Source organism: Clostridium sp. BNL1100, from assembly GCF_000244875.1.
In the GTDB taxonomy this organism is placed as follows: Bacteria; Bacillota; Clostridia; order Acetivibrionales; family DSM-1351; genus Ruminiclostridium.
In genome coordinates, this window is the sequence record NC_016791.1 from 3,710,489 (window position 1) to 3,825,831 (window position 115,343).

Here is a 115,343-nt window from a genome sequence, read left to right on the forward strand (position 1 = left end):
AGTGTCCATTCCGGACATGGAACAATTATTCTGTAAACTAATAGCTGCAGCCGTACCTGCGGCCTGACCCATTGCCATACAGGTTGCCATAACTCGAATTGACCCGAAAGCGGAGTTATCGGCACAAACACAGCGTCCGGCAGTAATCAGGTTCTCACTGTTTACAGGGACAAGTACACCATAAGGTATATTGTATTCTTGTTTTAAACTAATGCAGTCCTGTTCAATACTATCTGGCTTATGAATATCTATTACGTGAGTTCCCTTTGCAATAGTGTCCTTAAATTGCTTTGGATTGAGTACATCGTCTGCTGTCATCTTATACATTCCGATTATACGGTAGGTCTCACGTACGCCGGCCTGTGTTCCCGATTTTAGAAGCCAACAATCTTTGAAGGCGGGAAAATTCTCACGCATAATATTTATTACTTTGAACAGATTTTCACGCAAACTGCATTCAGTCCTTGTAAATTGTTCGGGAGAGCTTGCATCAGTGCTTTCACGTAACAAATTAATAGTAACAATACCATCTCTAAAATGCCTGCTTATCCAAGGCCCCCCAAATATCGGCATCTCGCCTTTTTGGTTAAGCTCACTCAATCTTCCTCGTATTTCAGAACTGATAGGCATTTTTTCATCTACGGCATCAACAAATAAATCTTTGAGTGCATCAGTATCTACACCGCCAAGTTGAAACCAGAGAGACGCAGGCTGGAGTTTGGTTTCCTTGGTAGTTTCAAATCCTGCTGCCCGAACCAGATCTGCATCACCTGTACAGTCAATGGCAGCCTTACATTCATATGCGACCCGTCCAGCCTTGTTCTGTACAATTACATGACTAACCTTCCCATCTGTCATAACACAATCTGAAAAATAAGTATGATATAGCAGCGTAACACCACTTTCAAGGAGTAATTGCTGAGCTGCCAGTTTGAACATCTCATCATCTACAGGAACATTTCCGCTATCTTGTGTAACGTCAGCCCCATTCAAATCACTTATTCTCTTCATTAGCTCGAAAGGGATTCCATCTATAATTAGCTTCTTCTTTTTCTTGAATATACTAATAGGAGTTACAAGAGCACTTGACGCCATACCTCCTACAAATCCATAACGCTCAATCAATAATGTCTTTGCACCGTTTCTGGCTGCAGCAATTGCTGCAATAATACCGGAGGGTCCGCCTCCACATACAATTACATCGTAGCTATCTATAACTTGTATTTTTTTTTCGTTTTCATTAATAAACATAAATCCTCCTTGCAGTGCTCAATAGTTATATGGCTAAAATTATAGCTAAAAGAAGACAAGTTAATCGAAAAGCTCAACTCCCCGTTCACTCAAAATTTTCTGGACGTCTTGGAAATTAATTTCACGAGGTTCTATAGTCTTTTGCGCCGCTAAGGCAGCTGTTATGCCGGCTGCCTCCCCTATAGCCATACAGATTGACATAACTCGATACGAAGCATGTGCACGGTGTGTACCCGAAATACATCTGCCCGCAAGAACTAAACCATCTAAATTCTTTGGGATCAAACTGCGCAAAGGAATATCATAAGGAATTACTTCCTCCGGCACTCCTTCAGCCTGTGCACTACCTGCCGGATTATGAATGTCTACTATAAAGCTTGCCTTGTGAACAACAACATCTTCGAATCTTCGTCCTGTACTAAGATCTGAGTCTTGAAGCATATATTGTCCGATAAAACGACGAGTCTCACGAACTCCCAGAGTGTTTGCCGTACTCTTTACAAAACAATTCTGATAACCATCAACATACTTTCGCAGAAAATCAGTTACAGCATCAATCTGGGCACGTAAATCGATTTCTGCTCTTTCCAAATCATCGCTTAACAGTGCAGAAATGCCGTTTGACTGTGTTGTGTTGATAACACGTTCACCGTGAACTGCTGTGCGAAATGAACGTACAGATGCTGCATTAGGCGGCAAATGTCCTTCGTTGCAAAGTCTGGTTGTATAATCAAGGAATCTTTCACCTTTATAAGTAACATGGTCAAGTTCGCCTATACAAGTTAGTGCATCGTCTTCAACACCCTGTAAACGGAACATCAAAGTAACAGGTTGTAACAGGGAATCTTCTTCACGCCCCATTTCATATTCTGCACCTGCAAAATAAGCAACATCACCGTCACCGGAAGCATCAATAAAGGATTTTGCCCGAATTACCTTCATACCTGTCTTTTGAGAAATGACAATACCTGTAAGCCTTTTTCCATCTGTTATTGTATCGACAACAGGGGTTTGTAAATATATCTTAACACCCGCTTCATGGGCAAAATCTATAAGCACGCGCTTTGCTTTTTCAAAGTCGTGTGTTTGTTGAGTAACACCTGTTTCGTCGCTGTCCGGAACACCAAGACGTACAATAAGCTCATCCCGCAATGTTCCTCTTGATACACTTCCGAGAATTGGTGCAACCGCACCATTTGTCAAATTACCTCCAAGCGTACCATAACGCTCAATTAATGCGGTTTTTGCCCCCATTCGAGCCGCTGAAACAGCTGCACAAATACCAGCAGGGCCGGAGCCGATGACAACAACATCAAAATGTGCTGCTACCTCTAAAGATTTCTGATATGATACTGATTCGAAACTCATGTCTGTATCCTCCTATGTTTAGTCGCCTAAAAATGCACCTTGCTCTTTCAATATTCCACGAAGCTCGTTTACATCAACATCAGCCGGGAGTTTACCTTCCTTAATAGCTAATGCGGCTGCAGTTCCAGACGCCTGACCGAATACAATACAGCAAGGTATCATACGGGTAGCTGAACCGGCTATCGCATCAGCTGAGAGTGAACGCCCTGCTACAAGCAGATTACTTACACCTTTTGGTACCAAGCAAGTGTACGGTACACCAAAGTAAGGGCCTTTTTCTAAGGTATAATATGTTCCACCCGGGTCGCTCTTATTGTGAGTATCCATATTTGTTGCCAGAACAGCGATGGAGTTTTCAGGTACACGACAATTTATAACATCGTCTGATGTGAGCTTATACAGACCTTCAATATGACGAGTTTCACGGATTCCTATTCTGGCAGCTGTACCCATAAACTTTGCATTCTCAAAACCAACAGCGTATTTCTTCATAAAATCGAATACTTTATGCACCTGCTTCATACCGATTAATTCAGCCTTGGTCAGATCTTCTGCATTGGTTCCGTCAATATCTAAAATACGGGTTACATTCAAACGATATTCACCGGGTTCAGGACTTTCAAACAGACACACCTCTGCACGAGGAACATCTCCCCATTCCTCCTGTTTTTCCCTAATCAGCCAGCTGAATGGGCCATAGAAAGGGCGAATCTCATCCTCATGCTCCTTAATATGCGCCTTCAATCTTTCTGAATCAACATTGCAAACCCGGAAAAACATTGTCGCAGGCTGCATGTTGCCATCATCTATGTTACCTAGTTCATATTTTACGCCAGACCTTGCTGCTACATCTGCATCACCTGAACAGTCGATTATAATTTTTGCACGTATGACGGATATTCCCGATTTGTTGGCAATCACCACTCCAACAATCTTATCATCTTCTTTTAGTACATCTATAAACCGGGTATGCAAGAGAAGTTCTGCACCAGCTTCAAGAATCATGTCTGAAGCAACCATTTTGAAAGCCTCGTGATCAAAGGGGCCTACATGGTCATGACCAATTTTATAGAATCCTGCACGAGATGTTCTGGATCTTACTTCACTGGGCTGAATGGCACCACCCATTTCAACCATGCGATTTACTATTTCTTCAAAGATACCTTTTATAATCTGCTTTTCACTCTTTGCATCATATACAGTCATAAAAGGGCCTACCAAACCGTTAGTAGCCTGTCCTCCCACGCAGCCGGAATCCTCAATTACTAACGTCTTTGCACCGTTTCTTGCTGCACATATAGCTGCTCCTATACCTGCAGGGCCTGCACCAACAACAAGAATATCTATATCACGATAAACAGGAAGTTCTTTTTTATAATTTATTTTGCTCATGCTCTTTCTCCTTATCATATATTTCGTTATTTAGTTTTGTAGCAGCCCCATTGGGACTGCTACAAAAAATGCACTAGATATATTTACTTTTTACCATAGAACTCGTTATACCAATTCTGCATTTCTGTTCTTATCTTCTCACCGCCACTATTTGCCCAGTCTGACTGGAAGGTTTTGAGGTCACTAATTTTCTTAGTTCCGCCAATAAGCTGGAGGGTGAAGTCGCTGGTAGCTTTAAATAATGACTGATTATATTTGGAGTAATTCTCTAATGAAGGCATGAATGCGAAAGTATTATCTACAAAAATATTTGGTGTCTCTTTATTTGCTTTGTTAGTAACTGCATCGAATGCAGCCCACATAGCATCACTCTTTCTAACACGAGAAGGCCACTGTTTTGCAAACTCTGCCTCGTTAGTACTGTTAAGATACCAATAAGAATTACCGCGTTCCTCTGCAAAGATAGGATTAATTGGTTTTATGGAACCATCAGTATCATAGGTAAAGTGTGTACCTTCAACACCGATATTCAAGTAGAGCTGATTTTGTTGCTTAATGTTAATCCAGTTAACAACATGCTCAGCCTTATTGGAACTCTTTAATATACAGGTTACCTGATTAATTGCTTCAGTCTTCATGTATTTGCAAGTGCCATCAGAACCTGCCAGTGCACCTATATAGCCAAGATCTTCGTTTTTAAGGCCTAAACCATCTTTACCTGTCATAATTGGAGTAGTAACAGCAACACCTACACGGTTTGAAGCTGCAATTATTGCTTTTCCTGCAGATAATTTCTCATTTACCGTGGTTGTGTTGTTAACCGCCCAATCACGATCTATAAGTCCCTCGTTTGATAGTTTTTGCATGAATTCAATCATTTTAGAGAAATTCTTATGTTCAGTCATGTAGTAAACTTTACCGTTTTCATCAACCATCCAGTCATTATAAATACCAAATGCAGAAGTTATACTCTGTGGGATATCCCAGTTAACTGAAGCTTCTGAAGCTGCACGGAAAGGGCCGGTGAAGATAATATATTTATCTCCATAAAACTTTTTAAGAGTAACAAGGGTGTTATAGAATTCGTCTATTGTTTTTGGGAGTTCATTAATACCAGCTGCTTTCATCAAGTCCATTCTTGCTACCATGAATGTTGTTACTTCAGTTGGGTACGGATATTTGTAAGGAATACCATAGATTTTACCATCTGAACCTGAACAAGCCTTCCAGGAATCTTCATTTACACCTTTGAGGACATCCTGACCATACTGATTAAGCAAATCAGAAAGAGGCTTCAATGCACCTTGTGAGAGCAGCGTTTGGAACTGGGATACACTCACCTGAATTACATCATAATCAGCGCCCGATGCAACTTCCATAAGGAGTTTTTCGTCTGCATTTTCAGCTGGAAGTACGTTGTACTTAACTTTGTAACCGGTTTTCTCTTCATAGATTTTTGCCATACCGTCAGTATTCGGATCAAAGCTGACGTTATAGCCAAGATACTTAAGTTCCGGCTTTTCACCATCCAGAGCTTTCGCCTCAGAATTGCTTGCTGTTGAGGTGTTACTTGGAGTGGAATTACTGCTCTGTCCACAAGCTGCTAAGCTAGACACAATCATCAAAACCGCAAGAAACAATACAAAAATCTTCTTCATAATTTCCCTTCCTCCTTTTTATTTTTATCGGTCTCCCGATAAACTACAATGTGGAATAAAATTAAATTTGGTTAACCTTTAACTGAGCCTATCGTAATACCTTGAACCATATATCTCTGAACCAATGGATATAATGCAACAATAGGTATTAGTGAAAGAACAACTACTGCTGAGACAATTCCATCAATTGAAACATTAGAGTAATTACCTGCTACAAGACGCTCAACAATTGTCTGTGTATTACTTATAGTATTATAGGTAAATAGCTGCAAGGTCTGCATTTCAGTACTATTGGTATACATAACTGCGTGGAAGTAGTTGTTCCAATAATTAACGGCATATAACATAGCTACTGTTGCTAAAACAGGTGTAGACATTGGACATACAATGGATATCAATATTCTTATATCACTGGCACCGTCAATTTTTGCTGATTCTTCAATACTTTCAGGCAAGCCTTCAAAATAATTTTTTACAATGAACATATTAAAATGGACTATAAAAAACGGAAGTATCAGCGCAGCAAATGTATCAATAATACCTAGGGTACGAACAACCATATATGCAGGAATTATTCCACCAAAGAACACCATGCTGATAATGTATAACATAATAAATACTTTACGACCTTTGAATGAGGGCTTAGATAATGGGTACGCAGTTGTAATTGTTACTACCATACTGATGATTGTACCTAAAACCGTAACAATTATCGTATTTTTAAGGGAATGTAAAAATGTAGTCTCTTTGAGAACATATTTCATTGTTTCAAACTGTATATCAACCGGCCAAAATAACACAGAACCCGATGTAACAGCGGATGCACTACTGAATGACTTAGATAGCACATGCAAAATAGGAAGTATCGCACACAGTGCAAGTATACTCATGATAATGTAGGAAATCACTATCATAACCTTCTCACTTGCTTCCAGCGGAGTGCCCGTTTTCTTTTTCTTAATAAACATAGTTTTCACCTCTGACAAGAATATACTTTAAAGTTAATTACCAAATGCTTCTATGAAGTAACCTCTTGCAAATAGAATTTGCACCAACAATTAAGATAAATGCTACAACCGAATTAAATAAACCAAGTGCAGTTCCTAAGGCAAAATCTGATTGACCTAAACCCATACGGTAAACATAAGTTTGGATTACATCCGCTACATCGTATACTGTTGCATTGTAGAATACGAGAATCTGTTCAAAGCCGGTATCCAGGATATACCCTACCTTAAGAATTAACATCAATACTATGGTAGATGCCATTCCCGGCAATGTTATATGCCAGATTTGACGTAGCTTGGAAGCACCATCCACTCGAGCTGCTTCATAGAGTGAAATGTCAATACCTGTGATAGCCGCCAAATAAATTACTGTATTCCAACCGACTTCTTTCCAGCCCTCAGTAAAGACTAACAGTCCCCGGAATACGTTTGTATCCGAGAAAAAACTAATCCTTTCAAACCCGAAGGAAGCTAACCCGGTGTTTACAATTCCATAAGTTCCTAGCAAGGAATAGAAAATACCAAATGTGACAACCCATGAGAAGAAATATGGAACATATATTGCGGTTTGTGCCAGCTTACGATAAACTTTATTACGAATTTCGTTTAGTAAAATCGCACATATTATAGGAATTGGGAATAGGAACACAATCTTATAAAGGTTAATAATCAAAGTATTTAAAAGGACTTTGATAAAGGCTGAACTTGCGAACAATCGCTCAAAATGCTCCAATCCTACCCATTCGCTTTTTGCAATTGCATCCAACGGATTATTACCAGCAAAAATACTATAATCTTTAAACGCAATTGTAATACCATACAGTGGCAAGAACTTATAGACTATCAAAAAGAATAGTCCGGGGAGCAACATTATATACATGAGATAATGCTCTCTTAAATATGCTCCGAATTTAGAATGCTTTTGTATTTCGTTTTTTGCTTTTGATTTTGAAGCAATCATTTTCATAGTATTATTCCTCCGAAATTGCCTGTCAGTAGAAACTTTACATAATAGAACATTTTAAAATGTGTAGAATATAGACTTTGAAAGCTTTCAGTGCAAGTTTGTATTCAATCTATGCTATTATATTAGCATACAAACATTCCAAGTTGAATGACTCAATCTTCTGATTTCTTATCCAAAACTGTTATATTTGCATAAAAATATGTTCATTTCGGGATAGAATTTATAGAAATAGCACTAAAAAAAGTCGATATATAGAATTAGAGACTGGTAGAATATACTACAGATATAGTATTCTACAGTCCCTATACTCTTTTTATTTTCAGTTACTATAAATCTTACTAACACCATAGAGTTCTTTACTATATATTCACTCCTGCTCCATGTATCTCAAGGGTAACGACAGGATAACAGTTGTACCTATATTCAACTCCGAGCTTACCGTGAGTCCACAATCATCCCCTCCGAACAGCTTAAGTCTTTCATCTACATTCCCAAGGCCATAGCCCTTTGTACTGCTATTTTCTTGGTGCAAGAGCCTTTCCAGCTGCTCTAGACTCATTCCCTGACCATTATCCTTAATAATGATTTCTAATTTACCGTTTTCCTCTTTTGCGGTAATTACAAGCCGCCCGTCGCCGGCTTGTTTGTTGAGAATTCCATGGTTGAGGGCATTTTCAACTAACGGCTGCAGAGATAATTTAGGAATAAGACACTCCTTGAGATTATCTTCTATATTAATATCTATGGTGGAAATATTACTAAACCTTTTTTGCATAATTCCTATATAAGCCTGAATCAGCTCCAATTCATCATGAAGCGTAACAACATCTCTGCCTTTGCTCAAGCTTAGGCGGAAATATTTTGAAAATGCGTTAATCATCCATATACTGTCTTTCTTATGATCCTCCAATATCATCCACTTTATGGCATCTAAAGTATTGTACAGAAAATGGGGATTTATTTGTGCCTGTAAAGCTTTTAATTGATAATCACGTGCTTTCAATTTCGCTTCATATGATTCTTCCATTAACCTTTTGATAGTAACAACCAATTGGTTAGCATTATTCTCCAGTAATGCAAGTGATTTATTATTATTCTGTGAAAAAGTACTATCGACTTGATCAATACCCTCATTGTTAAGTACCATGATAGCATTATTTATTCGTTTTATGGTATTTTCAATAATACTGGAATATATCAAAATCAATGAGATTAAAAAAACCGCTACAACAGCAATAATCAGCAGGGCACGCATAACATCAAATGAAAAAACATCAGAGCCGTAAACCGCAGTTGCAGGAAGTCTCATAACAAGGTACCAGTCCGTTGCACTCAATTTTGAAAATGCCACAAGATCTGCATTTTGACTCATACTTCCGCTCAAATGTCCTGTTTTATTCAGCAAAACAGCGCTCAGTTCAGTAGCGGAAAGGCCATTTTTACCAATCAAGGCTGAATCCGGATGGGATATTATAACTCCATCTGAATCTACCAGGTAAATTTCCTCATCTATGCTTATGCCCGCTGAAAATATTCTGCTGAGCTTGGTCTCTTCTATATCTAATTGTAGTATACTTGCAATTTCATCATAATTTGTTTTACTGGAAATTGTCATACGGCAGGATATAATATTTGTTAACCCTCTTCCCTCATAAATACGCGAGCCATAGGTTTTGAGCCAAACAACACCCCTTTGGTATATTTCACTGGATTGCTCAGCAAGCTCCGGTAAAGAATAAAATGTTTCCTGCTGGTTTGCATAAATTTTACCGGAAGGCACATATAAACGTACTTTACTTATCATGTGTTTTCCTTCATACGCCGAAACCAGAGATTTTAGTTCATCGTATTCTTTTAACTGAGTTTCAACACTTGTACTGCCACTTCGTACGTAAGGATAGGCTGTACTAAGAATTGAAAGTGCACTCTCAGAAATCTGTTCAAAACGGTAATCTAAATTGTTTTTTATTTGACTGACCGCCAATTGCATATTGTTTGAAAGCTCATTCTCAATGATATTTGCCGAATGAATGGAATACAAATACACAATAATTGTGAGCGGTATAACTACACTAAAAGCAAAAAGGGCTATTGCTCGTTTTGATAATCGCATATTATCACTATATATAATTAGTTTGGAAATCTTCTCGCGTAACTTAATTCGATTCATAGATAATTCCTTTCTGTACGCCGATTTCTTATGCAAATTCTATTGCTCAGAAGACGCTATTGCAACATTCCTATATTCGCTAGGCGAGATTCCTGTGTATTTCTTAAATAAACGAGAAAAATAGCTTGGTGATAAATAGCCCACCTCATAACATACATCATACAGTTTAATATACGGGTCTGATAAAAGCTTCTTTGCTTTCTCAAGCCGGGTCAGAGTTAAATAATCATTTATTGTAGTTCCGGTAACTTGTTTAAACAACACGCACAAATATGTGGGTGTTAAGTAAACATCCTTCGCTAATGTACTTATCGATATCTGTTCCTTAAAGCGTTCCTCAATAGTCTTTCGAACCTGATTGATAATTGTATGAGAATATGTTTTGCTCATACTGCTCATGAGGGCTGCCACCTCAAAATAAAGCTTTTCAATCAGAATACATTGTTCTTCAAAATCCGGACAGCACAAGAATTTCTCTAAAATCATTCGCTGATTGGAATAATCACTTTTTTTATTTATTTTTATATCAGTTACTATTCGTGTCGGGAGCAGTAGTAAAAAAATCATCAAATTCTGCTCTTCATCATGATGAAATTTTTCTCTTATAATATTAAAAAGCTCTCGAAGTACCTCCGATACTTGTTCGGTATTTCCACAGCTTAAACATTCCTGCAGACTTTTTTCAGCTCTTTCCTTATATTCTTTTAGACTTTCGTCCATTTCATATTTATCAACGGAAATAGTCAGTTCGTCATCGAGTAAATACCTTTTACTTATGGCATTAGATGCATTCTCATAAGATGTTTTTATATTTTCAAGCCCTTTAAATCTATCACTGATACCAATGGATACCGGTAGATTCATACAACCATTGAGACGCTTGTCAAGATTTTCAGAAACTTCAAGGAGAGTTTCTTCATATTCATCTTCTAATAAAGACAATATCATGACGTATTCGCCTTGTTTGTTTTCAAAGCAGATGGTATCACTATATTGTTTACCAACTTCTTTACACTCGTTTTGTATCTGAAGGGAAAGAAGTTGGCGCTCACGTTCCGGTAATACATGAAACTTGCTGTAAATACGCTGTATCTGTACTACCAGTACACAATAATACATTTCATCATTGAGTGGGATATTTAAAAATTCTATACGTTCTTTCATTATATCTTGATTTTCGAAATCATCACGAATCATCGTTATAAAAAAACGCTCTTGTAAAAGTGGAAAACTCTGATTCAAAAGATTTTCCATATCAGCCATGGTCTGTTTACTCTGATTCTCAGTATTCATAGTATTTACCACTCGGCTAACCGTATCTTTAAGCTCGTCTAAATCAATGGACTTAAGAATATAGTCCACAGCCTCGACTTTAAGTGCATTTTTTAGGTAGCTTACATCATCATGACCACTAATAAATATTATCTTTATCTCCGGATAAAGCTCTCGTAAATTCTTTGCCAATGTTATTCCATCCATATACGGCATGAGGACATCAGTAAGCACCAAATCAACGTGATTGTCCTTCACAAACTGAAACGCCTTCTGACCATCAGAAAGATCGGCAACTATCTCGATATTGTGTTCGCTCCAATCAAAGTGTTTTTTTAAACCTTGGCGTACCAAATCTTCATCATCAACAATAATCGCTTTATACATAATTTTCTCCCGTCTGATAATATCTAATGCTCAAATTATAATAAATCCTATGCCCTGAAATTGGATATCTATCATAGAAACCATGCTTAACTTACAAACATGCGATGATTTGAAACTTATTTTGTTTACTAAAAAAGTATAGATACCTTGGATATATTTGTGAACATATAACAAATATACAAAGGTAACCTATGTGTCATAGTATACCATAAATGATAAGAGGCCAACAATATTTTTATGCAGAAATAACAAATGTTATATCATAAAATGGTATATTTTGTAGATTAATACAGAGATAAAATATAGAAGTTATGTTCTATTTATTTAAAAACTATCACTATCTTTTACTCATTTTCCTGTTCTGTTGACTTGAAAGTATTAAATGTTATATTTAAAGAAAATAATCTTTTAAATGAAAATCCTCCATGCTGATACAGTAGTTTTTACTTACAGGAATTTCGCTAAAGTATATATTGAAATTTAATTTGTTAACATAAAAAAATAAAATTTTTCAGGAGGATACCATGAGTGAAGTTCAATACACAAAAACCATTAAAAACATAATAGAAACAGACGTCCTTGTTATCGGTGGTGGTACAGCGGGCTTCGGAGCGGCAATAGCAGCGGCACGTAACGGAGCGAAAACACTTCTTATTGAGCGTTTAAGTATTCTTGGCGGAATGGCTACAGCAGGTTTGGTGGGTCCATTTATGACCTGCTATGATAACGATGCAGAGGAACAATTAGTGAAGGGTATTTTTGATGAACTTTGTCTTCGGACCGAAGCCCGTGGTGGTGCTATTCATCCTTCTAAGGTGGAAGGTATGACCTCTTATTCTTCATATTATATGGCAAGTCATAGACATGTTACTCCGTATCAGTCGGAGATACTTGCAGTTGTAATGGAAGAAATGCTTGAAGAATCAGGTGCACAAATACAATTCAATGTACAGGTTACTGACTGCATTACTAAGGACAAAAAAATAGATTATGTAATTGTCAATATGAAGGAAGGTATTGCAGCAATTCGTGCAAAACTATACATAGATTGTACCGGTGATGCTGATGTGGCCTATTTTGCAGGAGTCCCTACGTGGCTTGGCAAAAAGGAAACGGGCATTATGCAGCCTACCTCCCTTTTCTTTGAAGTTGGTAACATTGACCGTGATAAATATTTAGGGGAACTTGAAGCTAATAAATCTAATTTGGACAACCACGTTGCCAATTGTTTTGCTAAGTATGTAGAAGAAGCTAAACGTAATGGTGACTGGACACTTGACCGTAACGAATTAGGCAACTATGAGCAGAATATACCCGGAAGGTGGAAGATAAATACCACTCGTATTGCGCATATTGATGCTACCAAGACTTCAGATATAACCAAAGCGCTTATTCAAGGCAGACGTCAAGTGCAAGAAGTTGTTGCATTTATGAAAAAATATCTCCCAGGCTGTGAGAATGTTCAGCTTCTTCAGGTAGCTACTGCACTGGGAGTTCGTGAAACAAGACACATTGTGGGAAAATACGAGCTAACAGCTGAAGATATACTCTCACGTAAACATTTCGATGATGCAATATGTACCTTCGGATATGCAATTGATGTACACAATTCAACAGGTGGTGGTGTTACATTTACCTGTGTTGATAAATACTACACTATACCTTACCGATGTCTGATTCCTGAGAACTGTGACAATATGCTTGTTGCAGGGCGCAGTATATGCGGTTCCTCAGAGGCCGCAGCAAGCTATAGAGTAATGCCTGCCTGTATAGCCATGGGCCAGGCGGCAGGTACAGCAGCTGCAATAGCACTAAAAAGTGGTGTTTGTCCCGAGAATGTGGACATTGTTAATCTTCGTAATACTCTTATTGAGCAAGGTGCAGTTATCAAGGATTAATTCTCTTTAAAACAAAACTATAAAATTAAAGGAGACAAAAACTATGAAAACCCTCCAAAGGAAATATGATGTAGTTGTTATTGGCGGTGGTCCGGGTGGCATCCCTGCAGCAATTGCGGCAAGCAGAAATGGTGCAAAAGTACTTCTTGTAGAAAAGAACGGATATCTTGGCGGTAATTTAACGATAAGGTTACCATTGTTAGGGTATCTGGACAAAGACGGTAAAACTGTAACTGCAGGTATTGCACAAGAACTTGTTGATGAACTGAAAAAATGTAATTCCTGTACAGATCATTATCCTTGCCCTATGCACAATTCTATAACTCTTTACGACCATGAGATTTTTAAAATCGTTGCATTTGAAATGTGTCTCAAGGCAGGCGTAGAAATACTTCTGCATTCTGAAATTATTGATACCACCGTAGAGAATGGTAAGATTAAAACAGTTACTCTATTTGGAAAGGGTTATCATATTGAGGTAGAGGCTGCTGTCTATATTGATGCCAGCGGAGATGGCGACATGGGCTATATGGCCGGTGCTACCTATAATATGGGCCAAAAGGACACCGGTGCATTGCAGCCACCTACTCTTATGTTTACTTTAGGTAACGTTGATACCGACAAAACTATAGAATTCATCGCAAGTGACCCTGAACAGATGCGTTTATGTGATACTATTGAGTGTGACTTTGACAAGTACAACGCTGAATTTTTCCGTTCAAACCCATACCATGTAATGGTCGGTCTACGTAAGCTCTTCTTGGAACTTAAAGCAAAAGGCGAATTGCCTGTTGATAGAGATACCCTTATTTACATTAAAAGTCTGATTCCCGGGGAGGTACACATTAATTCTACCCGCCATTTAGGAATTAACGGCAGTGATGTACTGGATTTGACTCGTGCAGAAATTGAGGGCCATTTACAGATTCCAAAACTGGTGGAAACACTCAAAAAATATGTTCCCGGTTTTGAAAATTGCTATATAACTCAGATATATCCTTCAATGGGTATCCGTGAAACACGTCGTTTCGCCGGCCTTTGTGAATTGACTGAGGAAAAAATCATGGTGGGTGACGTGCCGGAAGACACAGTAGCACTGGGTTCCTACATTATTGACATACATGAAGGTAACGGGGCGGGTACAATTGTTAAGCGCATAAAGCCCTACGGTATTCCATACGGATGTACAGTAAGCAAGGATATTGACAACCTCATGTTCAGCGGAAGATGCGCTTCATTGGATGCAGTAGTTATGAGTTCCGCAAGGGTTATGCCTACCTGCATGGCCATAGGAGAGGCAGCCGGCGTAGGTGCTGCACTTGCAGTTAAGCAGAATATCATCCCCGCTAAGGTGGATGTGAAGGAAGTTCGTAACATCCTTCGCAATGCCAACGTAATTCTTGAACCTGCTGAATAAAATCAGTATATAAGTATGGAATTATCGTCAGATATGTCGAAGTGATTTCTGCCTTTAAGGAGGACTAACATGAAGCATGGTATATATTACGCATACTGGGAGCAAGAATGGGAAGCTGATTACAAATATTATATTGAGAAGGTTGCAAAACTTGGTTTTGATATTCTAGAGATAGCAGCTTCTCCATTACCTTTTTACAGTGACAATCAGATTAACGAACTCAAAGCATGTGCCCGTGGCAATGGAATTACTCTTACGGTAGGCCATGGGCCAAGCGCAGAACAAAATCTGTCTTCTCCTGACCCTTATATTCGCAAAAATGCTAAAGCCTTTTACACAGATTTGCTCAAACGTCTTTACAAGCTGGATGTGCATTTAATAGGTGGAGCTATATATTCTTATTGGCCGGTAGATTACACAAAGACAATTGATAAAAAAGGTGATTGGGAACGCAGCGTTGAAAGTGTCCGTGAAGTTGCTCAGGTAGCTGAGGCTTGTGGAGTGGATTTCTGCCTTGAGGTTCTTAATAGATTTGAAAATTATTTAATTAATACTGCACAAGAGGGTGTAGATTTTGTAAAACAAGTTGGTCATGACAATGTAAAGGTAATGCTTGATACCTTCCATATGAATATCGAAGAAGATAGTATCGGAGGTGCAATCAGGACTGCAGGTTCTTACTTGGGACATTTACACACCGGCGAATGTAATCGTAAAGTTCCCGGCAAAGGAAGAATTCCATGGATAGAAATTGGTGAGGCTCTTGCTGATATAGGTTATAACGGTAGCGTTGTTATGGAACCTTTTGTTAGAATGGGCGGAACTGTCGGGTCCAATATTAAGGTTTGGCGTGATATTAGTAACGGCGCAGATGAGGAAAAGCTGGACCGAGAAGCACAGGCTGCACTTAATTTTTCCAGATATGTGTTAGGAAACCGCAAACTGTAGTACTTTTGACAATACAGGTATATGCATATGACAGCTGAAGAATACTTATGAAGCAAATTAAACGTTTAGATTCTTCAGCTCGTCATAAATATTTGTTAGTATCTTCCCTTCTTGATCCTTAACCAAACAAATTGTATCGATTATCTTAAGTAATAGTTCCGTATTGTACGATTCGTTGTCACTGCCCCCTTGAGCTATAACAGTGTGCTTTAAAAAAAGATTTCTTGCATAAAGTGCTTTTCTTACCACTTCCGAATATTCCTGAATAAGCTGTACTAATTTTTCACTGGAATTAAAATGTGAAACTATATACTCAAGCCGTTTATACATTATTGATTTATGCTCGAAAAGTAAGTGCATATATCTAAAATCCATAGTGTTCTTTCCTTGGATTAGATTGTTTAAATGAAGAATTAGTTCATCATGCACTTTAAAATTAAATGTTGCCTGTCTTCCATTTGTCTCAAGATTATTTGGACGTATCATGGAATAATTTCCGTCACCCGATAAATAAGTCTTCAATTCCTCCAGAAATAAATCCAATTTAAAAATATACGTCTTTACATTATCTTTAGGCTTGATAATTTCGGCATTTTCATTTAAAACCCACACCGGTGAGGATTCATAGTTTTCTTTTCCTAATTCATATGCTTGGTTGAAGATTTCGTAGGTATATTCATTACTTGCAAACACGCTTTTTTCATTAAAAGCAACTGTCATAAAAGTCTTGGTTTGATTATTATACCCGTAAACCATTATTTGGTGCAAAAAATGTTTTGACATGTAACTTGCTTTTTTGGGCAAATAGTATTCATCTACAAAAATTATTACATAACACCCCTGGTTTATTTTGTTGATAATGAATTCAACAATATCTTTTTCTTCACTCATACTTCTATAATCATATATTTTATTTTCTGCTACATCCCTATAAAAATCACGATATTCTAAGTAGTCAACCCAAAGGTTACCATTCTCGTCAGTCAAAGTATAAAGCTGTACAAAGTGCTGATAAAACCATGAATACAGGCTGTCGTCAGTGAGAATTGCACAAAGCGGAAGGGAAAAGTTTAAATATGTAGTTAAATCCTTTTGAATATTTATTTTTAGCTTATTTTCCGATAGCTGATAACTCATATCATACAGCCTCCTGATAATTACTTTTGTTTTATCTTTTATCGGTATGACTTATCTTTTCTTTATGCTATCACTATATCGAAATGCTGTCAATAATTATAACTTGTTACATATTTTGTATATTTTATTGGAATTTTAACTATCGAATGATAGAGAAATAAAACGTAAAAAGGTTGATAGTACAAGAATTCCTCATGTATAATATTAAACTCTCAACGAGCTGCGGAAACCTCTTGAAGAATAGTAGGAGTCTGCTCCATTGTGGTATACGAAGACTGTATCATATCGGCGATCACAAAAAATAGCACCTCCGAGTTTTCTAATAGAATCAGGTGTTTTCACCCAGCTGGAGGTTTTCTTGTCAAAGTTATCCAATTTTTGCAACTCCCGGTATTGTTCTTCCGTTAAAAGCTCAGCCCCCATTGCAGCAGCCATATCTATAGCATTATTTTCCGGTTTATGTTCTTTTCTTGACTCCAATGCTTCACGGTCGTAACAAGCACTCCTGCGTCCTTTTGGACTTTCTGCTGAACAATCATAAAAAATATATTCATCCGTCTTTTTATCATAACCGACAACGTCCGGTTCACCGCCGGTTCTTTCCATCTCACTAAGCGACCACAGTTTTTCAGTATTAGCTTCCAGCTTTGCATGTACGTTAGTCCATTCTATATCAATATGGCGATTTATATTTTTTTCAAAACGAGCTTTTAATTCTTTTAGCAGTTTCTCACACTGTTCCGGTAACAACTCTCTGCTTTCATTTATCATAATAAAATCTCCTAATCAAATTTTTGAAAATATATGTGCCTTATTATAATTATTATTACCATTTTTATTAATTTCTAAAAAATCTCTGTAGATTTGATACCCTAGGTTATTTACTCCCTACCAGGGAACGTCAAAGTCCATATTCTCTTTAGTGGTATCTCAGCTTTTATTTCATCATCCAGTTTTTCATAATTCTCCAAAAGCTCATTAATAATTTCCTTTTGATCCCAAAGCCTTACATTAAAAAACTGGGACGGTATTTCTTTATAAACAGAACTTTTGAATCCACTCCACGAAACCAGCAAACCATAATCAGCTTTGTAATTATGCATCGTACCCACCAACTGGTCAAGAATTGGTCTATCTACTTGAGCATCAGTTGTTTTAACCTGAATACATAATTTAGGACTTCCAAAGCCTAACGGGCCCTGAGAAGCGAGGATATCAACACCTTTGTCGGGGCCTTCCGGACTGCGGTAAGTTACATAACCTTTAGCCTTTAATATAGCCTCAACAATTCTTGCCATACCATGCCCTTTAAATTTTCTCATAAGGTGTTTTGCTATGTGATCCATGGCATACTGTTCAAAATCAATGCCGTCTTCATTAAGCTCATCTTCAATATCCTGAAGACGATGAATCACCATTCCTTCTTTCGGCATCCATTTATTTTTTCCCATTTCTCTTATTCTATTCTCAGCATCATTCCTACTTATGCGGCAAACAGTCATAAAGGCTCCAAAAGAATAAAGAATGTCCTGATCAAAATTTACCCTGGGAATATCAGTAGCAAACCACCTTACAGCCCTATAATGGAAATATGGATCTTCTTGCTTTTTATCGAATACATATTCACCAGTTATTTCTCCAATATGTACAGATGCCTTCATTTTACTAGGCAGAACTATCCAGTCCCCAATCTTTATTTCATGTGCAATAGGCCAGATCTGAGAGGCCCAGTTTCTAGCACGTCCGGGAATCTCTGCACCGTAGTCCTCCAATAAGTAGTTATACAAGTCCTTTTTGCTTTTAAATTTTGTTAAATCGAGCTTAAGTTCCTCCCATGTAAGATATACTCTATTATCTTCCAGAAACTTGTTCTCATACTCTCCTGAACTACCTGCACGAAACAGCCATATTGCCATAATTATAGCCCCCTATCTAGTCGTACCATTTTACTTTCATCTTACCTATCTAATCTAATACAAAACATAGCATATCATGGATTTATTTTCAACTATTGTAAAATAGAGATATCAGCACTATTGTCAGTAGGGTTCAATTAATAAATTAATAAGTTGACACCCATAAATAACATATGTTACTATTAACCTATGTTATTTATAAACGAGGTGTGATTATGTCAATACAATTAGCAATATTAGGAATACTGAGTTGGAAGCCCTCAACAGGCTATGAACTAAAAAAGATTTTTGAGGATTCCTCCTTCATGTATTGGTCGGGTAACAATAATCAAATTTACAAAGCTCTAACCAATCTGGAAGACGAAGGTTTTGTTACCAATGAAGTAATCCATCAGGATAACTCTCCTTCAAAGAAAATATATACGATAACAGTAGAAGGACTTAAAGAACTAAAAAATTGGCTTTTGTCATCACCGGAAGCTCCTGAGATAAAGAAGACATTTTTGGTACAGTTCGCTTGGTCGGATATGCTAAGTAATCAGGAATTAAGTGAGTTACTCTCAAAATATGAAAATGAAATCAAGCTGCAATTAATTATGCAGAAAGAGAAGTACAGACGTTCACTTCATTCACCTAATAGAAGTGCCAGAGAAAGCTTAATATGGGGAATGATTTCAGATAACATTATTTCAACCTACAAAAATGAACTTAATTGGATTCATGAAACCCGTCAGAAGTTGTTTGAAAATGAAGTAGAGGAGGAAAAAGAAAAAATGAATTATCAAATTAGAAAAATAGGAAGCAAAAAATATATTGAAATGGTCTCTACTACTGAACCTTTAAGTACAGAGAATGACGCACTTAATCTGATAGCTTTATGTTGGGAACATGAGGCAAATGCACTTATGATACACTACACAATCTTGTCAGAGGACTTTTTTAAACTTAAAACCAAAGTAGCCGGTAATATTATTCAAAAATTTGTAAACTATGGTATAAAAGCTGCTGCAATTGTTCCTCAAGAGACAATTCAAAAAGGCCGATTTAAAGAAATGGCCCTTGAAACCAACAAAGGTAATCATTTTAGGTTGTATGAAAGTAAAGAAGAAGCTGAAAAATGGCTTTTAAAATAGAAAACAAAGGCGACTGTAAATGTAATTCGAGTTAAGAAGATTACAAATAAAATCTATTGCTCCATTCTAAACCTGCCCAACCTAAATAAAAAACTGCAAGGAGTATCGACAAGTTGAGAATAATGCCGAAACTCTCTTGCAGTATGTTCTACTAAATGCTACTCGTTTGACTTCAGAGATGTTACCATGTCGATTTTGCCTATCTTTACACTTAACAGAAGATTAATTAAAAGTGCACCCCCTGCTACCAGTACCGATGCAAGAATATAACTGCTGAAATTAATGTGTGAAAGACATACTATGGTATCATTTGAAAGAATCTTCATAAAAACGTCAACAAATATTTTTCCAAAAGGAATGCCTACCACCCACCCGATAAATGAAAGTACAAGGCTTTCTTTAAATGCTAATACCCTTATTTCTACCGGGTATAATCCTATTACTTTTAGTGTTGCATATTCCCTCTCCATCTCAGTATAGTTAAGCAACCCAAGGCTTGATAAAACAACTACTACAAGCAATATTGCAGCAAACAAAAGAACGTATATTATAGAATTGGTACTATCAAAGACTTTTTGCATTGAATCCCGTTGACTCTCTTTGGTAATAATTTTGGACTCAATATTATCTTTTTTATCGAAATATGAACCTAAGTTTTTTTCGTTATTATCAGAAAATAAAGCATTTGGCTGAAAATCTTGGTTTAAGTCACTCCATGTATTCTTTGAAACAAATAAAACCTTCGGAAGCGAGTTAATAACTATTTTACCTATTTTCACACTTCCCCACTTTCCACCTAAAAATCTCCAATTTACATTATCACCTTCTTTAACTCCAAGGGTACTTGCAAATTTATCTGAAATCACTAAACCTTTTATTTCAGAAATTTTTACTTCATTTTCACTTAAGTCTTTCATGCGAATAAAAGTTCCATCATCAACGACCGAAAACATTGCAGTATATTTCTTGCCGTCTTTATCAGTTCTTATTTCGAGGTTTCCTTCTTGAATATACTGATTCGTACCCCCAATATTCAGGTCCTTTATTTGTATATCCGATTTTGTAACTTCTATTTTGTTATTGTATTGATATAAACTATTATATGTATAATCTATTGTGTAGTTTAGAGAATCTTTCATGCCTAAGCCCGCCAAAATAAGCACCATACTGCCAAGTACACCGACTATGCCCATTATTGAACGAACTTTATTCCTGCTGATATTTCTTATAGTAGATTTAATATTAAGGGACATTCTATCCCATAAGAAAGGTATCCTCTCCAACAAAGTGTGTTTGCCGATTTTTTGTGCATTTCCTCTCAGAACAAGTGCCGGCATTACTTTAAGTTTACTTCCACAAGACATAAGAACAGCAAGTAAGCAGCATAAAACCATAACAGCAACTGATACAAAACTGCCAATTGTTAATGGCTTATCCCAGTATGGAACGATTGCCAAATGTCTGAAGGACTGAATCAGTACTTCAGGAATCGCTTTGTAGCCTATTACAACTCCTAAGCCTCCTCCAACCAACCCCATCCATAAACCATAACTCAAATAATGCAGTCTGATTTTCCTATTGCTATAACCAATAGACATCAATGTTCCTATTTGTGTCCTCTGATTATCTATTAATCTTGTCATTGTTGTAAGCATTGTTAATACAGCCAACAAAAAGAATAAAGCCGGAAAAACATATGTAAATTGAGTAAGTTGTCGAATTCTCTCATTGATATGATTTGTACTTGACTGTTCGTCACGCATCAAATAAGTAACAAATTTGTTACCAAGAACATTCTCAACCTCTTTGCTAATACTCTTTTCATCCACAGACTTTCCGTATGTAACCAAAACCTGATTAGGCATATAAAACCCATATGTTTTCAAAAAGGTTTTTTTCGACATATATGCGTAACCATTATTTTTGTAATCCGGTATAGCGTTTCCTGCAGGTGGATCGTATATTTCTTCAGCACTTAAAATAATACCCTTTATTTGCAATTCTTTATTGTTAATTGCTAAAGAATCGCCTACTTTATAATTATTTGCTTTTGCAAATTCATCATCAAGCCATATACCATCTGTATTTACATCATACTTGGCTCCTGATACTATATAAGGTTTCGAAATTTCATTGTCATCTGAGACAAATAGTTTTATTTGATTTTTTCCGCTGGTGACAGTATATGTCAGCCTTGTCTGAACATCTGAGATACCGTCAATACTTGTAATTTTATTTAGCTCTTGAGTTGGATCCTCTTTTGTATAAACCCACATATTAGCCAGATTAACAGTCTTATAATACTCATCACTGCTTTGAATCAATCCCTGACGTACGCTATCCAATCCTGAAAAAGTTAACACACCAAATGTTGCGATAAAGACGATTGTCAAAAACTGAGCTTTATTCTTAATAATGTCCCGCAGCATTTTTTTAGTTAATTCCATTTACCACTCCACTCCTTCCATTGGGATAGGCGTACTATTACATTCAATGCTCGATACCTCTCCATTTCTTAAGTGTACAACCCTGTCCGCAGCCTCTGCAATTACGGAATTATGTGTAACAACTATAGCTGTCTGATTATTTTCTTTGCACATTTTATGTAGTGTTACTAAAACTAGCTTACCCGTTTCACTGTCTAAGGCTCCGGTAGGTTCATCACACAAAAGTATTTTTGGCCTTTTAGCCAATGCTCTCGCTATGGAAACCCTTTGCTGTTCCCCACCAGAAAGTTCTGCCGGAAAATGTTTAGCTCTGTGTGATAGACCAACTAATTCCAAGGCATTACTTTCTAATGGATTGTCACTAATTTTTCTGGCTATTTCAATATTTTCACTGGCTGTCAAGTTTGGCAGAAGGTTGTAAAATTGAAACACAAACCCAACTTCTTTCCTGCGATAATCATTTAATTGTCTGTCAGAGAAACTTGTAACATTAGTATTATTAACAACTAATGTCCCTGAAGTTGCACGATCCATACCTCCAAAAAGATTTAATAATGTGCTCTTTCCTGAACCGGAAGGTCCAAGGATAACAGCAAATTCTCCTTTATTAATTTCAAAGCTTATATTCTTTATAGCATAAATCTCTTCATCACCTACATTAAATTTTCTAGATAACTTTTCCACCTTTATAAATGGTTCCATCTTTTTATGCACCCCTAAATCCATTATTTATTTTCACTGACATGAATAAGTCCCTGATCAAAAATCCGTTTTACATGTTCATCATCCAGTGAATAAAAAACAGTCTTACCTTCTTTTCTATACTTAACTAATTTGGTTTGCTTCAATACTCTTAGTTGATGTGATATTGCTGATTGGTTCATATTAAGGAGTACTGCTATATCGCATACACACATTTCAGAAGCGAATAACGCATATAAAATCTTAATTCTTGTCGTATCACCAAAGACTTTGAAAACCTCTGCCAAATCATACAATTTTTCTTCATCAGGCATACTACCTTTAACTTTATTTATAATATCCTGGTGTATTGCAATACAATCACACTTAATCATCTCGCCTTGCCCGTTCAAATACACCCCTCCCCAGCTACATATTTATGTCTGCTCATATATTCATATTTATTATATATTACCATTTTTATCAAATCAAGCCTTTTAAAGGATTTAAAATAAGTCGTTAAAAAAACCGTCATAAAATTCGGGAGGCAGACCTTCAACAATGTATTTTTCAGCAACAGTTTTGCTAAGCTCAGTCCCTAGCGGAATTTTACCAGTGTCAATCCCCATATCCTGAATTATTCTTCCTATTTTTCTGCCATAGCAAGTTCTACCTGCACATTTAAAAAATTGGGACATATCCTCCAGAACATCTTTTACTTTGTCTTGGTTAATGTCTCCAAATGATAAAGGGACAGCAACACAAGGCGTATATGCACCATCATTATTTAAAGTCAAGTAATAAATTCCTGCCGAACAACCCATACATTTTGCACTTTCAAACTCACTAAATAAGACAACATTCGGATAATCTGGATTGTTAATATACTTTTCTTTGATATCCATTATCATTCTCTTTGCTACTTTATAATTCATCTTGCAGTCCATTCCTTCAATTTTCCCTTGGGGAATAGGTAAAACAATCCTTATCTCCTGAATGCCTAATTCTGATACAAATTTAAAATATTCTTCTATCTCATCAGATGTAAAACTGTCAATAATGCATATTGTTACTACAGTATAAATATTATTTGCCTGTAGCACTTTAATAGCATCTAATGACTCACGAAAAGCATTCTTATTATCTCTGGTTTTCACCACTACTTCCTCTTTGTAGTGATCCAGACTTATAATAACTCGGCTGACATTGCTGTTACTTAAAAACTTACAAAACTCATCATCAATCTTATGCCCCGTAGTATATAACTGTGCTTGCATGCCTTCAGGAATAAAATTGATAATATCTTTAATATCATTTCTAAGCATAGGCTCTCCCCCGGTTATACCAATATTGGCAACACCAAGTTCATACGCCTGTTCAATAAATGATTTAATTGATTCAAGATTTAAATCATATCGACTGCTTTTATTTCTATAGCAGTGCCAGCAATTGCAGTGACACCGACCCGTAACTACAACATCACTTTGAAATAACTTTCTATCTCCATTTTTGATACTATCCAGAGTATTCATCGCTTTATCCCAAGCTTTAGATGGAATAGTAGGTAAAAAGCTATTAATAAAATACTGTTTTTTGCCTGAGTCATAGGTAAGTTTAAAACCCTTTTTCATTAAAAACTTTGCAAAATATTGCCCTGCTTCTGTGTTACTTGCTTCTGAGACTACCCTATATATTTCATCTTCATTGATAATTTTTTCAAAATTACTCATGATATAAGCCTCCTTATTAATAACATTTATTAATCTGTCATAGAACATCGGGGATGTTTTCAGCTATTCTGTTTACAATCCTTAGTACATCAGCACTCCGCTTTGAATCCACCTGTCCCCATTCAAATCCACATTTTCTTAATATAGTTTCAGTCCTTTTACATGTTGGCAGAAGCAACATGGTTGGATCAAAAGACTTTTCAAGTAGTCCCAAGTTAATTATCTCAGCTACTAAATGATTGTATTTCTTTCCACCGTTAGCCAAGTACTTTTCAAAGTCATCAATTGATTTAATTTTAACTACTTCTGAAAATTCATTAAATAACTGTGCAAAATCAATTAAGCTAATTTTATATGGATTAAATATGTGATAAATATTACTTCCCTCTTTAACACCCAATAACAATGTTATAGCTTCTGCCGCTTGGTCAACAAAAGTTAAATCAAATATTTTTGCATCAAGATTAGGGACTGAACCTAATTTCATCATCATACTCAAAACAGAAAATATTGAACTTTCCCCTTCATTAGTTTGGAATATTCCATCCTTATAGCTTTGAACTAAAAATCCTAAACGGTAAACTTTTACGTTAATACCTTCATTTTGAGCTGCTAAAGCTATTTCCTCTGCATAAATTTTAGACTGAGCGTATGCAATATCGGACTTATTTCCACGTGTTATTTCATGCTCGCTAAATAAATTCTTATTTTCATACCTGCTAATAGAAAATCCTGTAGATATGGTAGAAATGTAATGGAGATCTTTCTTATTCTTGTATTTTGAGAACTCGGTTATTCTACGTGTTCCGTCAATATTGATTTTTTGATAATCCTCCCATAAACCATAATGATTTATGGTTGCTGCTGCATGAATTATACAGTCTACCGTTTCTGCCAGATAATCAAACTCTACCTGACTAAGTCCTAAATTTACTTGACTTATATCGCCAACTATAATGGAAACTCTGTCAGAATATTCGTTAATATAATCGTTTTCTTTAAAGTAATGACTCCATGTTCTTCTTAATCTTTCTTCTGCATTATTTTCATTTTCACCGCGTACAAGTATGTATACTTTTGATTTGGTTTTAAACAAAAGCTCTCTTACCAGATGACTTCCAAGAAAGCCTGTCCCCCCTGTAATAAAAATATTATTATATGATACCCCCTCTTGAATTTGTATTTCTTTTAAACCATCCAAATATTCTTTATAATCTTTTTCATATTTTACATCCGGTTTGTAATTTGCCAATGAATCCATTGACTTTCTCAGTTTCATAATATTGTCTGTAGCAATACTGGATGAACGACTTGTATAAGGAGCCAAACTAAGTATCGTTGTATACTTATACATATCATCTAATGAAATTCGTATTCCAATCTCACTAGCCTTAGTAATTACCTTAATTACATTTAGTGAATCTCCTCCCAGATCAAAGAAATCATCATTAATTCCTACCTTATCAATGTTAAGCACTTCCTGCCAAAGTTGAACCAGTTCCATTTCAAGGTCATTCCTAGGTGCCATGTAATTAGTTTCACTTTGTTTAATTTCAGGCTTAGGGAGAATTTTCTTATTTACTTTTCCATTTGAGGTTAATGGGATTTCATCAATTTTTACATATTGCCTTGGAACCATATAATCAGGTAAATATGTTGCTGCCCAGTTAGGCAATTCATCGTCTTTAAATGTGCTATTTGAAACGATATATGCACATAAGAATACCTTGCCGGTTTCATCTTTATAGTCAATTACTGCCACATTTTCAACAGCTTCGTGTCTTATTAGAACACTTTCTATTTCGCCAAGCTCAATTCTATGCCCTCTGATTTTTACCTGCTCATCTTTGCGGCCCTTGAATTCTATGTACCCCTTTCTATTCATTACTCCAAAGTCGCCTGTCTTGTATATCCTTCCAAAGCTCTTATGTTCCATAAATGCAGTATTGGTTTTATCTATATCATTCTGATAGCCTGTGGCAACTCCAATACCCCCGATGTATAATTCTCCGATAACTCCGACCGGGCATAACTCCAGATTACTGTCTAAAACATAGAACATCTGATTTGCTAAAGGATATCCATAAGGAATACTTGTCCAATTCTCATTAACTTTATCAATTGGATAATGAATTGACCAAATAGAGGCTTCAGTTGCACCACCTAAACTATAAATTTTTGCCTGTGGGTATTTCCCTTTTATTTTGTTCGGAAGGGATACAGGTATCCAATCACCGCTTAGCATGACAACCCGTAGTGTTCCATAATCACTGTCGCATTTATTCTCTTCAATTCTGTATAACTCGTCTATATATAGCTCCATAATTGCCGGCACAGTATTCCATACAGTGATTTTTTCTTTGGCAACAATAGCTATAAGTTCCGGTATATTTCTTGCATTGCCTGCAATATACAACTCCGCTCCTGCCAGTATACTTCCAAAAATATCGTATACAGATAAGTCAAAACAAAAAGAGGATATTCCAATTACTTTATCATTTCCTGTTATATTATAGCGGGAATTAATATCTATAATTGTATTACAAACAGCTTCATTTGAGATAACAACTCCTTTAGGCTCTCCGGTACTGCCGGAGGTATAAATAACATAAGCTATATCAGTTGGCTGGGCCTTTTCATCCGAGACAAATTGCTTGCAGGTATCTTCTGAAATGCTATGAATGTAAGCAGACTCCAACATTTTTTTGCACCCGCTATGTTGATAAATATAATTTTGTCTTTCTCTTGGATGCTCAGGATTTATTGGAACGTATGCAGCTCCGGATTTAATTACACCGAGAATATTTATCACTGTTTCAGTACATCTTGAAGCACTAATACCAACAAAATCCCCCGGGCCTATACCTTCCGATTGTAAAGATATAGCAATTCGATCTGTTAGTAAATCAAGCTCTTTATATGTAACTGACGAATTTCCATCTTTAATAGCAATCTTATTACTGTAAGTTTCAAGAGCTTTTGAAACAATATTCTGGAGGGTTGTTTTTTTAGTGTTGCAAACTGTATCATTATATTTTTGAATAAGTTTTTTATCTTCGTCACTTAACTCAAATATCTCTTTTGAATAAGAGCCGTCAGTTTTAATGCTTAGTACCAATTCCTCGTATTGCTTGAACATGGTCGTTATCAATTCTTCTTCAAATCCCTCTTCCACATAATCCCATGTCATAAGCAATTTACCGCTTATGTCCATAACCTGACAATCTAAAAAAACTTGAGGAGTTTGGCTTATTCCATATTTTAATTCACCAAACTTATCCAAAAGGCTAAATTTTTCATCATTAAAAATCATGCTTGTAAAAACAATTGGCATAACAGCAGATGTTCCCAAGCCTCTAGCCTTCGATAATTCTTTCAGAAATTCCATTCCATCAAAGTAACTATGCTTATATGAAGTCGCAAACAAATCTCTAATTGCTGTTGCATTTTCCCAAAAATCATCTTTTGCGATATCGCTTTTTTGTATCGGTAGCAACAATGCCTTAGTAAAATCGCCTATAACTCTGCTTATACTCTTGTCATGCTTCGAACGACCGGTTATTGCTGAATTGATAGTAAAAGAATCCTGGTTGCACCAATGCTCAAGTACCATAGCATAGGCAGTACAAAGAATGATTGTCGGCTGTATTTTCTTTTCTTCCGCCATCTCTTTTATCTTTCCCCAAGTACTGCTATCAATGGTTGTTCCCAGCCTTTTAAATTTTGGTAATAGTATTTTTTTATTGGATTTTAATGGTAATTGAGGAGCTGATGGGAACTCTGCTAATTGCTCCATCCAAAAGTCCCTATCCATTTGATATCTTTTAGTCTTTTTTATATCCACTAATTTATAAACATAATCTCTAAAAGATGCCTCTAAAGGTATTGGTTCAGTTTCTAAATCATAACAATCCATGACTTCATTTATTAATACAATTAAACTTCCTGCATCAGCAATAAGTAAATCGAAGTCACAAAACATGTATACTTTGTCATTATCTAATTGTGCCATTTTAATATCAAATAAGGGCCAAGTGTCAATTTTAAATACATGATGTGACATTTCTACTCTCTTATTTAAAATAAATTTCTGCCTTTCCTCATTTGATAAATTAGTTAGGTCAAATCGTTCTACAATATATTCAGGGACTTCATCCAGTATTCGTTGCTGCCCTGTTGATTCGATTACAGCTCTTAGCATAGGCTGGTTTTTAATAAGCTTATTAAGTGCGGTATTAAATTTACCGATATCCAGGTTATTTTCAAATTCATAATAAATGTGAGTTGACCGGCCTCCGAGCTCAAATACAGGATTTCGTCCCATTAAATAAGCAGTTTGAACATTTGTTAGTGGAAAAACATTATTATCTTTACTCTTTTCATCTATACCCACGACAAATTCCCCCATTACTCTTTATTAATCCTTTTGAGTTCTATCAGACAAGTAGATCTTAATATCGCCAAAGGTCTGTATGTTCCATAAATCTCTATCATTAATTTCAACCCCAAATTCATCCTCTAAATCGATAACTAAATCCACCAAATCCATTGAATCAAGACCTAAGTCCCCCACAAGTCTGGATTCATCATTAATTTTATCAATACCCACCTCAGCATACTTTGCCAATATTTCTTTTATTTTCTCAATCATAGTTCTTTACCCCCATATCTTTTTATTTTATTTGTAGTAGTTTTTTCGAACTCAATAGCTCGAATCTTTATTTTTTGTATTTGTTTAAACATAGGCAGTTGTGAATTAATTTCTTTTATTTTTTTTGAAATTACGTCTTCAATCTCTTCAATATCCCTGCCATCAAAAAGGTCATAATTCGGATAAATTTCAGCTTTAATAAAGTCATCTTCCCCAAATACAATAACCTCATTTATATAATCCAGTTCCAGTAATTTGCCTTCAAGTTCTTCAGGGCTTACATTTTCTCCATTACTAAGTACTAACAGGTTTTTTTTCCTTCCCGTAATATATAGGTATCCCTTTTTACTGATATATCCAAGGTCACCTGTCTTAAACCAGCCGTTTTCCATACATGCTTCTGTACCCTCGGCGTTTTTGTAATACCCTCTCATTACATTTTTTCCTTTGACCCAAATCTCATTGTCCACAATTTTTACACTACAACCCCCACCAATCTTGCCAACAGAACCAACCTCTCCGTTTCGGTCAGTATTTGCCGCAACAAGAGGGGAACACTCGGTAATTCCATATCCTTGTATTATGGTTATCCCTATTGTTGTATAAAAATCAATTAACTCAACAGGTAGGAATGCACCACCACAGACAAAAGTTCTAAATTCCCCCCCAAGTACTTCAAGAATCTCTCCAAATAATTTTCGACTGACATCAATATTGACTTTTTTAAGTAATTTAGAGATTTTCATTGCAGTACCAAACTTTTTATTTTTGTTTTGATTTGCAACCGCTCTCAATATCTCTTTTCGCATCATCTCCAACACTGCCGGTACTACAATCATTATTGTAGGTTTATAAGCCTTTAAATTTCTCTTCATCATTTTTAAACTATCATTCAAACAAACTGTTGCCCCAAAATAGATAGGTGTTAATATTCCCACTGTCAATTCATATGTATGATTGTTTGGCAAAATAGATAAGAGAATGTCCGTGACAGATGCATCAATAACCTGGCTACAGTAGGCAACATTGCTTGCCAGATTCTCATGTGTTAATATGATGGCCTTACTATTTGATGTTGTTCCAGATGAGAAAACGATCTCAGCGGCAGTATCAGGTAATATCTCTAAACTAGTATCTTTGTGGGGCGTTTCCAGCATGTCATACAAATAAAGCATATTACCAGCTTTTTCATTAAAGTTCACAAAGTACTTTATACTGTCTACAGACTCCTTTATCCTTAATACAACGTCATAATAATCGTTATCAAATAATAAACAATCTGCATCAACAAATTGAAGCTGCTCAATTATCGCCTCAACCGGTAATAATTTATCTATGGGAATAGCAACATAACCGGCATTTATAACACCTAAGTACGATACTATCCATTCATAAGACGTTTTGCCTAATATGGCGATATGCTTTTTCTCAAAATTCCATTCACTGAATGCGGCTTCAAGAGATAAAATATCATCAAATACTTCCTTGTACCTCTTTGCACATGAATTCCCATTTTTTACAAACTTAAATAGTATATTGTTAGCATGATTGCTTAAACAAATGTTCAGATATTCATGTATATTTTTAAATTGTTTACGCTCTGTATAAAAAAAATTTCTTTTTTTCATTATAAAAATACTCTTCCTTGTTAATTAATTATATATCTGTAATACTTTGATTTTGATATGATTTATTTAGCTATTATAATAAATAGCTTAAATATTGAATAATTACTTCTGATACCGTATTTACATTATCAAGTAAAAAGAAATGCCCCCCATCAAACTCTACAATATTAAATCTTTTTTTAGTTAAGTTACTCCATCCTCCCAGTTGGCCCATGGTTAAAGGGTCACTTTTACCGCCTAGAACAGTTAAATTACAATCTAATATTCCCCCTTTAAATATATAATTTTCAACTATATTAAAATCTGCTCTTAAGACAGGTAAATACTTTTTCTTAACATCCTCGTTATTCAGATATCTACTATATAGCCCTCCAATCTCTTGTATCTTTTCTTCAAATTCCTTATTATTTAATTTTTGTAAACTGTTGCTTTTAGAACTAATAGACGGTGTCACATTACCTGAACATATCAAATGATTTGGCAGTCGGAGCCCCTCTTGCTTTATTTTGAAATAAAGTTCAAAGGCTAACCAACTCCCCATGCTATGTCCAAAAATAACATACGGGTCTTCAGAAATTTCATCAGCAATTTGATTATACAAATCATATACTGCTTCTTCCATGTTCTCACAAAATGTCTCCTCAAAACGTCTTCCACGTCCCGGTAACTCTAAATTGTGAACATCCATATGTGACAGTAATTTGAACCTAAGTTTTGAATACGATGCCATGGAACCTCCCGCATGGGGTATACAAAACATTTTTAAACTTTTCATAATTTATCATCGGCCTTTCGACTAGTAACCCAACATAAAGCTTTCAAAAGTGGGAATTATAATTACCTTTCTAAATATATTTTTTGTGGACATCATTTTCTTTTTATATATTTTATGTAAATAAAAGAATTACTTTCCATATTTGTTATAATAATAATTTATAATATTTGTAGACTGCTGTCAATTTATTTTGAACGGTAGGTCTAATTGGTAATTTTTGTAATAATTAATTGCCTTTTAATTAATTGCCACTCATATATAACATATGTTACTATTAACCTATTTTATATATAAACGAGATGTGATTATGTCAATACAATTAGCCATATTAGGAATACTGAGCTGGACGCCTCAACAGGCTATGAGCTAAAAAAGCTTTTTGAGGATTCCTCCTTCAAAGAAAATATATACGATAACAGAAGAAGGACTTAAAGAACTAAAAAATTGGCTTTTGTCATCACCAGAGGCTCCTGAGATAAAGAAGAAGACATTTTTGGTACAGTTCGCTTGGTCGGATATGCTAAGTAATCAGGTATTATGGTATTAAAGCTGCTGCTATTATTCCTCAGGATACAATTCAAAAAGGCCGATTTAAAGAAATGGCCCTTGAAACCAACAAAGTAATCATTTTAGGTTGTATGAAAGTAAAGAATAAGTTGAAAAATGGCTTTTAAAATAGACCGTTCAGTTTTTTCCACTTTCTGATTTTGGTACGAAATGACTTGAACGGTGCCACCGTATTAATGTGTACCCACTTCCAAATGGGCCATCTGGACGGAGTTGAAGATGCCCATTTTCTAACATCTTGAGTAAAAAGTTCTTCATGAGAAAAACTATCCACCCAAGTAATCATTTGTTCTACAGAGGTTGAAAATAATTCTTTTAATTCCATCAGCGAACAAGCTTTGTACTTTATATAAAAACTTTCATATAAGTCTCCAAGTTGATTCCATTTATATTCAGCATTTGGAGTTGTTACTTCTTTTCCGTCAAGTTCATCTTTATCCCAACTTAAAATTAAGTTCATCCATCCAAGTTGGTATGCAATCATCTGAGAAGGAGTACGCTCTACACCATCTATAAGCTTATTTTTTTCTTCTTCATTTATTGAATCAAAATCATCAATAAAAAGCTTGGATGTTTTTTTAATTGCAGTAATTAATTCCTGCTTATTTGCATACATGAGTTACCTCCGCTTTAAGAGTGGGTTTTTAATCTGTTATATATTCTGGTAACTGTATTTATAACTCCTATTAAAAAAACTACAAATAAAAATATCATTACAGCCGGCCAAAGGCCAAAAGCATATGAATATAATCTTTTTTCATCTTAAATCCCCTGTACCTCTAAATTTTGAAAGTTATATCTATAATTAGAAACGAATCCTCAACATATGCTTCAATCTCACCCTTCATTTTTGCAACCAAGTTTTTAACAATAGCCAAACCCAATCCCGTAGTTTTCTTAGTTCTGGATTTATCAGCAGTGTAAAAGCGCTTAAACAAATTATCAACATCCAAACTATCTAAATTGGGCACATAATTTCTAAAGCTAATTATTACCTGAGTTCCTTCCTGTTTTACTAAAATGGATATACCACCGGTTCCATGATTTAAATAGTTCTTAATCAAATTCTGAAAGACCCTTTTTAAGGCATCCTTATCCGCTGGGATATAAATAGGTTTAGAAGGTATTCGTATACTTGGCTCTTCACCTTTTGACAGGAAATCATAATAAAACAGAGCAATGACATCTGTCAGCACATTGCTCACATTAGTTTTTTTGAGCTGTATTTTATATTCTTCCGATTCAGTTCTGGTAAATTCAAAAAAATCATCCAGCATTTTAACTAATGTATTAATACGCCCTCTGATTACGCTGTAATATTCGGATTTCTTTTTTGCCGGCGTTTTCTCCGATTCCAACATCTGCACATACCCGGAAATAGATGTTAGTGGTGTTCTTAAATCATGAGATATGTTGGTTATCTCCTCTTTAAATTCGTGCTGTGCCTTTGAAATGGCAGCTTTTTCAGTCTTATAATAGTCAATTATATAATTTAATTGAGTTGCCAGTTCATTAGTTTCCTTGGTTTTAAGTTGGAGGTTTATTTTCATATTTGTTACATTATATCTAATAAACTGAAGTCTTGAAGCAATTTCTCTAATCTGCCTTTTGTAAAGAAAAATATAGGCGGATAGTACGACTATGACTAAAATAAGTACTATAATAATTAACCAAAGCATAAAATCCGCCTCCAAACCTATTTGATATCCTGCTTTTTAAAAGTAAATCCCCCTACACCCGAACACAAAATCAGGTAGCCCAAAGCTGCTGCGATTGCTATCCATATATCCACTACTTGTGGGTGAGGCATTGCGGTAGGCGAAAAATTCATAAGCAGCAGAATTCTTCCAAAGTAGCTATTCCCAATTATTGAACCCAAGGAGCCTAAAATTAAGCTGAAGAATATGGCAAAAGCCATTGTACCTCCAATATTCTTAATTAAAAATGCTATCATGAGAAATATTGAGCCATAAGCTGTATATAATAAGCCTTGAATTAAAAGCATACGGAAAACCAGTAGCATATCTGATATTAAGAAGGAACCATATATTCCAAAAACCAAAATTGATGTAATGACCGTAAATAATATTGCAACAAGCATCATTAAGAGGGAACCAACGGATATTGTGATTAGTTTTGACATATAAATTTTTGTGCGGCTGAAACCCAACGAAACAGGGTCTTTTATTGTTCCCATGTTGTACTCACTTGTTATAAGCATTGTAATAAATATGGCTTGTAGTACAGGCATAAAGTATGGTAGAAAAGCTTTTTCTTTAAAAATCATATATATCCAGTGGAAGGTACTTGGACTAAGCTGCTCTTTTATATGTGAAGATGAGCTAAAATCTATTATAATATAGGCTACAACTGCTGCAAGTATCCCTAAACAAATATAAAAGGATTTGCATCGCCTTAATTTATAGAAATCTGCTGCTAATAAATTAAGCATTGTTATTACCTCCCATCAATTTCATAAAATAATCTTCCAAATCATTACCCTTGGATTCAATTGAATATATTTTTACATTACTTTTTGCAAGTTCCAGGCAGATTTCACCTGACATATCAATTAAATCATAAAGCTTAATTATGTTGTCAGGCTGCACCTCATAATTTGTTGTTTTAAAAATGTCCTCCAGAATAAAAGAAGCCATTGAACTGTCGCTTACCTTTAACCTAAGGTACCTTCTACATTTTAGCTCCAATTCTTTTGCTGTAAATTCCTCCACTAACGTACCATTATTAATTACCCCATAACGTGTAGCCAGTTTAGACAGTTCCCCTAATATATGGCTTGATATTAGTATTGTTATCCCCTGTTCTTCATTGAGTCTTTTTAAAAGCTTTCTCATCTCCACAATGCCCTCTGGGTCAAGTCCGTTTATAGGTTCATCAAGTATAAGAAAATCAGGATTTCCAAGCAGCGCAAGAGCCAAACCCAAACGCTGCCTCATCCCTAAAGAAAAATTCTTAACCTTTTTCTTACCCACCTCCGATAATTCTACTGTTTCCAATATGCTATGAATAACTTTTTTATCGGGTATTCCCAGTAGCTTGCCTCGGAGCTCCATATTCTCATATGCAGTAAAATCAGTATATAAAGCAGGATGCTCGATTATGCTGCCAATTCTAGGCAATCCGGCATTAATAATTTTTCCACTCTTATGTGCGAACAATTCTATTTCACCGCTTGTTGGTGTAACAAGGCCTGTAATCATTCTGATGGTTGTCGTTTTACCGGCACCGTTTCTGCCAATAAAACCATATATATCTCCCTTTTTGATTTTCATATTTAAATTACTAACTGAAATAATTTCTCCGTACTTCTTGGTAAGTCCGAAGGTTTGCATAATATATTCAGCCAACTTAAGCACTCCCTTTCTTTAGATTATGACCTTATTATGATGTATAGGGTTTAAGAATCAATAAAATAAGTCTAAAGAAAGTCTAAAATTTACTCACTCATCTTAAAGCCTATTCCCCAAACAGTTTGTATGTATTCTTCTGAAGGGTTTGCTTTTGCAAGCTTTAAGCGAATATTACTAATATGGACATTTATAGTATTCTCATCTCCAAAAAATTCGTCATTCCATACATGCTCGTAAATATTCGATTTACTAAACACCTTGTTCGGATATTTCATCAATAATTCAAGAATTAAAAATTCCCGTTTAGTGAGGCTTACAGGAATTTGTCCAACCTGTACCAAGTAGGTTTCTGTATCTATTGATACATCTTTATAGGTTAATTTATTATTTCCAACGGGAGAGCTTGAAAACTGGTTATTCCTTCTCAGCTGTGCTTCAATTCTTGCAAGCAGCTCCTCATTATTAAAGGGCTTTACAATATAATCGTCAGCACCGGACTTTAACAGATTTATTGTGGAATCCTTATCGCTCTTTGCTGAAAGTCCGATAATGGGAACATTACTGTGTTTTCTGATTTCCATTAGCACCATCTCACCTGCCAGCCCCGGAAGCATAAGGTCTAAAAGTATCAAATTTATTTTTTTGTCAAATACCATTAAGGCTTCAGTTCCTGAATAAGCCTGCTTTGCATTGTAGCCATTCTGTTTAAGTAAGTCACAAATCATATTACTAATATCTGTATCATCTTCTATAACCAATATTAAATTTCTATCATCCATTTGCTCTTAACACCTGCCTAAATCAATTTATGTATTAAGCTACTTTTCTAGTTTATCACTATTTAAAGCTATTACTCCTTATTTACCGAAAGGCTTTTAAGCAGCATTATTATAACATATCTTCTTAAAGAGATAACAACAATAGGATAACAAAATAATGGGTAGCGGGAACGTCTAAGGCAGGCGTTCCCACTACCCATTATTGGGAAATGACACAATCAATTAACTCTTATTACACTTGTGCAGGGAATTTTGTTATAAGTCCAATCAGATATTGCTTCATAACAGCGAAATCTAAGGCATCTATTGATCCGCTGGCATTTACATCTGCAGCGACCAAACCATTTTCAGATGGGAATTTGGTTATTGAACCCAGCAGATATTGCTTCATAAGTGAATAATCTATAGCATCAACACTGCCACTACCATCAAGGTCACCATATACTACTGTTGGTGTAGGGGCTGTAGCGAGAGCAGCTTGCATTGCATAATAAGACGGTTTCGGATTATAGCTTTTGTCAAAGATTAGAGCATTGTCTCTGCCTTGGAACGTATTCGGTACCCATGAATATTTGTCTGTAAAGCCCCAAACCTGAATAGCCTTTACTGCCGGCTGTGCCATACATTTCTCTATAATATTCTTATAGTAGCTGGCTTGAGTTTGAAGTTCTGCCGATGTAGTATTGCTGGATACACGTACATCCATCTCAGTTATGTATATCTCAAGGCCTAAATCTGCAAAACGTTGCATATTCTTGGCAAAGTCATTATAGTCAATTGCGTATTGTATATCTAAATGCATTTGGAAACCAATGCCATCTACAGGTATGCCACGGCTCTTAAAGTCTTTGAGCATCTCATAGGCAGCGTTGGACTTAGGTCCGGTATACTCAAGATTGTAATCGTTGTATACCAGCTTGGCAGCAGGGTCAGCGGCACGAGCACGGATAAATGCTTTCTCTATAAAGCTCTTACCCATAGTTCTATACCAGAAGGAATTTCTGTAGCTTCCATTATCCTCAAAAACTTCATTAGCCACGTCCCATATTGGAATCTGGCCTTTATAACGCCCCATTACCTTGTCAATATGATTGTTCAGGGCAGACTCCATAGCGCTGGCACTAAGATTCTGTATCCAGCCTGGAGCTTGATTGTGCCAAACAAACGTGTGACCATGAACCGTATAATTGTTAGTTTTCGCCCAGTTTACAAGCTTATCCGCTTCAGTAAAATTAAAACTATTTTGTGAAGGTTCTAAAGCATCCCATTTCATACAATTTTCTGCTGTTACCAGATTAAATTCCGGAGTTGCAGTGCTGAGAAATGTGGAAGCATCTGATAATGTTGTAAAACCACTGGGGAATTCAGTTCCCACCATAACCTTGCTTTGAACATCCTTTAACCTTTTACCTGTGGGAGTAGCGGCACTAACCGTAGACGAACAAACCATCAGCGCTGTCATTAAGACAGCAAGCGCCACTGATAAGGATTTAAAACTGTTTTTTTTCATAAATCAACTCTCCTCTTATTTTAATATTGTACTTGTGCAGATACCGTATCTGCCCTTGCTAACCGTTGCTCGATTCTGTATTCTTTGTCCCACCGCCATTTATGACTCAATTACAAATCAGCAGCGAATCTAGTTATCATCCCAAGCTTGTTTTTCTTCAGGCTGTAAAGACGGAGCTCAATATTTCCACCGCTGGTTGCAAGGCTACTTGTGTTAAACAATACTGCGCCGGTATTAAATCAACATCCTTTACCTACTTTTCTTAAACATTCACCTCCATTCTTATTAATTTTCTTTATATTCAAATCTGAGATTTCACAAAGGACCCGGTTAACCGGCAGTATCCGCATCTTTTGCTTCTCATTTTTGAAACATAGGTTTTAATTTTCAGGATATTCTCTACTGTTATGGAAAATGGCACAATGACAAGAGTTTTGTTTGTTAGTTTGAATTAAATATCCGATGCATCGAATAAATAAATTGATTAGAAAATGTAACTATCAATAGTTCATTTAAATGTAACTATATTATACTATATTTGGGGCCAATTTCAAATTATCCCTTTATTTTTTTGTGGTTGTGAATTAACTAAAAATCTGTAGCAGCTTCGGTGACCCTACCACTCCGGTCTAGCCTTTTTTTTGATTGTATGTTAATATTTTTTTGAAGAAGTAGTATATAAAATATGTCAGATTATAAAGGCGTGAAAAAATGTATATTGATAAAAAAAGCCCTATTCCGGCTTATTATCAGCTAAAAAACAAAATTATCGAAAAGATAAACAGTGGAGAGTATGCTGAAAATTCCCTGATTCCATCTGAAAGAGAATTGAGCGACTCTCTAGGCATCAGTCGTATGACTGTTCGCCAGGCATTGACACAATTGGTACAGGAAGGCACATTGTACAGGGAAAAAGGTAAAGGAACCTTTGTTTCAAAATCCAAGATAGCACAGAGAAACATTACAAGTTTTTCCCAAACTGTCAGGAACAAAGGTATGCTGCCAATGACCAAAGTTCTTCGGCTCGAAAAGATAAAAGCACCGGATAACATTCTGAAAATACTGGAGTTGGAAGACAATGATTTGGTTTACAATGTTAAAAGATTGAGATTTGCCAGTGACAAACCTGTGGCAATAGAAGAAAACTTCATACCGGAAAAATACTGCCCTAACTTGGATGCCCAGGATTTGACAGAGTCACTTTACAAGATATTGACAGAAGAATATTCTTTTAAAATTGATTACCTTGAAAATGTCATAGAGGCGGGCAAAGCATCTGTTGAAGATAAGGAACTGCTGAAAATTGCCTCCGGTACCCCTGTTTTAAAAATCAGCTCTGTTGTTCACACTGATTCCAACCTCAAATTACTTTATGAAGACTCTAAATACCGTTCTGATGAGTATAAATACAATGTCTTGGTTTATAATAATAAAAACCCCCAATAACGAAGCGGTATCCTTCACCTAACGAGGCTGGTGGACATATATTGCCTCGTTATTGTTTTATCATAAAATGAGCTTGACTTTATAGCAGTCAAATGCTAAATTATAATTAACTGGTATATACCTCTATACATATAATAATTATAATAAATACATAAGATTGCGAGGAATGGTTATGACAAATACAACAAAAATGTGGCAAGAAATACTGGAACAACCAAGTGTTTTAGAAAGGTGCAAGGGTTCAAGCGAAACTGTTATCTCCAACATAGCTGAGCACTTGAAAAAACAACATATTGACTCTGTGGTAATTGCAGCAAGAGGTACTTCAGATCATGCAGGAGTATATGCAAAATATATTATCGAATATGCTCTGGAAATACCGGTATCACTGGCTGCTCCTTCAATATTTACTACCTACGGCAAGAATGTAAATATGAAAAATAGCCTAGTAATAGGAATATCCCAGTCCGGCAAGGCTGCTGACGTACTTGAGGTTATAAAGAGTGCAAATAAATGCGGAGCAACAACTGTCAGTATCACTAATGATACTCAGTCTCCCCTTTCTGCTGAATCAATGTTTCATCTTTACTGTAATGCAGGTCTTGAAAAAAGTGTAGCTGCAACAAAAACATTTACATCACAGCTATATCTTATAGCTCTGCTGGTTGCTGCATGGTCAGGTAATGAGGATATAAAAAAGGAACTGTCTCTTATTCCCCAAAACATCACCAAAGTCATTGAAACTTCTGCCGAGCATATTAAAAACAAGGCTGAACGGTATCTATACATGAATGAATGTTTTATTCTTACCAGAGGAATGAATTATTCTATAGCCCTTGAAGCAGCACTAAAAATCCAAGAAACCTCTTACGTTCGTGCAAAAGCCTATGCAGTATCTGATTTTCATCACGGCCCATTTGCTATGATTGACAAGGATATGCCGGTTTTTGTATACGCACCCGAAGGACCTGCTTTAAGGGATATCATTGAAATGATTAACAAACTGAAGGAATCCCAAGCCGAAATTATAGTTATTTCGAATAATAAGGAAGTACTGGAAATGGGTAACTGTTCCTTTGAAATTCCACAAACCGATAATGATATGATTTCCCCGTTCTATAATGTGGTTATAGCCCAGATGTTTGCATGTAACCTATCGCTGACAAAAGGCTTGAACCCGGATTGTCCCAGAGGTCTTAATAAAGTAACAATTACTAAGTAACAGGAGACATATTATGGATATAAGCTCCAAATTTGTTCTGTTTAGAAAAAGAGTTCCATCCTGCTGTTACGGCTCTGGCAAGAGCTATGCACCTGAATGATACCAGAATCTTGGGAATTTCCAGAGTTGGCTTCAGCAATATCCTTGCATCTGCCGGATGAATCAAACAGAGGAGTGGGCCAGTCCATTACCGCTGTAAGTTTTCCCGATGCATTTTAACGTATACAAGAAAGTGAGTGATATATATGAAATTAAAAAACAAAGGTGCTGAATTCTACGTTCCGGATAACAAGCAATTAAGTGAAGCTATTAGCAGAACTACTTATATGGCTATCTCCGCACATCAGGACGATATTGAATTTATGGCTCAGGCTGGTATTCTGGAATGCTTTGGCAAAGAAGATAAGTGGTTTTATTCCGTAGTTGTAACAAACGGTGCAGGCAGCCCAAGGGATGGCCTGTATGCCGAATATACCGATGAACAGATGCAAACAGTAAGAAAGCTTGAACAGAAAAAGGCTGCCTTTGTGGGTGAATATGGAGCCTTGACACTGCTTGACTATCCCAGTTCTGATGTGAAAAGCCCCAACAATACAGATATAGTCAACGAACTAAAAGACTTGATTTCTGCTGCCAAGCCAAAGGTTATTTATACACACAATCTTGCCGATAAGCACGACACCCATTTAGGTGTAGTTACAAAGGTTATCCATGCGTTAAGAGAGCTGCCCGCTGACGTTCAACCGGAAAAGCTGTACGGCTGTGAAGTCTGGAGAAGCCTTGACTGGGTTAATGATGAAGAAAAAGCGGTATTTGATGTTTCTGAACACCCGAATATATCAGCCTCACTTCTCGGTGTTTTTGACTCACAGATATGTGGCGGAAAGAGATATGATTTAGCCACAACGGGCAGAAGACTGGCCAATGCCACCTACTATGCCTCACATGGAACAGATATGGCTTCTTCTCTGATGTATGCAATGGATTTAACCCCTTTAATTCAAAATCCAAACATGGATATAATGGATTATATCTTTGGATATATTGACAGATTTAAAGCGGATGTTAAAAACAGACTTTCAAATGTACTTTAATTTCGGAAATTAATCTTTTTTAATAATGTCAAAACTAAAAACTGCGGCTTGATAGAATTTTTATAATCTATCAAGCCGCAGTTTTTATTAGTAAATCCCTATTAATATCTAAATCATTCAATCATATTGTGGTATCTTCCTAGCCAGTATGGAAGTGTATATGTTGTGGAGCCTTCCATTTTATTAGGATTACCACCTTCAAGCTCGTAGGTGCTTCCATTGAATTTATGCAGATTACGTTCATCCTGTGGTACTACAGTAATATTTCCTGCTTCATCCTTTGAGAGCTCACCGTCCTGTGTTACTCCGGGTCTTCCGGCAGTGTATGCACTCCAGGTTATAGTATCAACAGGGTGACGTTTCAGTGCCCAGGATGCAGTATCAATAAGATTATTACCGTAAGCATCTTTGACTGTTGTTTCAGGATATGCAAGCTGGTAAATATAGTACCAAAGCGGATTTTCACTATATTTCATGGAATTCCACCATGCATCTAAACCTGTTCTGTATTTTCCCAATAAGGTATTGTCGCTTTCCATCTGGAAAATCAGATAGTATGCAAGCATAGCCATCTCTTCATCTGAGTAATTCAGGTTCTGTTGAATCCACTCATTTATCTCTTCCTGATTGTTTGCGTCACAGCCATCTTCTACTGCATAATAAACCCATCGTTCCCAGTACTCTCCTGCAAGCTTGGCATATTCATATGGAGCTTCCAGTGCAAGCATTCTGTATTCGTCTTCCCATCTTTGTTCACCGGTTACATAGCCGGCAAGCTTAAATGCATTTAGAACTACCATTGCACTTAAAGAACAATCTTCCCATGCATAGCTGTTATTGAAATAATCTCTGTCAGTTTTTCCCCAGGTAGTTGACTGTCCTGTTGCATCTTTAAGGCCGTATCCGTTTTCCACATAGTGCAGTGCCAAATTTTTTACTGTGTCTGCGATTATTTGCTTAAGCTCAGGATCTTCGGCACCTAGGACATCATAAGCAACCTTATATATGAAAAGGTGTCCTATTAATTCGTCAGTACTTGTATCAGCTTTGTATATTATGTCATCCTTACTGAAAGGTTGTCCTGTTAATGGATTTGTTACTGTATTGTACAGCTTTGCAAGCCTTTCAGGAACAGTACTACTTGCATCTACGGTAACACCGGCCAAGGTCTCCCATTTTACTTTAGTTGAAGTAGTAGCAAGACATGTAGCAGTATTTCCGGTTACATCATAATAATAACCATCATTATAACTTCCTGCACCAGCGTCTTCACCTTCAAGTCCGGCCAAACGGTAGGTACGTGCTACAAATCCTGAAAGGCTTCTCTTTCTGGTTTCAAACTCTGTTCCGGCAGGGGCTGTACGAGGATCTAGCCAATCCAGAAGGTTAACAGGATTAAATACATCCTGAGCACCTTGAGTGTGGTTTGTTCCAAATCTATCTCCACCTGCCGGTCCTACTACAGGTGAAAATACAGCATAGTTTTTGCCCTTTAGCAATGCATTTCCACTCATTTGATTACTATCATTAGCCATATAACGTACTTTCGCATCAACAGTACCGGTTCTCATTGATATATTACCCAGAAGTAGTACTGCCTCTGCCGATTTGGTAGCTACAGCCTTTGCATCATCAACCATTTGTTGTGTAACAGTGGAATCTCCAGCTTCAAATGCCTTTTTCAGTTCAGCATATCTGTATAATTCTCCAACTCCATACATGCTGGTCCATAAGCCGTCATTATCAGTTTCCTTCGGTCTCCAGCCATTTGATGCTGTAGCATCTCTTGAAGCCTGTGATACCATACCCCTTCTGGAAACATATTTCTGGGACGCATCGCTCATTATGATTGCTTTCTCCTGATAGGACATTGTTTCCATTCTAATATGAGTAACACCACTATCAGAAACTACCCAAAGACCATTATTATTATCGCTGGCAATAAAGCTTATTGTTCCTGCAGGCAGATAACGTTCATTCATGAAATACTGAACCTTGTCTCTGTCATTTTCTTCATTTGCCTGTGTACGTACGATGCCATAGGATTCCACTTTCCATGTGGCACCCTGGGCATCAGTTACCTCTGTAACCCCACCGGTGGAGGTATCAGCAATATAGTTTTTGACTGCTTCAGGTACATTTGCATCTGTACTTGCCTCAGCTAAAGTGTATCTGTCAACAAGCTTCTGAAGATTGTCCTCTGCTGTTGCAGCATTAGTTGCTGTGTAGGAAACAGCAGACTTATTAACCACTCCCTTAGTTGCCGAAGCAACAATATTGATTACTGCTTCTGAGGATATTTTTTCAACTGTAGTTTCGGCTTTTATTGTTACATTTCCGGCAGCTAATGCTGTAACTCTTCCATATTTATCAACAACTGCTTTTGTTTCGTCACTTGAGCTCCAAGTTAATGTCCTGTCAGTAGAACTGCCAGGTAAAATAAGAGTCTCGATTGAGCGTGATTCTCCTACTACCATTTCATAATTCTCAGGAATAGCCATTTTTACCATTCTTCCGTTAATTGGCGCTGCAGAGCTTGTAGACGTAAGGTACATATTTTTGCCCACAAGTCTTTCTGTTGTAGTTGCTGAGTAGCTTGAAGAGGCATTCACATCTGTTGTTAATTTTGCCTCACCATTTTCATCAGTCCTTGCACGACCAATATATTTTCCGTCAGCATAAAAATCTACAATAACCCTTGCAATAGGACTTCCTCCATCTGATGCCTTTAATATCAGATCAACGGATGTGCCGTTTGCTGCCTGTCCACTGGTAAGCTCAGTAGTTAGGTTTTTCTTTGTATAATACTCACCATTAGCCTTCTCGGTTATCATTCCGTAATAACGTCCAAACCAGTAAGACAAGGTAAATACAGTTCCGCAATCCAAAGAGCCGGATGAATAATTACTGTATGATTGAGCAGTAAAGCCTGAATACCTGGTAAACGGATTTGAGTTGTTTTTACTTATATTTCTCTCATCCATCGGAAGTGCATAATTTGTCTGCGATGTAGTTTTGTCTCTTTCACAAGGTTCAATGAAAAATACATCCTGTCTATCGCCTCTTGTATTCAGTGATTGATTTCTGATCTGAGGTGAACGGTAGAAGTATCTCACTGCTGAATTCAAATCAACATTTGTCTTTTCGGGATGTGCCAGCTGATACAGGAAGGTATAGAATGGATTCTCTTCACGCTCTTCCTGATTTTCATACCATTGGTCATAAGCAGAAACAATCTGTGCTTTACGCTGTGGATCTGTTTCCAATATCAGCAAAGAGTATACAGGGAACCAGCCCAGCTCTTCATCGGAGTAATTGACATATTGTGTCCAGTCATTATGAAGTACTGCATTTGCCGTTTTGTTACCTTTAAATTTTTCCTCATATTGAGTCACAGGCACATTATCATTATTATTGTAAGCATCTGTTGCTTGGCGGATGATTCTGCGCTTTGAATACTCATTAGCCATGTCAATATAACCCTTGCCGTTAATATAGCCTTGGTCATTATTTACTCCGCCACCTGAATAGGGGGATTCATAGCAAAGGTCGTATGCAGCTTCATAAGTAGTTACTTTGTCAGCATATTTTACCGGATCTGCATCTTTGGCAATATAGACCGCCGTCTTAAGTGCCGCCATTACTTCAAGTGCATTTAGAGGTCCATCCTCAAATCCGTATGACAAGTGGTCGTTTCCTTCAGTATCCACTCCTACATTAAACTGCCATTGAGGCTGATTCTTCATCATATCCATTCCGTCATTGAAATACTCTGAAAGCCATCTTGACCATTGTGTTGATTTACCGTGTGCATCTACAATATAGTAATGGTCATCCTTTAATATAAGGTCAGTCATATCTGTTGTAGCTTTTACTATAATGTCCTTGAGTTCGGAATCTTCTGCAGTATCACAGAGATATTTGTATGCAGTAAGGAATAATGCATAATGTCCGTCAACCTCATCAGATGAAGTATCCGCTTTGTATACAATCTGTGAGTCATCAATATATCCATCTGCTGCAATTGCACTAGCAGGGAACAAATCATTGAAGAAGGTAGGAATCCTTTCATAAACCGGTGTTGTCAATCTGAATTTGATTTTTGCAGGATCAATATCCGAGCTATTTCCTGACGTCGGACTTGTATTAACACCTTCAACCATTAAAGGGAAAACCTGACCATTGCCAGAAACAATATCTGTACCAAGCTTATTGCCATCAGCTCTTACAGTATTAAATGTAGCAATTGAAGATGGGCTTAATCCGAGACCATTAAACAGGTCTGAACTGGCCAATACCTGAGATCCCTTTTTATTCATAGCATCCTTTGTAATTCTGACTGTTGCTATTCCAATTGGCTCTTTACCTTCCAACTTCATCTCATCAATAATTGGATCCGGATATGTTTCGCTTTCGTTTAACAGCCTTTTTTCAAACCAGAAACCATTTTCTACCTGAAAGTTATTATACATGCCGGTAAGGGGAGCCTCTTCTTTGAGCATATAAGATCTACAAGGGAAACCATTTCCCCGTCCTGAGACAAAATCCAGAAGCAGGACTGCCTTTGTAGCTCTAGTAGCTGCTGCCTTTGCTGCTGCTATTTCCTCATTTTCAGCACCTGTAGCTTTGAGGGTTTGATATCTGAATATTTCTCCCATTGCATACATAGCCGTCCATAAACCGTCATTATCCTGAGTTGATACGTATGAAGAATAATATTCGTCAGTTGCTGCATCATATGAGAAACCGTTGTTTGAGCTAACCATACCACGTCTGTCGTTAATATCATTTACCAGCTTTTCATAAACATAGGTTCTTTCTTGCATTGTTTTTTCAGGCATTCTGATATGAACAGAACCCTTTGCATTTCTTACCCATACTCCTCCGTTATTATCCAGCGCAACACCAGTAACAACGTCATCTCCACCATACGTATATCTTGGACCTGCAAAATATTGTACAATATCTCTCTGGTCAGCTTCTTTGAAGTTAATACGCATCATGCCTTTTTTAGTTCCAACCCAATATGTATCATCGGTATCCTTAACAGCACAGGTAACATCTCCTATAGCTGCCTTTGGCATAAAATTAAGATCGGTAGAACTGGTAACCCAGGTTACTCCTGCCGGAGTCTGTGTATTATAATAATCCATTTCCTTTGTTGGAGCAGAATCCAGCTGTACCGGTGAATATTTAGCTCCTGACGGCGTACCTAATGAACCGCTAGCTGCCATAACCGAAGATGGTGCTGCAAATGCTAAATTTGAAATTAGCATAATTATAGCCAGCGTTAATGCTACCACTTTACTTACGTTTTTAGCCTTCAACATAATAATCCTCCTTTTGGAAAATTTTTGTTTATCATGGTTTTATTTTAGTTACTCCATCAGTTGTAATGACCCAAACGCCGTTACTATCTGCATCATCAACAACCAGCAATACTTTTCCCGAACTTATAGAAGTGTCTGTGTATGAAGTCACTGCATTATTTTCAAGATTAATACGGTCAACTCCACCTGCTGTATAGCCTAACCATAATGTCTTACGATCACTTTTAAGAACTGAGGATGATACGTTTTCCATAGTAGGGAAAATGGATGGCTTAATTGTAAAATCCTTATTAACAAAGGTCTGAGCGTTTGTAAGCGTAGAGCTTATTTCAGTTAAGTTATTGCTTGGAGTATATGTAGGATCCTGTAAAAAATTTATATACTGTTTTACAAGTCCCTGTGAACCCGTATCTGAAAAATCAGTTAATACCTTTTCGTAGGTATATTTTGTAAATGTCGGTTCTGTCGGGTTTGATGGGTTTGACGGGTTTGACGGGTTTGAAGGGTTTGTAGGCTCCGTTGGTGTAGTCGGTGTAGTAGTTTCTTCTTTAATTACAGTTTTGCCCAAAACAACCACTGAACCGGATACTTTTACATCAACAAGTGTTATGGTATCTCCGACACTTGGAGCAACTATCAGATCTCCTGTAATCTCTACACCCTTAATTATAACTCCGGGGCTGTTTACTACTACATTACCCTTTTCTAACGTGGTATAAGTTCCGGGTTTATATATATAGTTAGGGATAACATTTGAAACGATTTTTACTGCTTCTGCACGTGTCAATCCACCATGAGGATCAAATAACTTACCGGGCTTCCCTGATATAAACTCCTTTTCAAATAATGCTGCAACAGCCTCCAGTGCATAACCGGATATTTTATTAGCATCATTAAATGAAGGATTAGAACCTGCATTTTTTATGCTGAATGCCTTTTTTATCATTATAGCTGCATCTTGCCTTTTTATAATGTCATTGGGCATGGCCTTTCCATCATATCCATTCATAACGCCCGCTGAGGCAACAGCAGTTATATGGCTATAAAACCAATCCGATGGTTTTACATCACTGAATACTGCATTCCCTTTGTCATACTTCATTATCTTGTTAAGTACTGCTGCAAATTCTGCTCGTGTTATTTTGTCATTTGGCCTGAACTTTCCATTTGACCCTGTCAGTACCTGTGCATCACTCCATTTTTTAATAGCCTCACCTGCCCAAAATCCCTTGCTTACATCATCAAAGGACTGAGCCATGGAAACTAAAGGAGCACAAGTCAATAGTATGGCCGCAACTACTGCTAAAATAATAGCTTTTTTGAATGAGTGCCTTTTCATTCTTTTTCCTCCTTTAAATTGATTTTATATTCATAAAATGATATATAGAAATTTATATATCATTTTCAAAAATATACAATTTTAAACTCCGTAATATTTTTCAAATAGACCTCTATTCCACTCATCTCCACCATCGATATTTGAACTTTTAAAGACCGCAGGAATTATTCCTTTTAAAGGCAGCTTTTTTGCCAGTAATACTGAAATAAACTGAGCTGCATAGGCTCCTGTAATTGTTGATACAGCGCCCATACATGTGTTAGCCTCCTTCACATAATAACCGGCATCTCCTATTTCTGTACAATTATCAATTACAACATCAGCATATTGATAAAGATACTTTCCGCTGGAATGTCTTGATTTTTCGTTTTCCGATTTTCTAGGATTAGTAAGAGCTATTACCTGTGCCCCCTTCTCCTGTACAAGCTTTGCCAGCTCAACAATCATACCGTTTCTGCCTGAATTAGAGGCTATCAGCACTACATCCCCTTGTTTAACTTTGTATATATGCATAATGACCTTAGCATAATCAGCAACTCTCTCAACCGCAGTACTCTTTAGTGGATGCTCGTGGAGCATAAATTCAGATGGAAGTATAGGGTATACATTTGCAAAACCACCTGCTCTTGTATAGAACTCCTCGGCTATCATATGTGAATGTCCCGTACCTGTAACAAAAAATTTTCCGCCATTAATAATACTGTTAGTTATCATGTCAGCTGCAGCATTCAGGTTATCAATTTGAGTAAGATAAAATTTTTCTATTACATTAATTATGTAGCTGTGAAAATCCTGAAAATACTTTTCCATAAATAGGCTCCTTACACATTGTAATATTGTTTACATAATTTACCATACAGGATTTTGGGTATAAGAAAAAACGCTCAAATTATTCAGAACTAAAAATTTTACTATAATATATAACTTGAAATTTGATTCAGAATTCAGTTTTTATCAACAGCTTACCATCCGTATTTTTCATAACCCCATTTTTTTAATGTAAGCTCCTGCTTAACCTGTATAAGACTGTTTTCTTCAACATCACCAACTAATATAACTCCAGGCCCTACAGCACTGTAAGAGCCTATTTTGCATCCGGGCATCAGAATAGTATTAACTCCTGTCCGACAGTAATCACCAATATATATTGCATCTCCATAGGATAAAGGAATTTCGCTCCTGCCTTTTACCCTCTGGCGCGGATCACTATCATCAAAACGTAAGGTACCACATACGGTAGCTGCACCAATATCAACAAAGTTTCCCAAGGCTCCATACATTTCACAGTAGTGATATAAATATACCTTGTCCATCATTAAGCCCCCAATAAATTCAGAGCCATGATCTAAAATGCAATCTGATCCGATTGATACTCCATCATAAATGTGACAGTAGTTTCTTATTTTTGTATTATCTCCAATAACAGCACTACCGCTAATTATTGCACCATTGTCTATAACAGTGTTCTCACCAACAATAACATTACCTTCTATGAGAACATTGTCACCTACCATAGAGTTTTTCCCAAGCTGAACAAATCCTCTGACAATAGCTCTTTCAGAGATTCTGGCTCCTTCTGCCAGTGTATTCCCCGTCAACTTACCTGTTCTTATTTTGACCATTTGTTCATTTGCCGCCAGCATGTGCCACGGTTTATCTATATCAAAAAAAATACCTTGGCCTTCTACTGCTTTTATTTGACCCTCCTGTACAGGTTTTATAAGACCGGCTTCAACAAAACGTTCTCTTGGAACTCCGACTCCGCACTTTACATTGGGGAAATAATCCGGAGTTTTTGCTATTTGAGATATTATATTAACGTCTAAATTGAAAGCTGCAAACTGGTGAGTTATAAGGCTACCACGATAGTGGGCTCCTATTTCACTTATTCTATTGTCTGTAATCGTTGCTCCTATCCAATTTTTTGAAGTTTCTGACAAAGGGTACAAAAGTGCTGCAGGTTCAACTTCCGAGTAAAGTCTTTCAAGATCGCTTTCGTCAATTATTGTGTCACCATATATTACTAAAATGTTATCATTTGTACACAAATTTGCTCCAAATACAAGGCTGTCAGCACTACCACAATTTTCATCCACACAAACTACATTTATATTTTTAAGAGGTGATAAACAAGCTTGAATTTCTCTTTGGTACAAAACAGAGGTTACTACTACAATATCCTCACACCCTATTTTTGCGAGCTTTTCGGCATTATATCTGATTAAAGGTATTCCCGCAATTTTTATTGTTGTCTTTGATCTTACGGTACTAAAAGGGAACATTTTTCTACCTATTCCGGCAGCAAGAATAATTGCACTCTTTTTTAATGCCATAGCAGCCCCTCCCTCTAAAAACAATTATCTGATTGACATTATGCTGTCATAACCTGAAAGTATAATGCACTTCCAAAATCTTGACTCCTAATAATTTTTTTAGTTAGATCAACAGCAGCTGTCTTTTCCATTTCAGTGATTTCAAATTCTATCTTCATTCCACTCTTTGAAATAAACTCATAATTTACGTTGTCTTCCTTATATGAAGTAAGAGCACCGATGATTTGTTCCCCCATAAGTGCGGAATTGACTATTATTCTCATATTGTCATATCTCCTTTACTATTAGTTAATGTTACCTTATGTTAATATTTAACCAGTTTAAATTTATTACGACCATATTTGATACCTTCTAATAGTCCATTGGCATCCGGATGAACAAAACCCAGTACATTATGTTCTATTGATGGCCCTAGATCCTTAAGATTAATCTGAAGCTCACCCATATAGTGTGATGCATTAGAGTTACAGATTGTTACTGTGTATTTTGAACGGTTAGCACAGTATATTGGAGCCACTTCTACCCCCCTGCTAACTGACGCTCTGATTACTTCTGCCGGTTGATCTATCCTTGCTTTTAACTCCATATTCAAAATTTTCTCTTTTATTGAATTGCTAATATATTGATTAAAAACTACCGGAATTTCTATTGTGGAACTTATTGCGCACTTAGCCATTTTTTCAAGCTCCCTGTCATCTGCCATGGAATCACCAATCAATACATAGTCAAATCCTTCTGCAAAAAGCTCTTGCATTGCTATATGGGGAGGCAAATATCTATGCTTTTCAACCGTTGGAACTCCATTACCATTTCTATGAAGATGCTTTGGCGAGAATTGTGAAGCTACAAAAGCACCCAGCGGTATATCATAGGATTTAAACAATTTGTTTACATCCCTTATTTCTAAAATATCTACCCCTGTACCTGTCAATGGATAGAAGTTGTGACATGCTGTTAAGCTTTTTAAATTGCCTTCTTTTTTAATCAGCTCTAACAAGTTTTTGGTTTCATTATATGTATAGTCGCCCATTTTCCCAGCGGAAGCAGCACTTAATTCTATCTTTATCCCATAGTCATTGTTTGTGATTGTACATATTTCAGCATTTGAAAATCCATCATCAATACGAAGCCTTTCTATACACATGTCCTGCAACGGTTTTAATTTATTTAAGCTGCAGCCTAATGCCTCAAAGATTTCACGATTTATATCAGCAGTTATATGTAAACCAAGTTCATGGCATATATTATAAAGTTTTTTCAACTGATTGCACTCCAGTTTCTTTGAAGCTTCGAAACCATGATTCTCTAGAATTAGTGAGGTAAATACCTTTTTAAACCCCAATCTGCTGGCCTTTGAAAGGTATGTGAATATATCTTCCATTGAGCAAAAATCACTATATACACTTACACCGATTTCTCTCATAGTAAATAGCCTCTCGAATTTACTTTTTTACATAGTCCAGATAGGGTTTATGAGCAATTAACAATTCATCAAGTATGGCCTTGGCGTCTGAATATTCATTTACAAGAGGATTTGCATTTATAGCCATAAGTGCATCATAATAACTCCCGGAAACAGCCGCCTTAATAGTCAATTTTTCATATGACTTAACATAGTTTATCAGGCCGACTATTTTTGTATCGGCAGCACCTATATGAATTGGCTGAGCTCCATTTCTTCCGACTATACAATTTGCTTCTATTATTGCATCTGAAGATACATTCGTTATTGTTCCGTTATTTAGTACATTAATAGTATGTATCTCATTTTTGTCATTATATATGGCACTAATCAATGAAATAGCTGCATCGGAATAGTATGCCCCACCCCTGCCTTCTAGCTCTTTAGGCTTTACATTTAAATTTTCATCCTTATATAACTCGAACAGGCTCTTCTCCAGTCTTTGTACCTGCATTGCCCGGGAACCGTTAGTTCTGACGCTCTCTTTTTCCTCCTCAAGCATAGTCTTTGTAATATAATAGTATCTGTGATATGGGCTTGTAAGCATACCTAAGCTTTTTATGAAATCAATATCCCAAACTATATCAGATATGGCTTCTACTTGTTCATGGTATTCAGGATTACTATATTTTTTAATTATTTCATCTAAAATGCTGTATCCATCCAAGTAAACATTTGTAATAAAATTCATATGATTAAGTCCAACAAAGTCCACCTTTATACGCTCTGATTCCACCTTCAAAAGTTTTGCAATATCCATTTTAGTACCAAGAGGAACATTGCATAGTCCAAAAACTTTAACACTTGAATGTGTCTTTACTGCCTCTGTTATGATTCCTGCCGGGTTTGTGAAATTTACAAGCCAAGCATCTGGTGCCAATTCCTCAATTTCCCTGCAAATATCCAGAATTACAGGAATAGTTCGCATTGCTTTTGCAAAGCCTCCGGGCCCCGTTGTTTCCTGACCTATTACATCGTATTTTAATGGAATAAGCTCATCTTTTTCTCTGGCCTTTAGCCCGCCAACTCTGAATTGTGTTATAACAAAATCTGCATTATGTATTGCTTCTCTTCTATTCAGCGTTGCAAATACTCTTATATCCAGGCCACTTTTCTTAACCATTCTATTGGTGAGAGCTTCAATGATATCGAGCTTTTGTTTTCCCTCTTCTATATCTACAAGCCATAATTCCGACACTGGTAATTCATCTTTTCTTTTAAGAATTCCTTCCACCAATTCTGGAGTATAGCTACTGCCACCACCAATTACAGCTATCTTTAATCCCTTACTCATTTATTGTTCCCTCCCCAATGCAATAATTAATGCTCCATAAGCCGGCTCATCCAGCGGTTCACATATCTTAATACCGGGTAAGCTTCTATTCATACTATCCTTAAATAACCTCAAATAAATAGCTGACTTTAACATTAAGCTTCCTGCAAGGCATAGTCTGAACTCACTTTTTTTCATTTTTTTTGCCAGAGCTCTTATCATTGCAACTAATCTTTCTATTTCTCTATTTAGAATATCCAAAGCAGCCGCATCCCCTCTTTCAGCTTCTTCCTGTACAATAGGAGCTATTGCAGCAATTTTGTCTATACTAAAATCTTTATCTATATATATCAAATCCATAAAATCTTCCGGAGAATTTATTCCATAATAATTTAGTACTCTATCGGTTAAAGATGTATGTTCAATAATTCCATCATAATGATCCATTATTGCTGAAACAGCCTTTATTCCAAGCTTATAGCCACTTCCGTCATCACTGGTCATATAACCCCAGCCCCCGGTTCTTACCTCTTTTCCTTCAGAAGAAATACCTATAGCGATTGAACCTGTACCCGTAATTAAAAGTGCACCATTTCTTCCGCAATTACCACCTATTAAAGCGATATATGCATCATTGAATACTTCAAAACTACAATCAAAACCACTGTTTTTTAAAGCTTCACGATATACTTCTTCATCCTGTGGTCTGTCAATACCCGCAGCTCCCATTGCCAGAGATGCATTTGCAAGTTGTTCTTTACCGAATTTCTCAGCCAGTTCGTTGTATATTACTTTTAAAACCTGTTCTAACCCATCTACTCCAATATTGTTATAATTAGTTGATGGATATTTTTTTTCAAAAAGTACATCCCCAGTCAACGACTTTTTTACTAATACTTTGGTTTTAGTTCCGCCACCATCTATTCCTATTCCTAATTTATCAGGCATCTGCAATCATATCCCTCTTAATTAATTTATTCTTTTCATCTTCAACATCTTTCCCTTTTACCTTTTCTACAACAACCGTTTTAACAATATAATCATAGCCAGCCTTGGATTGATAATTCGCAAAAATGCTTAATATAGAGATAATAAATGGAATTCCCTGCAATAAATATATTAAAATTATTTTTATAAAGCTTCTCACTGTCATAAATAGATAATGGAATATCACTCCACGATTGCTATTTTGAGAAACTATGCGCAGCCCCATAATTAACTTTCCAATTGTTGAACCCTTAAATAATATTTGAGTAACAGTTTCATAACCGAAATATATTAGCAATGACTGTATAAAAACCATGTTGAAGATTGCTGTTGAGCTATTTACGAGAGACTGCCACTCCGGAGTATTTATCTTACTATTCGCTTCCGCCATTGCTGCCATTACCACCGGAAAATTAGGTAACTCGAATAATTTATAGAATAAGGTCAAGAGTACCGCCATGATACCCATGTCAATTATGAATGCTACCAATCTACGAAGTCTGAAATTTGTAAATGCCTGTTTTAATGATTTCATACTCTTTCCCCCATTTTTTAAATTTTATCCTCTGTAATATCTGCATTCGTGCATGGAGTGCAGATATTACAGGGGCAAATGTGAAAAAATATAGTTAGATTGTGTTATTATTGAACAGCAGCTGTTACCGGCTCCTCAATCTGATTTTCAGAAATATAATTCTTCTTGTCCCAAATTCTTATAAACGGAAGCCAAATTATAAAAGCTACTGCAAATAATACTACTTGGGCAACAACACCCATAACATTTCCGCCTGTCATCAAGTAACCGCTTATAAAATATGGAGTAGTCCAAGGTATAATAACTCCTGTAGTGTACGGGAATATACCGATTAAAGTACCGAAATATGAAACAGTAGTTACGGCGATAGGTGCTAATATGTATGGAATCATAAGGAATGGATTTAACACAACCGGCAGACCAAATACAACCGGCTCATTAATGTTAAAAATACCAGGAACAATTGCCAAACGTCCAATCTGCTTTACCAACTTTGATTTAGCAAACACCAGCATATAAACAACAACCGCTAAAGTTGCACCTGAACCACCCATCCAAACTCCATTTTCATAGAAGGAATATGTAACAATGTTGGGGAGTTGTTCTGCTCCGGCTTTAAAAGCCTCCAGGTTTGCACCGGCATTAGAAATCCAGATTGGCTCCATAACTGCCGTCATAATTGAAGAACCGTGAATACCAAAAGACCAAAGCGTATGTTCAAATAAACACGCAAATACTGTTCCTATGTAAGATGAGCCTGCTAACTCTATCGGCTTTTTTAATACGCTTTGAACAAATGTTGCTAAATCCGACCATCCTGTAAAGGAAAAGCCTAATCTCACCAGCATAAAGAAAACTATTATTACAAAGCCCGGTACTAGTGCGGTAAAGGAACGTGATACTGTTGGAGGTACGGATTTTGGCATTGTTATAACAAATTTCTTCTGCAGCAGAAATCTATATATTTCTGCTACAATTAATGATACTACTATTGCAAGAAACAAATACTCAGATGTAAATACAGATGTTCCCCATGCTTCAACTGCATCGTCTCCTTTGCCAAAAACACTTACTATATTGACAATGAAAAATGCTGCAACAGATAATACACCCGCAGGAATACCATCAATTGGCTTCCCATCAACTTCATAGCTTCCAGCCAGGGAATAAGCAATACCAAAGACTGCAATAAGTGATATAATTCCCATTGTTCCGTTCAGGGCAACACCCTCAAATGCCTGCCAATTTTCACCGAATACTGAAGCCATAAAATTCTGGTATGCATCAATAGGTAACTCTGCTAAGATTAGAAAGAGTGAACCTATAATGAGAAGTGGCATAGTAAACATTATTCCATCTCTCAGTGCTATAAGATGCTTCTGGTTTCCTATTTTTGCAGCAATAGGCATAAATTTTTCTTCGAAAAAGCCTTGAACGTTATGTTTTTTGCTACTCATTTTATACATCATCTCCTTATATTTATTTTTTGCTATAAAGTGCAAGAGCATCATTAAGAACCTTTTCACCGTTCATAAGTCCATAATCAGACATATTTATTACTTCTATAACAGAAATTTTGTTGGCATATTCTGCTCTTATGCCGGATATCATGTACCTTACCTGAGGGCCCAATAACAAAATATCTGTATCATCCAAATTATTTTTTATCTCTCCCTCTGCTAAAGCTTGCATCTGTACCTCAATCCCCTTAACCTTTGCTGCTTCTTTCATCCTCTCCATAAGCATACTTGTTGACATTCCGGCTGAACACACCAAAGTAATTCTAACCATTTTTATCCTCCTCTCCTTTTGATTAATTATTTTGAAAATTTCTCATACATTGTGACAATCTCCGCAGCTAAATCCTTAATTAATACAGCACCCATGAGATGATCCTGTGCATGCACCATTATTAGTGCTAATTCCATTTTTTCACCCTGCATTTCTTTAGTAATTAAATCTGTTTGAATACTGTGAGTGTCCCTCAAGGCTTCTTTAGCCTTTTCAAGGCTTATACGTGCTTCTTCATACTTGCCTTCTCTAGCAAGGTATATGGCTTCCATTGCATAGCTTTTTGCGTCACCGGCACCTGCGATAATAGACATAGAAGTTTGTAATATATCCATAATGCTACTCCTTTACCATTATAATTATGTTAACTTTCACCAAGTCCGCCTAAGAAAAGTTGATTAATACTCTCAGAGGCCTCAGCTTCGTCAATCCCATCAAACTGGATAGTGAGTTCATCTCCAAATTTGCCGTTTAATGTGATTGCACCTCTTACATTTTTCAAATCATAAAGCTTACCATCCTTTACTGCATTAATTGAGCTTTTAAAAGCTGCTGCAGTCCTTACAAGTTTAGCTGCTGTTCTAGCATGTATACCTAGCTGATTCATAACCTTAACATTAATTGAAATCATTTTATACTCTCCTATTGTGTATTTATCCTAAGTATACCGACATTGCTCTCCCACCTCTGAAATGAGTCGAAAGAGTCGGTAATAACCTGAATTAAGATATCTAAAGTTTATATTGACTTTCCTTTCAACTTTAGAATATTGAATATTAAAATTGAAACTTCGTTTTGAGATATTCTTCTACTTCATAAGCATCGTCAAAAGCTAAAACTTTTTCTAAAACCGGGATTAAATCTTTTTTGTTAATATTGCATATCTGTTGTCTTACTGCCAGAATTGACGGAATACTAACACTTAAGTTATCAACCCCCATAGCAACCCAAATAGGAATCAGATACGGGTTTTCACCTGCATGTCCGCATATATCTACTTCAATACCATTCCTTTTACCGCAATCAACTACATCTTTTACTACCTTTAAAAGTTGGGGATGAAAACTGGAATTTAAATAGGCAACCTGCTCATTCATACGGTCTGCGGCAAATAAATACTGGGTGAGGTCATTAGTTCCTATACTAAAAAAGTCTACCTCCTTTGCAAAACGGTCTACCATCAAGGCTGCTGACGGTGTTTCAATCATCATTCCTATTTGTGTATCCTTGCAAAATGGGATACCTTTGCTTTCAAGGTCCTCTTTAACCTCGTCAATCATCTCTTTTGCACTTCTTAGCTCCATTAATGTAGCTATCATTGGAATCATAAATTTTATATTTCCAAAAGTGCTGGCCCTTAATATTGCAGAAATCTGGGCCTTAAAAATATGTGGATTTTTCAAACAATATCTTATAGCTCTAAATCCCAAAAACGGGTTTTCTTCTTTTTTGATATTTAAATAGTCAATGGATTTATCTCCACCGATATCTAATGTCCTGATTATAAATAGCTTGTCCTTATTCTTCTGAGCAATATCTGAATATATTTTATACTGGGCTTCTTCTGATGGGAGTGTTTTACTGTTTATGTAAATAAATTCCGTTCTAAATAATCCTATCCCTTCCCCCCCATTTTCCAACATATGTTTAATGTCATTTTCTGAAGAAATATTTGCTAAAATCTTCATAGTAACACCATCCTGAGTTCTGGTAGCTCTGTCTATAAATTTTTTAAGCTCTATATTTTTTAAATTTTTATTATTTTGATACTGTTGATAATCTGAAATGTCATTTTTATTTGGATTTATGTTTACTTCGCCGGTATTTCCGTCAATAATTACCTTTTCCCCATTGGTAACCAATTTCTTAATATCCTTTAAACCGACTATACACGGGATTCCCAAGGAACGGGCAATAATTACGCTATGGGAAGTCTTACCTCCATATTCCATTAAAATTCCTTTAATATTATTTCTATCCATGCTCATAACCTGAGATGGAAGCATTTCATCGGTAGCAATTATACATTCACCGGCCATGCATGAGATATCCTGTAAAGGCTTTTCCGCAAGTACCATTTGTACTCTTTTTTCCATATCATAAATATCTGACGTTCTTTCTTTTAGGTAATCATTCTCTATCGCTTCGAAATCTCTAATAAAATTATTTACACATTCATGCAGAGCATATTCACAGTTTACATGTTGGTCATTTATATATCTTTTTATGTCATCAAAGAAGGATTCATCTTCCAGAAATAAGAGTTGATAGTCCAAAATCCCTACGTTGTCGTCCCCTTGGCATTTAACGTTGCTTTCCATTACTGCTTTTATCTGTTCTTTTGCAATTTCTCTTGCGTTATCTATTCTTTTGCATTCATCTTCAGTATTATCAATGATGTATTTATTTATTTCTACACTATCATTATTTACTATATAAATCTCTGCAAAAGCTTTTCCTCCTCCTGTTCCTATTCCTTTCATTGTATTCCCTCCCTTAGGACTCTGTCTGCATTTAAAGCAATATTCATTTATTAACAACCCTATTCCTTAAATAATAAAAACTTTTCCATAACTTCTCCATAAGCTGACATATTATTATCAGTAACAAAGCAAATATTAACATTTTTGACCAGAATATCATCAACTAATAAATTTGAGTTTATGCTGCAATTAATGATAATTGACTGTTTTAAATCTCCCTCTACAACTTTCACATACATATTACCTTTTATATGTAATCTATTATTATCATCAGAAAAACAATATCTTGCCAGACTTTTAATTTTTTTAGCCTCATCCACATTACCTTCATCGATTAACCGGTCTATAGTTAGAAGCAAGTCTTCAATAGTTTGTGGTGAGTCTTCAACCTTTAAGGTTAATATATTGACATTATTATCAGTTCTTTTTGAGTTCTTTAGTATATAGCTATTTATAAACCTTTTAATTTCATTGATGTTGTCATTGTCTAGTTTTGCAGGCACCTGCATCACAGGTTTATTCTTATAGCTTAGTGGCATTGTAGAAATAATAAATTTATAATTATCATGGTTTCTTAAATTCAATTGATAATATGAGCAAATATCTACGACCTGCATATTAGGAATATACTTTGTTAACTGGTTCCTAATTTCTATTGCAGCTTGTAAGCTTGTATCCGATACTATAATTGCTCTGTTCTTTCGCCACTTTCTTTCAATGGCAACCAAAAAATATCGAGCAACCTCTAATATCTCATCACTGGAAATATTAACTGTAACGTTTGCATATTTTTTATAGAGTTTATCGGTAGTCCAAACAGCCATATATATCTCTTGCAAGGCATCGTCAACGTTTACATCCTGTGAAAATCCTATATTTGCGTTATTCTTAAGTCTGAAAATTGATGTTTTCAAGTAAAACATTAGTCCTAAAAATAATATCTTGTCATCTGCAAAATCTATATTTAAGATGTTTCCTACATACCTTACTATTTCATAGACCAAGGTTTTAACATTGCTGGGGATATTTAATAAGGCGTCATCAATATTCATTCTGTCTGTACCGCTATAAATATTCAATCCCATTAAATGCATACATATATATGCAAATTCAGCCTGAGGAATTGATATTTTAAATTCCTCTTCTAATCTTGATACAATGTATCTTGCTACCTGGGTTTCAATATCATTACACTGGCCTTCAATTAATTCGCTCTCATCGTCAACTTTTATTCCTTTGAGTAATCTGCCGATACTTATCACTAAATGGGTAAACATTGAATTATAATGTTCCTCCGGCATAAAAAATGCAAATTCTTTCTCGGCATTGTGAATTATGTTACCAATTTCGTCGATATTAATTTTAGGATATATTTTTACAATTTCATTATATTTATTACTATTTTGTTTTATTTCTGTACTTTTCTGTATTTTAGTATTAGGTTTTTTAGGGTTTATGTTACCTAATTTCAATACGGCAACAATTGCATTTCTGATATCCTTTTCACTGCCTAAGATATATACACCCTTATTCTGCTTTTTTTCAACCTCCAGATTATATTGTTTTAACCATCTGTTAATCCAATCCAAATCTTTCAGAATTGTGCTCTTACTTACATAGTACTGATCGGCTAGAAATTGTGTAGTTAACTCCTCATTGGAATTAATCATCATATTCATTATTTCCAATCGTCTTGTACTATTATCCATCTGTATTTTGTTAGTTGCTAAACTGTTTATATCCAGCTCGTTAAAGTTAAAGTCAGGTGACTTAGATTTCAATCTAATTCCGGAACCGCTTTTTCTCTCAATACATAATTCATCTGAGTTAAAGCATTCATTAATATGGTCATCCAATTTTTCTATATCACTTCTTATTGTCCGAGCTGATACATTTAGCTTTTGTGCGATGTCTTTTACAGAAATATATTCAGAATTACCTAATAGTAGCGATATAATCTCCATAGTTCTTATTTGAGATTGATTTTTCATATTGCACACTCCTAAAATACTTTAATCTTAACCATCAGTGCGCTTATCATGTATTAAGTTTATATCATAAAAATTTTTTAGTCTACTTGCCAATATTCCTTTTTTGTTTATGGTATTGTTGCAATTTTAGAATAATTTTATCTAATTATGTCGATATATGAATATTCAGGCAGATAGGTTTCCGGAATGAGTGTCGAGATTCAGACGAATACTCTTTTAAATGATTACAGTGCCTTCAAACCGAGATTTTTTCCGCAGCGAAAGACATCAAATGGTTCATGAACGGAGTTTTTAGCACTGCTAACTGTATCATCTAAACTTGGAAAATCAGATATTTTTGACAAACTTGTAACTGGGCATTGCTCTTCTGTGAACTTATAACAACTTTTTCATATAAAGTATTTGAAAAATAATACTATAAGTAAAATCCCAGAATTACCAGGGGAGTTACAATTAAGAGGATATATAACTGTCACACGTAGTATATAATATGTAGATTGCCTCTGGCTAGCTTTACATAAAATCAAATGTTATCGCTATAGCAGCGATAACATTACCACATCTTTTCAATACCTTTATCTGTTATTTTTATGGCACCCTCTTTTAATAGCCTTCCTACAGCTCTTTTAAAAGCTGCCTTACTCATGTTAAGTTCAGCTTTTATAGCTTCCGGAGAGCTTTTGTCATTAAGTGAAATAGCTCCGCCACTTAATTTAAACATTTCCATAATTTTTCGAGAGTCACTCTCTATTTCGTTGTATGCCTCGTTTCTCAGACTCAATTCAAGCTTTCCATCCTGCCTTACCTTTTTAATTCGTACATTAACGCTGTCGCCTTCTTTATAGTCTCCATACAATTCCTTATTTGGAATCAGGCCTTGATACTTGTTATCTACAGCCACAAAAGCCCCTAACTCTTTACTAATACTATAAACGGTTCCATTGACTCTATCATTTTCCTTATATGGGGATTCGCTGCTTAACAAATTATATATATTCATAGTTGCACATAATCTGTTGCTGCTATCTATATACAATGCAACTAAATATGATTCACCTGTTTTAACATTCCCCACCTGTTCTCTGAAAGGTAAAAACAAGTCTTTCTCCAAGCCCCAATCTAAAAACGCACCAATATTTGTAGTTTCTACTACTTGTAAAACGGCCAGTTCATCAAGTGTAATCTTGGGTTTTTTAACTGTACATATCATTCTGTCTTCAGAATCCTTATAAACAAATACCTCTATTTCATCGCCGACTTTAATATCTTGTGGCACCTGATTTTTTGGTAATAGAATATCCTCCTTACTTTTATCACTTTTAGTGTTCATATATACCCCAATCTGGGTTCTTCTGACTATTTGCAGTTTCTGGCTTTTTCCTAATTCAATCATATTGTTCCGTCCTTAATACTTATCTTATTATTTTTTAGCCTTTGGCTTCTTTACTTTAATTTTTTTGGCTATTTTAGGAGCTCGAGTATCCTTCCAAACTTTATTCTTCTTTTTCTTCAACTTATCCGGGTTTTTAAATGACATTCATTTCACACCTTTCAAAATGATTCTACTATTTTTCCATACTTAGGATACCCTATTTTTGCTTACTAAAACAATACATTCTTTATATATATTTTAAAAAGCACCCCAAGATTAAAAACTATTTTATTATAGTCTCTAACTTTGGGGTGCTTTTATTTGTGAAGGTGTATTGTTTACCCTATCCTCCATATTGATCTGCAAGAATCACGGCTCTCTCTTTTTCGTCGAAATTCAGGCACATGCCTTAACTTCGCAATTGCTCCACCTCCTACTATACCTACTCCAATCATAATGCTTGTCTACTCATTACATATATCCCGAAATTTTCTTACACTACAGCATGCTCCGGCACTCTTTTTTCGTCCATCCATCTGATAGGTATAACAGGATCAAAAGTTGTTGTAATTTTTTGAGGTCCGCTAAAGTTTTTGGAATTCTGAATTAAATCTAGGATTTCCATAACATGAAGGGCATGATCCATATCCAATAGACACCTTCTATTTTGGGTAACTGATTCAGCAAGCTCTAAGACACCTTTTGCCCAGTCCACATTTACCTCAGTTCCCGTTTTATAAATGAAATCATCGGTTTTTTCAAACTGGTATTCAAGTTTTTCCGACAAATACTCATGGGAGTTTTCAAAAGCAGTTGAATTTGAATAAACTCTCTTCTGTATGTATATCTTTTGGCGGACATTCCAATACAAATCATCCATGGAAAGTACACCTTCCTCACCGGTAATCAATAAAGAATGATTATTCGGAGCTACAGAACCTATCGTTACTCTCGCTACGACACCTGAATGGAATTCAATACATGATTCACTGTAATCAGGCCCAAGATTATCCGTACCGCTGTTGCTTAATTTGTTCGGTACTAAACAATTAGTATACGATTGAATTGTTTTTGCAGGCCCAAAAAGAATTGTCAAAAGGGACAAGGTATATCCCGCATGCTCCAACACGCTTCCAACCTTAAATTCATTTTCGTAGGGCCATGGCACTCCTGTTTTGCTGACCCATGACCAATATCTCATCTGATGAATCGGACCGTCGTCAAGCTGGGAATAAGCTAAGATTGGTTTTCCGATTTCCTTTTCATTCAGAGCTTTAATCAAGCCTTTTGTATATTCTCCCAAAACCGTATTCGGAGATGACGCAATATTCAAATTTCTTTCTTTTGCCAATGACACCAGTTCAGCTGCTTCCCTGAAGTTTAAACCCATGGGTTTTTCAGTATAGACATGCTTATTTGCCAGAAGGCATGCTTTTGAAACTTCATAATGACTGTGAGGATTAGTACAATTTAATATGATTGAGATTTCCTTTTTGTTCAATAATTCTTCTACAGAATTATAATATGTGGTGTTATAATATTCTGCAAACTTGACTGCTCTTTCCCTGTTGATATCTGCTACACCGGCTATTTCAAGTTCCGGGTGGTTAGGCATTGTCGACCCATAAAAATTTGAAACAAATCCACATCCTACTATACCAATTTTCATAATAACTCTCTCCTTTATTTTTCAGTTGTGTTATATTAATTATTGAGCATCAGTGAAAGGTCAATCATTTTAGTAATTTCTCTGACTGTTGGTATATAACTCTCTCTTTAACAGCAAATATAATTACAAATATTATTGTAGCTATAACTATTAACAGGGAACTGCATAAAAAGACTTGTCTAATCCCTAACATATCGCTTAATCTTCCACCTACTATACTTCCAATCACAGGTGAAATGCCCATACTGATTAACATGTTTATAGTTTGTCCTGACGCTTTTAATTCTTTTTTTACGTTCGTGTTTACGTAACATGTCGACGTAAACATAAATACAATAAAAGTAAACCCGTATAAAATTTGAACTATTAATATTATATAAATATTGGAAAAGTAATATAGCGACAGCCAACGAGTTGCGGTCAAAGCAGCTGAAATTAACAGCAATATTTTTATATTTAAGAACTTTATAATCCTATCAGCAAATACTAAAAATACTACTTCACTCATTGTAGCAAGAAAAATAGCAAATCCCACCATAAAATCATCAGCACCGGCTTGTTTATAATAGATTGAGAAAAAATAATTATAAAATGCAAAAGTAATTTGAACTATCATGTTAAAGCTCAATAATAGTACTAATTCCCGGTTTTTAAATAAATCCAGCAGGAAAATTTTTTTTTCGCCTGATTGATGACCTTTTATTTTCGGTAATTTGCTGCTTAAAATAAAATTAGTAGCAGACAGACAAAAATATATGATAAAGGCATTGTAGATATTTAACTTGATTAAATATCCTGAAATCATTGCTACCAGGGAATAGCCTAGACTTCCTGCCAAACGGATATGCCCGTATTTCCAGTTTGATGTTTCAATATATTCCAGAGTTATAGTATCATAGATAGCATAAATCGGCCGTTCGAAGAAAACAAAGGCAGTTATAATAGCTAACAGATAAGAAAAATTGTTTGAAATAGGGAACAGTAAAAATGAAATTCCGCTGCATAATAATAAAATGTATAAGATATAATTCTTTATTTTCACCCTGTCGCATAAAGTTCCCCATAAAGGCTGAGAGATAATGTTGCTCAGCGGTCCCACTGCCATTAATATACCTATAGAGGTTTTATTGAATTTCAAATAATCAAAATAAAGAGGTATGTATATTGTAAAAATTGCAGATAGTCCATATACTAATATATATATTGAAAAAAAAGTCAAGTAATAGTTCTTTTCCTTTTTCAAATACATTTTTTTGCACCTTGGCAGATTTTATAATTATTCATATATTTTTTTGTTTTTGTTTCGGAGATTATCATAGCGTTTTCAATTAAGTAATCTACCAATTCCCCTTCGTCTTCTCGTTTAAATGTTTCACTTAATTTCAAATATAATTTTATTAAAAGGTCCCCTACCTCTTCCCGCTTTATGCCTCCATTTTGAAGCGCAATACCAATAGCATCCTTAAAGCCCTCTATTTGTATTTGCATGGCCTTTTTGTTAAATGCCTTTTTTCCGCCTTCTCTGGCTCGGGAAGAAGAACCATCCTGTTTATTTTGACATATTCTGTACAATGAAGGGATATCGTCCCGATAGACATATTTGAAACCTGACGCAGAATACCGCAACCACGTGTGGGCGTCTTCTGCCACATTATAAGGTGGAAACGGATATTTAAAAGCCAACTCAGTCCTTACCGATGTGGAGGATGTTAAATTGACATATCCACATTTCGTACCAATATCTATCCAGACATTTTTTCCTTGTGGCGGGTTTTGGGTGTGGGTTTCCAGTATTTCAAGTATTGAACCTGTTACATTCCTTTTTGGAACAAGCTGATTTTGTTCATCAATTATTTTGAAAGTAGAGTATACAACCCCTGTATCACAATCATTGCAAAAAACCTCTCTGGTTTTTTCAAGCCTGTTTTTATGAGAAATATCATCGCTGTCATTGTATAATATAAAAGGAGATTTATTCTCATATGCCCATTTGACACCCAAGTTCCTGCAAAAGCCCGGGCCATCATTAGAATTTTTAAATATAACATGAATCTTTTCCGGATATACATTTTCTAATTTTTTTAAACTGTCTTTAACTTCCGCCGAAGGAGAATTATCATCCACAATTACAACCTGCCAGTTTTTATCACCTTGATTAAATATACCTTCCAGGCAATCATCAAGAAATTTTTTGTTTTTCTCGTCATGACTATAATGAGGAATAATAAAAGTCGCCGTACCATTAATAAAATCCATAAGTATTCATTTCCTTTTATTTTTATATATGTTGAATTGAGATATTATATCTATTAAGGTTTTAAAATCTGGAAGATATAAGTTTGCATTCAATTTTTTATTATTAAATGACCAAAAAGGAACTCCCGCATTATTTGCCGCCTCTTGATCGGAAAGAGAATCACCTATGAATACAGCTTCGTCATTCCTTAATTTCCATCTTCTTAATATAAGAAGCAGTCCTTCAGGATCAGGCTTTGGTTTTACTTCTTCCGTGGTAATTATCGGTTCAAAATAGTTATCCAGCTTATAATGCTCAATTATTACAGATAAGTTCGAACCACGGTTCGATAGCACGCTCAAATAGTACCCGCTGTTCTTCAAATATAAAAGCATTTCCAACATATTTCCTGCCGGTTTCATGTGTGAAATAAACTCATCATAACGAACCTTTTCCATGGCATGTCTTAACTGATGAGTTGAAGCCTCCGGCGCCACATTTTTAAGTATGTCCTCCAGGGTAAGTGCAAAAAGATAATCATTTTTCGGATCATCTAAAGGCAAAGGATTTATATTTAGTTGTACGAGATGCTCATTTATGTATAACAAACTTGCAAGCTGTGAGTCAAACAAGACACCATCGCAATCAAAAATAAATCCTTTAACCTTTTGTAAGGTATCCATTAATACATTGTCTAATTCAATCATATGTCCTCTTTTCTATAAATATAATTACTTATAAGATACCCTAACCTTCAATGACTATATTTCAGATGCTGCAGCTTCATCCACATAAAAATAAACATTTCCGTGTTTTTGTAGTAATGAAGCCGGAAATTCCCTGTTTGGAATACAATTTACTGCTTTGCTAACAACGGAAGCTTTATCTTTTCCGAATGCCAACAGCGCTATTTCATTGGCATTCATAATAGTCTGTATTCCCATTGTAATAGAATATTTAGGAGTTTTTTCAACTGAACCCCAATCAACACTTTTTTGTTTTAATGTGGCATCCGATAATTTAACGAACCTGGTTGGAGATGCTTCAGATGATCCCGGCTCATTAAATGCAATATGACCATTGGGACCAATTCCCAATAATTGGATATCTAAGCCTCCACTATAATTTATCTCCTTTTCATAATTATCGCAATACTGCTGAACTAAAATCCTTGAAAATCCTGACCCTTTAGGTATAAAAACATAATTAGGGTTAATGTTTACATGTTTATAAAGGTTATTATACATTTCGCTGTGATGTGACCTAGGATCTGATTCGTGAACAGGCCAGAATTCATCCAGATTGAAAAGCTTAGTGTCTCTAAAATCCAAGCCTTCTTCCTTATGCATTCTTACCAATTCTTTGTACACCATAAGAGGGGACTTTCCAGTAGCCAATCCAATGTTTGCTGTTTGATTCAAACCATCAGTTTTTTTTCTGTTCATTAATCCCGCGATCTTTTTTGCTACATCCTTTGTTGCTTCCAAATTACTCTTATAAACCAAGATATTAATATTGTTCTTGGTTATTTTTTTTACACAATCCAATGTTGCTTCTAAGTCATTGTTGTAACCGTTTTTCTCAATACTATTCTCAACTAATTTCTCTGCCAAATTTGACATATAATCACCTCTTTTTCAAATTTTATCCATTTACACCATTATAATACAAATAGTTACCATAATAGTCAACTAAACTATTTACCAAAAATTTACATATTTTCTATGGTTTTTTTATGTATGGTTAATATAGACTGATTGAAATCCATATGCAATAAAGTAAGCAAGCTTTGTACTTTTATACATTACCCCTGATGATTTCTACTTGTTATAGCCTCTTCCTTTCACAAAAAAAAGAATGTGAATCTATCAAATTCACATTCCCCGTTACTACAAACTTAAATTACCATTTCTGATTTTTCAGTTTTTCAAAAACATCCGTTATGAGTGAAAAATCTTTTATTTCATGTTTGACAACTTCTCCGATTTGAATTGGCAGCACAAAATTAATATTTCCACAGTTCACCTTTTTATCATGCAATAGAAAATAATAAACTCTTTCTTGGTCACAATCCTGTATATTATTCAATGCACCTATTCGGTTTAGAATATTTCTTATTCTTATTGTTAAAGAATCTCTACATAAACCAAGCTTTTCCGAAATATAACATGCTCCCATAATACCTATAGCAACGCACTCACCATGTTTATATTTATAATCCATGGCACTCTCAATAGCATGACCGAATGTATGTCCAAAATTTAAAATTGCACGTTCACCCAAATCCTTCTCATCCCGTTCAATTACGCTTTTCTTGATATCACAGTTCCATGCAATCAGTACTTCCATAATATCAGGTTCAAGATTTAGAATCTTATCCAGATTGTCTTCTATACAGCGGAATAACTCTACATCCTTAATTATTGCATGAACCAGTATTTCCACCATTGCGTTCTTCACTTCTTCTTTTGGTAACGTTTTAAGTACTTTGTAATTTGAATATACAAGAGATGGCTGATAAAATGATCCTATTATATTTTTTGTTTGGTTCAGATTTACAGCCGTTTTTCCGCCGATACTGCTGTCTACCTGTGCCAGCAAAGAGGTTGGAACATGAATTAACTGTATGCCTCTCATATAAGTGGCCGCTGCAAATCCTGCAAGATCACCAATAACTCCGCCTCCAAAACTCATAACTACATCTTGTCTGCACATTTTATGTTCAATAAAAAAATTATATAGTCTCTGTGCCATATCTAAGGATTTACTTTTTTCACCCGGCTCAACAGAATAAACAAACACTTCTTTAAAATGTTTGTTTACAGCTTCCTTGAGCTCAACTATGTGCAGCGCTTCCACATTTCCGTCTGCAACAATTACACATTTATTCTTATTATGAGCATACTTCGAAATTAATGAAAAATCTTCTGTTATAACAATGGGATAAGAATGTTCATTTAAATTAACTTTTAATTCTTTCATAATAATATTAGCCCTGATTCTATAAATTTATGAATTAAAATTACGAATTACTTCTAAAATATCATTTATCAGTGCTTCGTCTCCCAAAAGTATATTATGATTAAGGCAGACAACCTCATCGCTAATACGCTGAGAATTAGCACAAGCTCCATCCATTCTCCATGCATCTACAGGCAGTGTTTTAAATACAGGAAGCTTATGGATACATTCATAGGAGCGGTTTACTGGTATTCCGGCATTCTTTAAATATTCTACAAATTCTGCTCTGGATGCTCCACCAAAGGTGTTTTTATCATAATAAAACATTACCATATAATGCGGATGAACCGTCATAGCTTCATCTGTTTTTTGCAAAACAATTCCGGGAATATCTTTTAAGCCTTCTGCTAAATATTTATAATTCTTTTCTCTCAATTTGATTTGCTCAGAGAGTCTTGAAAGCTGTACTCTTAATATTGCCCCTTGTACTTCCGACAATCTTGCATTGCCACCTATCAATACATGCTGATAGGTTGTATCTCCCTCAGCTCTTCCACAATTGGCTTCAAGCAGCACATGTTCAAGCAGCTTTTCATCATTACTTAGTATGATACCACCCTCTCCGGCAGTAATCAGTTTAGCATTTTGAAAACTAAAGGTACTCATTGTACCAAAGGAACCTGCACTTTTTTCTTTCCTCATTGCGCCATGTGCATGGGCAGAATCCTCTATTACAAAAAGATTATACTTTTTTGCAACTTCATTAATTGCATCCATATCCGCTATTTGCCCTGCCATATGTACCGGAATTACAGCCTTTGTTTTATTGGTTACTGCCTTTTCTATTTTTTCCGGGTCGATACAAAAAGTATCTTCTTTTACATCTACCAATACCGGGATGGCTCTTACTGCCAGTACTGCAGACACTGTAGAATAAAAGGTAAATTCCGGAACAATTACTTCATCACCTTCGCCAATGCCTAATGATTTTAAGGCAATTTCCAAAGCAACCGTACCATTGGCAACTGTAAAACCGCCTTTACAGCCGTGGTATTGTGCAAATTCTTTTTCAAATAATTTTACCTGTGTTCCTGTATTACGCCACCAGCTACCCGATGATAAAACTTCCTTTACTGCTTCTTCTTCCATTTTATCTGCAAATGGCCACTTCGGTATATTCGTTATTTTTTTACTTGCTTGCATAAATACCTCCAAATTGGTTAAGTTAACTTACATTATTTATTAAATTCATTTTGTATTTTCTTCACTGCGCCTACAATTTCCTTTAGGTCCTCTTCATCTCCCTCCAATGTACGGTGATGAAGCCATACCATGTTTTCTCCGGCCTTATTTGCATTAGTTAAGTCATGTTCTTTCTTTTTGTCATAATTAACATTTCTTCCATTAAAATCATTTTCAGCAAAAAACTTCGTGTTTGATAAAACAGGAAAACAAACACATGCCGGGATCCCTTCAGCCTTCAGATATTCAACAAACTCTTCTCTGGGCAATCCTGAAAAAAATGATTTGTCATAGTAAAACATGTACATATAATGGGTAAATATTGTAGCATCTGCCTCTCTCCCCTGTGGCTTAATGCCTTTTACATCTGCAAATAGTTTGTCCAGCTCTGTTGCATGCTTTTCACGCAGCCGATTCAAACCGTTAACACGCTCCATCTGCGCCAAAAGGAGTGCCGCCTGGAATTCATTCATTCTATAATTTGCACCACGTATTACATGTTCATAAATTACGTCATTTTTTGGCCTTCCAACATCCTGAATTACGTACGCCTTTTCATAAATATCTTTATTATTTGTAACCATTGCTCCGCCTTCACCACAGGTCATCAATTTTCCGTTTTGAAAGCTGAATATTCCAATATCGCCAAAGGAACCGAGTCTCTTATTTTTCCATTCCCCTCCATGGCCATGGGCAGCATCTTCAATTACTATGATGCCGTTTTTCTTTGCTATTTCACAAATCTGCTCCATACGACACCCATGTCCTGCCATGTGTACCGGAATTACTGCTTTTGTTCTAGGTGTAATTGCCTGTTCAAACTTTTCAGGAAGCATGCATAATGTATCCGGGTCTATATCAGCCAATACAGGAGTTGCGTTACAGTTAGTAACTGCCAGACCAGTTGAAATAAACGTCATTCCGGGTACAATAACTTCATCACCTTCACCAATTCCGAATACTGAAAGTGCCAGCTCAATTGCACTTGTACCATTGATAACTCCAAGACAATAAGAACAGCCTTGAAATTCAGCAAATTTCTTTTCAAATTCCTTAACCTTACTTCCTGATACCCTCCACCAGTTTTGGCTTTTTACTACATCAGTAACAAGGTTTATTTCACGTTCATCGTAAATGGGCCAGTTTGGAAATGGCTTTTGTTTAAATGGAGTTCCTCCATCTCTCGCTAGTACCTTCATTATCACTTTTCCCTACTTTCTAATCAAATAAATATAAATTCGTTATAATTCAACAATATATATGTTTTCTATCTCAAGCCACTATTTTCCTGCAAACTGAACATAAACTCCCAAATTTTGTTCAAAATTGTTTTTTATAACTAGGTGTTTAAATATTGCAAAAATTTACTCCATATCTCAATTTCACTATCAAATAAAGCATACCTTGATTTTGTATAGCCCAGGGATTTTTCCCATGAGTGAATTTATTGTTACTTCCATATTTATATATTAACTATTAAGAAGAGAGTAGAAAAATGGAACTATGAGTGCTAAATGGTTTATACATTTAACACTCATAGTTCCATATCACATAAGAACTTAAATTATTTTATACTCTTACGAAGTATTTTATCCATAGATTTTCCCTTTGCCAATTCATCAATCAGCTTATCCAAATATCGAATTTCCTGCATCGTCGGCTCCTTTATATCTTCTACCCTAACACCACAAACAACTCCTTTTATTAGAGTTCGTGAAGGGTTTAGGAGGGGAGCATCTTTAAAGAATGTCTCAAAACCTGTTTGTTTATTTAGTTGTTCCTCAAACTCAGCCTGAGTATATCCCGTCAACCATCGAATAATTTCATCAACTTCTGATTTAGTACGTCCTTTTTTCTCCGCCTTTGCTATATAGAGGGGATATACACTTGCTACGCTCATTGAATAGATTTTATTATTTGACATTGCAGTTCCTCCTGATATTAATGTTAAAATCCTCTACTTGTTTATTATATACTTATCCACGTGTAGGTATAAACTGAATTTATTGGGACAACAAATCACAGAATTTATTGAGGACCATCTGGTGCTTTTTCCATGGGGGTTAATATCCCAATTTTTCATTAACAATAATAACTCTAATCCTATCCTTTATAAATTGTCCGGTAATTAAAACGAAATCATTGCAAATCCGTTCTTTATGTTTACAATCAATGCAGCGCATCAAGGAAGTACATGGAGTATTTTTTCTTAACCGCTTTGCATCCATCGGAGCCGCTATCTGGCGAGTTCTTTTTATTGCAGAATCTACATCACTTGTGATCTTATTGATTCCAATTACAATAATAACCTGATTCGGGCCATAAAGCATAGGCGCTACCCGACTACCGTTTCCATCAATATTGAATATTTCTCCATTCATTGTGACTGCATTTGCACCTGATATAAAAAAGTCTGCCGAAAAGTTGTCCAAATAAATTTTTCTTTTTTGCTCTTTTGAAAGTCCGGGGACGAATTTATCATAGAAACGATAATCGCTGTTTCTTAACCATTGAAATATGCCGGTTTCTTCTAAAGTGACCGAATCTCCGCATCCAATAGTGGAACCAACAGGAATTAATTTTTTTAAAAGAACCAGCAATTCTTCACGATTATTTACAAAGGTGCCTGCTATATTATTTCTATTGAGATTTTGTATTAACGTGCTTATCTCTTGGTCCATATGAACTCCTCTATCAGATTTTCATTAAAATGTTTTTGCACAACAAAAAATTAAAATCTGGCGTACCAGATTTAGAAAGTATATGTTGAAAGGACTAGTTCATACTCTTTTACATTGCTACTTTCACTATCTCTACCACATTATACTATGATATGTAAAGCAGGACAAGGTAAGGCTTATTACAGTATACACTACAGACGAAAAGTAGGCATTCTCAACTATGACGATATTGACAAAAGATTAATAAATGCTATACTTAAATTATAAGTAGTAAGTAGTAAGTAATAAGTAATAAGTTGTGAGCATTGACAAAGTTCAATAGCTATGTACATTTAGATGTCAAGGACCAAAGAAAAAATTCCAGTTGATTTATGGATAAACGATATATCCGTTAGGGGTTTTAAACTGGAAATTAATTAATCAAACCTCAAAAAAATATTATACGAGGAGAAAACGCAATGAAAAATTTATCCTTTACCCAAGAGTTTTTTCTATGTGCTCTGAAACCACAAGGCAGTACTACATTAACGAACTCAACCGAAAGTTCAACTTGTCTTCTGGCTGGTGGTCTTCTGGAATTACTGATGGACGGTTATATCTCCATCGACGATAAAAAGAAAATGTTTGTCAATAAGGATTTATCATCTGACAAAATGTATTTGACACCTATATACGAATTAATCAAAAACAACAAACCTATGAAAGTCGAAACAATCGCTGAGAAATACGCTTTTGATTTTACGCTGCCAAATGAACTGTTCCAATCAGTTGGCTACTCCATTGTTGCGGATGGGTATGTCGTTGAAGAAAGTAATCAAGGATTATTCAAAAATAAAGTTCGCTTTTTACCAAATGAAAGTGAAGTAACAAAAGTTGTGGAAAAACTGCGGGCGGAATTTTTAGAAGAAGGCAATGTTTCTGATGAAGCAATAGTCTTAGGAGCGTTGCTAAATAAAAGTGGGTTAATAAAAAAGTATTTTTCAAAATACGAGATGCAAAAGCTAAATGACCGTTTAAAAGAAATCAAACAGAGCGAAGCTGGAGCATTAATCAAGCAGATGGTGGATTATATTGATACATGGATTGCAATAATAATCACATCCATAGTCTAAAGTGGGGTGAGTTGATTGTCAAGGCAAAGACCCATGGAAGTGATAGAAAATGCCGAATATGTTACAATTGGGGAATTGGTTCGTTTAACTGGTGTTCGGTACAGTACACTGAAATTTTACACAGAGGAAGATATGCTTCATTTTGAACAGGCTGAGGAGAACCTGACAAGACGATATAAAAGAGCCGAAACTTTGGAGAGAATCCTTTTGATAAAAAAACTAAAGGAGAATGGATTATCAATTCCCCAAATAAAAGAAGAAATAGAATGAACATAATTTTACTGTTAGAAAGCGGCTTCGGTCGCACTTTTTTTATCCGGAATTAAGATTGTATTTTCCAATACCGATAGAATTAATAAAAAAGGCATTAAGCAGTTTTTAGCTTAACACCTATCTATAATTGTAATTTTATCCTTACTGAAATATAAAAGTATCCATTTTTACTATGTAATAACGTCCCTCTCCCTACTAATCTGTGAGTTATTTTCAAAGGAATGTATGATGTCCGTCAGCAATCTGGTATCACCGCTGCGGTGGTATTGCCCAAATCGCTGCTAAACAGGGGATAAAATACTTGACTAACTTTATGACGTTTTGGAAAAACAATATATTGGGTGTAATAGCTAAAAGACTAGTTTTCTGTATATGTATATAGATTTTGTTGTATTTTTACCAGAACCGAAACCGTTACCCTATCTTACCCAAATACCTCTGCCATTAGTTCCGGCAAAGATATTAGAACCACTTATACAAAAAGAATATACATCAATACTTTCTAATCCTGAATTCTCCGTTTTCCATTTCATTCCATTGTTAGTGGAAACAAAAACCTCACCACCATAAGTTCCGGCAAAGACTGTTTTATCGCTTGCTGCCAGGGTATCAATTTTGGGGTTTGTCAGACCTGAATTAACAGAGTGCCAGCTTGTACCGTTGTCGGTAGAAAGAAAAACACCATCTTCAGGAGTTCCGGCGTAGATATTTGTGCCGCTCGTAGCAAGAGAAAATATTTGAGTGTTTGTCAAACCCGAATTGACCTCTTTCCAGCTTGCTCCGTTGTCATTGGAAAGAAAAACACCGTTACCAAAAGTTCCAACAAAGATATTTTTACCGCTTACGGCAAGAGAACCAACATTAGGGTTTGGAAGACCAGAATTAACCGGACTCCAGCTTGTACCGTTGTCGGTAGAAAGAAAAACACCACCACCCAAAGTTCCGGCAAAGATATTCGTACCACTTACGGCAAGAGAGTAGACATATTTGTTTGTCAAACCAGAATTGACTTCTCTCCAGCTTGTACCATTGTTTGTTGAGAGAAAAACGCCCCCTCCGTTAGTTCCGGCAAAGATATTCGTACCACTGACGGCAAGAGAGAAAACATAAGGGTTAGTCAAACCTGAATTGATTTCGCTCCAACTTTTGCCATCGTTATAGGAGAAAAATACACCTGCACCATTAGTTCCGGCAAAAATGGACGTACCACTCTTGATGATAGAACCGACATGGGTATTTGTCAGACCAGAATTAACTCCTCTCCAGCTTGTACCATTATCAGTGGAAAGAAATACTCCTCCACCATTTGTTCCGGCGAAGATATTCTTATCATCGGCGGCAAGAGAGAATACATATTTGTTTGTCAAGCCAGAGGTCACTGCATTCCAGCTTATGCCGTTATTATTAGAAAGAAAAATACCTTCATCGGTACCGGCAAAGATATTCGTACCACTGCAGACAAGAGAGTAAATATGGTTATTTGTCAAACCGGAGTTAACCGCATTCCAGCTTGTGCCATTATTGGTGGAAGCAAAAACACCTCCGCCATAAGTTCCGGCAAAAATTGTTGTTCCACTCACAGTGATGGAATTGATTTGTTTGGTTGTCAGACCTGAATTAACCGGACTCCAGCTTTCACCGTTGTTGGTGGAAAGAAATATACCACCATCCTCAGTTCCGGCAAAGATATTCGTGCCACTTATAGCCAATGAATTAACACTAAGGAATGTCAAACCAGAATTGATTGCCTTCCAATTTGAGCCATTGTCTGTGGAAAGAAAAACTCCGCTGCTGGTTCCTGCAAAAATATTTGTACCACTGGTAGCAAGAGAAAGAACAATAGTATTTTTCAAGTCTGAATCGTCCAAATTCCAGCTTACGCCGTTGTTGTTTGAGATATAAACACCGCCGTTGGTTCCTGCAATGATATTTGTACCGCTAATAGCCAATGAATATACATTTTTACTTGTTAATCCAGAATTGACATCGTTCCAGCTTGTGCCACTATCGGTTGAGTGAAAAACACCATTTCCTTCGGTCCCGACAAATATATCCTTACCCTCGATTGCAAAACAATGGATGTAACCACCGTATGGTCCGTTGGTTTGTACCCATGGTTCAGATGATGCCTTTTGGGGAATAAATAATATTATAGACACAATCAATAACAGAGCCACGAGTACTAGAAAAGACTTAAGTAAGGTTCGGTTAATCTTCTTCATGTTTTTCTTCTCCTCCTTATTTATAATCAACTATTTTGTACCTATTCGTGCGTATATCAAATTCATTACCTTCTAATAATGCCAAAAGTTGTTATTAGACACAAGTTTTTTTGTTAAAGAAACGGACTGCTACAAAAATCATTGCTTAAACAAAATAGACTTAGTCAATACAAAAGCCGCCCGTAAAAACAGGCGACTTTTGAGACTATACCGGTTTTTAATATTGTGCGAAACCAAGGCCGCGGTTTTTCAGATTCTGAATGATAGTAGGAATAGCTGCGTTAGTTGTTGAGTATCCATCATGCATCAATGCATTACCATTAGCATTCAGGTTGTTGCATGCGTTCACGATAGATTGTGTGCTTGCTCCGTTCCAGTCCTGAGTGTCAACGTTAGGTGATACTACTGTCAAACCCAGTGCTGAACAAGCCTGTTGAATAGTGGAGTTGCTCTCAAGATAAGGCAATCTGATCTTTGTAGGAGCAGGTTTTCCAGCGCTCACAATAGCTTGATTACATTGCTGTAAGTCATTATAAACCTGTTGGTAGCTCCAGCTGGTCATATGAGAGTGAGTCCAGCTATGATTTTGCAGACTGAATCCTGAATTTGTATAAGCACTCCAGCCAGTTGAATTACTGCTTATTCTGTTACCCCATACAAATAAGGTTGCTTTGCTGGCTCCTGCACTTTTTAATGCATTTATAAGAGTAGCTGAGTTGCTGTTATTTGGGCCATCATCAAAGCAAAGATAAACATTACCGTTAGTTCCACCTGTATTTCCACCTGTATTTCCGCCTGTTGAGCCTGAACCTCCAACTGTCAAAGTACCAACGTTAGCTGTACCACTAGTACATATGATATATAGATTGTGATTTCCGCTTACACTGCTTAGGTTACAACTTTGGTTTGTATAAGTATCCCAACCGCCTGTTGAGGAGAAATTTAGTGTACCAATTTGTGTTCCATTGTAACTGTCTATAACTACTTTGTAGCTACCGCTTTGTGCAGATGCAAGATTGAAGTTTAATAATGTTGCACCTGAAAGATTAACATTATCGAATTCTATCCAATCGCCTACTTTCCAACCACCTACGGCACCTGTCCATGAGTTCAGGCTGCTGCTGCGATTGTTGCACTGCCATGAATTGAGATTAATACCGCTAGTACTTCCACCAGTGTTTCCACCAGTATTTCCACCTGTGCTGCTGCCTTCGCTTACTGTTATGTTGGAGCTTCCACTGCTCTGGTAGCCTTCAGTTTCAACTATTTGGTAATCGTGACTACCCATTGTCCATCCTTTGCTCTTCCAAGCATTAAAGTGGTTTGCAGTAGTTACGCTTCCGCTAGATCTCTTTGAAGTACGTACACTCCAGTATTGATAGAAAGTTGCAGTACCAATAATTGAAGGTTGGTTAACTCTTTGTGTACGATATAAGTTATATGTGCCTCCATCAGAATTAATAGTTCCAACAGATGTTCCTCCTGGAGGAGTCCAAGAACCGTAGTTTTCAACTATGTAATATTCTACAAGAGGATCTTTTGTCCATCCGTAAACGGCTAAATATCCATTGTTGCCGCCATTAAAAGTACCTGAAAAGTTAATTACTCTTTCTGTTCCTGTTCTCCAGCCTTTACCTGCAGTAAAATTACCGCAATTGCTCCAACTAGTACTGTAGCTGCCATTACCGTTTAAAGTCATGGAAGCATAACCACCACCATCTGTCCAAAATGAATAGTAGAAGTCACCATCATAGCCAGTTGAATTTGAGGTGATGGTTTGTCCTGCAAAAGCTGTAGTTGGGATTAATAGTGATGCTATCATCACTGCAGCTATTGCGAGTTTTTTGAACTTGCCTTTTGCTTTGTTTAACATTTTTACCTCTCCTTTAAATTATTTATTAACAAAAGCAGACACTCTATAAAAATATCTGCATTGTTTCGAATATATTATGTTTCCCACCATTAACAAGCTTGTAAAATTTTGTACTAATCTAGTAAAATATTGCATTTTTATTATATTTTACTTTGTTAAAATATACAATATATTTCAATAATTTCTCCTAAATTTGTACATATTCACTAGATGCATTAATCTTTTTTGTAATATTTTGCACTTGTGTTGTAAAATATTGTATTTTATGAATATCTATGGATTTTTTATCTCGGATTATTTTTGCAAGAAATTCGCCATATATTTTTAATTACAACAAGTGCGAAGCTGTGACTATCGAATATTAAACTCCGGTTTCACTGAACTGCAAACTAGGATCTCGAAGCTAAAACAAACATAGTCAATACAAAAGCCGCCTTAAAATCAGGCGACTTTTGAGACTATCTCAGTTTTTAATATTGCATGAAACCAAGGCCTTTTCAGATTCTAAATGATAGCCTTAACCTCCAAGTGTCAAAGTACCAACGTTAGCTGTACCGCTAGTACATATGATATACAGAGTGTGACTTCCGCTTACACTGCTTAGATTACAACTTTGATTTGTATAAGTATCCCAACCGCCTGTTGAGGTGAAATTCAGTGTACCAATTTGTGTTCCGTAGTAATTGTCAATAACTACTTTGTAGCTACCGCTTTGTGCAGATGCAAGATTGAAGTTTAAGTAAGTCTTACCTGAAAGATCAACGTTGTTGAATTGTATCCAATCGCCTACTTTCCAGCCACCTACGGCACCTGTCCATGAGTTCAGGCTGCTGCTGCGGTTGTTGCACTGCCATGAATTGAGATTAATACTGCCAGTACTTCCGCCATTATCTCCGCCGCCTGTATTTCCACCATTATCTCCGCCGCCTGTGCTGCTGCCTTCACTTACTGTTATGTTGGAGCTTCCGCTGCTCTGGTAGCCTTCAGTTTCAACTATCTGGTAATCGTGACTACCCATTGTCCATCCTTTGCTCTTCCAAGCATTAAAATGGTTTGCGGTAGTTACGCTTCCGCTAGATCTCTTTGAAGTACGTACACTCCAGTATTGATAGAAAGTTGCAGTACCAATAATTGAAGGTTGGTTAACTCTTTGTGTACGATATAAGTTATATGTGCCTCCGTCAGAATTAATAGTTCCAACAGATTGTCCTCCTGGAGGAGTCCAAGAACCATAGTTTTCAACTATGTAATATTCTACAAGAGGATTCTTTGTCCATCCGTAAACGGCTAAATATCCATTGTTGCCGCCATTAAAAGTACCTGAAAAGTTAATTACTCTTTCTGCTCCTGTTCTCCAGCCTTTACCTGCAGTAAAATTACCGCAATTGCTCCAACTAGTACTGTAGCTACCATTACCGTTTATAGTCATGGAAGCATAACCACCACCATCTGTCCAAAATGAATAGTAGAAGTCACCATCATAGCCAGTTGAATTTGAGGTGATGGTTTGTCCTGCAAAAGCTGTAGTTGGGATTAATAGTGATGCTATCATCACTGCAGCTATTGCGAGTTTTTTGAACTTGCCTTTTGCTTTGTTTAACATTTTTTTACCTCTCCTTTAAATTATTTATTAACAAAGCAGACACTCTAATAAAAAATATCTGCATTGTTTCGAATGTATTATGTTTCCCATCATTAACAACCTTGTAAAATTTTGTGCTAACATAGTAAAATATTGTATTTTTATTATATTTTACTATGTAAAAATATACAATATATTTCTACAATTTGCCAAATATTTGTGCATATTTACTAGATGTGTTTAACTTTTTTATAAAAAATTGCACTTGCGTTGTAAATAATTGTACTTTATGCATATGGTTGTAAAATATTGTACACACATATATATATCAATTGGAATGGGTTCCAAGAATTCTTGTTTACTGTAATAAATATCACAACATTACTGCTGTCTCTGTATTAGTTTGAATAAACAAAATGTAAGCTGGAATAATATATGATGTTTATATGTGGAAATACATACATTTGTATACTTGAGAAGTATACGAGGAAGGAATTTAAATAATCATGGCAACTCCGGAAACTATCAGTATCTCTTTGACATCACAGGGGGAGTACTATACCTTATCCAACCGTTGGGTTGTGAGGTATGATGGCAATCTTAGACACCCATATACAGCTTACAGTATAGATAGAGGAACCAAATATGAAATAAACGAAATATCATTTTTAATACTAAAAATTCTTGAGAGTAATTGCCTGACTATTGAGTGTTTAAGCGATTACTTGCGGAGTAAGGGACTTAGCCTCAAAAATGAAGAAACAGCTAACTTGATTCACAGCTTAATAGAAGGTGATATTATAGTAAAGTCAGAGAATCAACTTCGTATAGACAGTGCTCGTTACTGTGGTATTCCATTAAAGCATAGTGTTCCGGTTACCCAGACACCTTTTGAGGCTGAGATTCATCTGACTAGGCGTTGTAATCTACCATGCCTTCACTGTGCATATAATGCCGGGCAGATCTTGCAGGGAGAAATTGATACAGATTTATGGCTGAAAATATTTGATGAACTGGAATTTCTAAATACTTATCATATAATAATATCCGGTGGAGAACCCCTTCTGTACCCCGGTGCGAAAGACTTATTACGGCACTTGACTTCCAAGAGAATGAGGATAGAGCTATTAACCAATGGTACATTGATGAATAATGATATTGCAGTATACCTCTCCAATCCTAATTTCTCGACCACCGTTTCATTAGATGGAGCAGATAAAGAAACCCATGACTTACTTAGGGGAAGTGGAAGTTTCAATAACGTAATTAAGGGGATTAAAATGCTATCTGAGGCAAAAGCTCTATTCCACATATCTACAACGCTACATAAGAGGAATATGCAGCAGATGAAAGAAATTGTTGAAAAGGCGATTGAGCTGGGGGCAGTGTCTATTAGTTTTTTATTCCTTGATCCAGTGGGAAGGGCAAAGCACCAGAGAGATCTGTTATTAAACTCCCAAGACACTAAAAATATTCTTTCTACGGTCCAGTCCCTTCAAGAAGCATATAGGAATGAAATAAATATAAATTATCTCGACCCATCAAAACCTGAATATAAGGATATCGAAGTAGAAAGAAATTCCAAAGTTTTTTGCAATGCCGGAACTACAAGAATGGCTATAAGGTCAGACGGTATTATTTTTCCGTGTGTTTACGGGTTTCATGATAATAAATATGCTATAGGTTCTACAAAAACTCAATCCATTCAAGAGATTTGGCAGCAGGATAACTGGCTTCTCTTTAGAGGGGGAATTGAATTGCAGCAACTGCATAAATGTCGGGATTGTAGTTTTTTAGGATCTTGTACTCTGAAAATATGTCGGCTAAGGTCTTATTATAATACAGGAGATTTTTTTGGAGTTCCATCGGGCTGTTACAAGAATGAGATAAGTGAGGGTGAAAGGAGGTGATAAGTGTGTCTGATATAAGTATGAATGATATATTAACAGTTAAAGCTTCTCCAGAAATTGAAGCAGTATTAGCCAAGTATATAGCTAAATTATCTAAGGAAGCTCCTGAGGCAAGTGAAGCGTTGGATATTGATCCAGAATCTCATGTTGCATCAGCATTTGGATTGATAGCATGTTGTAATTCTTTATAAAAAAGTATTATCTGTTCCAAAAAAGGAACTCTATCAATCAAAAATGTGATAGAGTTCCTTTTTTGTTAAGATTAAAAGATTTATAGAGTCAAATTCAAATTTTATGTAAACCTACATAATCGATGCTAGAATTAATATCAATTATGGAACAAAAGGGTGCCTTTTATTTTGTACCATAAGGTGTACATTCCTTCGCACCATTAAAAAGAATACAGAATTGGATATTATCGGTGGTAAACTCCTCAAGAAATTCACTTTTGTTCATTAATGTATTTGTAAACGGAGTATTCTTCCCAATCAACCTTACTAAATTTGCTTCAGTTATAAAAAACTCTGAAAATAATTCTTTTAACAGAATATGAAGATTTATATTACCAGTTTTGTATTTACCTGAACCATCGTGGAGGGGAATCATAGTTTTGCAATTATTATAAAGGTAATTAATACTCAGAACTTTATTATTAACAGGTGATGTCACATTGTTATTTAACCTACTGGCAAATGATTCAACAATATTATAGGGGTTAGATACGTGTGCACAGCCAAATTGTCCAAAATAATTACTGCATGGTCTTTCATTATATATATCAATAAAATTATCATATAATGCTTTTTCCCGGATTTCCTTTGATTTTTCCATGTTCATTTTTCTTTTAATTATTGTAATCAAGTTTTTGGTTATCATGTAAAAATCAAAATAATCTTCTTTTAAGTACTCTTTATATATATCCCTATGTATCTTAATACTTTGCATGTAAGTAATCCAAAAGGTATACTGGTCAAATTCAAGTTGTTGTGAATTCAAAAAGATATTATATACTTTTTTCAATCCTTCAATTACGTATTGTATCTCAAAAGGTATAACCTTATTTCGTGGCAGAATTGAATATATATATTCTACAGATTTATGGAAATCGCTAATACTATCTATGCCTATAACTTCAATTTTTTTATCCTCAGGTAAAGTTTGGTTAAAAGTATATATATCTTTCCATGCTTTGTAGCCTTCCTGACTGCCGATATAATATCCACTATATGATTTATAAATGGAATCCAGAATATTTTCGTCTCCTGTTTTTAAATATCTGTTAAGCATGATTGAATCTATGTAACCTGTTTCTATTAGATAATACTTTACATTTGCATTTCTTACAAAGTATTTCAGCAATTTTACTTTCATCTTCTCATTAATAGAAACTCCGTGATTCTCGCCTGCCAGGAACACTTTGCAACTCTTTAAAATGTCATCAAACAGGTTCAAATCCTCTCGTTCATCATCAACACTAATAGCTACACTATTTTCACATATATACTGCCTAAACAAAAGCTTATCTTCTTCAAATAGTGAAAATTGATTTTTTTCGCCCATAATTATATTCCTCTTCCAGAGTCTGTTTACATTCCCCATACCTATTTAGTTTTACTTTTAAATAATATTTTTTTCTCCTCAGGTGTCAGCCTTAAATATATTCCAATGACTTCTTTTTTTACTTTTCTGGTAAATTTGCAAAATGGCTCGTAAGGTAGATTAACATCTCCTGTTGAAGATAAATTATTGTGCGAACATCCTGAAACACATAAATTTCGGACCCAGCACGATGCACACTTTTCATAGTTATCTATATTTATCTTGCTAACAAACTCTTCCTGTCCATCATCGTTTTCATAAATACTCCCAACCTTAAAATCCTTATTTGATACAAACCTCTGGCAAGGAAATAGATTACCATGTATATCTACTGCATATAAATTTCTACCAACTCCACAGGATACTCTTCTTTTCATTGCACTGTTTATCTGGTTAATTTCCTGCATGAATGATTTGTTTTCCAAAACCTTATCAAATTCCCTATTCTTGATGAACTTTTCAAAGTACAGGTATAATTCCCTATATGCATCAGCAAGCAGATCATACTCCCCATCTGATAGTAAATTGAAGGCCGGTGATAATGTAACCCCTTTAAACCCTATAGATTTTAGATAGTTATAAGTAGATACCAGATCCATATTCTTTCCCGTAACGGTTGCCCTTGCATCCAGCAGTCCCAAATTTCGCAAGTATTCGGTATTTTTAATTACGTTATGGTGAGAGCCCGTCTTATCAGAATAGTATCTATTTGTATCATGAGTTGCCCTATCGCCGTCAATACTTATTTGTAATCTAATACTATTTTCTACAATATATTTTGAAATTTCTTCATTTATCTTTGTTCCGTTTGTAGTCATACTAAATGCAATTCTCTTTTGGGTCTCCCTCTCTTTTTCACGACAGTAAGATACAATCTCCTTAATTAATGTGAAATTAAGCAATGGCTCTCCTCCAAAAAAGCAGACTGATACTTTATCCTGATGGGTCTTGGTAAGTAAAAAATCAACTGCTTTTTTTGCCGTTTGAATATCCATTATACCGTTGTCATTATAGCTACCATCTTCTCCATAACAATATGAACACCTCAGATTGCATGCTTGTGTGACTAAAAGTGTAAGCGTACTTATATCATTTGTAAGTTTAGGAGATGGCTCACCTTTAGGCAGAACACCTGATGTTATAAAGTTGTACTTACTCATTTTTTCTAATATACCGTCTAATTCATCTCTGGAAAATACATCAGAAATATTTTCACAAATTTCATTATAACTCCTGCCCGACTGTTGTAATAATCGAAGGGTTTTGTCATCAACGTGGAATACCTTTCCGTCATCTATTGTATATATGTAATTTTTATTATTTTCGCAAAACTCCATATATTCCTTAAAATTAATTTTGTCTTGAGGTTTATACACCTTTACCATCCCCTCCAGTATGTTAATAAATGGCCTTCTATTTAAACAGAAGGCCATTTGTATGTAGCTATTTTATTTACCGTTTATTGTTCCCAGTCTCCTGAGCCGCCGTCGCAAAATATGCATTTGAAAATGGAATCAATCAAGAAACAATTATCTGATTCCAACATCTGTTCTTCATTCTCTAATTCGAACATACTTTATCCTCCTTTCTTGATTTTAAGCGCACTTTTAATCTTCTTGTCGACATTTTCATTATTACATAATTTATGCATATTGTAAATATTGTTACATTATTGTCACTTATTTCAAACCATTTTTATCAGTTGTTATGATTTATATTATTTTAAATTTAAGCGGTGCTGATTATCTAATTTGAGGATAATATGTTAAAGCTTCACTACTTAAAGGCTTTGAATGTGGTGTGTCCAGTGAAGCTGGAGCACACTTGCCGGTGCATAACAGTAATGCTGTGTGCTGAACGGAAGGACATCGGAAAGCCATGTGCTACGACATGGTTGCTCCCATTAGGCCTATTTTGAGAAAATCAGAAATTTTGACTGAAAACAACTTTTAAGCTGTTATTTTTACATTTTATATACACTTCATACAATATATGGTACAATATGCTAAAAAATATAATAATTAGTACTATGTGTAAAAGGGTGTATTATGAAAAAAATTGAGATTCTAATTATTGTTGATGCAAATGGAGCACTATCGACTAACAGCCTTCAATCTAATGTTTATATGGTAGATACAAACAAATGGCTTGGTTCTTGGAATGAATCAACGTGTAATCTTCATACCGTATGTGAGGATCAACAGCTTATTTGTTGGCGAGTGGTTGCTATATCAGAAAGCAGTTTGGTGAGTATTGAGAATTTCAGTGGACAGTTGACTAATCAGAACATATGTACACCTCAGAAAAGCGGCAGTGATGAGTGTACATATTGGGAAGGCAGAGTAGAGACTAAAGGCGCCAGCGGGCGCTTTGCATATTCGGTTAATTTGAATGTGGACGGAAAGAATTTTTCTTTAGCTTCATACGTGGATGTACAGTAAAAATTCTAATAATAGACGAACTTTAATAAAAAAGGAGGAATTTATTTTGAAAAAGGTTGAAGTTTTGGTAGTAGTAGATGCAGCGGCAGCTCTAGCCAGTAATAATCTTCAGGATAATGTGTATTTGGTTGATACCAATAAGTATTGGGGATCCGGAAATGAAGGACAGGCTGAATTAAAGACTGCATGTAGTGACGGGCAATTTATATGCTGGCGTGTAAGTGCAATATCACAGGATAATGAGGTTAGCATTCAAGGATTTACTGGGCAGATGATTAATGAAAAAGTATGTACTCCTCAATCTCAAGGTATTTCAGGGGATATTTACTGGGAAGGAAGAGTAGAGTCTCAAGGAAGTACGGGTGAAAAGCAATACTCAATGAATTTGGTTATTGATGGAAAGGTTATGACGTTTGATCCTTTCATCGAAATTAAATAGATTTATTTCGACATAAGGAGAGAATATAGCACATGTTAAGTCCTAATGTTAATGATACTTTAGATATGCTGGTAGAGGTATATAATGATATATTGGAAATTTCCAGTTATGGCATAAGCTGCAATAGTTTAGTAATAGGTCACGTGTCTGAAGATCCGGAATGGCTTATAGCTGCACGTGACAGAACATTGAAATTGCGAGCCGTAATGAATAAATTTATTCAAAAAAAACCTGATATTCTTAGCAATATTCTTGAGCCTTTTATTAATTACCAAACGCTATTCAAAGCCTTTGTGGATGGGAGCAAAGATATAAACACCAAAGAGCAATGGTTGGAGTTTTTAGCTCTTTTGTGTGACTCACTGTCAGCTGCAATTCAAAAAACAGATGCTGCAAATTCACAATTTACAGAAGCTTATGATGATATAAATAACTACCAGTTTCTTTTAGAGGAAAGCATTAATGAGGGCTGGGAGGAACTTGCTTCAGAGGAGCAAAAAATTGTTAAGTTTGCAGAGGCTCTAGGTAAGCTCGAAGAATCAGTTCAAAATCTTGGAGTAAATCTGACAGCAAGTGACATAAGATCTGGTCAATCTTATATTCAGAGTATGGCTACTATGGCTTACGGTATTATAGTGGGTAATATGACAGCTGTGCCGTATTTATCTTTTGTGAGCGTTATATTTACTTTAGGAAAAAGCTTTTACGATGTCATAAATACATCAGATGAAATACAGAATCAATTGGGAGAAATAGTTAATCTGCAAAACAGCATATCAGAAACTGCTCAAGCAGCAGCTATAACTAAATCCGTAATCCAAGTATTAGATAATATGGTAAAATCCTTCCTCAAGATAAGCAAATCGTTGCCAAAGCTTTCACTTATGTGGAATGGTGAGCTAACTAAAGTAAAAAATGCTATAGATGCGGTACATAGTGGATCAGATCCTAAGCTACTATTTGATTTACAGACTATCGGTATATCAGAAGCTTCATGGGAAACTATTGTAGGTTTTGTGGATAGAATTAGAAAACCTGTGCAAACAGGAGATGCTGTAACAATAAATAGTGCAGATCAAACAATAACAAAATAAAAAGGAGATGCTTATTATGACAGTTAGTAATGAAACAAATTTAACAGACAGACAGCAAAAAACTCAATCATCTTTTTTGGCAATCAACCTTATTACTGCTCAGTGTCATGCAATTTTGAACACCCAGTTTACACCGCCTGAACATAAGCCGACTTGGTTTGATGACCTGAAATCAAAATTGGACGATGCAAAAGTGGTTGCCAAGGAATGGATTGATGATATTGCACCGGAAGTATCGGCTTCCATTCCTGCTCAAGTTATTGATTACGGGGCTACTTTTAATGCGTGTGTAGATACGATCCATGACCTTTATTCAAAAAATCCAACCGCAAGTGGAGCAGATGATCCTACAGTTTTAGAAGCAAAAACGATCATGCAAGCTTTAGCTGCAGAAGTGGATACGAGGCATAAAAACATAGAATCTATGGAGGACAAACTCAAACAGTGGGGAGATAAGATGCAGGTTGCACATGATAACCTGCAAAGCGGAGCATCGAATATACAAAAAACAATAATCGATCTTGAAACTGATATTAAAAAGATGAATACGAGCATACAAGCAAATGAAGCGGCTATTGAAGAATTAAATAAACAGTTGGTTTATGCCGAAGTAGCTGTAGCTGTTGGCATATTCATGTTGGTTGCAGGTGTTGCCTTGACGGTTGCTACCGCCGGCACTGCGGCTGTTGTATCAGGAGGCATTGCAGTATTAGGTGCGGCAGCTATTATCGGTGGAGCTGTTACTTGGGGAGTACTCCAGAATAAGATTGATAATGATTATTCAGCAATTGCTGATGAGCAAAAAGAAAAGAGTGATGATCATCAACAAATTGTCGCATTACAGGGACTTTCTTCGGCAAGTACAGCAACAATTAGTGCAATTCAAATGTCAACGAGCACACTGTCTGATTTTAAAACAACTTGGAAATTGTTTGGTGATGAATTACAGGCTGTCATAGACAAATTAAACAATGGTGCTGCAATGTCTTCTATTATTATGGAAAAAGTCATGACCGATGCAGCTAAAAATGAGTGGGATGATGCTGTTGAACTTGCTAAAGAACTTGCTAGTGCAAAGGTTACAGTTGAAGTCAACAGTTTACCTATGAATTCAGCAGCATAATTGCATGGCATTTCAGTAACTTAGATATAAGTTGAGGCTAATGGATGATTGTTATGATCGACCCGTTAAGCCTCAACTTATATATTTGTTTAAAACAATTTAAAGGAGTATATTGGAATATTATGGGAAACACGATCACAGAAATTGGTTCGAGCGAAGAACTAGGTAATCAATTAACAACCTCAATAAATGCAATGTTACTTCTTAATTCATCTTGTCAGGCAATCATAGAAACCTATATTGAACAATCGGATTATGCCAATGATTGGTGTATTAAGGTTAGTTCCAAGCTGAATGAAGCACAGAAACTTGTTAGGGAGTGGCGTCTGAGTGGAAATCTTTATTTTAATCAGGATATATTATCACAGATTGTTAGTTGCTCGCAGTCAATAACAGGCTCAAGGGAACAAATCGAAGGTTTGTTTAAGCAATTATCTTATAAGTATGACGCAGCCCTAAAAGATGAGATAGTTAATAATATGAATAACCTGACCCCGGCTATAAATGTTCTGGAAACGAGCATTAGCAATTATTCTTCACAGATTAGGGCATGGAACGATAAAATGGAGAATGTTCATGAAGATCTAAACACCATTATAGGAGAAATTCAAGCCCAAGAAGTAAAAATACAGGATGAAATACAACTTATTAACCAACAGATTAGTTCCATGCAACAGGAAATAATTGCAGATAGAGAAGCTATTTCCAAGGCTAAGGCTGAGGAAACAAAGGGGATATGCGAAACTATCTTTGGAATTATGTTGGCTCCTATTACAGGAGGTGCGTCGCTTATACTTGCCGGCATAGGTGTGAGCAGTATTGCAGAAGCAAAAGAAAAAATATCCGGGCTTACAGACACGATAAACAAGTATAAAAACAGTATATCTACACACCAGAACCAACTTGCCGAGGATCAAAAACAAATCACATCTCTAAAATTAATATTGATGAGTGTTGGAATAGCAGCAAATGATTGTGTGTATATTGCTACTTCACTGGATACAGTACAAATTACTATTACTACCTTAAAACAAGAAATTAATGATGTTATTTTAAAAATATCAAAAGCAATCTCCGCAGATGAGGTAATAATGGGGAAAGTGTGGTATGAAGCTTTCTGCAATGAATGGGCAAGTATTCTTGAGGTAGCTCAAACACTAGCAAGCTCAGCTCCGAATATACAACATATTACGGTATGACTTACCATACTGAATTAGTCCAGCTAGTGAACGTAAGGACCTTTGTCTAGTAAGAGGGGGTATCTTCCACCTTCCCTTTATTTTGGAATATAAAAACACGACTAAACTGTTAAGTTTAAATCGTGCTTTTGAGTAAGATACTACTATTTTAACTAATTTATTTTACTACATTCGCCAACGGTTGTGCTGCCAGCGCACCCCGTACTATGGCCTTCTCAAGTGCCAACGCAGCGGCAGTACCAACTTGTGTGACAACTGCATCCCTAGACATGTTACTTGTGTGTGTTCCCAGTGAAAGGCAGAAAATCGTATCACCGTCCCATTGCGTATGATTGGGAGATATGGCACGGGCCATTCCATCGTCGGCGAGCCTTGCAACCCGGTTGGCCTCCGCCTTTGTTAGCCGCTCCGTAGTGGCTACTACCGCAATTGTAGTATTCATGTAATAAAGCTGGGATGGAACTCCTTCCATCATCGCCCGAGTCTGATTAATAAATTTTTTTTCCGAATTCAGTGCCCCCACAATTATACGTCCTTGATCCCATATGTCTCCTAAGGCATTGACCACTGCCAGCGCTGCAACCACAGGACCACCGGGAATTTGTATTGAGGCAGTACCAAGTCCACCTTTCATAGGAGTCCCGTAAATTTTCCCAATTGTTGCTCCTGCTCCGGCACCTACATTTCCTTCAACCACTGGACCTGTATTTGCGGCTTGGCAGGCGGCATAGGCCATGTCCGCATCGGGCGGCTTTACACCCTTAGCATAAAGGAGGTCAAATATAACCGCCGCTGGAACTAGTGGCACGTCGGCAATTTTATGTTCAACAATCCAACGCATTACCCCACCCGACGCTGGAAGCCCGAAAAAACTGCCACCTGTCAGAAGGACACCATATACAGGATATTCTGAGGCGCTCGGACGGATGATATCTGTGTTCTGGGTACCAGGGCTGCCCCCACTTACGTCTACACCGGGGACTGCCCCGTGCGGGCAGAGAATAACCGTACATCCCGTACGACCGCTTTTATCCTCCGCATTTCCCACTAGGATCCCGGGAACATCAGTAAGTCCTCCAATGGTTATCGGTTTTACTTCTTGGTAATTACCTTTAATCAATTTTCTCACCCTTATCGCAAAAAATGTAGGAATCGGCTGTTGTTGTGCTTATATTTAGACTTATAATATTGTACTGGTAAAACAGTACATATTTCCATATTACATGATATTAAAAGCAACCAACTTACGTGAATAAAATATACTGACATATGTAGCGTAGCCATGATGACATTATTCCTAATTAATTTTTTCATCAAACTCGTAATAATGTTTTGTAATCAATTTGGCATATCCCTTGGTGCGTACCTAATTAATACATATCAAGGAAACCCACCAGTAAAACAATTTTAACTATACCTCCGAGAGCTTGTAATAATGTTTAAAATTTTCTTTGAAGAGGGAAGAGAAAGCTTGTTCTTCGCCCTCTTCTTATGTTAAATGTATCAATATTTAATATTATTGTAAGCATTGACTTTGACGTTAGGTCAACTGATATAATGGCAATAGAATATCAAGGAGATTACTATTATGGAGTTGATGAAAATCACGGAGGTTACAGATAAGTTTAAAGTCTCCTCAAGAACTCTGCGTTATTATGAGGAGATTGGGTTACTTCGCAGTGAGCGTCCCCCTTTTGAAAAATATCGGTTTTATAATAGCGAGAATACAAGCCGTCTTCAGCAGATCCTTATTCTGCGAAAGATGCAGATTCCTATAAAGGATATTCTGAGAATTTACGAAAGTCAGGATATGGAGATATTGGTACAAAGCTTTGTTAATCGATTGGATGAGATTGATAATGAAATCAACACCCTCTCTCAGATCAGGACATATGTCAATGACTTTTTAAAGGCCATGATGACACATGGTATTACGCAGATTACTGCTCTGCCCTTGCTTTATGACAAGATGGAGGCGGAGCTGTTTTCAACTAACAAGCAAGTAGAAATAAAGGAAACGCTGGAGTCACTGTCAGACAAAATGGCAAAGCCGCTGGAGATTGATATTGTAACTTTACCATCGATGAATGTTATGACATCAGTACGGATAGACAGCGGAAAATCCGACATTGACGGTTTCTGGGACTGGCTCTCTGAAAATCAGATTCCTTTTGGCAAGCCCGGAAGCCGAACATTGTTCGAGTATCAGCATGATGGTACGATCATTATGATTCAAAAAGTAGACCAGAGCATGGTAGATTGCCCATTTGTATGTCAAGAGTTTCCAGGCGGCTTTTTTGCTGTATCTTCTGCTTTTGCCGATGAGGACTTAGGGGCAATACAGTATCGTATCATACAATGCTTTGATGATAATCCAAGCTTCGAGGTGGATTTTTTACATAATGGGGCACTGCGTCATTATACGCTAATTGAGTCGGTATATTCTATAGATTCAGAGCGTGACCGTGTAAATATTTATCTTCCCGTGAAGGAGCACAAACCCAATTTTATAGACTACAACGACTTTGAGCTAGTGCAAAATATTACCGTAAGTGAAGTTAATAAGGCAAATCCTATCCTACGTGAATATGATGTGGACTTTAACAAGATTACTCCGATTTATTCCCCGTACTATCAGGTTTTGGATAATGGTGTGGCTGAATTTATCGCATGGATCTCTGAACGAAAGCTGGATACCAACATTGCCGTGAAGCTTCCGTTTCGCATTGATATAGAATTTCTAGCAGAAGAAGAAAACGAGAAGTACCTTTGGGGAACTACTGAAGGCAGTTTGTGGTTTTCCCATGGGAATTCTACCTACACGATGAACGCTGAGAATTACGCGGATAAAGGCTTGAAGAAGCATGCGGTTTCATTTTCTCAACCAATACTTGGTAATGAATTAATCTACCCAGGTATCGGTGAATATCCTCATGAGCAATTCATCAGACTGAGCTGGATTATTGGTGAAAAGCATTTCGCTGTGATAGTAAATGAAGAAGTTCGCTTCTGCGGTACAAACTTCCCTTATATGTCAATGAATCTACATTTGCAGACACCGCAGCCTATCATTATTGGATCAAATGGCCAGGGAAAGAAGCTGTTTCGGTCTATAAAAATCTCGCAGTTGAAAATTACTCCAAAAACAAATAGTAAACAAGACATATTAAGTGTGGATATAAGGCAAAGCAACAATAAGCTACCGAATGTGCGGCAGATTGTTCATCCTGAGTATGGGCAAAACTATTGGTTCAACGGCTGCGCAGCATATCTTATGGAATGTCTTGGAGAAAAAAGCTTTGATTATGAGTTTTTTGCAGGTATAACAGGGGAGAATTTCGTACAGGTTTTCTCTAAAAATAATTTTTTAGGAAATGGATTGGTGGATTACCGGCTTAGTGAAAAGGGAAATTACAAATTCATAGAACAGATTTTCAAACAATGCGGATATGACAGCGACTTTGTGCCATTAGCTCGGATATGTAAAGAACGTGACATGTATATTCAGAAGCTAATCATGTATATCGATAGGGGGATTCCTGTGATAATTAACAATTACGGGAAGAATCCGAACCACCGGTATGGCTGGAGCGTGATTGTCGGTTACTCAAATTATGGAAAAACACTATTCTATATTGGTGGCGACGGAAAAGAACCTGATGCAATTGCGAAAGAGGATCTGCTTTCTATGTCTTATACAGATACTGATGAGAATTGCTATGGCTGGCTTTTTATCGGAGAAAAGCAGGAAGACCGTAGTCTGTCCGTTATATATCGTGAGTGTATTTTGTCGCTACCACAGCTCTTTTCTACAGAAACAGCTTCGTATTGTTTTGGAGCAAAAGCGTTTCGTACCTGGGCGGATTACATTGAAGAAGGATATTATGAGCATATAAAGGCGGATGAACTCGACAATTGGGCGATGTATACGGTTTATATATGCTGTCTTGCTACTAACAGCAGTGTTAATAAAGGATTTTTAGAGAAGGCGCAGGCTTTTAATCCAGACCTGACCTTTATCTCGGACATTATCACTTTGTATGAGCAGATGGAGCGCTTCTGGAACAACGACAACGGTTCTGATCTGGAAGCACTTGGAGGAGGCTTTAATGTTACACTGGATTTATTACAGGATAAGAACAGACGCAGAAATATTGTAGAGAAACTGAGAAGTTTTGCAGAATGTACGGATAAAGTTGCGTCTATGGTAGAACAGTTCAAGCAGAAAGATAAGTAGAATGGGGGTATTATTGTGCAATTTAGGATAGTTTTTTTACCGCAGTTTCGTGCGGTATCATCCGGGGTGGATAAAGTAGGAGATTTTGCTCCTGATGGCAAATTATGCAAGTTTGATGAATTCTTTTCATCTATTACACCTCAACCAAGTGAAAGCTTTGAACCCAGAGATTTTCTATATTATGATGAGGAGAAAAAAGGAATGGTCTGGATATGGGCAATAACAGAAAGCGGAGAAACCGGTGGTTTTGACACGTTTGATTTTGATGGTGGTTACTATATTACTTTTGCCTATAGGGATGGTGACTGGGAAGATCATGATAAGCTGCATAAGGAAGTTTATGAGTATATCAATAACTCTGATATTCTGGAACTTGATATTCGGCCAAACCACTACCCTATGGGACATATTATCACTCCGAAGGAAATTATGGAAGCACAGGGATGGGGCCAGATGGAAACGTTCATTCCAGTCAGAATGAAGAGGTAGTTTAACGGTCAGTAACAATAAATACAACAAATCTGCCGCCAAAGTCCCACCAGGCTCATGCGGCTTCTAATAAAACAACTATACATTGTGTTTAAATCGTCTATTTTTGTTTCATCCACTAGCTGCATAAATATTATGCTCTCAACATGTGTTGAGTAGACAAAAATGATGTCGGCAGGACCTACTGGTTCCTTGGTGAAAAGCTATCTATGAAAAAATTGACTTAGAGATTCAAAACTAAACTTCAGAAAAGAACATGGGCACAAACAAAATAAATTTATCACCGAGGATGAATCATTCAACAGTAAATTCCTGTAGGCTAAAATTCATATAGTACCTGAACTGATATTTTTAAAATTTGAAAATATTTTTATTGACTCCTACGTTGAGTAATAGTTTAGACTATATGTAATAATACGTTATATTTTAATCTTAATATCAATAAGCTTCTTTAGAACTTCAAAATCTTGCGGTGTTCTTATTTCCACATTAAACGATCGCCCTTCTCTATACTGCTTTGCACTTAATATACTGTCTAAAATATTTTCTGGAAGTTCGCTTTTTTGAGCAGCAAATACTGCTTTCTCACCAAACACTAAAACACATGTAAAACAATTTATATTCGGGTATAAAAAAATGATATTTCTTTCCTCCTTGTTTGATATGAGTAGTATTTTTTTACACCAACCAACCTTCTGAGAATAAAACTTCCATTCCTCTTTTATTAAGCCATACTTTTCTATATACAGTTTCACATCATTCCACATTGCTACCGCTTTTTCTAAAACTCCAGACACTTCATTTCCGGATGGCAGCACGTATTTGTCGCAGAAAAAACTAAGTGACATAGGATCTCCTCCATTTTACTTTTATTTATCTCAATGTATTTCAGGTAATTTACCCATACGTATGAAATGCCCCTTCATGTTTGAACCCAGAACTGGCCTATTAATAAAAGCCATAGACTCAATTTCTATAGTTGATATTAACAATTTTATTATTCCGCTTTTTGGTGATTTTCTTCAAGTATATCTGCTAAACCCTTCGCACAAGATAGTCCTTTAACATGTTAGAATTGCAATTCCGGCAATTCCGCCTCTTTTAATTTTTCATTGAACCAGCCGAGATATTCTATGGCATTTTTTTCATGCCCACTCCAGGTTTTAAGAGTCTCAAGCCAATTGGTCATCAGCTTCTCATCCTCCACATGCTGCGATACATAATAACGTACAACCTCTTCCGCCTGCTTAAATTGATTCTGCTCCCTATAATGGCAAAGTAAGCGATTACAAAGCTTGCGATAGAGTACCGCCACATATTCCTGTGCAGAAAAACTCCAGATATAATCCCGCATACCGAACAAAGGCGTACTGTATGAAAAAAACAACGTAGTAATTTCCTCTATAGGCAGCGTAGGATAATTATTTTCCTTTTCTACCAGCAGTATCAGTTGTGCTAGGTCGGACAAAACTACTTCTGATTCTAGTATATAGCCATCATTTACTTTTTTTATGGTTACTGGCAGAGCAAGTTTCTTCAAAACTTGCTTTATCCGATAGATGGTATTATACAAGTTCTGAAGACTCCGCTCCTCGTCAACATCAGCCCAAAAAAGATCTAAAAGCTCCCACTTTGTTACATATCTGCCTTGGCGTGTCAGAAAATATGCAAATAACTCCTCTGATTTTCTGGTAGGCCATCCCACCACCTGTTGCTGTTGGTCACGAATTTCAAAGCAGCCAAAGCAGCGGACAGGGAAAATGACCTTTCCTGTCTCTGCGGCTTTTGGCGTAGTTTTTATAGCTACAACTTTATTAAGGCGCTTGAGAACCCGTACAAGGTCGTCATTTCCAATAGGCTTCATTAAATAATCAATGGCTTCTACTTCAAAAGCATTTAAGGCATATTGGGCATAGGCTGTAGTAAAAATTATTTGAATACCCATTTTTTTCTCAAGTAGTCTTCTTGCCAGTTCAATTCCATTCATCCTTGGCATTTCAATATCTAAAAATACCACCTCTGGTTGTATATCATCGAATGCCGCCAAGGCTTCCTCTGGAGTGGAAAACGCTCCCTTTACCTGAAAATCTTCAAAAGCCGATAGCTTTTTATGCATATACTTTAAGATATGCACTTCATCTTCTACAATCATTACTGAGAACAATCAACCCCCTCCTTTACCGGAAATTTTAGTGTTTCTTTGGGCAAAAAGAGGATACACCTGGTCCCCTTTTCAAGCTCTGAATCAATTAAAAAAGATGCTTTGGGAAACGACTCTACACGCTTGCGAATATTCTTTACCCCAACCCCTTTTCCAGTATCCCTATGCATCAAGTGGTATACCTGATCATCACTCATACCTACGCCATCATCCTCAACAACGATGCGAATAAACTCATCCCCTTCGGTTATTGTTAAAGACACCCTACCCTGTCCCACCTTATTGAAGAGTCCATGACGGATAGCGTTTTCTATTAGAGGTTGAATCAGCAAAGCAGGCATCATTATCTCTTCAATTCCCGAATCTATGTATGCATCATACCTAAGACGATCTCCAAATCTCAGTTTTTCTATCTCAACATAGGCCTTAATAATATCTAGCTCTTGTTGAAGCTGTAGCATGTGGCGGACTTTATCAACCTGAAAAATATACCTTAAATATTTGCTCAATATTGATAGCATCTCTGCAGCTCTTTCTCCATCTTCATGACACAGAGCAATGATATTGCTTAAAGCGTTATAAATAAAATGTGGTTTTATTTGGACTTGCAAAAAAGCAATTTCATTTTGAAGCGCTGTCTCCATAGCATCGGTCAATTGCAGCAAAACCTTTACACGGGATTGAATTTCTTGTGCTGTAAATGGCTTGGTGATATAGTCATTCGCCCCTGCCTGGTATGCTAATTCAATATCCTTTTCACTATCCCGAACAGTGGCAATAATAATGGGAAGCTTTATTACTGAATGAGTTTTTCTTATTCTTTGGGTCAACTCAATCCCGGACATACCCGGCATCATCATATCTACAATCATAAGGTCTATTCTATGCTTTTGCAGTAGCTTCAATGCTTCTTCACCCTGGTAAGCTATAAAAAGCTCAAATTCTTCATCCAGCATCAGGGATAATACTCGTATATTAGTAGGCTCATCATCTACCAGCAGTAGTTTTTTAAGGTTATGCATTTCCACTGGCCGGGGAACATGCCTATTCAAATCGTCCCTTTTTACAATTGCCTGTTCTGCAACATTACAACCATGATTGAGCTTTCCCTGGGGTAAGCGGACAGACAGAGTAGTTCCCTCTCCTATGATTGAATCCGAAATCCAGACCTCGCCATTCATTTTCCGAGCCAACTGTCTGCAAATATATAACCCCAATCCCATTCCATTATGCGAGTATTCATCGGGTAATGAACCATGATAGGAATCTTGAAATACTAATTCCCATTGTTCCACGGGAATCCCGGTGCCCGTATCCGAAAGTTCAAGAACCACATTTCCTTCCTCCAAGTTTGCTCGGGCCACTATCTCTCCTTTTGCTGTATGCTTGACAGCATTTATTGTGATATTATAAAGAATTTGTCTCAGACGATTTTCATCAGCCTCAACAAAAGTCATGGGCTTTACTCTATTTACAAACCTTAAAGCCTTCCCTTCAAGTTCAAAGGATAATAGCTGAAACACTACCTGTATAATTACGTATAAATCCACCGTCATAGTCTGAAGCTGTAAATCTTCATGGCGTAGTTTTATTACATCGATTAAATCATTAACCAAAAGCGATAGCTTCATAGAAGTATTTTGAATTAGGGATATATTATCTCTTTGTTTTTCTGTTAAATTAAATTCCTTTTCCTTCATTAAGTGAGAGGATATGTTAATAATTCCATGAAGAGGCGTTTTAATCTCATGGGATGTCCGTGCTAAGAACTCGTCCTTTATTTTATTGGATTTTTTCAATTCCTCAGATAAGGCCTGTACTTCATTCATTTTGTTGGTAAAACGTCTGGCCATTAGGGTGTTCAAGGATATTAAAAATCCCAACAGGCTTAATTTTCCTATCAAATTAGTATTGACATAGCCAGAATGATACAGCAAAGCCTCCAGAAATGTTACTGCAATAAACGTAACACATGCCACTACAGTACAAAATTCTCCTATAGGCATTTTTATGTCTTGTTTTTGAAGTAAGATATATATCAGACGAAATATAAGGGCAAACATAAGTATATTCATATAAACTGACATATAACTCTTAAAATTTATATAAAAGTAGCACGGTGTTGTAATCACGCAAATTAGATATATCATAACAGGCAGCATCACAACGGCAGCAGTCTTTTTGTTGACAGTCGCAGGCTCTAGAGACTGAACAAATAATACTAAAATAATAAAACTTGAAAAGATACAAAAATCTTGAAGCTTATATGCTATATCGAAAGGAATATTGTACAGAATCCTCATAAAAAGCTTTTCTCCACTGGTTATAATGACAAAAGACATCAAGACCATATATATTCCGCTATACAGGTATGTAGAGTCCTTATCCCTCATCTGATACATTTGGAGATGATAAATACCAAACAGTAGAAATAAAAAAAAGCCTGCCATCTCAATACCAAAGGAAAGATAGGATTTCATCTCCATGGACTGATCCCCACCCAATAGGATAGGATGAACAATTCCACCGCTGTAATATGTTTGGTTTGATACCTGAAGTACAATGTCCAACTGATTTGTCGGCTCTATATATATCAAATATGGCGTGTTTTTAGCTTTATAATTTGAATAATCCTTGGCAGGTAGACCCATTTCCTTTACTAACAACCCATTAATGTAAAGCCTATGTGCCATCCAAATATTTTGTACCTTTAGCGCCATACGTCCGGTCTCAGGGTGTAATTTTATTGAAAGATGATAGGTACCACTCCCTTTTAATGGCTGTATGTATGATTTTTCTGTTGCCCAACTACCGGGAACCTTTATTAGATAGGCCTCTGCAGAGGACAGTTCTTTAGGCCCCAGGAGCTTTTCCGGATAAAAACTCCATTTACCATTTAAAAAAGCTATCCCATCCTCTTTGAAATTCCAATTTGACAGATCCATTTGCCCCTTTACCGCCTCGGGAGATTTCTTGGTTGGGAGTGTAATATAATAGAGAGCTAATAACATTAAGATAACACTCACTGTTATAAATAAGCTAAACAACCTTTTGGCATTTATCTGCTTCTTCAACATTATTCCGCACCTTTTTTAGAATATTACTTATATTGTATCAAAACTTCTCCCAAAAATCTCTTAAAGTCAAAGAGAACATACTCAAAAGGGAGACAGATTCTGCATCACAAAGAACCATCTCCCTCTCTCTTATTAAATTAAATCAATCCCGATTTCTGTAAAAGTTTTCTGATAAGAGCAGTGGCTTCAGCCCTTGTCATTCTCTTTTCAGGAGCAATGAGTGTACCACTTTTCCCTGAGGAAACTTCAGCCTTTACACATACTGCTATACTTTCCCTTGCCCATGCTGAAGCTTTCCCAGCATCCACGAATTTTTCTAAAATCCCGGCTGCTTCATTATCCGTGATATTAGTATCCATTCCAGCAAGCTTCATTGCTTTAGTTATCATCACAATCGCCTGCTCACGGGTTACCTTATCTGATGGTCTGAATTTTCCATTACCGTATCCACCTAGCAAACCATATTTGCTGGCAATATATACTGCATCATAATACCAATCCTTTTTAGTAACATCACCGAATATATCCTTACTTCTTTCTGGTAGTTTGAGCCCTAATGCCTTTACAATTATGGACGCAAATTCAGCTCTGGTAATGTCACTATCAGGATTGAAGTCCCCGGCTCCATCACCTGAAATAATCAGCCTGGAGACCATGTCATTGATTGCTGACTCGGCCCAGTGTCCTCTGGTATCTTTAAAGGATTTCTCGTTGTATATAAGAGTATAAACGCTATTTGTAAAGCTGCTTATCTCTGCAAAGTACCTGCCTTCCCTTATAACTAGTTTAGTAGGTACATGCCTTATAGTTCCATCTGTTCCGATAACAACAGCTGTAGTTATTTTATTTTTCTCAACGCCATCCGGAATAGGAATATATCTTTTAATATATGAGTCAAATACATCTATTGTATATAATTTCCCTCCTGCACCACAGGAGATGCTAAATTCCACTGGCTGCGAAGCAATGTTAAATTCTTTATTTGCCTCATGCTTTTCTGCTATATTATTATACTTCTCTTCAGGCTCGGATATTGTGATGGACACGTTAATATCCTTTAACTCGCTATTCTCAAATTTATGCTCCAGATTTGATATTTTAATTTGTGATGCAGGAAGTAAATATGTGCCCATATCTGTCTCAATTTCGATATTGACATCTTTTCCTCCCAATATCTTAACCAACTCAGCATCCAGCTCCACTTTCAGTGTATCAACTTTACCCTGTACAGGAAGCTTTATCGTATGGCACTCATTGGCACTAAGATTATCAATAATCGCTTTTTTATCAAACTTCACGTTTACATCAACATTGCCTTTATGGGTATTAATATCTGCGATAACCATTTTTTCCTTCTTTTGTCCATCCACAATGAGAGGATACTGTAGTCCCGATGCATTTGAGGTTGATACTAAAACTCCGGATATCATCAGAGGAGAAATATTACTACTGCTCACATACTCATATGCCTTTATTTTGGATGAGGATGCTACAACCAGCTTTGGACTGGCCTTTGTTCTCTTTGCTACTACTACAATATTGCCAGTTTTTGCAGGTATGACCCCACTCGCCGGAAGTGCCTTCCAAGCTGTAATGTCCTGATCGAATATTGGCAAGGATGCCTCTGTTTCATCTGTATACAGCCTATATGCGAGCTCGCACCCCTCCATATTTTCTTTGTTTCCATAGGATTGCACCACAATTCTCGTTTCTCCGGCACTACCGGTTCCTACTGTCGCAGCTTTGATGGTTCCCATGGAATCAGGTGGCGTCTGCTTTCCTGCTTTAATTGTCACTACATCTGTATCTTTAAGTGTTAAGCCTTCCCAAGGTTGATAGCTTGCCTCAATGACTGCAGCACCCTTCCTGAGAGGGGTAAGTTTTCCGTCCTTAATCATTGCATTTGACTCACCTATTATGATGTTGTAGGACAGCTTTGCGCTATCTGCAGGCTCGGTGCTGCCATCACAGTATTCCACTGTTGTACCAAGTACGGCAGCTTTGTCACCTGTTTTTATTTCATCAGGCATGGTAAGTATTAATTTCTTAGGCAGCTTAAAGTCGCTGTTTTCCACCTCTATCAGTGCACTATTAGAGTTTCCTGCCTTGTCACGAGCTTCTATTTTTATAAGCTGTTTTATTGAATTACTATCAACCGACACTTCCTTTATAAAGTACCCTTTTTTGTCTGTCTGCATTGTTGCCAGAAGTGCTCCATTATCAGCATTCTTTACAGTAATTGTTGCATCGTTGTTGGTTTTCCCCTTAACTGTAATTTTTCCATTTTTTATTTTATCTCCCATAAGAGGACTGTCAAGATAAATCATAGGTCTAATGGTATCAACTGTCAAATACAACACCGATACGGAATAGTCGCCTGTTTTAGTATTACGAGCTTTTAGTTCTACAGCGAAGGTACCATCTGTATTAAACTTCTCAAATTTGAGTTTTCCGCTATTTCCGCTACCATTGAGACTAACACTGCCAACAGTTTCATCTCCACATACAGCTTCAACCACAACATCCGGCTGATTTGATGCAATTGTTACTTCCTGTGTCTTTTGGTTCACTATCAGGTCATATCTGTTATTTGGAAGTTCGGCTCCGTTTATCTTAAGCTGAGGCTTTGAAGGTACGGGAAGTAACTTCTTATCAGAGTATACGGTTTGTGAAAAACGCATATTCTGATTAGCATCATCTGCTTTGGTAGGCACACCAACTACAGTTACTCCAACGCTGTATTCCTTACCCGTTTCAATCCCGGTATATTTGTCCTGAACATCTTCCACAATAACATTGCCTTTTGCGTCTTTCATTATTTTACCCTTGCTGTCCAGCTTTGGTTTTCCGACTTTTTTCCAACCACCCACATTTAAGCGGTACTTTCCATTTACAACATTATCCTTAAGCTGCTCCTCTGTATACATAATTTCGCCAAGTGGTTCATAAATATTTCCTGAAGCATCCTTTGCAGAAATTGCGTAGTTGTACTTGTACTTTTCATGACCTGACTTTTTCTCTGCAGGTTTAAAGTCTACCTGGAACAATCCATTTCCGGCTGCTTTAAGTTCAACTGCATCCACAGCGTTAGGTGCCAGTGTGTCAATCAACTTGAAGGTTTGCTGTGAAGATTTTGCCGAGAAGGAGATATCATTTCTCAGCTCAGCTCTCAGGTAGTAATCTCCTTGAGCAAGCATTCCTGTGATATCAGCTCCCCCAAGATATTCTACATTCTTAACATTAAAATCCATATGCCCTGAAGCTATTCCATCAGGGCCAATATCTTCTTCCTTTATAACTATACCCTTTGCAAGCATAAGTCCCGGATCTATAGAAGCATTGGGATTAGGAACTTCAGGAACCTTATCCTTTGATAAATAGAGATTTATTTCGTCTCCTGCCTTAGCATTATTAATTGTCCAGTTTGCAGTAAATTGGTTTTGATCTTGTTCAACTGAGTTTATAGAAACATCAGAAAGCACAGGTACTACCGGAATATTCAACAGCTTTGTTTTAACCTGTTGATCTGAGGTCAGGGTCCAATTTCCATTTGCAATTTGCTTTTTTGGTACGGCGATATACAGCCTTCTGATGTCTGTGCTTACAGCCGCTTCCTGTTTGCTGACTTTTGTACCGTCGCTATTTAACTCTCCTGCTTTTTTAGCCTTAATAATCTGTTCAAAGGCTGTTGCGTTATGATTATTAATATCACCTATTTTAATATCATATGGATTTCCATCTGATTTTACCAGTGTAAGCTTAGGTGTTTTTGTATCAAAATATTCTACTTCTATTAGTGCGTTCCCGGTAACTCCACCCATTGGAATGGAATGAATCTTTGAGTTATTAGACGTAGTGATACCACCTATACCCAGATTCTGGGAACCATCGTCAATATAATCAATTCCATTATCAATTGACAAATATTTCACTGGCTGTTTTTCCGCTTCCTCATTCTCCCATGAGGTAGCCAGTACATTTATACCATTACCTATAGCCATAATCTGAGGGCCTTTTTCCGGATGATCTACCAATAGGTACATAAGTGCATCCTTATTCAGAACCTCTCCGTTTGTGCCAAATTCTACTCCGCCACCCCAGTAATAGGTTATTCCAAGGCTAATGAACAGGATTCCTACGCTGCCCCATAATTTATCGTTGTTTGCACCGACACATACACTTGCAAGGTTCATTCCGCCTACTATCGGAACACTTCCCGGAACTTTTATTTTGGCTCCTATAATTCCTTCAAAATCAATTCGACCCTTCTCAACATTCTGAAGTAGGAAAAGGCTAGCATTCCCAACTATCAAATCCCAACCGCATACATCAATGGTTGCTTTTGCACGTACAAACCACGGTGTAACCCATTGTGTTTCAATAACAGCCTCTGAAAGCATTGTAACGGCACTATCATTATCAACGCCCATATCCATTTTTCCTACAACCTTCATACCAGTACGTTTAAGTGTAAGATCAATTGAACCCAAGAAGGTTGCAGGGCTTACCCCAAATTTCAAATCTACCCCTGCCTCTATGGTAAGAGGAACACCATCGTCACCACCTGCAATGGTATCCGCCAGTTCCCTAATGGCAGCCCTGATGCCCGTTAAATATGTAGCTGCTGCAATTGTTACTCCCGGATCAGGTAATTCTGCCCCAAAAGCTACTACATCAGGCAGAATACGCCCATCCTTTACCTGCTTGAAGGACAGCTCGCAGCTTACAGCAGCCATATTTTTTAAATCTGCATTAAAGCTTAGTCCATATGTATTTTCAACACCATACTTTTTAGGATCCACATAATGAATGATGGTAATCTCGCCGCCAACATCACCAGTATCCCCTTTAATATCATTTCCACTTTCATCCTTACCCTTGGATTTCTGAGAGGCTAGCATACCAAAATCCTCTTTAAGCTCAAGCTTAAGGGCTGCATCAATTCCTACAAAGCCTTCATCATTAAAAATAACATTCTTTACTTCACCGTTTATTATTTTCAGATAGATTTCCCCACCAAAAGATATACCGCCATCCCTAAGTATAAAATCATTGAATTTCAGTCCAAAGCCATTAACGGAAAAACTAGGAGGCGCAAAAAGGCTTTGCCTGTTAAAATACACCTCTGTAATCATCAGCGTTCTGAAAGGATTGAGTGCATCTCCAAGCATTCCGGCTGCCCACTGGAGACTTCCGTTCAGCGTATCGTCTTCGGGATTTTCTCCCTTCTGCCATTCCATTTCAGTAGTTGGAATTTTATAGCCTTCCCCTAGCGTTTTATCAAAGCTGTTATAAAAATCCAGTGTCCATTCCCCTTTATGAAATACAAAACCGCTGTTTGCAATACTCAGTGTACCATCACCTTTTACAAACAATGCATCCAAAAATGGTGTGTCAGAGCCAAGACCCACTACTGTTGCCAAAGGAAATCTACCCTTGGCAAAGGTCATTTCTTTACCTGTGTATGCAACACTGTTATTTATGATGGCAGGCTCGGTGTCGGTATTTACTGTATATTGTACATCGTCTCCCTCACCGGACTGTACTATCATACCTCGTATTTCCAACAATATTTCGTCAGAGGGGCCATCCTCCTCTTCCGGCTCAAACTCCTCTTTGAATTCTTCGAATTCCTCCTCCGACTCAAAGCCTTTTACGCCATATACAGGAGTAGCACTGTCGTTCATAGCTTCTGCTATATCTATTTCAGGGTCCAACAATTTACTTGCGGCAGCTATGGCAGTTTTTGCAGCAGACACTTTGAGTCTGTCTGCAGCTTTTTTTGCTATAAAAGCTGCTTTATCTAATCCTTCGTATTCTTCAGGAAAAATATCTTCAAAATCTTCCATTGCTTCGCTAGTTTCATTGCTATCTATTGTAGGCGTTAAATCAAGAACTTTTTTGTATACTGCAAGTATCTTGGCCTTTCGTACTCTTGTTTCTTCGTTCTCAGTGACGCTAAAGGTCTGATCTGTTTCAAAGCTGAGAGCAGCAGCTACTTCGGGATCGGTCTTGTCCTTAAAGTCAATGGAAAGGCAATATTCTCCCAATGGGAGTTCTCCGTTGGTCAGTTTATCTCCCACGGGATTGCCAGCTTCATCTACTTTTTGTCCACCTCTGTATACTATCCTCATATCTCCTGCAAAACCGTTGCCCAACGGTTGTGTGGTTACAGCCTCAATTACCGGCACTTTGTATCTCTCACCGGTTTTTACATTTTTGATAAACAGGTCAAAATTAGGAGGAGTAACGGTATTATTTGAAGTACTACCAACGTTGTACGCCTCTATATTGGATATATTTGCCGATATATATTTATCATCACTGTAATAGGTTTCATTTGGAGTAAGTCCATATACAAGGGTAGGTCTCAGTTCTCCCACAGGAGGAAGAAATACAAAATTAGCCTTCGAGGATTCATAAATCGCTCTGATTTCAGCCTCCTGATCTTTTCCGGCACTGTCCAGCTTATTTTTCAGCGTCTTCTCTGTCTCCGGACTGTTGACAGTTACTAAATATTGACGTGTCACAGGCCACGGACGACCTTTTGCCTTTACCTTCCACTTTGCGGCTACTATATCACCCGGTTTATAGGTAATAACCTCCACTCCCTGAGCTGCTTGCTCGGGAGGTATTTCTTTGGCAAACTGTAGAGTCTGGGTTGAACTCCCCAATTCGTTACCTTGTTCGTCAACAAAAACCAGACCATTTTCTAACTTACAGGTGACTGATATTTTACTGTGCTCCATATTGAACATTTCAAGATTTTCAATTTCAGCATTTATTTCAAATACTCCATCATCTTTATAGGCAGAACCTGCCTCATTTGTCTCCAGCTTTTGAACAGTATCCAGAAAACGGACATCAAAAACCTTGTCGGGTGCTATTATTTCGCCCAGCCCATACACCGTCTCATAGCTTTTATTTGCACCGGCTGCAATCGAATCGGGCTGCCAGTAAAATGCCACTGCAGTATCAGCACTTCCATACTTATTAGTATCTTTAGTGAAGTCCAGATTTTCATCTACTGTATAATCCCATTTTGTATTGGCAAGACCATTCCAATGACCAACAATCATTTCATCAACAACATTAATGCCACCCTCAAAAAGGTTATTAAAACCATAAGCCATTACATTGGTAGCAAGAGGATTGGAAAGGTCAAGTCTGTCCCTCATAACCCAGTATGGCGGAAGCTTGTGAAGGTTGTACTCAAGTTCCTGAGTCTCTTTGTCATATCCTAATTCTTCCGGTTTATGGACTAGCTTTCTTTCTACATACAATGGCTGCAGATAATTCTGTCCTATTTGAAAAGCAGGTCCGTCATTACCTCCTATAGAAGTATCTACCAGAACTCTTGTTCCCACTTCAACCGTAGATTTTGTATTGTTTTTTACATTATAGGCTATACGAACATTTCCGGCATTTTCCTTGTCATCTACAGTAATTATGGTAATAACCTGACTAATCTCTATGCCCTTTATTTTCCATACTGTAACAACATCAACTGTGCCATTGCTATTTTTGACAATCTTAGGTTTAGATATCTCTGAAAACCAGTCTACTGCAAACTTATATGGATTTCCAAATATGTATTCCGTACCATCTATCTTAAATGTGGTAAAGGATGTCTCAGGGTTCTCGCCCTGAAAAATCGTATCCACATTTCCGTCTTTTTTTCTTATGGGCTGGCCTTCCACGGTGTGTATGCTAAATCTTCCGCTGGCATTATCCACTGTGACACGTACAAATTCATTTTGTACAGTAGTTACATCCGGTGAATTTACAGCTTGTGCAAAAGTATCCAACGGCATGCTTGTTAGTAGAATTAGCACCGCTAGAATGCTTGCAATAACTTTTTTTACTAATCCGTTCATTCTAAGCATCTCCTCAATTTTATATTTAATTACTACCCTTTTACTTAAAGCTAATAGCTAAGTCATACGAAACAGTGCTATTTAACCTTACTTACCAATAATGCAGAATATACTGTTTCTCTTTCGTTGTTTCTTACTATAATGGTGTACCATCCAGCCTTTGGTAGCTCAACAGTAAAATTACCCTCCATAAGCTGTTTATAGGTCAACCTTTTAGCTATATATTTCATCTGCCCTTCTCTGTAAAGTCCCGGATAGTAGTAAATATCAAAAGTTCCTTTTTCATTCTCTATTTTTTCCTTTGCACTGCCCGTATTCACAAGATTGTAATTTCTCACTACAAATGTGACAGTTGTTGTGTCCAGTATAGCTGTGGCTGACTCATCAGGTGATATTGGTACTCCATTTGCCATAATGTACATACCATCTGAATTTGTTACATATACTGACTGAGTTGCAAAAGAGGTATTTCCTACCTCATCTGTTACAATGTATTTTACTTTGTGCTTGCCGGGCTTTGAGATATCAAATCTCTTTTCAACAAACACCCCATTCTCCAGCACATCTTCCACAATTTCTACCTTCAAATTCTCTATATCGGAAAGGTTATCTGATATTTCATAACCGCCTAAATCCGTTTTGAAGTCAAAGTTAGCCTTATTTTTTATTATGGTAGCAATTGTAGTGTTTAGTTTTATGTCAGGGGCTATGTTGTCAAGCCCTTGTATTGCTATTTTCTGCTTGTTTTGGTTGCCTAGCCTATCCGTTAGTATCAGTGTTTGCTGTCCGTTTTGTGTGTATTCCTTACTAAAACCATTGGCCGGCTTGCGTCCAACAGAAACAGAATTATCTTCAATTACCGAATAGGATTCTGCATCAACGCTTACTCTTACTTTCCCCTTTGAATATTCCTTTCCGTTGATAATAACAATCTTGTCGTTATCAAGTACATTTCCTTTATCATCTACTCTCTTCAGAGTTATGTTTTTAACCTTAGGAGAATCGCTGCATACATTGTTTATTTCACTTGATGTAATAGTTGAAGTATTTCCCGCAGCATCCATCAGGGTAAATTTTGCTTCTCCATTGCTCTGCATTATTATAGTAGAGTTGTTGTTTCCTTCGTTGTTTCGTATTACTTTGAAATCATTATCTGCTCCGTCTTTAGCCTTTACCTCAGCAATAACCATATTGGACAAAATAACATTTTCCTTTGTTGGAACTGCAAACAATGTATATTTACCGGCAGAATCATACCCGTACCCGGCATTGTCTACCACTACATTTTGTTCTTGATTATTTTCGTCTTTGTACTTAATCAAAGCCTTCATGTCACTGTGATTATAGTGCAGGACTACTTCAGCCTCCGGAGGGGTTTTGTCAATGTTATTTACTACTGCTACTGCTGTACCTGTAAGTCCAACCGCATCTTCAAATTCAAATGTAAACTCTCCGTTGCTTTCAAAAATTTTCTTGTTAGAGCTACAGTTTAGTACTCTGATTGGCTCACTGGCTGTCAGGCTTGCTACAACATTGCCATTTGTCTTTCTTATAACGTTATATTTTACCGATGCAGTAGGAGGTGTGTTATCAAAATTGGATACTACAATATAAACTACCTCTGTTTTACCGTTATCAACAACCTTAAATGAGTAGCAGCCATTCTGGTATATCCTGAATTTTTGGTTTTCCTCAAGAATTTCAGGCATCTCAGGATTTGCTTGTGTTGGAGTAATACTTTTTCCGATATTATGTGAAAAATCTATTTCTATTCCTGTATTTAAGCCACCATTCCCAAGTTTCTCCCCACCTCTGACAGGTTCAATTTTTCCAAGGGAAGCCAGTGCATATGCCGGTGCATCCTGTATATTGATTTCAGGCGAATATATTTCACTTACATTATCAAGAAAATAACCTCTGAACTTTACTTTTATATTTTCAGCCAGTTCTTCTGTATCATTTGTGTCCACCGGTACACCCACATAATTTGTATATGGTCGCCAGGTGCTCCAGTTTTCTCCCCCGTTGGAGGATACAGAATAGAAATAACCAACCTGTGACGGTACATCAACCTCCAGCTTCAGGATTGCAGTATAGCCATCCGCATTATTACCAGATGTATAGATAAGTCCGGCACTGCCTATTGGCGGCTCATGACTCAAGAAGTATACACTGAAAAGACTTGAGGTTTTGTATATTTTATTATTACCAAGGCTGTCTTCTGTGTAAATGTAGAGTCGATAGAGTCCATCTTCCTTCTTGTTTTGTACTTCAAGCTGCACTGACCTGTCCGCAGGTACCTGCTTCCAGTTTTCAGAAGTTTTCTCAGGTTCAACTTCCTCTTCTCCACCTATTACCTTTACCCACTGGTATTTAATGTTTTCATCAGCCACACCGTTTGCGTCCACCAAGGAATCTTCAACTGCAATTCTCGTTTCCTGAAGTGGCAGTGGATATAGAAAACCCTGTGAACCAAACGATACAACCGGTGGCAGGTGATCGAACTTATACTCCTTATAATAGTAGTAATATCTCTCCATATTTTCCTGCTTAACTTTTATATGCAAGTAAACCGTACCGTTTTTTGAGGTGTCGCCAGATATATCATATTTATATCCAGTCTCCCCTTTTAGCTCTGCCGGCTTACCTGTGCTGAAAGCTGTCCATGGAGTCACAGGTTTTTCAGAAGAACTGGTGAACTGGTATTCAATTGTATCTATTGGAACACCGCATATAGTGAAATCAATGCCTTTGTTTATGGCATATCCGTTCCCATAGCTTTTAAATGCTGTATTGATTACCAACACATTTATTTCCACAGGCTGTGATACGTCCATATTTCCGGCATCATCCTCAGCCTTTACATAGATTTCATATTTACCGCCTCTATCAATTGCCTGATTTCCAAGGGTATTTATCCGTGCTTTCCCCTGGGCATCTAAAGAAATTTCTATCCATCCTGATTCATCAGGTGTTGCTCCTTTTTTAACATATTGGTACCATACCTTTTCGTCCTTGATAAAGGATGTTTTATCGCTGGCTGTTATGGTAGCCCAAACATTGTCAGTATTGTTATCAACAATATTTCCTACAGAGACAACAGGCTTATCATTGTCCAGCTTAAGTGTGGCACATTTGTAAACCCAATTTGAGTCATCCTTCATGAAATCTGTCAGAGGCCATTGTTGCAGATTGTCATAGTCCCCAAGCGTAGGCAGTATATTTTCTCTGAAGTTGTCCTCTATCTGCTTTGGGGTTGCATCCGGATTGCTTGCAATATATGCCTCTCTTTGTGTACTACCCTTTTCGTACTGCATCAGCTGTATCGCTGAATCCCATGTCATATCAGAAGTCCATGTATGTAAATACCAATTTTCACTTTTACCATTGGCCTCAGCCGGAAGCTCCATGGTGTTCAAATTATTGGTAACACCTAATTGAATGTCCCCATAGCCTGAGTTATATAAACCCTCCGAAGGCTGCTTTGATGTCAACGAGTACCTCTTAACAGCTGCAAAGTTATCGTTTTTACCCTCAAATGGATTTGCAGCACTTTTACTCCACATATAGTACACAAGTCCGGTTGCACCGGGAGTACTGCCCGGCCTATATATTCCTTTGCTTGCAGAGCCTTTAATCAAAGGGTCTTCAGCATTTATTGTAATATTACCGCTTTTAACAAATCTACTGTCTTCTACAATAGAATTATATTCATTTTTATATATGTAATTAATCTTAGGAGGAGTATTGTCTATTGAAATATCTGCCCAGCTTATGGATTTAACCGCCTCAGTAAGATAATTCTGGGCATAGTCCCATATCACATTTCCATCCCCTGTCTTGCTGTCATGCTCTAGTGCAGTAACTTCCAGCCTTGGTGTTTCAGAACCAATATCACCCGGTATATCGGCTTTGAATTTCCAGGTTTCAGTATTGCTTCCGCTTAAATAAGTAGCTACCATACCATTATTAAAAGCCAGCCTTATGCCACTTGTAGGATTTAATGCACTTATTACCTTTTCATATAAATTTACACTAAAATCAATGGTATCTCCTTTATTAAGGACAAGCCCAGTAAGAATATCCGGCTGTACGCCATTTTTTACAGGTGAGTATACAGGAGGCCTTGCATCAATAATAGTTCTGTACGTTCCATCTGGATTATCGTTGTTTCCAAATGGATTTGTTCCTATTCCCGATATATCCTGAAGTGGATTTCCTGCACCGTCAATAAAACCAGCATCATTTATTCTCTGTACAAGACTTGGATTGTCACCCGATGTTGCTGAAATCCTCTGAGGATCTAAGGGTTTATTACCGGTGCTGTCGTTTGTAGCAGGAGCATATTTCATATTAAAGGTGCTTTTTGAGTTACTGTTAATATTAATACCGCCTGCGGTAAAGGAGCTATAGTCGGGATCAGAGCTTTCAAGATAATACTTTGATGGATTGAAACCATCTCCTCCCGGATTGTCAAAAAGCTCTGTTCTCATAAACTTAAAGCTTCCACCAACCATATCTGACGCTGTAGCAGCGCTGGATGGAAAAACAGGCTCACTGAAATTTAGTCAAAGATTAATATAGTTCCCCTGTTTTAGAAATAATTCATCTTTACTAAGCTCGGTATTATACCTTACGGTACCATTGGTTGTCAGGGTATTGCCGTTATAAGCAGGGGCTGTTACATCTGCAAAGTACAGCTCTATTCCTTCTACTTGAGTACCTGCTCCATTTGTTTCTGTCTCTAAGACTATTGTGTCATTAACATCAAAGTACATCCATGAAGAAAAAGCGTTATAAAGATCGGTTTTATCAGAAGAAAGTGACTGTGCACTCCAGTATGATGTTGTTGTCTTATACCCGGGCCTTTTATCATCTCCGGCATAATACCACGGGGTTTTTTGTGTATATGCCCAAATATAAGCACCATGATCAGTGGTGCTATTGAGTGTGGCAGCTCTTACCATAAAATATGCCTGTCCGCCCTCTGCCAGCCTCTTTAGTACCGGATTATCTTTAACACTTATCCTTCCATAAAAATGTCCGTCCACTTTATAAACTCCATCTGCATTTGGAGCATCTCCGTCATCCGTAGACCATTGAACACCCGGTGTACTATTTCCAGCAAAAAAACGAAAATTATTGCACAAACCTTTTTGAAAACCATACTGCAAATAACTCATATCTTCACGATTTACTACTTTTCCTCCGCCTTGTATATATATACTGGAAAAGCCTGCAGCTGCATTTGCCACCATCCTTGTTGGCCACCAGGGAAATGCCTGAAAAAGTATGCTTAGTATAAGCAATACTGCCAAAAACTTCTTTCTCATTCAAATTTGCCTCCTTATAATAGCTTTCATTTACTCGTATTCGCATTTAGTCTTCTTTTATAAAGCTCTTAATGCTGTCTGCCGATACGCATATATGTATATTACTCATATTTCTAAGTGAACCCGATATAAGACCTACTACACTGCCATACCTGTCAAGCAGCGGGCCTCCAGACATGCCGCTGGCCACCTGAGCTGATGTGAGAATCCGACTTTGTCCATTTATTTCTGCTTTAGGAGTGTTTGTTATCCCCTCAGTAATTATTTTGGTTCCTTTCATGGGATAGCCTAGTGCAAAAACCTTTTGTCCATGTTCGGCTCCAGTGGATGAAACCTCCAGGCCTTCACGCTTTCCGGCATTTATTGTAACAAGCGCCAGATCATTATCTTTGTCAGTCTTTGCTGTTTTTATATCCTTTATTATCACTCCATCATCGAAAACCGCCTCATAGGATTTACCCCCATCTACAACATGGAAGGCTGTAAGCGCTTTTCCGCCTCCAATCAAAAATCCACTGCCCACAGTTTTCAGTGTACCGTCCTCACGTATTACTCTCATATAAAAAATGGAATTTGAGTATTGTTTGTATATCTGAACGGCATCTAACTTCGGCCTATCCGAGGCTTTTGCTCCAAAAGACCAGCCTCCCGTTAATACTATTGCCACAGCAAGTGCCATACCCAGAAAACCTTTAAGCAGGCCTTTAGATATTTCATTATCTAATTTGTTCATAAATCTTTTTATACTCCTTTTGTTACTGTATTTACTATGATATTTTACCAATGAATTCTCTCAAAAAACTCTCAAAAGCAACCTAATTCAGGCAAGAATCTACTTCGTAAATCCGTTTTATGTATACAAAAAGCTCTTCTGCTGAATACAAAAGAGCTTGTGACAAAGTGTATAACCTAATATTTTATACCCTTTACCCGGTTACTCCATGTTGTATCTATAAACCTATCAAAAAAAGGGCTCAAAAATATTAAGTTAAATAATACAAACTATATAGTGGGAAATATTGTTAAATTCCTCGTATTACTGTATGATTGTCAATACTACCAATTAAATACTTTTAACTCTTAACAAGGAAAGGAAGGATAATAGAAATGGGAAAGAAAGTATTAATTATCATACTGTCACTGCTACTGATTCTCAGTACTTTTGTATTTGATTTAAGTAAAGCCGAAGCCTTTGAAAAGAAAGATTTATTAGTTCCCAAAGATGAAGTATCGGAAAGAATTATAAAAATTCCAAAAGGAAATGAAACAATCGTAGGTACACTGACCATTCCCCCAAATGCAACAAAGCCTTGTAAGGTTCTTCTTATGTTGCATGGCTTTGCCGGTCAACGCAATGAACTTCCAATTACAAACAGTAATGAAACTATGTTTGGTAAAAGTGCAAGAATATTTACAGAACAAGGTTACGCCACTCTTAGAATCGATTTTCTTGGTTGTGGTGATAGCAGTGAAAAATGGGAAAATACGACCTTTACCCGTCAAATTTCAGATGTTGATGCCGTTTTGAAATACTTGAAATGCATCCCTGAAATTGATAGTAAAGGAATAGCGTTGCTGGGGTTAAGTCAGGGTGGCTTGATTGCTGCGTGTGTAGCATCAACTAATCCTATGATAAAATCCTTAATTCTTTGGTCACCTGTCGCAAACCCGCCATATACATATTCTAATTTATTAGGCTCTAATGCGATTCAAGAGGGCTTGCAAAGCCAAAATAAATTAATAACTGCTAAATTACCCTGGGGTGCTGAGACAACACTAAGGTCAGAATTTTTCA

At 36.6% G+C, this 115,343-nt stretch carries 84 protein-coding genes and 1 pseudogene (2 of these 85 running past the window's edge); 21 read left to right on the forward strand and 64 right to left on the reverse strand.

The window, feature by feature from the left end; all coding sequences use genetic code 11:
• The 8 genes from CLO1100_RS15730 to CLO1100_RS15765 all read right to left on the reverse strand — a co-directional run.
• Positions 1–1,251: the 5' portion of an FAD-dependent oxidoreductase gene (locus tag CLO1100_RS15730; RefSeq protein ID WP_014314757.1), read on the reverse strand. It extends 45 nt beyond the left edge of the window; only the first 1,251 of its 1,296 coding nucleotides appear in the window; it begins with the start codon at positions 1,249–1,251; the stop codon falls past the left edge of the window.
• A gap of 60 nt (positions 1,252–1,311) precedes the next feature.
• Positions 1,312–2,619 carry an FAD-dependent oxidoreductase gene (locus tag CLO1100_RS15735; RefSeq protein WP_014314758.1) on the reverse strand — a complete coding sequence of 436 codons (1,308 nt, stop codon included), beginning with the start codon at positions 2,617–2,619 and terminating at the stop codon, positions 1,312–1,314.
• 18 nt (positions 2,620–2,637) lie between these two features.
• The gene (locus CLO1100_RS15740; protein WP_014314759.1) at positions 2,638–4,011 is read right to left on the reverse strand and encodes an FAD-dependent oxidoreductase; all 1,374 of its coding nucleotides are present in this window, start codon (positions 4,009–4,011) and stop codon (positions 2,638–2,640) included.
• 83 nt (positions 4,012–4,094) lie between these two features.
• A complete protein-coding gene (locus CLO1100_RS15745; protein WP_014314760.1) occupies positions 4,095–5,669 on the reverse strand; it encodes an extracellular solute-binding protein in 1,575 nt (524 codons plus the stop codon).
• Positions 5,670–5,740: 71 nt separating this feature from the next.
• A complete protein-coding gene (locus CLO1100_RS15750; RefSeq protein WP_014314761.1) occupies positions 5,741–6,637 on the reverse strand; it encodes a carbohydrate ABC transporter permease in 897 nt (298 codons plus the stop codon).
• 37 nt (positions 6,638–6,674) lie between these two features.
• A complete protein-coding gene (locus tag CLO1100_RS15755; RefSeq protein WP_014314762.1) occupies positions 6,675–7,643 on the reverse strand; it encodes an ABC transporter permease subunit in 969 nt (322 codons plus the stop codon).
• Positions 7,644–8,010: 367 nt separating this feature from the next.
• On the reverse strand, positions 8,011–9,813 hold the full coding sequence (locus CLO1100_RS15760; protein ID WP_014314763.1) for a sensor histidine kinase: 1,803 nt from the start codon (positions 9,811–9,813) through the stop codon (positions 8,011–8,013).
• 39 nt (positions 9,814–9,852) lie between these two features.
• On the reverse strand, positions 9,853–11,472 hold the full coding sequence (locus tag CLO1100_RS15765; protein ID WP_014314764.1) for a response regulator: 1,620 nt from the start codon (positions 11,470–11,472) through the stop codon (positions 9,853–9,855).
• A 524-nt stretch (positions 11,473–11,996) separates the two neighbouring features.
• On the opposite strand from CLO1100_RS15765, the gene CLO1100_RS15770 reads away from it, so the two are divergent.
• The 3 genes from CLO1100_RS15770 (at position 11,997) to CLO1100_RS15780 (ending at position 15,735) form a co-directional block, all read left to right on the forward strand.
• A complete protein-coding gene (locus tag CLO1100_RS15770; RefSeq protein WP_014314765.1) occupies positions 11,997–13,370 on the forward strand; it encodes an FAD-dependent oxidoreductase in 1,374 nt (457 codons plus the stop codon).
• 43 nt (positions 13,371–13,413) lie between these two features.
• Positions 13,414–14,787 (forward strand): FAD-dependent oxidoreductase, encoded by a 1,374-nt coding sequence (locus CLO1100_RS15775; RefSeq protein WP_014314766.1) that lies wholly within the window; start codon positions 13,414–13,416, stop codon positions 14,785–14,787.
• A 69-nt stretch (positions 14,788–14,856) separates the two neighbouring features.
• On the forward strand, positions 14,857–15,735 hold the full coding sequence (locus CLO1100_RS15780; RefSeq protein ID WP_014314767.1) for a sugar phosphate isomerase/epimerase family protein: 879 nt from the start codon (positions 14,857–14,859) through the stop codon (positions 15,733–15,735).
• 57 nt (positions 15,736–15,792) lie between these two features.
• On the opposite strand, the gene CLO1100_RS15785 is transcribed toward CLO1100_RS15780, so the two are convergent.
• The 3 genes from CLO1100_RS15785 to CLO1100_RS15795 form a co-directional block, all read right to left on the reverse strand.
• The gene (locus CLO1100_RS15785) at positions 15,793–16,872 is read right to left on the reverse strand and encodes a hypothetical protein (RefSeq protein ID WP_014314768.1); all 1,080 of its coding nucleotides are present in this window, start codon (positions 16,870–16,872) and stop codon (positions 15,793–15,795) included.
• Between the two features lie 204 nt (positions 16,873–17,076).
• Positions 17,077–17,643 carry a DUF4256 domain-containing protein gene (locus CLO1100_RS15790; RefSeq protein WP_014314769.1) on the reverse strand — a complete coding sequence of 189 codons (567 nt, stop codon included), beginning with the start codon at positions 17,641–17,643 and terminating at the stop codon, positions 17,077–17,079.
• Between the two features lie 110 nt (positions 17,644–17,753).
• A complete protein-coding gene (locus CLO1100_RS15795) occupies positions 17,754–18,788 on the reverse strand; it encodes a restriction endonuclease (protein WP_014314770.1) in 1,035 nt (344 codons plus the stop codon).
• A 215-nt stretch (positions 18,789–19,003) separates the two neighbouring features.
• On the opposite strand from CLO1100_RS15795, the gene CLO1100_RS15800 reads away from it, so the two are divergent.
• Positions 19,004–19,921 (forward strand): DUF4180 domain-containing protein, encoded by a 918-nt coding sequence (locus CLO1100_RS15800; protein ID WP_014314771.1) that lies wholly within the window; start codon positions 19,004–19,006, stop codon positions 19,919–19,921.
• 158 nt (positions 19,922–20,079) lie between these two features.
• Here CLO1100_RS15800 and CLO1100_RS15805 read toward each other — a convergent pair whose 3' ends face one another.
• The 8 genes from CLO1100_RS15805 to CLO1100_RS15840 form a co-directional block, all read right to left on the reverse strand.
• Positions 20,080–22,368 (reverse strand): ABC transporter permease, encoded by a 2,289-nt coding sequence (locus CLO1100_RS15805; RefSeq protein ID WP_014314772.1) that lies wholly within the window; start codon positions 22,366–22,368, stop codon positions 20,080–20,082.
• The gene (locus tag CLO1100_RS15810) at positions 22,369–23,070 is read right to left on the reverse strand and encodes an ABC transporter ATP-binding protein (RefSeq protein WP_041700304.1); all 702 of its coding nucleotides are present in this window, start codon (positions 23,068–23,070) and stop codon (positions 22,369–22,371) included. It abuts the gene before it with no gap.
• Positions 23,071–23,093: 23 nt separating this feature from the next.
• On the reverse strand, positions 23,094–23,444 hold the full coding sequence (locus tag CLO1100_RS15815) for a metalloregulator ArsR/SmtB family transcription factor (RefSeq protein WP_041700475.1): 351 nt from the start codon (positions 23,442–23,444) through the stop codon (positions 23,094–23,096).
• A 111-nt stretch (positions 23,445–23,555) separates the two neighbouring features.
• The gene (locus CLO1100_RS15820) at positions 23,556–24,779 is read right to left on the reverse strand and encodes a radical SAM protein (protein ID WP_014314775.1); all 1,224 of its coding nucleotides are present in this window, start codon (positions 24,777–24,779) and stop codon (positions 23,556–23,558) included.
• Positions 24,780–24,816: 37 nt separating this feature from the next.
• Entirely contained in the window at positions 24,817–29,172 is a 4,356-nt protein-coding gene (locus tag CLO1100_RS15825) for a non-ribosomal peptide synthetase (RefSeq protein WP_014314776.1), read from the reverse strand.
• A 24-nt stretch (positions 29,173–29,196) separates the two neighbouring features.
• Positions 29,197–29,430, reverse strand: a complete 234-nt coding sequence (locus CLO1100_RS15830; protein WP_014314777.1) for an acyl carrier protein — start codon at positions 29,428–29,430, stop codon at positions 29,197–29,199.
• Positions 29,427–31,058 (reverse strand): AMP-binding protein, encoded by a 1,632-nt coding sequence (locus CLO1100_RS15835; RefSeq protein WP_014314778.1) that lies wholly within the window; start codon positions 31,056–31,058, stop codon positions 29,427–29,429. The genes CLO1100_RS15830 and CLO1100_RS15835 overlap by 4 nt, the downstream gene beginning before the upstream one ends.
• A gap of 73 nt (positions 31,059–31,131) precedes the next feature.
• Positions 31,132–31,833, reverse strand: coding sequence for a thioesterase domain-containing protein (locus tag CLO1100_RS15840; protein WP_014314779.1), 702 nt, complete (start codon positions 31,831–31,833; stop codon positions 31,132–31,134).
• A 307-nt stretch (positions 31,834–32,140) separates the two neighbouring features.
• On the opposite strand from CLO1100_RS15840, the pseudogene CLO1100_RS21355 reads away from it, so the two are divergent.
• Positions 32,141–32,488 (forward strand): annotated as a pseudogene (locus CLO1100_RS21355) (hypothetical protein).
• A gap of 15 nt (positions 32,489–32,503) precedes the next feature.
• Here the strand turns inward: CLO1100_RS21355 and CLO1100_RS15845 are convergent.
• The 6 genes from CLO1100_RS15845 to CLO1100_RS15870 form a co-directional block, all read right to left on the reverse strand.
• Positions 32,504–33,016 (reverse strand): ClbS/DfsB family four-helix bundle protein, encoded by a 513-nt coding sequence (locus tag CLO1100_RS15845; RefSeq protein WP_014314780.1) that lies wholly within the window; start codon positions 33,014–33,016, stop codon positions 32,504–32,506.
• A gap of 163 nt (positions 33,017–33,179) precedes the next feature.
• Positions 33,180–34,079 (reverse strand): HAMP domain-containing sensor histidine kinase, encoded by a 900-nt coding sequence (locus tag CLO1100_RS15850; protein WP_014314781.1) that lies wholly within the window; start codon positions 34,077–34,079, stop codon positions 33,180–33,182.
• Positions 34,080–34,096: 17 nt separating this feature from the next.
• Positions 34,097–34,852: an ABC transporter permease gene (locus CLO1100_RS15855; protein ID WP_014314782.1), complete on the reverse strand. Its 756-nt coding sequence runs from the start codon at positions 34,850–34,852 to the stop codon at positions 34,097–34,099.
• Positions 34,845–35,768, reverse strand: coding sequence for an ATP-binding cassette domain-containing protein (locus CLO1100_RS15860; RefSeq protein WP_014314783.1), 924 nt, complete (start codon positions 35,766–35,768; stop codon positions 34,845–34,847). Before CLO1100_RS15860 ends, CLO1100_RS15855 begins: the two co-directional genes overlap by 8 nt.
• A gap of 89 nt (positions 35,769–35,857) precedes the next feature.
• Entirely contained in the window at positions 35,858–36,550 is a 693-nt protein-coding gene (locus tag CLO1100_RS15865; protein ID WP_014314784.1) for a response regulator transcription factor, read from the reverse strand.
• A gap of 232 nt (positions 36,551–36,782) precedes the next feature.
• The gene (locus tag CLO1100_RS15870; RefSeq protein WP_014314785.1) at positions 36,783–38,060 is read right to left on the reverse strand and encodes an endo-1,4-beta-xylanase; all 1,278 of its coding nucleotides are present in this window, start codon (positions 38,058–38,060) and stop codon (positions 36,783–36,785) included.
• A gap of 711 nt (positions 38,061–38,771) precedes the next feature.
• On the opposite strand from CLO1100_RS15870, the gene CLO1100_RS15875 reads away from it, so the two are divergent.
• The 4 genes from CLO1100_RS15875 (at position 38,772) to CLO1100_RS15885 (ending at position 41,822) form a co-directional block, all read left to right on the forward strand.
• The gene (locus tag CLO1100_RS15875; RefSeq protein ID WP_014314786.1) at positions 38,772–39,506 is read left to right on the forward strand and encodes a GntR family transcriptional regulator; all 735 of its coding nucleotides are present in this window, start codon (positions 38,772–38,774) and stop codon (positions 39,504–39,506) included.
• Positions 39,507–39,678: 172 nt separating this feature from the next.
• On the forward strand, positions 39,679–40,728 hold the full coding sequence (locus CLO1100_RS15880) for an SIS domain-containing protein (RefSeq protein WP_014314787.1): 1,050 nt from the start codon (positions 39,679–39,681) through the stop codon (positions 40,726–40,728).
• 32 nt (positions 40,729–40,760) lie between these two features.
• On the forward strand, positions 40,761–40,889 hold the full coding sequence (locus CLO1100_RS21290) for a hypothetical protein (RefSeq protein WP_278244368.1): 129 nt from the start codon (positions 40,761–40,763) through the stop codon (positions 40,887–40,889).
• Between the two features lie 84 nt (positions 40,890–40,973).
• Positions 40,974–41,822: a PIG-L family deacetylase gene (locus CLO1100_RS15885; RefSeq protein ID WP_014314788.1), complete on the forward strand. Its 849-nt coding sequence runs from the start codon at positions 40,974–40,976 to the stop codon at positions 41,820–41,822.
• Between the two features lie 113 nt (positions 41,823–41,935).
• Here CLO1100_RS15885 and CLO1100_RS15890 read toward each other — a convergent pair whose 3' ends face one another.
• From CLO1100_RS15890 to CLO1100_RS16015, 26 genes are all read right to left on the reverse strand, one after another.
• On the reverse strand, positions 41,936–47,152 hold the full coding sequence (locus tag CLO1100_RS15890) for an Ig-like domain-containing protein (RefSeq protein WP_014314789.1): 5,217 nt from the start codon (positions 47,150–47,152) through the stop codon (positions 41,936–41,938).
• A gap of 31 nt (positions 47,153–47,183) precedes the next feature.
• On the reverse strand, positions 47,184–48,491 hold the full coding sequence (locus CLO1100_RS15895; RefSeq protein ID WP_014314790.1) for an S-layer homology domain-containing protein: 1,308 nt from the start codon (positions 48,489–48,491) through the stop codon (positions 47,184–47,186).
• An 81-nt stretch (positions 48,492–48,572) separates the two neighbouring features.
• Positions 48,573–49,301, reverse strand: coding sequence for an SIS domain-containing protein (locus CLO1100_RS15900; protein ID WP_014314791.1), 729 nt, complete (start codon positions 49,299–49,301; stop codon positions 48,573–48,575).
• 152 nt (positions 49,302–49,453) lie between these two features.
• Positions 49,454–50,824, reverse strand: coding sequence for an NTP transferase domain-containing protein (locus CLO1100_RS15905; protein ID WP_014314792.1), 1,371 nt, complete (start codon positions 50,822–50,824; stop codon positions 49,454–49,456).
• Positions 50,825–50,862: 38 nt separating this feature from the next.
• The gene (locus CLO1100_RS15910) at positions 50,863–51,087 is read right to left on the reverse strand and encodes a hypothetical protein (RefSeq protein ID WP_014314793.1); all 225 of its coding nucleotides are present in this window, start codon (positions 51,085–51,087) and stop codon (positions 50,863–50,865) included.
• A 41-nt stretch (positions 51,088–51,128) separates the two neighbouring features.
• Positions 51,129–52,247 (reverse strand): MupG family TIM beta-alpha barrel fold protein, encoded by a 1,119-nt coding sequence (locus tag CLO1100_RS15915; protein WP_014314794.1) that lies wholly within the window; start codon positions 52,245–52,247, stop codon positions 51,129–51,131.
• 19 nt (positions 52,248–52,266) lie between these two features.
• A complete protein-coding gene (locus tag CLO1100_RS15920) occupies positions 52,267–53,580 on the reverse strand; it encodes a 6-phospho-beta-glucosidase (protein ID WP_014314795.1) in 1,314 nt (437 codons plus the stop codon).
• On the reverse strand, positions 53,581–54,507 hold the full coding sequence (locus CLO1100_RS15925; RefSeq protein WP_242836587.1) for a BadF/BadG/BcrA/BcrD ATPase family protein: 927 nt from the start codon (positions 54,505–54,507) through the stop codon (positions 53,581–53,583).
• Positions 54,500–55,081 (reverse strand): RDD family protein, encoded by a 582-nt coding sequence (locus CLO1100_RS15930; RefSeq protein ID WP_014314797.1) that lies wholly within the window; start codon positions 55,079–55,081, stop codon positions 54,500–54,502. The genes CLO1100_RS15925 and CLO1100_RS15930 overlap by 8 nt, the downstream gene beginning before the upstream one ends.
• 107 nt (positions 55,082–55,188) lie before the next feature.
• The gene (gene celB / locus CLO1100_RS15935) at positions 55,189–56,538 is read right to left on the reverse strand and encodes a PTS cellobiose transporter subunit IIC (RefSeq protein ID WP_014314798.1); all 1,350 of its coding nucleotides are present in this window, start codon (positions 56,536–56,538) and stop codon (positions 55,189–55,191) included.
• A gap of 22 nt (positions 56,539–56,560) precedes the next feature.
• Positions 56,561–56,872, reverse strand: a complete 312-nt coding sequence (locus CLO1100_RS15940) for a PTS sugar transporter subunit IIB (RefSeq protein WP_014314799.1) — start codon at positions 56,870–56,872, stop codon at positions 56,561–56,563.
• Between the two features lie 26 nt (positions 56,873–56,898).
• Positions 56,899–57,207, reverse strand: a complete 309-nt coding sequence (locus tag CLO1100_RS15945) for a PTS lactose/cellobiose transporter subunit IIA (RefSeq protein WP_014314800.1) — start codon at positions 57,205–57,207, stop codon at positions 56,899–56,901.
• 29 nt (positions 57,208–57,236) lie between these two features.
• Positions 57,237–57,503, reverse strand: a complete 267-nt coding sequence (locus tag CLO1100_RS15950; protein WP_014314801.1) for an HPr family phosphocarrier protein — start codon at positions 57,501–57,503, stop codon at positions 57,237–57,239.
• Positions 57,504–57,648: 145 nt separating this feature from the next.
• The gene (gene ptsP, locus CLO1100_RS15955; protein ID WP_014314802.1) at positions 57,649–59,355 is read right to left on the reverse strand and encodes a phosphoenolpyruvate--protein phosphotransferase; all 1,707 of its coding nucleotides are present in this window, start codon (positions 59,353–59,355) and stop codon (positions 57,649–57,651) included.
• 59 nt (positions 59,356–59,414) lie between these two features.
• A complete protein-coding gene (locus CLO1100_RS15960; protein ID WP_014314803.1) occupies positions 59,415–61,346 on the reverse strand; it encodes an HTH domain-containing protein in 1,932 nt (643 codons plus the stop codon).
• Between the two features lie 553 nt (positions 61,347–61,899).
• Complete coding sequence (locus tag CLO1100_RS15965; protein WP_014314804.1) at positions 61,900–62,739, reverse strand: S1-like domain-containing RNA-binding protein; 840 nt, start codon at positions 62,737–62,739, stop codon at positions 61,900–61,902.
• Between the two features lie 472 nt (positions 62,740–63,211).
• Complete coding sequence (locus tag CLO1100_RS15970; RefSeq protein ID WP_014314806.1) at positions 63,212–64,387, reverse strand: Gfo/Idh/MocA family oxidoreductase; 1,176 nt, start codon at positions 64,385–64,387, stop codon at positions 63,212–63,214.
• Positions 64,388–64,451: 64 nt separating this feature from the next.
• A complete protein-coding gene (locus CLO1100_RS15975) occupies positions 64,452–65,630 on the reverse strand; it encodes an MFS transporter (protein ID WP_187288892.1) in 1,179 nt (392 codons plus the stop codon).
• Entirely contained in the window at positions 65,627–66,643 is a 1,017-nt protein-coding gene (locus CLO1100_RS15980) for a glycosyltransferase family 2 protein (RefSeq protein WP_014314808.1), read from the reverse strand. Before CLO1100_RS15980 ends, CLO1100_RS15975 begins: the two co-directional genes overlap by 4 nt.
• A gap of 6 nt (positions 66,644–66,649) precedes the next feature.
• The gene (locus tag CLO1100_RS15985; RefSeq protein ID WP_014314809.1) at positions 66,650–67,330 is read right to left on the reverse strand and encodes an HAD family hydrolase; all 681 of its coding nucleotides are present in this window, start codon (positions 67,328–67,330) and stop codon (positions 66,650–66,652) included.
• 54 nt (positions 67,331–67,384) lie between these two features.
• The gene (locus CLO1100_RS15990; protein ID WP_014314810.1) at positions 67,385–68,245 is read right to left on the reverse strand and encodes a glucosamine-6-phosphate deaminase; all 861 of its coding nucleotides are present in this window, start codon (positions 68,243–68,245) and stop codon (positions 67,385–67,387) included.
• A 280-nt stretch (positions 68,246–68,525) separates the two neighbouring features.
• On the reverse strand, positions 68,526–69,605 hold the full coding sequence (gene aroB / locus CLO1100_RS15995) for a 3-dehydroquinate synthase (RefSeq protein WP_014314811.1): 1,080 nt from the start codon (positions 69,603–69,605) through the stop codon (positions 68,526–68,528).
• 27 nt (positions 69,606–69,632) lie between these two features.
• Complete coding sequence (locus tag CLO1100_RS16000) at positions 69,633–70,787, reverse strand: DegT/DnrJ/EryC1/StrS family aminotransferase (protein WP_014314812.1); 1,155 nt, start codon at positions 70,785–70,787, stop codon at positions 69,633–69,635.
• A 32-nt stretch (positions 70,788–70,819) separates the two neighbouring features.
• Complete coding sequence (locus CLO1100_RS16005) at positions 70,820–72,025, reverse strand: DegT/DnrJ/EryC1/StrS family aminotransferase (protein ID WP_014314813.1); 1,206 nt, start codon at positions 72,023–72,025, stop codon at positions 70,820–70,822.
• Positions 72,026–72,390: 365 nt separating this feature from the next.
• Positions 72,391–72,750 (reverse strand): DUF2200 domain-containing protein, encoded by a 360-nt coding sequence (locus CLO1100_RS16010; protein WP_014314814.1) that lies wholly within the window; start codon positions 72,748–72,750, stop codon positions 72,391–72,393.
• Positions 72,751–72,889: 139 nt separating this feature from the next.
• Positions 72,890–73,507: a lactate utilization protein gene (locus tag CLO1100_RS16015; protein WP_014314815.1), complete on the reverse strand. Its 618-nt coding sequence runs from the start codon at positions 73,505–73,507 to the stop codon at positions 72,890–72,892.
• Positions 73,508–73,965: 458 nt separating this feature from the next.
• On the opposite strand from CLO1100_RS16015, the gene CLO1100_RS16020 reads away from it, so the two are divergent.
• Together CLO1100_RS16020 and CLO1100_RS16025 are read left to right on the forward strand one after the other, a co-directional pair.
• Positions 73,966–74,619, forward strand: coding sequence for a GPP34 family phosphoprotein (locus CLO1100_RS16020; protein WP_014314816.1), 654 nt, complete (start codon positions 73,966–73,968; stop codon positions 74,617–74,619).
• Positions 74,620–74,634: 15 nt separating this feature from the next.
• A complete protein-coding gene (locus CLO1100_RS16025; RefSeq protein WP_187288893.1) occupies positions 74,635–74,889 on the forward strand; it encodes a helix-turn-helix domain-containing protein in 255 nt (84 codons plus the stop codon).
• Between the two features lie 422 nt (positions 74,890–75,311).
• On the opposite strand, the gene CLO1100_RS16030 is transcribed toward CLO1100_RS16025, so the two are convergent.
• From CLO1100_RS16030 to CLO1100_RS16040, 3 genes are all read right to left on the reverse strand, one after another.
• Positions 75,312–77,114, reverse strand: a complete 1,803-nt coding sequence (locus tag CLO1100_RS16030; RefSeq protein ID WP_014314818.1) for a hypothetical protein — start codon at positions 77,112–77,114, stop codon at positions 75,312–75,314.
• Positions 77,115–77,331: 217 nt separating this feature from the next.
• Entirely contained in the window at positions 77,332–78,987 is a 1,656-nt protein-coding gene (locus CLO1100_RS16035; protein ID WP_014314819.1) for a glycoside hydrolase family 11 protein, read from the reverse strand.
• 517 nt (positions 78,988–79,504) lie between these two features.
• A complete protein-coding gene (locus CLO1100_RS16040) occupies positions 79,505–80,590 on the reverse strand; it encodes a glycoside hydrolase family 11 protein (protein ID WP_014314820.1) in 1,086 nt (361 codons plus the stop codon).
• Positions 80,591–81,075: 485 nt separating this feature from the next.
• Here CLO1100_RS16040 and CLO1100_RS16045 point away from each other — a divergent pair, with 485 nt between their 5' ends.
• Positions 81,076–82,479, forward strand: a complete 1,404-nt coding sequence (locus CLO1100_RS16045; protein WP_014314821.1) for a radical SAM protein — start codon at positions 81,076–81,078, stop codon at positions 82,477–82,479.
• Positions 82,480–82,484: 5 nt separating this feature from the next.
• Positions 82,485–82,670, forward strand: a complete 186-nt coding sequence (locus tag CLO1100_RS16050) for a hypothetical protein (RefSeq protein ID WP_014314822.1) — start codon at positions 82,485–82,487, stop codon at positions 82,668–82,670.
• Between the two features lie 163 nt (positions 82,671–82,833).
• Here CLO1100_RS16050 and CLO1100_RS16055 read toward each other — a convergent pair whose 3' ends face one another.
• Positions 82,834–84,039, reverse strand: coding sequence for a hypothetical protein (locus tag CLO1100_RS16055; protein WP_014314823.1), 1,206 nt, complete (start codon positions 84,037–84,039; stop codon positions 82,834–82,836).
• Between the two features lie 41 nt (positions 84,040–84,080).
• Positions 84,081–85,454 carry a radical SAM protein gene (locus CLO1100_RS16060; RefSeq protein WP_014314824.1) on the reverse strand — a complete coding sequence of 458 codons (1,374 nt, stop codon included), beginning with the start codon at positions 85,452–85,454 and terminating at the stop codon, positions 84,081–84,083.
• Between the two features lie 672 nt (positions 85,455–86,126).
• Between CLO1100_RS16060 and CLO1100_RS16065 the strand changes: the two genes are divergently transcribed.
• The 5 genes from CLO1100_RS16065 to CLO1100_RS16085 all read left to right on the forward strand — a co-directional run bounded on the left by CLO1100_RS16065 (position 86,127) and on the right by CLO1100_RS16085 (position 90,374).
• Positions 86,127–86,519 (forward strand): hypothetical protein, encoded by a 393-nt coding sequence (locus CLO1100_RS16065; RefSeq protein WP_014314826.1) that lies wholly within the window; start codon positions 86,127–86,129, stop codon positions 86,517–86,519.
• A gap of 46 nt (positions 86,520–86,565) precedes the next feature.
• Positions 86,566–86,958, forward strand: coding sequence for a hypothetical protein (locus CLO1100_RS16070; RefSeq protein WP_014314827.1), 393 nt, complete (start codon positions 86,566–86,568; stop codon positions 86,956–86,958).
• Between the two features lie 32 nt (positions 86,959–86,990).
• The gene (locus CLO1100_RS16075; protein WP_014314828.1) at positions 86,991–88,052 is read left to right on the forward strand and encodes a hypothetical protein; all 1,062 of its coding nucleotides are present in this window, start codon (positions 86,991–86,993) and stop codon (positions 88,050–88,052) included.
• 16 nt (positions 88,053–88,068) lie between these two features.
• A complete protein-coding gene (locus CLO1100_RS16080) occupies positions 88,069–89,175 on the forward strand; it encodes an HBL/NHE enterotoxin family protein (RefSeq protein ID WP_014314829.1) in 1,107 nt (368 codons plus the stop codon).
• A gap of 122 nt (positions 89,176–89,297) precedes the next feature.
• Positions 89,298–90,374, forward strand: coding sequence for a hypothetical protein (locus CLO1100_RS16085; RefSeq protein WP_041700480.1), 1,077 nt, complete (start codon positions 89,298–89,300; stop codon positions 90,372–90,374).
• Positions 90,375–90,531: 157 nt separating this feature from the next.
• Here CLO1100_RS16085 and CLO1100_RS16090 read toward each other — a convergent pair whose 3' ends face one another.
• Positions 90,532–91,503 carry a P1 family peptidase gene (locus CLO1100_RS16090; protein WP_278244369.1) on the reverse strand — a complete coding sequence of 324 codons (972 nt, stop codon included), beginning with the start codon at positions 91,501–91,503 and terminating at the stop codon, positions 90,532–90,534.
• A gap of 459 nt (positions 91,504–91,962) precedes the next feature.
• Here CLO1100_RS16090 and CLO1100_RS16095 point away from each other — a divergent pair, with 459 nt between their 5' ends.
• On the forward strand, positions 91,963–94,611 hold the full coding sequence (locus tag CLO1100_RS16095) for a MerR family transcriptional regulator (protein WP_014314832.1): 2,649 nt from the start codon (positions 91,963–91,965) through the stop codon (positions 94,609–94,611).
• 15 nt (positions 94,612–94,626) lie between these two features.
• Positions 94,627–95,100, forward strand: a complete 474-nt coding sequence (locus tag CLO1100_RS16100) for a hypothetical protein (RefSeq protein WP_014314833.1) — start codon at positions 94,627–94,629, stop codon at positions 95,098–95,100.
• 419 nt (positions 95,101–95,519) lie between these two features.
• Here CLO1100_RS16100 and CLO1100_RS16105 read toward each other — a convergent pair whose 3' ends face one another.
• From CLO1100_RS16105 to CLO1100_RS16135, 7 genes are all read right to left on the reverse strand, one after another.
• Positions 95,520–95,948: a DUF3788 family protein gene (locus CLO1100_RS16105; protein ID WP_014314834.1), complete on the reverse strand. Its 429-nt coding sequence runs from the start codon at positions 95,946–95,948 to the stop codon at positions 95,520–95,522.
• A 221-nt stretch (positions 95,949–96,169) separates the two neighbouring features.
• Positions 96,170–97,264: a response regulator gene (locus CLO1100_RS16110; protein ID WP_014314835.1), complete on the reverse strand. Its 1,095-nt coding sequence runs from the start codon at positions 97,262–97,264 to the stop codon at positions 96,170–96,172.
• The gene (locus CLO1100_RS16115; RefSeq protein WP_242836588.1) at positions 97,252–100,206 is read right to left on the reverse strand and encodes an ATP-binding protein; all 2,955 of its coding nucleotides are present in this window, start codon (positions 100,204–100,206) and stop codon (positions 97,252–97,254) included. Before CLO1100_RS16115 ends, CLO1100_RS16110 begins: the two co-directional genes overlap by 13 nt.
• 269 nt (positions 100,207–100,475) lie before the next feature.
• On the reverse strand, positions 100,476–108,215 hold the full coding sequence (locus tag CLO1100_RS16120; RefSeq protein WP_014314837.1) for an S-layer homology domain-containing protein: 7,740 nt from the start codon (positions 108,213–108,215) through the stop codon (positions 100,476–100,478).
• Between the two features lie 77 nt (positions 108,216–108,292).
• Entirely contained in the window at positions 108,293–112,708 is a 4,416-nt protein-coding gene (locus CLO1100_RS16125; protein WP_014314838.1) for a hypothetical protein, read from the reverse strand.
• 75 nt (positions 112,709–112,783) lie between these two features.
• On the reverse strand, positions 112,784–113,548 hold the full coding sequence (locus CLO1100_RS16130) for a hypothetical protein (protein ID WP_014314839.1): 765 nt from the start codon (positions 113,546–113,548) through the stop codon (positions 112,784–112,786).
• Between the two features lie 46 nt (positions 113,549–113,594).
• Entirely contained in the window at positions 113,595–114,281 is a 687-nt protein-coding gene (locus CLO1100_RS16135) for a serine protease (RefSeq protein WP_014314840.1), read from the reverse strand.
• Positions 114,282–114,655: 374 nt separating this feature from the next.
• Here CLO1100_RS16135 and CLO1100_RS16140 point away from each other — a divergent pair, with 374 nt between their 5' ends.
• Positions 114,656–115,343: the 5' portion of an alpha/beta fold hydrolase gene (locus CLO1100_RS16140; protein ID WP_014314841.1), read on the forward strand. It continues 266 nt past the right edge of the window; 688 of the gene's 954 nt are visible here — the first part of the coding sequence; the start codon lies at positions 114,656–114,658; the stop codon falls past the right edge of the window.

Bases quoted from the DNA above. Each gene is read 5' to 3' on its own strand.
- CLO1100_RS15735 (WP_014314758.1), bottom strand. From the start codon at position 2,619: ATGAGTTTCGAATCAGTATCATATCAGAAATCTTTAGAGGTAGCAGCA.
- CLO1100_RS15740 (WP_014314759.1), bottom strand. From the start codon at position 4,011: ATGAGCAAAATAAATTATAAAAAAGAACTTCCTGTTTATCGTGATATA.
- CLO1100_RS15745 (WP_014314760.1), bottom strand. From the start codon at position 5,669: ATGAAGAAGATTTTTGTATTGTTTCTTGCGGTTTTGATGATTGTGTCT.
- CLO1100_RS15750 (WP_014314761.1), bottom strand. From the start codon at position 6,637: ATGTTTATTAAGAAAAAGAAAACGGGCACTCCGCTGGAAGCAAGTGAG.
- CLO1100_RS15755 (WP_014314762.1), bottom strand. From the start codon at position 7,643: ATGAAAATGATTGCTTCAAAATCAAAAGCAAAAAACGAAATACAAAAG.
- CLO1100_RS15760 (WP_014314763.1), bottom strand. From the start codon at position 9,813: ATGAATCGAATTAAGTTACGCGAGAAGATTTCCAAACTAATTATATAT.
- CLO1100_RS15765 (WP_014314764.1), bottom strand. From the start codon at position 11,472: ATGTATAAAGCGATTATTGTTGATGATGAAGATTTGGTACGCCAAGGT.
- CLO1100_RS15770 (WP_014314765.1), top strand. From the start codon at position 11,997: ATGAGTGAAGTTCAATACACAAAAACCATTAAAAACATAATAGAAACA.
- CLO1100_RS15775 (WP_014314766.1), top strand. From the start codon at position 13,414: ATGAAAACCCTCCAAAGGAAATATGATGTAGTTGTTATTGGCGGTGGT.
- CLO1100_RS15780 (WP_014314767.1), top strand. From the start codon at position 14,857: ATGAAGCATGGTATATATTACGCATACTGGGAGCAAGAATGGGAAGCT.
- CLO1100_RS15785 (WP_014314768.1), bottom strand. From the start codon at position 16,872: ATGAGTTATCAGCTATCGGAAAATAAGCTAAAAATAAATATTCAAAAG.
- CLO1100_RS15790 (WP_014314769.1), bottom strand. From the start codon at position 17,643: ATGATAAATGAAAGCAGAGAGTTGTTACCGGAACAGTGTGAGAAACTG.
- CLO1100_RS15795 (WP_014314770.1), bottom strand. From the start codon at position 18,788: ATGGCAATATGGCTGTTTCGTGCAGGTAGTTCAGGAGAGTATGAGAAC.
- CLO1100_RS15800 (WP_014314771.1), top strand. From the start codon at position 19,004: ATGTCAATACAATTAGCAATATTAGGAATACTGAGTTGGAAGCCCTCA.
- CLO1100_RS15805 (WP_014314772.1), bottom strand. From the start codon at position 22,368: ATGGAATTAACTAAAAAAATGCTGCGGGACATTATTAAGAATAAAGCT.
- CLO1100_RS15810 (WP_041700304.1), bottom strand. From the start codon at position 23,070: ATGGAACCATTTATAAAGGTGGAAAAGTTATCTAGAAAATTTAATGTA.
- CLO1100_RS15815 (WP_041700475.1), bottom strand. From the start codon at position 23,444: ATGATTAAGTGTGATTGTATTGCAATACACCAGGATATTATAAATAAA.
- CLO1100_RS15820 (WP_014314775.1), bottom strand. From the start codon at position 24,779: ATGAGTAATTTTGAAAAAATTATCAATGAAGATGAAATATATAGGGTA.
- CLO1100_RS15830 (WP_014314777.1), bottom strand. From the start codon at position 29,430: ATGATTGAGAAAATAAAAGAAATATTGGCAAAGTATGCTGAGGTGGGT.
- CLO1100_RS15835 (WP_014314778.1), bottom strand. From the start codon at position 31,058: ATGAAAAAAAGAAATTTTTTTTATACAGAGCGTAAACAATTTAAAAAT.
- CLO1100_RS15840 (WP_014314779.1), bottom strand. From the start codon at position 31,833: ATGAAAAGTTTAAAAATGTTTTGTATACCCCATGCGGGAGGTTCCATG.
- CLO1100_RS15845 (WP_014314780.1), bottom strand. From the start codon at position 33,016: ATGTATGCAAATAAGCAGGAATTAATTACTGCAATTAAAAAAACATCC.
- CLO1100_RS15850 (WP_014314781.1), bottom strand. From the start codon at position 34,079: ATGCTTTGGTTAATTATTATAGTACTTATTTTAGTCATAGTCGTACTA.
- CLO1100_RS15855 (WP_014314782.1), bottom strand. From the start codon at position 34,852: ATGCTTAATTTATTAGCAGCAGATTTCTATAAATTAAGGCGATGCAAA.
- CLO1100_RS15865 (WP_014314784.1), bottom strand. From the start codon at position 36,550: ATGGATGATAGAAATTTAATATTGGTTATAGAAGATGATACAGATATT.
- CLO1100_RS15870 (WP_014314785.1), bottom strand. From the start codon at position 38,060: ATGAAAAAAAACAGTTTTAAATCCTTATCAGTGGCGCTTGCTGTCTTA.
- CLO1100_RS15875 (WP_014314786.1), top strand. From the start codon at position 38,772: ATGTATATTGATAAAAAAAGCCCTATTCCGGCTTATTATCAGCTAAAA.
- CLO1100_RS15880 (WP_014314787.1), top strand. From the start codon at position 39,679: ATGACAAATACAACAAAAATGTGGCAAGAAATACTGGAACAACCAAGT.
- CLO1100_RS15885 (WP_014314788.1), top strand. From the start codon at position 40,974: ATGAAATTAAAAAACAAAGGTGCTGAATTCTACGTTCCGGATAACAAG.
- CLO1100_RS15890 (WP_014314789.1), bottom strand. From the start codon at position 47,152: ATGTTGAAGGCTAAAAACGTAAGTAAAGTGGTAGCATTAACGCTGGCT.
- CLO1100_RS15895 (WP_014314790.1), bottom strand. From the start codon at position 48,491: ATGAAAAGGCACTCATTCAAAAAAGCTATTATTTTAGCAGTAGTTGCG.
- CLO1100_RS15900 (WP_014314791.1), bottom strand. From the start codon at position 49,301: ATGGAAAAGTATTTTCAGGATTTTCACAGCTACATAATTAATGTAATA.
- CLO1100_RS15905 (WP_014314792.1), bottom strand. From the start codon at position 50,824: ATGGCATTAAAAAAGAGTGCAATTATTCTTGCTGCCGGAATAGGTAGA.
- CLO1100_RS15910 (WP_014314793.1), bottom strand. From the start codon at position 51,087: ATGAGAATAATAGTCAATTCCGCACTTATGGGGGAACAAATCATCGGT.
- CLO1100_RS15915 (WP_014314794.1), bottom strand. From the start codon at position 52,247: ATGAGAGAAATCGGTGTAAGTGTATATAGTGATTTTTGCTCAATGGAA.
- CLO1100_RS15920 (WP_014314795.1), bottom strand. From the start codon at position 53,580: ATGAGTAAGGGATTAAAGATAGCTGTAATTGGTGGTGGCAGTAGCTAT.
- CLO1100_RS15925 (WP_242836587.1), bottom strand. From the start codon at position 54,507: ATGCCTGATAAATTAGGAATAGGAATAGATGGTGGCGGAACTAAAACC.
- CLO1100_RS15930 (WP_014314797.1), bottom strand. From the start codon at position 55,081: ATGAAATCATTAAAACAGGCATTTACAAATTTCAGACTTCGTAGATTG.
- celB (WP_014314798.1), bottom strand. From the start codon at position 56,538: ATGAGTAGCAAAAAACATAACGTTCAAGGCTTTTTCGAAGAAAAATTT.
- CLO1100_RS15940 (WP_014314799.1), bottom strand. From the start codon at position 56,872: ATGGTTAGAATTACTTTGGTGTGTTCAGCCGGAATGTCAACAAGTATG.
- CLO1100_RS15945 (WP_014314800.1), bottom strand. From the start codon at position 57,207: ATGGATATATTACAAACTTCTATGTCTATTATCGCAGGTGCCGGTGAC.
- CLO1100_RS15950 (WP_014314801.1), bottom strand. From the start codon at position 57,503: ATGATTTCAATTAATGTTAAGGTTATGAATCAGCTAGGTATACATGCT.
- ptsP (WP_014314802.1), bottom strand. From the start codon at position 59,355: ATGAAAGGAATAGGAACAGGAGGAGGAAAAGCTTTTGCAGAGATTTAT.
- CLO1100_RS15960 (WP_014314803.1), bottom strand. From the start codon at position 61,346: ATGAAAAATCAATCTCAAATAAGAACTATGGAGATTATATCGCTACTA.
- CLO1100_RS15965 (WP_014314804.1), bottom strand. From the start codon at position 62,739: ATGATTGAATTAGGAAAAAGCCAGAAACTGCAAATAGTCAGAAGAACC.
- CLO1100_RS15970 (WP_014314806.1), bottom strand. From the start codon at position 64,387: ATGAAAATTGGTATAGTAGGATGTGGATTTGTTTCAAATTTTTATGGG.
- CLO1100_RS15980 (WP_014314808.1), bottom strand. From the start codon at position 66,643: ATGGATTTTATTAATGGTACGGCGACTTTTATTATTCCTCATTATAGT.
- CLO1100_RS15985 (WP_014314809.1), bottom strand. From the start codon at position 67,330: ATGATTGAATTAGACAATGTATTAATGGATACCTTACAAAAGGTTAAA.
- CLO1100_RS15990 (WP_014314810.1), bottom strand. From the start codon at position 68,245: ATGTCAAATTTGGCAGAGAAATTAGTTGAGAATAGTATTGAGAAAAAC.
- aroB (WP_014314811.1), bottom strand. From the start codon at position 69,605: ATGAAAGAATTAAAAGTTAATTTAAATGAACATTCTTATCCCATTGTT.
- CLO1100_RS16000 (WP_014314812.1), bottom strand. From the start codon at position 70,787: ATGCAAGCAAGTAAAAAAATAACGAATATACCGAAGTGGCCATTTGCA.
- CLO1100_RS16005 (WP_014314813.1), bottom strand. From the start codon at position 72,025: ATGAAGGTACTAGCGAGAGATGGAGGAACTCCATTTAAACAAAAGCCA.
- CLO1100_RS16010 (WP_014314814.1), bottom strand. From the start codon at position 72,750: ATGTCAAATAATAAAATCTATTCAATGAGCGTAGCAAGTGTATATCCC.
- CLO1100_RS16015 (WP_014314815.1), bottom strand. From the start codon at position 73,507: ATGGACCAAGAGATAAGCACGTTAATACAAAATCTCAATAGAAATAAT.
- CLO1100_RS16020 (WP_014314816.1), top strand. From the start codon at position 73,966: ATGAAAAATTTATCCTTTACCCAAGAGTTTTTTCTATGTGCTCTGAAA.
- CLO1100_RS16030 (WP_014314818.1), bottom strand. From the start codon at position 77,114: ATGAAGAAGATTAACCGAACCTTACTTAAGTCTTTTCTAGTACTCGTG.
- CLO1100_RS16035 (WP_014314819.1), bottom strand. From the start codon at position 78,987: ATGTTAAACAAAGCAAAAGGCAAGTTCAAAAAACTCGCAATAGCTGCA.
- CLO1100_RS16040 (WP_014314820.1), bottom strand. From the start codon at position 80,590: ATGTTAAACAAAGCAAAAGGCAAGTTCAAAAAACTCGCAATAGCTGCA.
- CLO1100_RS16045 (WP_014314821.1), top strand. From the start codon at position 81,076: ATGGCAACTCCGGAAACTATCAGTATCTCTTTGACATCACAGGGGGAG.
- CLO1100_RS16055 (WP_014314823.1), bottom strand. From the start codon at position 84,039: ATGGGCGAAAAAAATCAATTTTCACTATTTGAAGAAGATAAGCTTTTG.
- CLO1100_RS16065 (WP_014314826.1), top strand. From the start codon at position 86,127: ATGAAAAAAATTGAGATTCTAATTATTGTTGATGCAAATGGAGCACTA.
- CLO1100_RS16075 (WP_014314828.1), top strand. From the start codon at position 86,991: ATGTTAAGTCCTAATGTTAATGATACTTTAGATATGCTGGTAGAGGTA.
- CLO1100_RS16080 (WP_014314829.1), top strand. From the start codon at position 88,069: ATGACAGTTAGTAATGAAACAAATTTAACAGACAGACAGCAAAAAACT.
- CLO1100_RS16085 (WP_041700480.1), top strand. From the start codon at position 89,298: ATGGGAAACACGATCACAGAAATTGGTTCGAGCGAAGAACTAGGTAAT.
- CLO1100_RS16095 (WP_014314832.1), top strand. From the start codon at position 91,963: ATGGAGTTGATGAAAATCACGGAGGTTACAGATAAGTTTAAAGTCTCC.
- CLO1100_RS16105 (WP_014314834.1), bottom strand. From the start codon at position 95,948: ATGTCACTTAGTTTTTTCTGCGACAAATACGTGCTGCCATCCGGAAAT.
- CLO1100_RS16115 (WP_242836588.1), bottom strand. From the start codon at position 100,206: ATGGATCTGTCAAATTGGAATTTCAAAGAGGATGGGATAGCTTTTTTA.
- CLO1100_RS16120 (WP_014314837.1), bottom strand. From the start codon at position 108,215: ATGAACGGATTAGTAAAAAAAGTTATTGCAAGCATTCTAGCGGTGCTA.
- CLO1100_RS16125 (WP_014314838.1), bottom strand. From the start codon at position 112,708: ATGAGAACAGAGCTTTTTGACAATCCGGGAGGAGATGGTTTCAATCCA.
- CLO1100_RS16130 (WP_014314839.1), bottom strand. From the start codon at position 113,548: ATGAGAAAGAAGTTTTTGGCAGTATTGCTTATACTAAGCATACTTTTT.
- CLO1100_RS16135 (WP_014314840.1), bottom strand. From the start codon at position 114,281: ATGAACAAATTAGATAATGAAATATCTAAAGGCCTGCTTAAAGGTTTT.